107 protein-coding genes, 2 tRNA genes, 1 other RNA gene, 1 pseudogene and 1 riboswitch (2 of these 112 only partly in view) are annotated in these 115,343 nt (G+C 31.7%); of the genes and pseudogenes, 52 read left to right on the plus strand and 59 right to left on the minus strand.

Translation table 11 applies throughout. The features are described from left to right. On the minus strand, nt 1-476 hold the 5' portion of the coding sequence (locus tag ACQY6M_RS03065) for a pirin family protein (protein ID WP_428740344.1). It extends 412 nt beyond the left edge of the window; only the first 476 of its 888 coding nucleotides appear in the window; its start codon is at nt 474-476; its stop codon lies off the left edge, out of view. A 150-nt stretch (nt 477-626) separates the two neighbouring features. Between ACQY6M_RS03065 and ACQY6M_RS03070 the strand changes: the two genes are divergently transcribed. Both ACQY6M_RS03070 and ACQY6M_RS03075 read left to right on the plus strand, forming a co-directional pair. After that, entirely contained in the window at nt 627-1,016 is a 390-nt protein-coding gene (locus ACQY6M_RS03070; protein WP_428740345.1) for a hypothetical protein, read from the plus strand. 19 nt (nt 1,017-1,035) lie between these two features. Beyond that, nucleotides 1,036-1,413 (plus strand): hypothetical protein, encoded by a 378-nt coding sequence (locus ACQY6M_RS03075; RefSeq protein WP_428740346.1) that lies wholly within the window; start codon nt 1,036-1,038, stop codon nt 1,411-1,413. Nucleotides 1,414-1,482: 69 nt separating this feature from the next. On the opposite strand, the gene ACQY6M_RS03080 is transcribed toward ACQY6M_RS03075, so the two are convergent. Next, nucleotides 1,483-5,067, minus strand: coding sequence for a M1 family aminopeptidase (locus ACQY6M_RS03080; protein ID WP_428740347.1), 3,585 nt, complete (start codon nt 5,065-5,067; stop codon nt 1,483-1,485). 87 nt (nt 5,068-5,154) lie between these two features. Beyond that, nucleotides 5,155-6,051: an ABC transporter ATP-binding protein gene (locus ACQY6M_RS03085; protein WP_428740348.1), complete on the minus strand. Its 897-nt coding sequence runs from the start codon at nt 6,049-6,051 to the stop codon at nt 5,155-5,157. A gap of 207 nt (nt 6,052-6,258) precedes the next feature. Between ACQY6M_RS03085 and ACQY6M_RS03090 the strand changes: the two genes are divergently transcribed. Together ACQY6M_RS03090 and ACQY6M_RS03095 are read left to right on the plus strand one after the other, a co-directional pair. Beyond that, entirely contained in the window at nt 6,259-7,284 is a 1,026-nt protein-coding gene (locus ACQY6M_RS03090) for a sensor histidine kinase (RefSeq protein ID WP_428740349.1), read from the plus strand. Continuing rightward, nucleotides 7,281-8,012, plus strand: a complete 732-nt coding sequence (locus ACQY6M_RS03095) for a LytR/AlgR family response regulator transcription factor (RefSeq protein WP_428740350.1) — start codon at nt 7,281-7,283, stop codon at nt 8,010-8,012. Before ACQY6M_RS03090 ends, ACQY6M_RS03095 begins: the two co-directional genes overlap by 4 nt. 25 nt (nt 8,013-8,037) lie before the next feature. Here the strand turns inward: ACQY6M_RS03095 and ACQY6M_RS03100 are convergent, their stop codons facing one another. The 5 genes from ACQY6M_RS03100 to ACQY6M_RS03120 all read right to left on the minus strand — a co-directional run bounded on the left by ACQY6M_RS03100 (nt 8,038) and on the right by ACQY6M_RS03120 (nt 11,196). Continuing rightward, entirely contained in the window at nt 8,038-8,910 is an 873-nt protein-coding gene (locus tag ACQY6M_RS03100; RefSeq protein WP_428740351.1) for a pirin family protein, read from the minus strand. Nucleotides 8,911-8,930: 20 nt separating this feature from the next. Next, nucleotides 8,931-9,275: a hypothetical protein gene (locus ACQY6M_RS03105; RefSeq protein WP_428740352.1), complete on the minus strand. Its 345-nt coding sequence runs from the start codon at nt 9,273-9,275 to the stop codon at nt 8,931-8,933. 73 nt (nt 9,276-9,348) lie between these two features. Beyond that, nucleotides 9,349-9,948, minus strand: coding sequence for a Crp/Fnr family transcriptional regulator (locus tag ACQY6M_RS03110; protein ID WP_428740353.1), 600 nt, complete (start codon nt 9,946-9,948; stop codon nt 9,349-9,351). Nucleotides 9,949-10,012: 64 nt separating this feature from the next. After that, on the minus strand, nt 10,013-10,564 hold the full coding sequence (locus ACQY6M_RS03115; protein ID WP_428740354.1) for a DUF4251 domain-containing protein: 552 nt from the start codon (nt 10,562-10,564) through the stop codon (nt 10,013-10,015). Nucleotides 10,565-10,644: 80 nt separating this feature from the next. Continuing rightward, nucleotides 10,645-11,196, minus strand: coding sequence for a lysophospholipid acyltransferase family protein (locus ACQY6M_RS03120; protein ID WP_428740355.1), 552 nt, complete (start codon nt 11,194-11,196; stop codon nt 10,645-10,647). 106 nt (nt 11,197-11,302) lie between these two features. Here ACQY6M_RS03120 and rmuC point away from each other — a divergent pair, with 106 nt between their 5' ends. Further along, nucleotides 11,303-12,649, plus strand: a complete 1,347-nt coding sequence (rmuC, locus tag ACQY6M_RS03125; RefSeq protein ID WP_428740356.1) for a DNA recombination protein RmuC — start codon at nt 11,303-11,305, stop codon at nt 12,647-12,649. A gap of 66 nt (nt 12,650-12,715) precedes the next feature. Here rmuC and glyA read toward each other — a convergent pair whose 3' ends face one another. Next, entirely contained in the window at nt 12,716-13,990 is a 1,275-nt protein-coding gene (gene glyA / locus ACQY6M_RS03130) for a serine hydroxymethyltransferase (RefSeq protein WP_428740357.1), read from the minus strand. Nucleotides 13,991-14,158: 168 nt separating this feature from the next. Here glyA and fahA point away from each other — a divergent pair, with 168 nt between their 5' ends. Beyond that, on the plus strand, nt 14,159-15,439 hold the full coding sequence (gene fahA, locus ACQY6M_RS03135) for a fumarylacetoacetase (RefSeq protein WP_428740358.1): 1,281 nt from the start codon (nt 14,159-14,161) through the stop codon (nt 15,437-15,439). A gap of 40 nt (nt 15,440-15,479) precedes the next feature. Here fahA and ACQY6M_RS03140 read toward each other — a convergent pair whose 3' ends face one another. Together ACQY6M_RS03140 and ACQY6M_RS03145 are read right to left on the minus strand one after the other, a co-directional pair. Beyond that, complete coding sequence (locus tag ACQY6M_RS03140; protein WP_428740359.1) at nt 15,480-16,652, minus strand: MFS transporter; 1,173 nt, start codon at nt 16,650-16,652, stop codon at nt 15,480-15,482. A 9-nt stretch (nt 16,653-16,661) separates the two neighbouring features. Next, entirely contained in the window at nt 16,662-17,237 is a 576-nt protein-coding gene (locus ACQY6M_RS03145; RefSeq protein ID WP_428740360.1) for an HD domain-containing protein, read from the minus strand. 91 nt (nt 17,238-17,328) lie between these two features. Between ACQY6M_RS03145 and ACQY6M_RS03150 the strand changes: the two genes are divergently transcribed. Then, on the plus strand, nt 17,329-17,886 hold the full coding sequence (locus ACQY6M_RS03150; protein WP_428740361.1) for a Crp/Fnr family transcriptional regulator: 558 nt from the start codon (nt 17,329-17,331) through the stop codon (nt 17,884-17,886). Between the two features lie 3 nt (nt 17,887-17,889). Here the strand turns inward: ACQY6M_RS03150 and ACQY6M_RS03155 are convergent, their stop codons facing one another. Both ACQY6M_RS03155 and ytxJ read right to left on the minus strand, forming a co-directional pair. Then, nucleotides 17,890-19,446: a DEAD/DEAH box helicase gene (locus ACQY6M_RS03155; protein WP_428740362.1), complete on the minus strand. Its 1,557-nt coding sequence runs from the start codon at nt 19,444-19,446 to the stop codon at nt 17,890-17,892. A 70-nt stretch (nt 19,447-19,516) separates the two neighbouring features. Further along, entirely contained in the window at nt 19,517-19,909 is a 393-nt protein-coding gene (gene ytxJ, locus ACQY6M_RS03160) for a bacillithiol system redox-active protein YtxJ (RefSeq protein ID WP_428740363.1), read from the minus strand. Nucleotides 19,910-20,066: 157 nt separating this feature from the next. On the opposite strand from ytxJ, the gene clpB reads away from it, so the two are divergent. Beyond that, entirely contained in the window at nt 20,067-22,670 is a 2,604-nt protein-coding gene (gene clpB / locus ACQY6M_RS03165; protein WP_428740364.1) for an ATP-dependent chaperone ClpB, read from the plus strand. A gap of 138 nt (nt 22,671-22,808) precedes the next feature. Continuing rightward, nucleotides 22,809-23,237, plus strand: a complete 429-nt coding sequence (locus tag ACQY6M_RS03170) for an Hsp20/alpha crystallin family protein (RefSeq protein WP_428740365.1) — start codon at nt 22,809-22,811, stop codon at nt 23,235-23,237. A gap of 96 nt (nt 23,238-23,333) precedes the next feature. Here ACQY6M_RS03170 and ACQY6M_RS03175 read toward each other — a convergent pair whose 3' ends face one another. Beyond that, on the minus strand, nt 23,334-23,969 hold the full coding sequence (locus tag ACQY6M_RS03175; RefSeq protein WP_428740366.1) for an OmpW/AlkL family protein: 636 nt from the start codon (nt 23,967-23,969) through the stop codon (nt 23,334-23,336). A gap of 121 nt (nt 23,970-24,090) precedes the next feature. Here ACQY6M_RS03175 and smpB point away from each other — a divergent pair, with 121 nt between their 5' ends. The 5 genes from smpB (at nt 24,091) to ACQY6M_RS03200 (ending at nt 27,739) form a co-directional block, all read left to right on the plus strand. Beyond that, complete coding sequence (gene smpB / locus ACQY6M_RS03180) at nt 24,091-24,549, plus strand: SsrA-binding protein SmpB (RefSeq protein WP_428740367.1); 459 nt, start codon at nt 24,091-24,093, stop codon at nt 24,547-24,549. Then, nucleotides 24,549-25,445 (plus strand): hypothetical protein, encoded by an 897-nt coding sequence (locus ACQY6M_RS03185; RefSeq protein WP_428740368.1) that lies wholly within the window; start codon nt 24,549-24,551, stop codon nt 25,443-25,445. Before smpB ends, ACQY6M_RS03185 begins: the two co-directional genes overlap by 1 nt. After that, entirely contained in the window at nt 25,432-26,013 is a 582-nt protein-coding gene (locus tag ACQY6M_RS03190) for a Maf-like protein (protein WP_428740369.1), read from the plus strand. The genes ACQY6M_RS03185 and ACQY6M_RS03190 overlap by 14 nt, the downstream gene beginning before the upstream one ends. A gap of 54 nt (nt 26,014-26,067) precedes the next feature. Continuing rightward, on the plus strand, nt 26,068-27,018 hold the full coding sequence (locus ACQY6M_RS03195) for a transketolase family protein (RefSeq protein ID WP_428740370.1): 951 nt from the start codon (nt 26,068-26,070) through the stop codon (nt 27,016-27,018). A gap of 106 nt (nt 27,019-27,124) precedes the next feature. Beyond that, the gene (locus ACQY6M_RS03200; protein WP_428740371.1) at nt 27,125-27,739 is read left to right on the plus strand and encodes a porin family protein; all 615 of its coding nucleotides are present in this window, start codon (nt 27,125-27,127) and stop codon (nt 27,737-27,739) included. 57 nt (nt 27,740-27,796) lie between these two features. Here the strand turns inward: ACQY6M_RS03200 and ACQY6M_RS03205 are convergent, their stop codons facing one another. Continuing rightward, complete coding sequence (locus ACQY6M_RS03205) at nt 27,797-28,681, minus strand: FKBP-type peptidyl-prolyl cis-trans isomerase (protein ID WP_428740372.1); 885 nt, start codon at nt 28,679-28,681, stop codon at nt 27,797-27,799. A gap of 79 nt (nt 28,682-28,760) precedes the next feature. On the opposite strand from ACQY6M_RS03205, the gene ACQY6M_RS03210 reads away from it, so the two are divergent. Continuing rightward, nucleotides 28,761-29,150, plus strand: a complete 390-nt coding sequence (locus ACQY6M_RS03210; protein WP_428740373.1) for an RNA-binding S4 domain-containing protein — start codon at nt 28,761-28,763, stop codon at nt 29,148-29,150. 27 nt (nt 29,151-29,177) lie between these two features. Continuing rightward, nucleotides 29,178-29,675, plus strand: coding sequence for a phosphoribosyltransferase family protein (locus tag ACQY6M_RS03215; protein WP_428740374.1), 498 nt, complete (start codon nt 29,178-29,180; stop codon nt 29,673-29,675). On the opposite strand, the gene ACQY6M_RS03220 is transcribed toward ACQY6M_RS03215, so the two are convergent. Further along, the gene (locus ACQY6M_RS03220) at nt 29,667-30,185 is read right to left on the minus strand and encodes a shikimate kinase (RefSeq protein ID WP_428740375.1); all 519 of its coding nucleotides are present in this window, start codon (nt 30,183-30,185) and stop codon (nt 29,667-29,669) included. The genes ACQY6M_RS03215 and ACQY6M_RS03220 overlap by 9 nt on opposite strands. Nucleotides 30,186-30,292: 107 nt before the next feature. On the opposite strand from ACQY6M_RS03220, the gene ACQY6M_RS03225 reads away from it, so the two are divergent. Together ACQY6M_RS03225 and ACQY6M_RS03230 are read left to right on the plus strand one after the other, a co-directional pair. Next, nucleotides 30,293-30,365: transfer RNA gene (locus ACQY6M_RS03225), tRNA-Lys, on the plus strand. A gap of 39 nt (nt 30,366-30,404) precedes the next feature. Continuing rightward, nucleotides 30,405-30,490, plus strand: a tRNA-Leu gene (locus ACQY6M_RS03230). A 124-nt stretch (nt 30,491-30,614) separates the two neighbouring features. Here ACQY6M_RS03230 and ACQY6M_RS03235 read toward each other — a convergent pair. After that, on the minus strand, nt 30,615-32,333 hold the full coding sequence (locus tag ACQY6M_RS03235) for a thiol-activated cytolysin family protein (protein ID WP_428740376.1): 1,719 nt from the start codon (nt 32,331-32,333) through the stop codon (nt 30,615-30,617). Between the two features lie 219 nt (nt 32,334-32,552). Between ACQY6M_RS03235 and ACQY6M_RS03240 the strand changes: the two genes are divergently transcribed. From ACQY6M_RS03240 to ACQY6M_RS03255, 4 genes are all read left to right on the plus strand, one after another. Then, on the plus strand, nt 32,553-33,335 hold the full coding sequence (locus tag ACQY6M_RS03240; protein ID WP_428740377.1) for a carboxypeptidase-like regulatory domain-containing protein: 783 nt from the start codon (nt 32,553-32,555) through the stop codon (nt 33,333-33,335). Between the two features lie 79 nt (nt 33,336-33,414). Then, a complete protein-coding gene (locus ACQY6M_RS03245; RefSeq protein ID WP_428740378.1) occupies nt 33,415-34,875 on the plus strand; it encodes a S41 family peptidase in 1,461 nt (486 codons plus the stop codon). Between the two features lie 107 nt (nt 34,876-34,982). Further along, nucleotides 34,983-38,651 (plus strand): phosphoribosylformylglycinamidine synthase, encoded by a 3,669-nt coding sequence (purL, locus tag ACQY6M_RS03250; RefSeq protein WP_428740379.1) that lies wholly within the window; start codon nt 34,983-34,985, stop codon nt 38,649-38,651. Between the two features lie 635 nt (nt 38,652-39,286). Then, complete coding sequence (locus tag ACQY6M_RS03255) at nt 39,287-39,712, plus strand: helix-turn-helix domain-containing protein (RefSeq protein WP_428740380.1); 426 nt, start codon at nt 39,287-39,289, stop codon at nt 39,710-39,712. Nucleotides 39,713-39,929: 217 nt separating this feature from the next. On the opposite strand, the gene fabG is transcribed toward ACQY6M_RS03255, so the two are convergent. The 9 genes from fabG to ACQY6M_RS03300 all read right to left on the minus strand — a co-directional run bounded on the left by fabG (nt 39,930) and on the right by ACQY6M_RS03300 (nt 50,878). Further along, nucleotides 39,930-40,676 (minus strand): 3-oxoacyl-[acyl-carrier-protein] reductase, encoded by a 747-nt coding sequence (gene fabG / locus ACQY6M_RS03260; RefSeq protein ID WP_099214341.1) that lies wholly within the window; start codon nt 40,674-40,676, stop codon nt 39,930-39,932. Nucleotides 40,677-40,771: 95 nt separating this feature from the next. After that, on the minus strand, nt 40,772-43,741 hold the full coding sequence (locus ACQY6M_RS03265) for a M16 family metallopeptidase (RefSeq protein ID WP_428740381.1): 2,970 nt from the start codon (nt 43,739-43,741) through the stop codon (nt 40,772-40,774). 110 nt (nt 43,742-43,851) lie between these two features. Continuing rightward, nucleotides 43,852-44,724, minus strand: coding sequence for a succinate--CoA ligase subunit alpha (gene sucD / locus ACQY6M_RS03270; protein ID WP_133536204.1), 873 nt, complete (start codon nt 44,722-44,724; stop codon nt 43,852-43,854). A 74-nt stretch (nt 44,725-44,798) separates the two neighbouring features. Beyond that, a complete protein-coding gene (locus tag ACQY6M_RS03275) occupies nt 44,799-45,719 on the minus strand; it encodes a UDP-3-O-(3-hydroxymyristoyl)glucosamine N-acyltransferase (protein WP_428740382.1) in 921 nt (306 codons plus the stop codon). Between the two features lie 39 nt (nt 45,720-45,758). Beyond that, nucleotides 45,759-46,325, minus strand: coding sequence for an elongation factor P (gene efp, locus ACQY6M_RS03280; RefSeq protein ID WP_428740383.1), 567 nt, complete (start codon nt 46,323-46,325; stop codon nt 45,759-45,761). A gap of 50 nt (nt 46,326-46,375) precedes the next feature. Continuing rightward, a complete protein-coding gene (gene lpxA / locus ACQY6M_RS03285) occupies nt 46,376-47,161 on the minus strand; it encodes an acyl-ACP--UDP-N-acetylglucosamine O-acyltransferase (protein WP_428740384.1) in 786 nt (261 codons plus the stop codon). A gap of 1 nt (nt 47,162) precedes the next feature. Continuing rightward, nucleotides 47,163-48,554: a bifunctional UDP-3-O-[3-hydroxymyristoyl] N-acetylglucosamine deacetylase/3-hydroxyacyl-ACP dehydratase gene (locus ACQY6M_RS03290; protein ID WP_428740385.1), complete on the minus strand. Its 1,392-nt coding sequence runs from the start codon at nt 48,552-48,554 to the stop codon at nt 47,163-47,165. Further along, nucleotides 48,547-49,587 carry a UDP-3-O-(3-hydroxymyristoyl)glucosamine N-acyltransferase gene (lpxD, locus tag ACQY6M_RS03295; protein ID WP_428740386.1) on the minus strand — a complete coding sequence of 347 codons (1,041 nt, stop codon included), beginning with the start codon at nt 49,585-49,587 and terminating at the stop codon, nt 48,547-48,549. The genes ACQY6M_RS03290 and lpxD overlap by 8 nt, the downstream gene beginning before the upstream one ends. A gap of 64 nt (nt 49,588-49,651) precedes the next feature. Beyond that, the gene (locus ACQY6M_RS03300) at nt 49,652-50,878 is read right to left on the minus strand and encodes an HD domain-containing protein (protein WP_428740387.1); all 1,227 of its coding nucleotides are present in this window, start codon (nt 50,876-50,878) and stop codon (nt 49,652-49,654) included. A gap of 158 nt (nt 50,879-51,036) precedes the next feature. Between ACQY6M_RS03300 and ACQY6M_RS03305 the strand changes: the two genes are divergently transcribed. Genes ACQY6M_RS03305 through ACQY6M_RS03320 form a run of 4 tightly spaced genes read left to right on the plus strand, consistent with a single transcriptional unit; the run spans nt 51,037 to nt 54,660 of the window. Further along, nucleotides 51,037-52,584 (plus strand): response regulator, encoded by a 1,548-nt coding sequence (locus ACQY6M_RS03305; protein ID WP_428740615.1) that lies wholly within the window; start codon nt 51,037-51,039, stop codon nt 52,582-52,584. Nucleotides 52,585-52,634: 50 nt separating this feature from the next. After that, nucleotides 52,635-53,042: a tRNA (adenosine(37)-N6)-threonylcarbamoyltransferase complex ATPase subunit type 1 TsaE gene (tsaE, locus tag ACQY6M_RS03310; RefSeq protein WP_428740388.1), complete on the plus strand. Its 408-nt coding sequence runs from the start codon at nt 52,635-52,637 to the stop codon at nt 53,040-53,042. Nucleotides 53,043-53,051: 9 nt separating this feature from the next. After that, complete coding sequence (locus ACQY6M_RS03315; RefSeq protein ID WP_428740389.1) at nt 53,052-54,248, plus strand: alanine dehydrogenase; 1,197 nt, start codon at nt 53,052-53,054, stop codon at nt 54,246-54,248. 37 nt (nt 54,249-54,285) lie between these two features. Then, complete coding sequence (locus tag ACQY6M_RS03320) at nt 54,286-54,660, plus strand: DUF4258 domain-containing protein (protein WP_428740390.1); 375 nt, start codon at nt 54,286-54,288, stop codon at nt 54,658-54,660. Between the two features lie 3 nt (nt 54,661-54,663). On the opposite strand, the gene ACQY6M_RS03325 is transcribed toward ACQY6M_RS03320, so the two are convergent. The 3 genes from ACQY6M_RS03325 to ACQY6M_RS03335 are packed head-to-tail and all read right to left on the minus strand — an operon-like array spanning nt 54,664 to nt 57,886. Continuing rightward, nucleotides 54,664-55,254: a YdeI/OmpD-associated family protein gene (locus ACQY6M_RS03325; RefSeq protein WP_428740391.1), complete on the minus strand. Its 591-nt coding sequence runs from the start codon at nt 55,252-55,254 to the stop codon at nt 54,664-54,666. After that, complete coding sequence (locus ACQY6M_RS03330; RefSeq protein ID WP_428740392.1) at nt 55,254-55,679, minus strand: VOC family protein; 426 nt, start codon at nt 55,677-55,679, stop codon at nt 55,254-55,256. The genes ACQY6M_RS03325 and ACQY6M_RS03330 overlap by 1 nt, the downstream gene beginning before the upstream one ends. 11 nt (nt 55,680-55,690) lie before the next feature. After that, the gene (locus tag ACQY6M_RS03335) at nt 55,691-57,886 is read right to left on the minus strand and encodes a RecQ family ATP-dependent DNA helicase (RefSeq protein ID WP_428740393.1); all 2,196 of its coding nucleotides are present in this window, start codon (nt 57,884-57,886) and stop codon (nt 55,691-55,693) included. Nucleotides 57,887-58,032: 146 nt separating this feature from the next. On the opposite strand from ACQY6M_RS03335, the gene ACQY6M_RS03340 reads away from it, so the two are divergent. From ACQY6M_RS03340 to lptB, 4 genes are all read left to right on the plus strand, one after another. Beyond that, nucleotides 58,033-59,004 carry a KpsF/GutQ family sugar-phosphate isomerase gene (locus tag ACQY6M_RS03340; RefSeq protein ID WP_428740394.1) on the plus strand — a complete coding sequence of 324 codons (972 nt, stop codon included), beginning with the start codon at nt 58,033-58,035 and terminating at the stop codon, nt 59,002-59,004. A gap of 1 nt (nt 59,005) precedes the next feature. Continuing rightward, the gene (tatC, locus tag ACQY6M_RS03345) at nt 59,006-59,827 is read left to right on the plus strand and encodes a twin-arginine translocase subunit TatC (RefSeq protein ID WP_428740395.1); all 822 of its coding nucleotides are present in this window, start codon (nt 59,006-59,008) and stop codon (nt 59,825-59,827) included. Beyond that, the gene (locus ACQY6M_RS03350) at nt 59,802-60,149 is read left to right on the plus strand and encodes a carboxymuconolactone decarboxylase family protein (protein ID WP_428740396.1); all 348 of its coding nucleotides are present in this window, start codon (nt 59,802-59,804) and stop codon (nt 60,147-60,149) included. The genes tatC and ACQY6M_RS03350 overlap by 26 nt, the downstream gene beginning before the upstream one ends. Nucleotides 60,150-60,215: 66 nt before the next feature. Continuing rightward, nucleotides 60,216-60,953, plus strand: coding sequence for an LPS export ABC transporter ATP-binding protein (gene lptB, locus ACQY6M_RS03355; RefSeq protein ID WP_428740397.1), 738 nt, complete (start codon nt 60,216-60,218; stop codon nt 60,951-60,953). Between the two features lie 73 nt (nt 60,954-61,026). Here the strand turns inward: lptB and ACQY6M_RS03360 are convergent, their stop codons facing one another. Further along, entirely contained in the window at nt 61,027-61,776 is a 750-nt protein-coding gene (locus ACQY6M_RS03360) for a CDP-alcohol phosphatidyltransferase family protein (protein WP_428744920.1), read from the minus strand. A 99-nt stretch (nt 61,777-61,875) separates the two neighbouring features. Between ACQY6M_RS03360 and ACQY6M_RS03365 the strand changes: the two genes are divergently transcribed. Beyond that, entirely contained in the window at nt 61,876-62,853 is a 978-nt protein-coding gene (locus ACQY6M_RS03365) for a YheT family hydrolase (protein WP_428740398.1), read from the plus strand. 83 nt (nt 62,854-62,936) lie between these two features. Beyond that, on the plus strand, nt 62,937-64,124 hold the full coding sequence (locus ACQY6M_RS03370; RefSeq protein WP_428740399.1) for a DUF4105 domain-containing protein: 1,188 nt from the start codon (nt 62,937-62,939) through the stop codon (nt 64,122-64,124). Here the strand turns inward: ACQY6M_RS03370 and aroQ are convergent. From aroQ to ACQY6M_RS03390, 4 genes are all read right to left on the minus strand, one after another. Continuing rightward, nucleotides 64,101-64,517 carry a type II 3-dehydroquinate dehydratase gene (gene aroQ / locus ACQY6M_RS03375; protein ID WP_428740400.1) on the minus strand — a complete coding sequence of 139 codons (417 nt, stop codon included), beginning with the start codon at nt 64,515-64,517 and terminating at the stop codon, nt 64,101-64,103. The two genes, ACQY6M_RS03370 and aroQ, sit on opposite strands and share 24 nt — an antisense overlap. A 46-nt stretch (nt 64,518-64,563) precedes the next feature. Further along, nucleotides 64,564-65,145 (minus strand): porin family protein, encoded by a 582-nt coding sequence (locus ACQY6M_RS03380; protein ID WP_428740401.1) that lies wholly within the window; start codon nt 65,143-65,145, stop codon nt 64,564-64,566. A gap of 144 nt (nt 65,146-65,289) precedes the next feature. Then, nucleotides 65,290-65,820, minus strand: coding sequence for a DUF3575 domain-containing protein (locus tag ACQY6M_RS03385; protein ID WP_428740402.1), 531 nt, complete (start codon nt 65,818-65,820; stop codon nt 65,290-65,292). A 220-nt stretch (nt 65,821-66,040) separates the two neighbouring features. Further along, nucleotides 66,041-66,532 (minus strand): hypothetical protein, encoded by a 492-nt coding sequence (locus ACQY6M_RS03390; RefSeq protein WP_428740403.1) that lies wholly within the window; start codon nt 66,530-66,532, stop codon nt 66,041-66,043. A gap of 98 nt (nt 66,533-66,630) precedes the next feature. On the opposite strand from ACQY6M_RS03390, the gene xerA reads away from it, so the two are divergent. Then, a complete protein-coding gene (xerA, locus tag ACQY6M_RS03395; protein WP_428740404.1) occupies nt 66,631-67,554 on the plus strand; it encodes a site-specific tyrosine recombinase/integron integrase in 924 nt (307 codons plus the stop codon). A gap of 20 nt (nt 67,555-67,574) precedes the next feature. Here the strand turns inward: xerA and ffs are convergent. After that, nucleotides 67,575-67,673, minus strand: an RNA gene (gene ffs / locus ACQY6M_RS03400) — signal recognition particle sRNA small type. Between the two features lie 176 nt (nt 67,674-67,849). Between ffs and ACQY6M_RS03405 the strand changes: the two genes are divergently transcribed. From ACQY6M_RS03405 to ACQY6M_RS03420, 4 genes are all read left to right on the plus strand, one after another. Beyond that, nucleotides 67,850-68,377, plus strand: coding sequence for a DUF4199 domain-containing protein (locus ACQY6M_RS03405; RefSeq protein ID WP_428740405.1), 528 nt, complete (start codon nt 67,850-67,852; stop codon nt 68,375-68,377). Between the two features lie 78 nt (nt 68,378-68,455). Further along, the gene (locus ACQY6M_RS03410; protein WP_428740406.1) at nt 68,456-69,412 is read left to right on the plus strand and encodes a glycosyltransferase family 2 protein; all 957 of its coding nucleotides are present in this window, start codon (nt 68,456-68,458) and stop codon (nt 69,410-69,412) included. Nucleotides 69,413-69,445: 33 nt separating this feature from the next. Then, nucleotides 69,446-71,155 carry a phospho-sugar mutase gene (locus ACQY6M_RS03415; RefSeq protein ID WP_428740407.1) on the plus strand — a complete coding sequence of 570 codons (1,710 nt, stop codon included), beginning with the start codon at nt 69,446-69,448 and terminating at the stop codon, nt 71,153-71,155. Continuing rightward, the gene (locus ACQY6M_RS03420) at nt 71,155-72,981 is read left to right on the plus strand and encodes an ABC transporter ATP-binding protein (RefSeq protein ID WP_428744909.1); all 1,827 of its coding nucleotides are present in this window, start codon (nt 71,155-71,157) and stop codon (nt 72,979-72,981) included. The genes ACQY6M_RS03415 and ACQY6M_RS03420 overlap by 1 nt, the downstream gene beginning before the upstream one ends. Nucleotides 72,982-73,023: 42 nt before the next feature. On the opposite strand, the gene ACQY6M_RS03425 is transcribed toward ACQY6M_RS03420, so the two are convergent. The 4 genes from ACQY6M_RS03425 to ACQY6M_RS03440 are packed head-to-tail and all read right to left on the minus strand — an operon-like array spanning nt 73,024 to nt 76,786. Beyond that, complete coding sequence (locus ACQY6M_RS03425) at nt 73,024-74,448, minus strand: CCA tRNA nucleotidyltransferase (RefSeq protein ID WP_428740409.1); 1,425 nt, start codon at nt 74,446-74,448, stop codon at nt 73,024-73,026. Nucleotides 74,449-74,452: 4 nt separating this feature from the next. Continuing rightward, complete coding sequence (locus ACQY6M_RS03430) at nt 74,453-75,004, minus strand: L-threonylcarbamoyladenylate synthase (protein WP_428740410.1); 552 nt, start codon at nt 75,002-75,004, stop codon at nt 74,453-74,455. Next, nucleotides 74,994-75,959 (minus strand): Stealth CR1 domain-containing protein, encoded by a 966-nt coding sequence (locus tag ACQY6M_RS03435; RefSeq protein WP_428740411.1) that lies wholly within the window; start codon nt 75,957-75,959, stop codon nt 74,994-74,996. Before ACQY6M_RS03435 ends, ACQY6M_RS03430 begins: the two co-directional genes overlap by 11 nt. Before the next feature lie 11 nt (nt 75,960-75,970). After that, the gene (locus tag ACQY6M_RS03440; protein ID WP_028891899.1) at nt 75,971-76,786 is read right to left on the minus strand and encodes a 2,3,4,5-tetrahydropyridine-2,6-dicarboxylate N-succinyltransferase; all 816 of its coding nucleotides are present in this window, start codon (nt 76,784-76,786) and stop codon (nt 75,971-75,973) included. Between the two features lie 119 nt (nt 76,787-76,905). On the opposite strand from ACQY6M_RS03440, the gene ruvX reads away from it, so the two are divergent. The 6 genes from ruvX to ACQY6M_RS03470 all read left to right on the plus strand — a co-directional run bounded on the left by ruvX (nt 76,906) and on the right by ACQY6M_RS03470 (nt 81,947). Beyond that, a complete protein-coding gene (gene ruvX, locus ACQY6M_RS03445; RefSeq protein WP_274634168.1) occupies nt 76,906-77,316 on the plus strand; it encodes a Holliday junction resolvase RuvX in 411 nt (136 codons plus the stop codon). 57 nt (nt 77,317-77,373) lie between these two features. Further along, nucleotides 77,374-77,958, plus strand: a complete 585-nt coding sequence (gene def, locus ACQY6M_RS03450) for a peptide deformylase (RefSeq protein WP_408035755.1) — start codon at nt 77,374-77,376, stop codon at nt 77,956-77,958. 26 nt (nt 77,959-77,984) lie between these two features. Further along, entirely contained in the window at nt 77,985-78,407 is a 423-nt protein-coding gene (locus ACQY6M_RS03455; protein WP_428740412.1) for a DUF5606 domain-containing protein, read from the plus strand. Between the two features lie 3 nt (nt 78,408-78,410). Further along, the gene (gene mazG / locus ACQY6M_RS03460; RefSeq protein WP_428740413.1) at nt 78,411-79,190 is read left to right on the plus strand and encodes a nucleoside triphosphate pyrophosphohydrolase; all 780 of its coding nucleotides are present in this window, start codon (nt 78,411-78,413) and stop codon (nt 79,188-79,190) included. A gap of 724 nt (nt 79,191-79,914) precedes the next feature. Beyond that, entirely contained in the window at nt 79,915-80,640 is a 726-nt protein-coding gene (locus ACQY6M_RS03465; protein ID WP_428744910.1) for a (S)-benzoin forming benzil reductase, read from the plus strand. Nucleotides 80,641-80,753: 113 nt separating this feature from the next. Beyond that, complete coding sequence (locus tag ACQY6M_RS03470; RefSeq protein ID WP_428740415.1) at nt 80,754-81,947, plus strand: hypothetical protein; 1,194 nt, start codon at nt 80,754-80,756, stop codon at nt 81,945-81,947. A 139-nt stretch (nt 81,948-82,086) separates the two neighbouring features. Here the strand turns inward: ACQY6M_RS03470 and priA are convergent, their stop codons facing one another. Both priA and ACQY6M_RS03480 read right to left on the minus strand, forming a co-directional pair. After that, complete coding sequence (gene priA, locus ACQY6M_RS03475) at nt 82,087-84,531, minus strand: replication restart helicase PriA (protein WP_428740416.1); 2,445 nt, start codon at nt 84,529-84,531, stop codon at nt 82,087-82,089. After that, complete coding sequence (locus tag ACQY6M_RS03480; RefSeq protein WP_428740417.1) at nt 84,531-85,241, minus strand: hypothetical protein; 711 nt, start codon at nt 85,239-85,241, stop codon at nt 84,531-84,533. The genes priA and ACQY6M_RS03480 overlap by 1 nt, the downstream gene beginning before the upstream one ends. 220 nt (nt 85,242-85,461) lie before the next feature. Between ACQY6M_RS03480 and ACQY6M_RS03485 the strand changes: the two genes are divergently transcribed. Continuing rightward, nucleotides 85,462-85,809: a hypothetical protein gene (locus tag ACQY6M_RS03485; RefSeq protein WP_428740418.1), complete on the plus strand. Its 348-nt coding sequence runs from the start codon at nt 85,462-85,464 to the stop codon at nt 85,807-85,809. A gap of 27 nt (nt 85,810-85,836) precedes the next feature. Here ACQY6M_RS03485 and ACQY6M_RS03490 read toward each other — a convergent pair whose 3' ends face one another. Both ACQY6M_RS03490 and ACQY6M_RS03495 read right to left on the minus strand, forming a co-directional pair. Beyond that, nucleotides 85,837-86,403, minus strand: a complete 567-nt coding sequence (locus ACQY6M_RS03490) for a redoxin family protein (RefSeq protein ID WP_428740419.1) — start codon at nt 86,401-86,403, stop codon at nt 85,837-85,839. 66 nt (nt 86,404-86,469) lie between these two features. Then, nucleotides 86,470-88,098, minus strand: coding sequence for an aminopeptidase P N-terminal domain-containing protein (locus ACQY6M_RS03495; protein ID WP_428740420.1), 1,629 nt, complete (start codon nt 88,096-88,098; stop codon nt 86,470-86,472). A gap of 168 nt (nt 88,099-88,266) precedes the next feature. On the opposite strand from ACQY6M_RS03495, the gene gcvT reads away from it, so the two are divergent. After that, nucleotides 88,267-89,349 carry a glycine cleavage system aminomethyltransferase GcvT gene (gcvT, locus tag ACQY6M_RS03500; protein ID WP_428740421.1) on the plus strand — a complete coding sequence of 361 codons (1,083 nt, stop codon included), beginning with the start codon at nt 88,267-88,269 and terminating at the stop codon, nt 89,347-89,349. A 266-nt stretch (nt 89,350-89,615) separates the two neighbouring features. Here the strand turns inward: gcvT and ACQY6M_RS03505 are convergent, their stop codons facing one another. The 4 genes from ACQY6M_RS03505 to ACQY6M_RS03520 are packed head-to-tail and all read right to left on the minus strand — an operon-like array spanning nt 89,616 to nt 93,911. Continuing rightward, the gene (locus ACQY6M_RS03505; RefSeq protein WP_428740422.1) at nt 89,616-90,722 is read right to left on the minus strand and encodes an efflux RND transporter periplasmic adaptor subunit; all 1,107 of its coding nucleotides are present in this window, start codon (nt 90,720-90,722) and stop codon (nt 89,616-89,618) included. A gap of 32 nt (nt 90,723-90,754) precedes the next feature. Next, nucleotides 90,755-91,972: an ABC transporter permease gene (locus ACQY6M_RS03510; RefSeq protein WP_428740423.1), complete on the minus strand. Its 1,218-nt coding sequence runs from the start codon at nt 91,970-91,972 to the stop codon at nt 90,755-90,757. 2 nt (nt 91,973-91,974) lie between these two features. After that, nucleotides 91,975-93,204 (minus strand): ABC transporter permease, encoded by a 1,230-nt coding sequence (locus tag ACQY6M_RS03515; protein ID WP_428740424.1) that lies wholly within the window; start codon nt 93,202-93,204, stop codon nt 91,975-91,977. A 2-nt stretch (nt 93,205-93,206) separates the two neighbouring features. Then, the gene (locus ACQY6M_RS03520; protein ID WP_428740425.1) at nt 93,207-93,911 is read right to left on the minus strand and encodes an ABC transporter ATP-binding protein; all 705 of its coding nucleotides are present in this window, start codon (nt 93,909-93,911) and stop codon (nt 93,207-93,209) included. A gap of 147 nt (nt 93,912-94,058) precedes the next feature. Here ACQY6M_RS03520 and ACQY6M_RS03525 point away from each other — a divergent pair, with 147 nt between their 5' ends. Further along, nucleotides 94,059-94,472, plus strand: coding sequence for a thiol-disulfide oxidoreductase DCC family protein (locus tag ACQY6M_RS03525; RefSeq protein WP_428740426.1), 414 nt, complete (start codon nt 94,059-94,061; stop codon nt 94,470-94,472). Between the two features lie 50 nt (nt 94,473-94,522). On the opposite strand, the gene ACQY6M_RS03530 is transcribed toward ACQY6M_RS03525, so the two are convergent. Beyond that, nucleotides 94,523-96,403, minus strand: coding sequence for a TonB-dependent receptor plug domain-containing protein (locus tag ACQY6M_RS03530; RefSeq protein ID WP_428740427.1), 1,881 nt, complete (start codon nt 96,401-96,403; stop codon nt 94,523-94,525). 90 nt (nt 96,404-96,493) lie between these two features. After that, nucleotides 96,494-96,721: riboswitch (cobalamin riboswitch) on the minus strand. Between the two features lie 57 nt (nt 96,722-96,778). On the opposite strand from ACQY6M_RS03530, the gene ACQY6M_RS03535 reads away from it, so the two are divergent. Both ACQY6M_RS03535 and ACQY6M_RS03540 read left to right on the plus strand, forming a co-directional pair. Then, on the plus strand, nt 96,779-97,897 hold the full coding sequence (locus tag ACQY6M_RS03535) for an ABC transporter substrate-binding protein (protein ID WP_428740428.1): 1,119 nt from the start codon (nt 96,779-96,781) through the stop codon (nt 97,895-97,897). A 111-nt stretch (nt 97,898-98,008) separates the two neighbouring features. Beyond that, complete coding sequence (locus ACQY6M_RS03540) at nt 98,009-98,596, plus strand: hypothetical protein (protein WP_428740429.1); 588 nt, start codon at nt 98,009-98,011, stop codon at nt 98,594-98,596. 23 nt (nt 98,597-98,619) lie between these two features. Here the strand turns inward: ACQY6M_RS03540 and ACQY6M_RS03545 are convergent. The 8 genes and pseudogenes from ACQY6M_RS03545 to ACQY6M_RS03580 form a co-directional block, all read right to left on the minus strand. After that, nucleotides 98,620-99,227, minus strand: a pseudogene (locus ACQY6M_RS03545) (alpha-ketoglutarate-dependent dioxygenase AlkB family protein). Nucleotides 99,228-99,294: 67 nt separating this feature from the next. Further along, nucleotides 99,295-99,540: a hypothetical protein gene (locus ACQY6M_RS03550; RefSeq protein ID WP_133536105.1), complete on the minus strand. Its 246-nt coding sequence runs from the start codon at nt 99,538-99,540 to the stop codon at nt 99,295-99,297. Nucleotides 99,541-99,587: 47 nt separating this feature from the next. Beyond that, on the minus strand, nt 99,588-100,787 hold the full coding sequence (locus tag ACQY6M_RS03555; protein WP_428740431.1) for a hypothetical protein: 1,200 nt from the start codon (nt 100,785-100,787) through the stop codon (nt 99,588-99,590). Between the two features lie 178 nt (nt 100,788-100,965). Next, entirely contained in the window at nt 100,966-103,413 is a 2,448-nt protein-coding gene (locus ACQY6M_RS03560) for a M1 family aminopeptidase (protein ID WP_428740432.1), read from the minus strand. A 119-nt stretch (nt 103,414-103,532) separates the two neighbouring features. Next, nucleotides 103,533-104,093: a DUF4252 domain-containing protein gene (locus ACQY6M_RS03565; protein WP_428740433.1), complete on the minus strand. Its 561-nt coding sequence runs from the start codon at nt 104,091-104,093 to the stop codon at nt 103,533-103,535. A gap of 52 nt (nt 104,094-104,145) precedes the next feature. Beyond that, a complete protein-coding gene (locus tag ACQY6M_RS03570; RefSeq protein WP_428740434.1) occupies nt 104,146-104,661 on the minus strand; it encodes a DUF4252 domain-containing protein in 516 nt (171 codons plus the stop codon). Nucleotides 104,662-104,701: 40 nt separating this feature from the next. Next, on the minus strand, nt 104,702-105,172 hold the full coding sequence (locus ACQY6M_RS03575; protein WP_428740435.1) for a hypothetical protein: 471 nt from the start codon (nt 105,170-105,172) through the stop codon (nt 104,702-104,704). Then, nucleotides 105,159-105,668, minus strand: coding sequence for an RNA polymerase sigma factor (locus tag ACQY6M_RS03580; protein ID WP_428740436.1), 510 nt, complete (start codon nt 105,666-105,668; stop codon nt 105,159-105,161). Before ACQY6M_RS03580 ends, ACQY6M_RS03575 begins: the two co-directional genes overlap by 14 nt. Nucleotides 105,669-105,826: 158 nt before the next feature. Between ACQY6M_RS03580 and ACQY6M_RS03585 the strand changes: the two genes are divergently transcribed. After that, nucleotides 105,827-107,275, plus strand: a complete 1,449-nt coding sequence (locus ACQY6M_RS03585; RefSeq protein ID WP_428740437.1) for a S41 family peptidase — start codon at nt 105,827-105,829, stop codon at nt 107,273-107,275. Between the two features lie 180 nt (nt 107,276-107,455). On the opposite strand, the gene ACQY6M_RS03590 is transcribed toward ACQY6M_RS03585, so the two are convergent. The 3 genes from ACQY6M_RS03590 to ACQY6M_RS03600 form a co-directional block, all read right to left on the minus strand. After that, nucleotides 107,456-107,800 carry a hypothetical protein gene (locus ACQY6M_RS03590; RefSeq protein ID WP_428740438.1) on the minus strand — a complete coding sequence of 115 codons (345 nt, stop codon included), beginning with the start codon at nt 107,798-107,800 and terminating at the stop codon, nt 107,456-107,458. 124 nt (nt 107,801-107,924) lie between these two features. Further along, the gene (locus ACQY6M_RS03595; protein ID WP_428740439.1) at nt 107,925-108,818 is read right to left on the minus strand and encodes a DUF72 domain-containing protein; all 894 of its coding nucleotides are present in this window, start codon (nt 108,816-108,818) and stop codon (nt 107,925-107,927) included. A gap of 2 nt (nt 108,819-108,820) precedes the next feature. After that, nucleotides 108,821-109,774, minus strand: coding sequence for a patatin-like phospholipase family protein (locus tag ACQY6M_RS03600; protein ID WP_428740440.1), 954 nt, complete (start codon nt 109,772-109,774; stop codon nt 108,821-108,823). Between the two features lie 140 nt (nt 109,775-109,914). On the opposite strand from ACQY6M_RS03600, the gene ACQY6M_RS03605 reads away from it, so the two are divergent. From ACQY6M_RS03605 to ACQY6M_RS03615, 3 genes are all read left to right on the plus strand, one after another. After that, nucleotides 109,915-110,964: a WD40/YVTN/BNR-like repeat-containing protein gene (locus tag ACQY6M_RS03605; protein WP_428740441.1), complete on the plus strand. Its 1,050-nt coding sequence runs from the start codon at nt 109,915-109,917 to the stop codon at nt 110,962-110,964. Nucleotides 110,965-111,040: 76 nt separating this feature from the next. Continuing rightward, nucleotides 111,041-113,983, plus strand: a complete 2,943-nt coding sequence (locus ACQY6M_RS03610; protein ID WP_428740442.1) for an amidohydrolase family protein — start codon at nt 111,041-111,043, stop codon at nt 113,981-113,983. A 127-nt stretch (nt 113,984-114,110) separates the two neighbouring features. Further along, a protein-coding gene (locus ACQY6M_RS03615) for an amidohydrolase family protein (RefSeq protein WP_428740443.1) crosses the window boundary here: on the plus strand, nt 114,111-115,343 show its 5' portion. 24 nt of this gene lie beyond the right edge of the window; the window shows 1,233 of its 1,257 coding nt (coding positions 1-1,233); the start codon lies at nt 114,111-114,113; its stop codon lies off the right edge, out of view.

The following is a 115,343-nucleotide window of genomic DNA, read 5'->3' on the forward strand; positions in this document are numbered from 1 at the left end:
CCTGCTATGAGTTTAAACCGTATTCCTTCATATTTCCAACTAGGAAGTTCTGAAGCTGAAGCATGCGCAAAAGAAGGTTTACACTGTTCGTCTTTAATTGGTAAAGCCACCCATATTTGTAAACCGTGTAGTTTTTTATTAGAGTTTCTTAAACGTTCAGGTGTTCTTTCGGTATGTACTACTCCTCTCCCCGCTGTCATCCAATTAACGGCTCCTGGAGTAATTTCTATTTCAGTACCCAAACTATCACGATGTACTATAGCTCCTTCAAACAAAAAAGTTAGTGTCGATATTCCTATATGAGGATGCATAGCAACATCTAAATTTTCTTTATCGTCCATACTAACAGGCCCCATATGATCAATAAAAATAAATGGACCTACCATACGTTTTTGTCTAAAAGGTAATAAACGTCCCACTATAAAATTACCAATATTAGCCGCTCGTTCCTCAATAATTAATTTTGTATTAGACATTTTAAGTTTTTCTCTTTAGTTGTAATGAATCTTTGCACATGTAATTTACGAAACATTAAATTTATATATTCTCTAGATTTTGTGTTTGTCTTTATTTTGATATCCTTCTTTTTTTTAGTATATTTAACTGAACAACAACACTCTAACATCATGGACAGAAAGACATTTATTCAAAAATCTGTAGCTGGAATGCTTATAGCATTACCTGCTTATATGCTTGTGGGATGCTCCTCTGGATCTGATAATGATCCAAGCCCTACTCCAAACCCAGACCCTACTCCTTCGGGTAACTGTATAGATAATGGAACTAGTAGTGCCATTACTGCTAATCATGGACATAGCTTAACAGTTTCAAAAGAAGATGTTCAAGCTGGTACTGAAAAATCCTATTCAATTCAAGGAACTGCAGCTCACAATCATAATGTAACCTTAACTGCTGCTAATTTTTCTTCATTAAAAAGTAATAATTCTATTAGTATAGCTTCTACTAGCGGTGATAGTGATAATCATACACATACAGTAATAGTATCTTGTGCTTAAACAACATTACACTTAACTCATGAATAGAAAAACATTTATTCAAAAATCATTAGCTGCAATGCTTATTGCATTACCTGCTTATACATTTGTTGGGTGCTCTTCAGGTTCTGATAATGAACCTAGTCCAAATCCAATTCCACTCCCTTCTGGTAATTGTTTAAAAGATGGCACCAATAATTCTATTAATCGTAATCATGGACATTCCTTAAATGTCTCTAAAGAAGATGTACAAAATGGAACAGATAAAGCTTATTCAATACAAGGTAGTGCTGATCATAATCATATAATAACGGTAACTGCTGCAAACTTTTCATCTTTACAAAATAACAATTCTATTAGCGTTACCTCAACCACTGGTGGTGGGCATACACATACGGTTACGGTATCTTGTGCTTAAGAACAATACTAAAAACAAAAAGCAGCTTTTAGTAAAGGCTGCTTTTTTATGTGGTATGACAAAACTCAACTATGTAACGTTAATAAAATTAATTGTTAAATAATCTTCTTGCTGTGACAATGTAATCTTCTTACTATTATCTTCTATATTTCGTTCTATCAGTAATCGTTTAGGATCAATAACTGCTTTACTTGGTAATTCATTTACCTCAAAAGATAAGCGCATTTCTTTTTGGTTAAATAATACTCGTTTCAACAATAATTCTTTATCATTGACATAAACAGCTATATCTACCCAATCATGAGGCATTACTCCTTTTTCTTTACCTAAACTGTCTACCTTTATCTTATTGGCATCAATAGTCAAATTCACTTTATAATTCCCATTGTTTAGTTTTGTGTAAGTAGCCTCCTTCAAACGATAATCATATAAAGTTACCTCTTCAAACCAATCTTTAAGTAAGTATTGTAATTCTTCAGGTATTTGAGGCTTTAAATATCTTAAAAAATCTAAACTAGTAGGATAAGGTGCCTCTTGATATTTATAGGCTTTTAAAAATGCTCTTAAAGCAGTATTTACTTTGGATTCACCAATATATTCTTGTAACGCATACAATACCAAGCTTCCTTTACCATAATGGATATAGTCTTGGTCTTTTACATAAAGTAAAGGTTGTTCTTTTTGAGATTCTGTTCCTCTACCCCGTAAATACTTTTCAAAATCATACGCTAAAAACTGTTTCATTTTCTCATCACTTTTTAAAGTATTCTTCAAAACCATAAGAGAAGAATATTCTGCGAAGCTTTCTGATAGCATAGTAGCACCTGCAACCTTAGCTCCTACCACTTGATGCCCCCAGTATTGGTGTGCCATTTCGTGAGTTACTAAGGCATAAATAACATTGTTATCATTGGCATCACTTAAATTGGTAACAAATCCGCCTCCTTCTGTATATGGCATTGTACCTGGAAAAGCTTGTGCAAAATTGTAGTATTTTGGTATTTCTACTACTCGTGCTTGTTTGTGCATATAAGGGCCAAATTGTTCTGTATAATACTCTAGTGACTTTTTTAAAGCCTCAAGCATAATATCAATATTATAATCATGTGAAGCATCATAATACACCTCAAGATTTACAGAACTCCATTGTTTAGTAGCTACTTTGTATTTAGCTGACATAAAACTGGTAAAGTTTAATGAACTATGATCGTTTTTATACTGATAACTAGTACGATTACCAACTGTCCATTTTTTTTGTAAACTTCCTGGAGCTACCGCTATTTGATCTTGGGAAGTTGTTATCTGTGTTGTGATATCTACCCAAGGTGATGTCGCTCCTGTAATATAATTACGTGTGAGATATGATTTATCTTTATCATTCAAATCAGGAAGATTTTTACGTAGTGGTAATCCGTACTTCTTTCTGTCTTTTTTATCTGTTAACTCGTTATATAATTCATAGCCAAAAGTGGGTAAAATTGCTGAGGAGTCGAAAAAAGTTCCATTTTTAACTACACGAATATTTGACACTTCATTTTCAAACCCTTGACTTTGATAATTGGTATCAACTATTAGTTTCATAGTTTCATTTGGTTTTAAAGGTGTATCCAATTTGAATATTTGGTATCCTAATTCTTTATCATCCAACACTAATTTGGCATTAGGTACTTTGATACTTTTAATCCATTTTGATTTTTTTAATTCTATTCCTTCATTCCCTTCATCTACAAAATAAAAAAGTGAATAATGTAATGAATCTATAGCTTTATTGCTGGTGTTTTTAATTGTAACAATACTGGTAGCGGAAACATTCCGCTGATAAGGATATACATCTATTGTATAGTCAATAGCAATAATAGTTGGCTGTAAAACTTGTTCGTACTTTTTATAGCTCATTTCATACTTTGCTTGCATATCTTTAATTTCTGAAGCGCTGTAATAATTATTTAGTAGTTGAGTATTGTAATACACATATCCTGAAACCAATAAGAAGAAAGCCAAACTAGCTATAAAAGTTTTTATAAATTTCGATGTTATTCTTTTGAATGCTAATCGGAAACGGTTCTTAATGCCTTTTACCGTTCCTCTTACCCACAACAAACTAGTGGTAGTTATCAATAAAACACCAAAAGACACCCAATACAAACTGAACCAATTTTTAGCTAATAGCTCAGGGCCAAATCCATTCATATCAGAATAAATGTATGCTGGTGAAAAGCCTAAATTCAACATAAATGATTGAATCCCTAAAGCATCAACTACTAAAAATTCAAATAAGAAAATACACAGAATAGCTATAAAATATGCTAAGTATTTGTGGTTGATTATTATTTGCATCCCTATCAAGATGCATGCCCATGTAAGATACAACGGTACTCCAGAATACAACATATCCAATAAGTAAACATCTAATTGTATGCTAAAAACTCCATGTAACATCTGATACAATACTGAAATTGCTATTAATAGCAAATCGAATATTATATTGATCAATACCAATGCGCTGATTTTAGATATAAGTAGTAGTAAAGAATTGTGTGGTGTGCCATCTAGTACTCCTGCAATGTTACTATTACGCTCCTTCCATACGAGTTCTCCACTAAAAAAAACTAGGATAATCATCCCTATTATCATACTTATAGGTCTGTTAAAAGCTATCATTTTAGAGGTTATATGATATGATTGAAGCCCATAATATTCAAAACCATTTGACAGTTTATTCAGTAAAATTAAAACTCCAAAAAAGAGTAAGATTTTAAACGTATTACTTTTCACAATAGCATATAAATCCATTTTAAAAAAACTTCTAAATTGATAAATTGTAGTAGAAAAATTAAATTCAGAATGTACTGAAGGTTGTTTAATTTTTTGTTTTGCTTCTTCTACTTTTTGAGAGTTCTTTTTTTTAGGTTTCTGTTTCAGTACAAATGAGAAAGAATAATAAGAACTGATTATAACAATAACTCCAACTCCAATCCAAAATAGCCTATTAAAAAGCAACCACTCTGAAAGAGACACTACCTGAGTATTCTTTTCTAAGGGAGTTAAATATTTAGTATCTACTAAGTAAGCATTTCCACCCAAAACATCTAACATAGCTGCCCAACCTTCCGTATGTATATCATTTATTAAAGCAGCTGATATTAAATAAGCTACAATAATGATAATGGTCGCTATAAAAGAAATTACGGTACTCTTATACTTATAAGCAATAGCAAAAATTATGGATCCAGATACAAACATATTGGGCACTACAAAAAGTAAAAAGTTATTTATAAAGACTCCTTGCTGTAATACTCCAATCGAATCATTTGATAATTGATTACTCTCTAAGGCTATATCTGTACCTATTGAAAATCCCAAGAATACTCCCAATAAAGGCACTATCGACAATAAGAAAGCTCCTAAAAAGCGTCCAAAATAATAACTTACTTTTCGAATTGGAGTAGCAAATAGAATTTCGTTAAAATGATGTTGGTAATCTCGTAATGCCGCATTATTAAAATAGGCTGTAGCAACCAACAAGGCTATCATTGATAGTTTAACAGTGTAAAAAGTAATTATATATGGTGCGTTTCTGTATACACTACCTGTAGCTCCACCAAATGCTATTCCTTCATTTACTACACCAATTGCTGCAATTATAGTAAACATCAAAAAAAATATGTACAGCATAGAGTTTTTAACCCCATTCTTTATTTCGTTGAAAAAAAAAGTCTTAAACATTACCTTATTGTTTTATTAGATTAATTCAGCTACACTGTTCTTTTTCGATTCGTTAATCTTTGTAAAGAACACATCTTCTAAACTAGGTGTTACTGATTCAAACCCTGACGCTGGTTTTTTATCGCTTAGTACATGAATTAAAGGCTTACCTCCTACCATTTTATTTGAAATTACTTCATAATGGCGTTTATAATCTTCTAATTCTTGATGTTCTATTGTTTTCTGCCAAACTTTATTAGTTATCTCTTCGATTACTTTTTTAGGTTGTCCTTGACATATAATTTTCCCTTGATTCATAATTGCCATCTTTTCACATAACTCGTTAACATCTTCCACAATGTGAGTAGAAAGAATAATAACCACATCACTGGCTACTTTTGCTAAAAGGTTATGAAAGCTATTTCGTTCATTTGGATCAAGACCTGCAGTAGGTTCATCAACAATAATTAGTTTTGGGTTTCCTATTAGTGCCTGAGCAATTCCTACTCGCTGTTTCATACCTCCTGAGAAACCACTTACAGCTTTGTTTCTTTTTTCATAAAGATTTACCTTTTGTAATAAATAGTGTACCAAATCTTTGCGTTCATTCTTAGCTGTAATTCCTTTTAATATGGCAAGATGTGTTAAAAGTTGTTGTGCTGTGATTTTAGGATATACTCCAAACTCCTGAGGCAAGTAACCTAGTACCTTTCGTAATTCTAAAGGATTATTAAGTATGTCTATATCTCCTAAAAAAGCAGTCCCTTTATCAGCCTCTTGTAAAGTAGCTAGAGTTCGCATTAAAGAAGATTTTCCTGCACCATTAGGTCCTAATAAGCCAAACATTCCGTTATTTATCTCTAAGCTAAGATTATCTAATGCTTGTACTCCGTTGTCATACGTTTTACATAAATTGTTTATGGTTAGTTTCATCGTTATACATTTTAAATGAATGTCAAAAGAATGATAACCTTCATCAGATAAAATCTTTTTTTAACCAAAGGCATATAAAACCAAATCAATACCTTTAATGTATCTGCAAATGGCGTTTACTTATGAAAATAGGTCGTTCGTTGATAAAAACAATGGATTTATGAATTCTAATAGAGGATTCTAATTACTTGTATTATTTTTGTTTATATGAACACCATACAAAAACGCATCATTCTTCATTTGTCATTTTTATTTAGTGCATGTATTACCCTTGCTTTTATGATGGCAATAACCAATGAAGCTTCTTTTACATTTCAATTGTTTGGATTGATGTTGCTACAAACCATGTCAGGAGTTTTTTTTCTTATAGCTCCTCCTGTTTATCTAAACATTTACTGGTTAATTCCTAAATTTTTAGTACTGAAGAAGTATTTACTTTTTGCTCTCTTTTCCGCCATACTTATTCTGATATGGGGTTGGATAATGGGCTATGGTGAACCTTGGATGGATGAACATTTGTTCCAAATGAAAAATCAAAATCCGAGTTTAGAAACAGGAATCTCAGGTATGATTTTTATTTTATTAATTTCTACCTTACTACACCTTTCTTATCGATGGTATACACAATCATCAAAAATCAAACAGATAGAAAACGATCGTCTTCAATTAGAACTATCGGTATTGAAAAATCAAATTAACCCACATTTTTTCTTCAATACCTTAAATAATTTATATGCCTTATCATTAGAGCAATCTGAACAAACTCCTAGTGTTATTTTAAAGCTTTCTGAAATGATGCGCTATACAATATATGAATGTAAAGCGCCTAAAGTTTCTATTACAAGCGAAGTGAGCTACTTAGATAACTTTATAGCATTGCAAAAAATGCGACAGCACAAACGTGGTGTTGTTACTTTTCAAAAAAGTATAGAAGATTTTGATCTGCAAATAGCACCGATGATACTTATTGTATTTTTAGAGAATGCCTATAAACATGGATTTGATCTTATGGAGAAAGATGCATTTATCAATTTACAATTAGAAGTAACTAAAACAACCTTATTTTTTACTATTGAAAACAATTTTATAGAGACTACCGAAAATATACCAATTGGAATTGGATTGGAGAATGTAAAGCGACGATTGGCGCTAACCTATCCTTCTAATCACAACTTGCACATTACGAATAGTAATGGTATGTTTAAAGTACAATTAAAACTAAATTTAGCATGAAGTGTATCATTGTAGATGACGAACCTTTGGCTCATAAAGTAATTAAAAATTACAGTGAGAACCTTGATATTTTAGACATCGTTAAGGTGTGTCACTCTGCTTTAGACGCTATGAATTATCTAAATGAACATTCAGTAGATCTTATTTTTTTAGATATTAACATGCCAAAGTTAAGAGGGTTAGATTTTTTACGTACGCTACAGAATCCTCCTTTGATTATTATTACAACAGCCTATCAAGAACATGCTTTAGAAGGCTATGAACTAAACATTTTAGATTATCTTCTTAAGCCTTTTAGCTTTGAACGCTTTTTAAAAGCAGTAAATAAAGCTGTAGCTCAAAAAAAACTCCTAGAAAAAGCTAAAAAACCGACTATTGTACAGGGTGTAAACACTTCATCTGTATCTAACTCCAATACAACAGCCGGTGAGCAAATTTTTATTAAAGGTGATAAAAAAATTCATCAAGTAATTCTAAACTCTATAAATTATTTAGAAAGTTTAGGAAGTTATGTGAAAATACACCTTGAAAATGATACTATCATTACCCTAGATAGACTTGGTAACTTTGAAAAACTATTGCCTAATACTTTTATTCGTGTTCACAAATCATATATTGTGCCTGTTAACAAAATAGAAGTTATTGAAGGTAATCGAATCAAAATTCAAGAAACATACATACCTATTGGTAGAGCCTATAAGCATAATTTAACCAAGCTTATTAGATAAATATCATCACTAACATTTTATTTCTCTAATCTTCTAAATACCCAAATTTCCCTGTATTAAAGTCTTGAAATGCTTTAACCAATTCTTCTTGAGTATTCATTACAAAAGGTCCATAAGCTGCAATAGGTTCATTTAGCGGTTCTCCACTTAATACCAAAACAACTGTATCTTCTATAGCTTCTATTGTAAATGTATCTCCGTCATTTGCAAACAGTGTAAAGTGATCTTGTAAAACATCCGTCACTTCATTTACCTTAACACTTCCTTCTACAGGTAAAATTGAAGTAGTATAGTGAGTAGGAAATGTCAGTTGAGTTTTCGCACCTTTTTTCAATCTTACATTAAACATGTTTACAGGCGAAAATGTTGATGCTGGTCCTCTATTACCTTTATATTCTCCTGCAATCACCTCTATTTCTCCTGTATTTTCAGGTAATTGTACCTTAGCCATTTCTGCATTTGCTATAGCTTGATATTTTGGCGGACTCATTTTATCTTTTGCAGGAAGGTTTACCCATAGCTGTACCATTTGAAATTCTCCTCCTGTTTTGCTCCATTCAGTTTCGTGAAATTCTTTATGCAACACTCCAGAAGCTGCTGTCATCCATTGTACATCTCCTTCACCTATAATTCCTCCTCCTCCTGCGCTATCTCCATGCTCTACACGTCCTTTATAGGCAATCGTTACGGTTTCAAAACCTCTATGTGGATGCACTCCCACTCCTTTTGGTTTATCTGTTGGAGGAAAATTAAATTTCGAATTATAATCCAACATGATAAATGGATCCATACGTTGCATCGTTGAGGTTCCTGGAATAAAATTGTGTACTCTAAACCCGTCTCCAACAAAATGTGGAGTTCCTGGTTTTACTACTTTTTCTATACTTCTTGTTTTCATTTTAAAATCCTTTCTTTTAATTAATTTAAACTACAGGCCAACTTCATTTCAAATGAGTTATCCAAATAATTACGCTGCATTTCTGGTTTATTTTTAGACCAATATCCCTGTTTAACACTTTCAGAAAGTGCTGCTTCGTCTTTATATTCAACGATAATTGATTCCGGGAACAATACCGTAATAATTTTTTGCAGTTTGTTTTTATCTATGTCTTTAGTGTCTTTTGAAATAGCTAAAACCTTATATGGTTGTTGGTATAATTTTTCAATGGCTGTTTCGACATTACTAACAGTTGAAACTTGCCAATTCAAAATTTTAGGCATTGTTGTATTTTTTGTTACAACTAATGTTTTTAAATGTCTCATAATAAATCCTTTTTTATTTACTGTAAAATTACGGCAACAAAAAAAGGTATGCATTGACCTATGGTAAGAAGTGTTATTTGTGTGGTTTGAAGTTTTCTTCAGCTAAAGCTTTACGAACACGACTGAGACTTTCTGGTGTAATACCTAAGTATGAAGCAATCATCCATTGAGGGACTCGTAACATAATATCTGGATACATACTTACAAAATCTAAGTAACGACTTTTTGCTGAAGCTCCTAATAATTGGCTAATACGTTTGTACAAATGACGAATATGATTTTGTAATAAATGCTCGTTTTGCTTTCTAAATCCTAAATTAACTTTTGAAACTTGGTCTATAAAATGCTCATCTAACATTACAACTAGTGTATCTTCTATAGCATCAATATAATAAGTGGACGGTTCTTGAAAATATACACTACCTCTATCGCTCACAATCCAACCTTCAGTAGCAAATTGTAAGATATTTTCTTTCCCCTCTTCGTTTAAAGCATACATACGAAGTAAGCCCTTTTCTACAAAAAAGAAATGAGAACAAATATCTCCTTGTTTTAATAAAAATTCGTTTTTTGAGAGTTCTTTTACTTGTATAAAAGACTGTATCTGAAAAAAATCTTCTTCAGATAAACCTCCTTTTTCGATAAGAAACTTTTTAAAGTTGTGTAATCCCATGAGTAGTTTTAAGAAGCAGTAAAATATAGTATTCTATAGATTTCCACAACTTTATTTAATATGCCTATTTTTCTGTACTGGCTATCACTCTACCTCTATAATTTATAGAGTTTTTTTGAGTGCTGTTTACATAAATAGTACTAGACAAACTAGGGTAAATTCGAACTACAACATTGTAGTTTTCTGTAGTTGTATTTTTATCTCTTATTTTAAAGTTGATTCTGTAACTGTTCTCTTTATCCTCAGATATTACTAAATCTTTAGGGACTCCTTCAAACTCAATTCCAATTTTGGTTCCACCATAAGATCCTCCCATTTGTCGTTCACCGAAAAACGGTAAATAGGCAGCAACAGTATCTCCTTTCATTCTAAAAAAATTGCTGTTTCCTATTAAATTAATATTTCCTGCACTACTTCCTGTTGGTAACATTCTAGCATTGGTTATTTGCATCATTGCATTTGTTACTTGAGGTTCAGCCCATTCCGACTCTATTTCAAATGTTTTACTTTGGATAAGAGCATTTAAATTGTCTATTTCTACTTGCGTTGCATTTTTTGAAGAAGCACAACTAAACAGTAAAAAAATCGCGCATAATAACAAACCAAACTTTCTCATATCTCATTGTTTTTAAACCTTCTACAAGGTACTCAAATCTTGTGAGATTTTCAAAAAAACAAGGCTATTTAACGTTTATTTTACTCATTATCTGGTACGTAAAACAATTCAGGTTTTGCTCCTTTTATACCTCTGTAAAAATCGTATATATGGTTCATATCTCCCTTCATATCATCTGTAAGATAATACGGTGGGGCTACTTTAATTTGTTTGTTTTCAAAATCAAAAGCAAACATTACAACAGGTACATTAGCACCTTTAGCAATGTAATAAAACCCTGTTTTCCAATTAGTAACTTTAGCTCTTGTTCCTTCTGGAGATAAAGCTAAACGGAATTCATCATGTTGATTGAACAAATTCACTATCGCATCTACCTTATTAGTACTCTTACTTCTATCTACTGGTGACCCTCCTAGCGCTCTAAAAATAAATCCGAATGGCGGTTTAAATAACGAAGCTTTTCCTATAAAATTGACTTTAACACCGTATGTGTTTCTTGCTAAAATAGCGATAGGAAAATCTTTCCAACTGGTATGTGGTGCTCCAATCACTACATACTTTTTCAAATCTCTTGGAAAATCTCCCTCCAACTTCCAGCCTAAAACTTTATGAAATATAAATTTAGATATCATTCCGATAGTTATAAAGGTCAATGATACGGTTTTCCTTATAAAAATCAAATAAATTTAACCTATCTTGTACTATATTTGTTCATACAATAAACTTTTAAACAACCTAATGAATACCACTCTTTTACTCCTTTTAGTTGCTATTAGTACCCTTATTATTGGATTTATTATTGGAAACTTACTTTCTAAATTAAAGTTTAAACAACAAACAACTGATTTAGAAAAAGAAATTGCTACACTACAAAATCATCAAGCGAATTTAGAATTCCAAAAAAAGGAAGTACAAGAGCGTTTTACTGAAAAATCTAAGGAGACAGAAGAAATTCGTCGTGAAAAAGAATTTTCGGCTATCGAATTAGCTAGAAAAAATGAAGAGTTGAAAAACTTACAGTTAAAACTGAATGAGAATAAAGAGGAAGTAGAAAAATTACAAGAAAAGTTTACCAAAGAGTTTGAAAATTTAGCGAACAAGATTTTAGACGAAAAATCAAATAAGTTTACTGAACAAAATAAAAAGAATATTAAGGATATTTTAAATCCGCTTCAAGAAAAAATACAAACCTTTGAAAAGAAGGTTGAAGACACTCAAAAAGAGAGTATTTCGATGCACTCTGCTTTAAAAGAACAATTATTAGGGTTAAAAGAGTTAAATGCTCAAATGAGCAAAGAAACTATTAATCTAACCAAAGCCTTGAAAGGAGACAGTAAAACTCAAGGAAATTGGGGTGAGTTGGTTTTAGAGCGTGTGTTAGAAAAATCTGGTTTAGAAAAAGATCGTGAGTATTTTGTACAACAATCTTTTATCAATGAAGAAGGTAAACGTATTATGCCCGATGTCGTGATTCATTTACCAGATAACAAAAAAATGATTGTCGATTCTAAAGTGTCATTAACTGCTTATGAGCAATTTATAAATACTGAAGATGATATAGAAAAAGAACGTTTTTTAAAGGAACATGTAAATTCATTAAAACGTCACGTAGAGCAACTTTCAGAAAAGAAATATGAAGACATCTACAAAATAGAATCCCCAGATTTTGTATTGCTTTTTGTACCAATTGAGCCTGCTTTTGCGGTAGCTTTAAATGAAGACAACACCTTATATAATAAAGCTTTCGAAAGAAATATTGTAATTGTAACTCCAACCACGCTATTGGCTACATTACGTACCATTGATACTATGTGGAATAACGAAAAACAACAACGTAATGCCTTAGAAATTGCACGTCAAGCTGGTGCTTTATATGATAAATTTCAAGGACTTTTAATCGATTTAGTGAATATTGGTAAGAAAATAGATGGTACTAAAGCCGATTATGCCGCTGCTATGAATAAACTAGTAGAAGGTAGAGGAAACTTAATTACAAGTGTAGAAAAACTCAAAAAAATGGGAGCAAAAGCTAAAAAAGCACTTCCTGAAAAAATCTTGGAACGAGCTCAAGACAATGACGAATAAAAAAGGTCGCTCTAAAATATTTTAGAGCGACCTTTAATTTATTACTTATTTTGAAGGTAATACCTTCTACATAATAAACAAACGTCTGTGGTGCATTAAATCGTACACCTTCTCTCCTATTGCCTCTAATACTTCATCATTATCAGCATTCATTAATGCTTCATCAATTAAGTCTACAACAACTTCCATGTCTGCTTCTTTTAAACCACGAGTGGTAACAGCAGCAGTACCTACACGAATACCAGAAGTAACAAATGGAGACTCAGTATCAAACGGAACCATGTTCTTATTCACAGTAATTTCAGCTTTTCCTAAGGCTTCTTCAGCAGCTTTTCCTGTAATGTTTTTGTTACGTAAATCAATTAACATACAGTGGTTATCTGTACCTCCAGAGATAATTTCATATCCTTTTGCCACAAATGCTTTCGCCATTGCTTGTGCATTTTCCTTTACTTGAATTTGGTATTCTAAGAATTCATCTGTCAACGCCTCTCCAAAAGCAACCGCTTTAGCAGCAATAACATGCTCTAATGGTCCACCTTGATTTCCTGGGAAAACCGCAGAGTTAATCAATGTTGACATTTTCTTTAATTTTCCTGATTTTAATTTTTCTCCAAATGGATTGTCAAAATCTTTTCCAATCATAATCATACCTCCACGTGGTCCACGTAAAGTTTTGTGAGTAGTCGTAGTAACGATATGACAGTGTGGTAACGGATCTGATAAAATTCCTTTAGCAATTAATCCTGCTGGATGTGAAATATCTGCCATTAAAATAGCACCAACACTATCAGCAATCTCTCTAAATTTCTTAAAATCGATATCACGAGAATACGCTGAAGCTCCTGCAATGATTAATTTAGGTTTATGTTCCTTAGCTTGTTGCTCTAAATGTTTATAATCAATGTATCCTGTTTCTTTATCAACTCCATAAAATACAGGATTGTATAATTTACCAGAAAAATTTACTGGTGAACCGTGTGTTAAGTGCCCTCCATGAGATAAATCAAATCCTAAAATAGTATCTCCTGGTTGTAAACATGCAGCAAAAACAGCTGTGTTTGCTTGACTTCCTGAGTGTGGCTGTACGTTTACATACTCAGCCCCGAAAAGTTCTTTTGCTCTATCAATTGCAATTTGCTCTACGATATCTACTACTTCACATCCACCGTAATAACGTTTTTGTGGATATCCTTCAGCATATTTATTAGTTAAAACTGATCCTTGAGCTTCCATTACTTGGTCACTCACAAAATTTTCCGAAGCAATCAATTCTAATCCGTTTAATTGACGCTCTTTCTCTTCTTGAATTAAATCAAATATTTGATGATCTTTTTGCATGTTGTGTGTTGTTACATAAAGTAGCCAAAAGTAGTAATTTTATTCTTCAATTTTTACAGATTTTACAAGAAGTGTATGTAAATATACTTTAGTATTTTTTTTACTCATCTTTTTGGGGTAAATTGAAAAAAATATGTAGGTTTGATGAAAATATAACAAAAATAATAAATGGAAATAACTGCTAATAACCCGAATAGAAAATCTTGGTTAACTGTGGCTGAAAACTCAGATTTCCCTATTCAAAATATACCTTTTGGGGTTTTTCTAACCAAAGATGATATTATAACTATAGGTACTCGAATTGGTGATTATGCAATCGATTTAGGTGCTCTACATCAATTAGGATATTTTAATGGAATTCCGTTAACTGATGACATCTTTTTACAAGATACTTTAAATGACTTTATTGCTGATGGACGTAAAACATGGCGCTTAGTTCGTAATAGAATTGCGGATATTTTTGATGCTGAAAATACTACACTGCGTGACAATGCTGAGCATAAAGACAAGGTAATCTTTGGAATGGATGAAATTGAAATGCAACTTCCAGTAGCTGTTGGTGATTATACCGATTTTTATGCTAGTAAAGAACATGCCACAAATGTAGGTTGTTTGTTTAGAGATCCTGAAAATGCCTTATTCCCTAACTGGTTACAGATTCCTATTGGTTACCACGGAAGAAGTTCTTCTATAGTACCTTCAGGAACTCCGATTCGTCGTCCAGTAGGGCAACAGCGACCAAATGAAGGTGAAATAACTCCTAATTTTGGACCTTCAAAACTGTTAGATTTTGAATTAGAAATGGCGTTTATTACTACAGTTGCTAATGATTTAGGTGATAGAATTCCTATTGAAGAGGCGGAAGAATATATTTTTGGATTGGTACTATTTAATGATTGGTCTGCTCGTGATATTCAAGCTTGGGAGTATGTTCCTTTAGGTCCTTTCTTAGGAAAGAACTTTGCTTCTACTATTTCTCCTTGGATTGTAACCTTAGATGCTTTAGAACCTTTTAGAGTAGACAACCCAAAGCAAGTATATGAGCCTTTACCATATTTACGTAAAGAAGGAAAAGATAGTTACGATATTAACTTACAAATGGCGATTCAACCTGAAGGTTCTGAAGAAACCGTAGTTTGTAATTCCAACTTTAAATATATGTACTGGACTATGGTACAGCAATTAACACATCATACAGTAAATGGTTGTCCAATAAATGCTGGTGATATGATGGGTAGTGGTACTATTTCTGGTCCTACAAAAGATAGTTTTGGTTCAATGTTAGAGTTGACTTGGAGAGGTCAAAACCCTATAAAAATGAACGATGGTAGCGAACGTAAATTCATCAATGATAATGATACCGTAATTATGCGTGGTTATTGTAAAAACGACAATGTTCGTATTGGTTTTGGTGAATGTGTTGGTAAAGTTTTACCTGCTAAAGAATAAACACACATAGATATCTTTATATTAAAAAACCTCGCTAAAATTAGCGAGGTTTTTTAATATATAACATAAAAAGAAATCCTATTCCTACTATACATGAGCATGCATAAAAAATAACTGGAATATTCGTTATGTTGTTACTGTAATACCATCCTGAAAATAGAGCTCCTAAACCAATACTTGCTTCTAAAGCAATATACATAGTAGCAATAGACTTACCTTTAGTTGATGGTTTACTTAAATCGATAGTCCATGCATTAATTGTAGGTGATAAAATACCCATAGCTATTCCATATAAAGTTGCCGCAAATAATAATCCATTAATACTTTCAAATTTACCTAACAGAATTAATGCTACTATTAAAATTAGCAAGCCTACGATAATTACATGCTTTCTTCCATAAACATCTGAAAACTTTCCCGCTATGATTCTTATCAAAACTGAGGATATAGTAAATGCTATAAAAAATGTTCCTTTGTTGATAATCCCTAAATGATCGCTCCAATCAGGTATTAGTGTAAGTACAACACCAAATCCTAAATAGGAAACAAAAGTAATTATAGCTGGTAATAATGCTTCTCTTGCTATAACATCTGATTTTGAAATTAAAAGTGATCTTAATTTAAAAGCTTGCTTAGTAGGTAAAGTCTCTTGCACTTTAAAAACCAATACTATTGACAGTAACGCAATAATGGAAGAGCTATAAAACAGTACATTATAATTTGTCAACAGCTTTACATAACTTCCTAAAGCTGGTCCAAGAGCCAAGCCTGTACTAAAACATAAGCCCTGAACTCCCATTGCCTCTCCTAACCTATTAGATGGAATAATATCAGAAACATAAGTAGCTATCGCAGTAGGACTAAAACCTGTAGAAAAACCATGCAATAGGCGTAAAAATAAAAAACCTGAAACACTAGTTAAAACAGGATAAAACATACCTGTTACTACACAAACCAAAGCTCCTATAATTAATACTGGCTTTCTACCTATCGTATCTGTTAATTTACCACTAAAAGGTCTTGATAATCCTGCTGTTAAAGTAAATAAGGAAATTATAAGCCCTTTATATTCTGATCCTCCCAAACCACTTAAATAACTTGGTAGTTCAGGTATCAACATATTATAACTTGCAGAAAAAAATAAAGAACTCAAACAAATTAATAAAAATTGAGGAGTATAAATACGTTGCCGAGTTACTTCTAATACTTTCATAATTTTAATTTAAAGCTCATTAAAGATTAAATCTATTTCATTTAGCGAATATTCCCATATAGTTTCAGAGCCTTTAGAGATACTTTCGGTCTTATTTATTACCTTTTCCTTAGACACCATAAACTCTTTCCAAGTACCTCCATTATTAGAAGTATTTTGTAAAATAGGTTCAAAACGATCCATCGCTTTTGCAAATCGTGCTTCTTCAGTAATCCCTTCTTCAAATTCTAACCATAAGTTTATAAATTCCTCTGCTTGATTTTCTGGTAGAATACCAAAAATTCTTTTCGCTGCTTTTAATTCTTCTTTAGTATTAACATGTTCCTTTAGAGTATCAAAAATAAAAACATCTCCGGAGTCAATTTCAACTATATCATGAATCAATACCATTTTTAAGACTTTTAAAATGTCTATTTTAGTATTACTGTGTTCTGCTAATACCATAACCATTATAGCTAAATGCCAACTATGTTCCGCATCATTTTCACATCTGTTACTATTAAATAATTTAGTTTTCCTTTGAATGTATTTTAACTTATCTATTTCTTTGATAAACTGGATTTGTTGCAATAAACTTTTCTTCATTAGTTACAATTCTATTTTATTATATAATTTTACCTTACAAAGAACTTTAGAATAAAAATCTTAAAAAAGGACATTTGTCCCAGCCCTAAAAATGATAAGAACGGATATTGATTTTTTAGAATATGTTGAAAAAATAAATGAAAGACATCCAGATTTTTTTCAAAAAGAAAAACACGCTCCTAAAAGTATTATTCTACAACAAAATAAAAGATACCACCATTTGTATATCATCAAAAAAGGAATTACCAAATGTTACCTTTCCGATGAAAATGGAAAAGACTTTATTCAAGAATTTTTAAGCGAAGGAATGGAGTTTGGAGAATTGGAAGTTTTTTCAGGAAATTTAAGTTATTGTTCTATTGAAGCTATTGATTATGTGGAAGTATATCGAATATCTCACATACATTATACCACACTACTTAATAACGACCCTATTTTTAATAGGCTTGTCATCAAGTCCATGGCTAAAAAAATTGGATATAAGGCTCCAAGACATTCTTTTCAACAATCCTATTCTATTGAAGCTAATCTTATAAAAATTAAAGAATTATGCCCAAACTTTGAAAATATCTTTTCTAAAAACGATATCTCCAATTATTTGGGCATTACTCTTCGTAGTCTCAATAGAGCTTTGAAAAATATTTCTTAAATTTTATTCTTCTTCTGGTGGTGGATGACCATGAACTTGCTCGTATACTTCATCAAAATTACCACGTAAATATGTGTTTAACTTTTTGCGGTAATCATCTTGTAACCAATCAATAAAGTTATGTGTACTTTTAGAAATACATTTAGAATATCTGTAGATTCTATCATCAATATCTCCTCCTAGCATTTTCGCTAAGATTAAAGCATCAAAAACATCTTCACTATTTTCTACACACATTTTTGCATGATGTTCTATCGATTTTTCTAATACTCGTTTAGAAGATTCACCAGCTTGTATAGTATCTCTATACACTTTTTTAACATCAAAGTATAAGTCTTCAGAGTTTGAAAATTCTGCTTTCACATCTTCTGGTAACTCGTATCTAAAACCACTTTCTATCTCTTCATCTGTCAATAGATTATCCAAATAGAAATTAGGAGCTCTAAACATTTTTTGCCAATCTAAATCGGCTCCCCAAGGTCCAAAACGGTGAAAGTTATTACCTAAGTCAATCACATTAAAATCTGATTTCCCTGGTAAAATACGAGAACCACGACCAATCATTTGATAATACAGCGTTAATGATTTTGTTGCTCTGTTTAAAATAATTGATTGTACAGATGGTTCATCAAATCCAGTTGTTAAAATACTTACTGAAGTAATAATCGCATTGGGAGTTTTGTGAAACCATTTTAATATTAAATCACGCTCCTTTTTTGTATTGGTATTATCTAAATGCGCAATAGGGTATCCTGCTCTTTTAAATGTATCAAATACATGTAATGATGTATTAATACCATTATTAAAAATCAACGTTTTAGTTCCTTTAGCACGCTCTTCATAAGCTTGTAATAGCTTAGAAAGCATATCGGTATTGGTATATAAATCTTCTGATGATTTTACTGTATAATCTCCATTAGCCCCAACTTCTAATGAGGTTAGACCTACATTATATGAAAACACACTGGCTTTTGCCAAATATTCATTTTCTATTAAAGCTCCTATACTCTCCCCTACAATTAACTCATCATAATTATCTTTCATAGGTAGTTTAATATTAGAACTCAAAGGAGTTGCAGTTACCCCTAAAATGAAAGATTTTTCAAAAAACTTAAATAGTTTTGTAAATGAATTGTAGTGTGCCTCATCAATAATTACCAAGCCTACATCAGAAATATCCAACATATCGTCATTTAAACGATTGTTCAACGTTTCTACCATTGCGACAAAGCAATCATATCTATCTTGATCATCTAAACTCGCTTTGCTATCGATAATTTTATTTTCAACACCAAATTCGCTAAGCATTTTTGCAGTTTGCTTACATAGCTCTATTCGGTGAGTCATTATCAATACTTTCTTTTGATGATGTTTTAAGTATTGACGTGTAATTTCAGAGAATATAACTGTTTTACCACCTCCTGTTGGAAGCTGATATAATAAGTGGTAATTCTCAGGGGCATCTTCAAAACTTTTAAAAATTTTGTGTAATGCTTCTTTTTGATAATCGTATAAATTTTTTCCTTTCTTGGGCTGTGAAGTTGCTGTTTCGTTACTCAAATCTCTATAATTTTGAAATATGCAAAAATACGAGGTATTTAAGGAAATCCCACTAAAATTGGGAGTTTTTTTAAAACTTTTTCAAATCCACTTGAGCAATATCGTAATGAGAAGCATGAGCTACCACCTTCCTTTTTTCAATCACCAATAACTGAGGTGATTGATGAAGTACTTGAAAAATATGAGCTATTTCATTAGATATTTCTCTATAACTCAATAAATCCAAATAGTACACTTTAAAATTTTGCAATTCTTCGTTAAAACTATTTTCAAAGCGTTTAATGACCATACTGCTAATACCACATCGTGTAGAATGTTTAAAAATAGCTACAGGTTCATTTTCTGATAAACTTTTAATTTCATCTAACTGCTTTATATCTGTCAATGGTATCCAGTTTAAAGACGATTTTTCCTTTAAAGTACTGGTACTTTTATTATTGAAAAAGTTATCTAATATTCCCATATTTTCATTACTTTAATACTTATTTTATCATAACTAACTTATTTCAAACAGTCAAAAAGTCAGTATTTATTCGTTTTTTCGAGACAAAATGTCTTTTTTATATTTAAAAATCAAGCTGGTATTGATTTTGACTTTTATTGAGAAAAAATAAAACGATATGAATTTCAACAATTATACAATAAAATCACAAGAAACCATACAACAAGCGCAACAATTAGCGCAAAGTTATGGTAACAACCTAATAGAAAACGAACACATTTTTAAAGCTTTATTTTTAGTTGATGAAAATGTGTTACCATTTATATTAAAAAAATTAAACGTTAATATAGATGTTATACAACAAATCTTAGACAAACAACTTGAAAGCTTCTCTAAAGTAACTGGTGCAGATTTAATGCTTTCTCGTGAAGCTAATAAAGCACTAAATGAAGCTGCTATCATTGCAAAAAAAATGAACGATGAGTATGTTTCTATCGAACATTTAATCCTTGCAATCTTCAAATCAAAAAGTCAAATAGCCCAAGTTTTAAAAGATCAAGGTGTTACAGAAAAAAGTTTAACCGCTGCTATTGAAGAGTTACGTAAAGGTAATCGTGTTACTTCTCAAAGTGCCGAAGAAACTTACAATTCTTTAAATAAGTATGCTAAAAACCTAAACCAGCTAGCTCAAGATGGAAAATTAGACCCTGTTATTGGACGTGATGAAGAAATTAGACGTCTATTACAGATCTTATCACGTAGAACCAAGAACAACCCTATTCTTGTAGGTGAACCTGGTACCGGTAAAACTGCTATTGCGGAAGGATTAGCGCACCGTATTATCCGAGGAGATGTTCCAGAGAACTTAAAGGATAAACAAATCTTTTCTTTGGATATGGGAGCTCTAATTGCTGGTGCAAAATATAAAGGTGAATTTGAAGAGCGTTTGAAATCTGTAGTAAAAGAAGTTTCAAAATCTGAAGGAAACATTGTACTTTTTATTGATGAAATCCACACTTTAGTAGGTGCTGGTGGTGGTCAAGGTGCTATGGATGCTGCAAATATTTTAAAACCTGCCTTAGCACGTGGAGAGTTAAGAGCTATTGGAGCTACCACTTTAGATGAATATCAAAAGTACTTTGAAAAGGACAAAGCTTTGGAACGTCGTTTTCAAAAAGTAATGGTAGACGAACCTGATACTGAAAGCGCTATTTCTATTTTACGTGGTATTAAAGATAAATACGAAGCACATCACAAAGTTCGTATTAAAGATGAAGCCATTATTGGTGCTGTAGAATTATCACAGCGCTACATAACCAATCGTTTTTTACCGGATAAAGCAATTGATTTAATGGATGAAGCCGCTTCTAAGTTACGTATGGAAATCAATTCTAAACCTGAAGAATTAGATGTTCTAGATCGTAAAATAATGCAATTAGAAATTGAGATAGAAGCGATTAAACGCGAAAACGACGAAAACAAATTAAAATCATTAAATGCCGATTTAGCTAATTTAAAAGAAGAACGTAATGAGATTAATGCGAAATGGCAATCAGAAAAAAGTATTGTAGATACCATTCAAAGTTTAAAAATAGATATTGAAAACTACAAACTAGAAGCTGAAAAAGCTGAACGTAATGGTGATTATGGTAAGGTGGCTGAATTGCGTTATGGTAAAATTAAAGATGCTCAAGAAGAACTTGACAAACAACAGGAAGTTTTAGCCAATCAACAAGAAAATTCTTTAATTAAAGAGGAAGTTACTTACGATGACATTGCTGAAGTAGTAGCAAAATGGACAGGTATTCCTGTAACTAAAATGCTACAATCTGAACGTGAAAAACTATTGAAACTGGAAGATGAACTACACAAACGTGTGGTAGGTCAAGAAGAAGCAATCGAAGCAGTTTCTGATGCAGTACGTCGTTCAAGATCAGGATTACAAAACCCTAACAAGCCTATAGGCTCATTCTTATTCTTAGGTACTACTGGGGTTGGTAAAACAGAGCTAGCAAAGGCATTAGCTGAATATTTATTCGACGATGAGAATGCAATGACTCGTATTGATATGAGTGAATACCAAGAACGTCATTCAGTAAGTAGATTAGTTGGAGCGCCTCCAGGATATGTAGGATACGACGAAGGTGGACAGTTAACTGAAGCTGTACGAAGAAAACCATATTCAGTTGTGTTATTAGATGAAATTGAAAAAGCACATCCCGATACTTTTAATATTCTATTACAGGTATTAGATGAAGGTAGATTGACTGATAATAAAGGGCGAGTTGCTGATTTCAAAAACACCATAATTATTATGACCTCTAACATGGGAAGTCATATTATTCAAGAAAAATTTGATAATATGAAGGGTGACATCTATACAACTATGGAATTAGCTAAAACAGAAGTTTTAGGATTATTAAAACAATCAGTAAGACCAGAATTTTTAAATAGAATTGACGATATCATTATGTTTACTCCTTTATCGGAAGAAAACATCAAAGAAATTGTAAAATTACAATTAGAGAGTGTTAAAAAGATGATAGCGAAACAAAACATCACTTTTGATGCCACTGATCAAGCTATAGCTTACTTAGCAGAAAAAGGATATCAACCAGAGTTTGGTGCACGTCCTGTAAAACGTGTAATCCAAAAAGAGGTTTTAAATCAATTATCTAAAGAAATTTTATCTGGAAAAGTCACGACCGATAGTATTATCTTATTAGATGCTTTTGATGATAAATTAGTTTTCAGAAATCAATCTGATTTAGTTGAAAACTAAAAACACATAAACAATTATAAATCAAACATTAAAGTGACATTTTTTCATTCTAAATAATGAAAAAATGTCACTTTTTTTGGTTGGTATTTTTTTTGAACTATAGTACTAAATGAATGTTTAACCAAAAAATGTAAAGTTATGTTATTAAAGAAAACAGATTTCCCAGTATTTCCAAATGTTTTTAATGAATTTTTAAGAGATTGGTCTGCTACTAATTTTTCTGACACCAACACCACATTGCCAGCTGTAAACATTAAAGAAAATGAAAATGAATTTACAGTAAATGTTGCTGCTCCAGGAATGAACAAAGAAGATTTTATGATTAATCTTGAAAATGACATTCTAACGATTTCTTCAGAAAAAAAAGAAAGTCAAGAGAACCATGATGACAACTACACACGAAAAGAGTATAGTTATATGTCATTTAAAAGAAGTTTTACATTACCAAAAGGTGTTATAAATAGTGAAAAAATAAAAGCATCTTATTTAAACGGTGAATTAATAATTACGATTCCTAAATTAGACGAAGCTAAACCAAAACCTCCTAGACTAATTAAGGTTGATTAATTTATTTCTCATTAATCGTCGTCATTTTTATTAAAAAAAATAACACAAAAGAGCCGCAAAATTGTGGCTCTTTAGAATATTGATTTTAGCTACCAACTAAAATCTCACACCTACTCCAAAACCTATTAACAATGGGTTAATATCTACTTCTGCAGGAACAGTAGCAATACCTGCATTAACAGTTACATCAGTACTCAAACCTACATACTTAGCATCTACATTTAAAAACCAAGTATCGTCTAAATCATAATCAAAACCTAATTGAACAGCATAACCAAATCCGTTTTTATAATCTACATCTACAACAGCTCCAGGATCTGAGTTATAAAAAATAGTATAATTAACTCCAGCTCCCACATATGGTTTAAAATCACTTATGTTAAAATGATATTGTAAAGTTAAGGTTGGAGGTAATAACCAAACATCCCCTAAATCTACATTTCCTAAAGCAGTATTAACAGCTTTTACATCGTGATTTGTTGTTCCTAAAATTAACTCTGCTGCAATATTTTCAGTAAAGTAATAAGTAAAATCAAGTTCAGGTATAAAACTCTTTCCTATTTCAACATCTCCTCCAATAGTTCCTATTGTTGCTGATTCATTCGGTAAAACACTTACCCATCTAAAACGGGCTTGCCACTTTTTAAAATGATTAGCTTCAGTTGTTTCTTGTGCATTTACATTACTAAAAAATAAGATTCCCAATACCGTGCTCAATATAATTTTTTTCATGTTTATAAGTTTTAATTTTGGACAAAACTACCCCCCTTCTCTTCCTTAAAACATGACTTAAATCATAGCTTAATAATTTTATTTAACAACTTAAAATTATAGTTATATTTGTGTTCCATTTATGCAAAAAAACATCAACATACAGAATAAAAAAGCTCGTTTTGAATACGAGATACTAGACAAGTATACAGCAGGTATCCAACTTACTGGTACTGAGATAAAATCGATACGTCAAAGTAAAGCAAGAATTACAGAAAGCTTTTGTGAATTCAATGATAAAGGTGAGCTTTTTGTAGTAAACATGTATATTGAAGAATATGCTTTTGGTCATCATTACAACCACAAACCTAAAAGTGAACGTCGTTTACTTCTTAACAAACGAGAATTAAAGAAACTTGAAAAAGAAGTAGAGTCAAAAGGAAATACTATAGTACCGTTACGCTTATTCATTAATGAAAATGGTTGGGCTAAATTAGAAATTGCATTAGCTAAAGGAAAGAAGACACACGATAAGAGACAAACTATTAAAGACCGCGACAATAAAGTTGATTTAGCCCGAATAAAAAAGGCTTTCAACTAATGAATAATACTTTCTTAAATATTATTCAATGGAAAAAGATTGTTTACTTTATTTTTATTTTATTTTTATTTAAGTTTTGTTTTCTGTATGGTTATCGTTTTAAAACTACACTTTCTTTTTTTGATTTAGGACTTCTTTCTATTTCGAGCGCATTGTTATTAGCTTCTGGTTATTTAATTAGTTTTTATTTTAGGAATCAACTTAAAAAGACCAGAATTTGTTTAGAAAAAATAAAAATTACCTCCTCCTATATACTAATCTTAGGAGTTATAATTGGTTTTATTTTTTCTTTTAAAATTCACAAACCTTGGTATGGATTAATTTTTGTCTTTTCTCCAATAGTTGTTATACTATACTCTAAAAACAACCCTATAAAAAATTTTTTTAGCAGTATAGTCACCTCTTTTCTCAAACCTTTCGCCATAATAACCTTATGGTGGTTTGATTCTCCTATAGATCCCTCTCCTAGTCAATGGGATTTATTTTTCATGTTGGAAATGGTAACAATGCTATATATTTTAATATCTTTTTTAGGCAATATTTCTAGAGAAATTATTGTAGATATAATTAATACTAATGAAGATAATTTACAGAATCAAAAAACCCTTCCTATCTTATTAGGAAGAAAAAGAGCTAAAAACGTCGCTTTAATACTATCTGTTACTGTTTGGTTTCTAATTTTTTTTGTAGCAGTTATTTTTATTAAAAATAAATTCATTTTAACCACTATAATCCTTTTAGGCAACATACCACAGTTATACTATATTTACCTTTTAATGAATGCCACAGATATTAAAAACTATAAATTTTTGTACACTGTAAATCAATTTATTTTTTTATTTGCTTTAGCTAGTGTTCCTGTTGTGGCTTACTATTTTAAATATGTTATTAAATAAACTCTCAAAATACTCTATCATACTTGCTTCAAACTCTCCAAGAAGACAAGAATTAATTAAAAGTTTAGACATTCCTTTTACGGTAAAAATAAAGGAAATTGAAGAAGTATACCCTGAAGAATTACAACAAGCAGAAATAACAGACTATCTTTCTGCATTAAAAGCTTCTCCTTTTAAACTTGAACTAAAAGATAATGAACTTTTAATAACTTCCGACACCATCGTTTGGGCTAACAATAGAGCGTTAGGAAAACCTAAAAATTATAAAGAGGCTTTTAGTGCTTTAAAAGAGTTATCAAACTCTTCTCACAAAGTAATTACCTCAATATGTATTACCAATAAATCTTTTCAGCATGTTTTTAATGATAGTACTACAGTCACTTTTAGAGAGTTACTAGATGAAGAGATAGATTACTATATAACCAATTACAAACCATATGATAAAGCTGGAGCATATGGAATTCAAGAATGGATTGGTAAAATAGGAATTACAAAAATCGAAGGAAGCTATTTTAATGTTATGGGATTTCCTGTTCATAAACTTTACAAAGAATTATCAAAATTATAAGGCTACCTTTTTATAAAAGATTATTTTTGACACGTATTTACACAACACAAACTGATGAAAAAATATACTTATACTGAAAAAAAAGATACCCGCTCTGGGTTTGGTGATGGTTTAACTGAGTTAGGAAAAACAAATCCTAATGTTGTTGCCTTATGTGCAGATTTAACAGGCTCTTTAAAAATGAATGAGTTTGCTAAAAATCACCCAGAACGTTTCTTTCAAGTTGGAATTGCAGAAGCTAATATGATGGGAATTGCTGCGGGATTAACCATTGGTGGAAAAATTCCTTTTACAGGTACATTTGCTAACTTTTCTACAGGTCGTGTATACGATCAAATTCGTCAATCAATCGCATATTCTGATAAAAATGTAAAAATTTGTGCTTCTCACGCTGGATTAACTTTAGGTGAAGATGGAGCAACACATCAAATTTTAGAAGACATTGGATTAATGAAAATGTTACCAGGTATGACAGTTATCAATACTTGTGATTATAGCCAAACTAAAGCGGCTACTTTAGCTATTGCTGAATATGAAGGGCCAGTATATTTACGTTTTGGAAGACCAAGTGTTCCAGTATTTATGACTGATCAACCTTTTGAAATTGGTAAAGCAATTCAACTTACTGAAGGTACTGATGTTACTATTGTTGCAACTGGGCACTTAGTATGGGAAGCGTTACAAGCGGCTGAACAATTAGAAGAAAAAGGAATTTCTGCAGAGGTAATTAATATTCATACTATTAAACCTTTAGATGAAGAGGCTATTTTAAAATCAGTTGCTAAAACAGGATGTATTGTTACTGCTGAAGAGCATAACAAATATGGTGGTTTAGGTGAAAGTGTAGCTCGTTGTTTAGCTACAAATAATCCTACTCCACAAGAATTTGTAGCTGTAAATGATAGCTTTGGAGAGTCTGCAACCCCAGCAGAGTTAATGAAAAAATACGGATTGAATGATGAAACAATCATTAAAGCTGTAGAAAAAGTTATTTCAAGAAAATAAACTTAATATCCCAACAATAAATACACCACTTTCATGGTTTAAAGTGGTGTATTTTTTTATACAAGTAAATTTTAACCCCAATTATTAATAAATAAACTTACGACAAATGAAAAAAGTAGTTTTAATGATTTTCCTTTTTATAGGAGGAGCTCAAGTAGCACAAAGTCAAATCCAAGGAGGTATCAAAGCTGGTATCAACTACAACTCAGATTCTTTTTCTGATGTAAAAAATGACGCACTAAATGGAGCTAAAAGTAAAACAGGATTTCATGCTGGTGCTTGGTTACGTATAAACTTGCCTGTTACAGATCTATACTTAAGACCTGAATTGGTATATACTCAATTAAGTAATGAAGTTTCTTACGAGCCAGCTGGTTTTGCAGCAAAAACAACCACTTACGATTTTCAAAAAATTGATATTCCTGTTTTAGTAGGTATGAAATTCTTAAAAGTAGCACATGTTTTTGCAGGTCCTTCTTTTCAATATATTCTAGATTCTGATTTCGATATTAACGAACTAAAACAAGTTGATTCTGACGGATTCTCTGTTGGATTACAATTAGGTGCAGGTGTTGAATTAGGTAAATTAGGATTTGATGTTCGTTGGGAAAGAGCTTTATCTGATACTGAAGCAAATTTTATAGATAACAACGCTGGTCAAAACGTAAATTTTGATACTCGTGTAAATCAAATTATTTTAGGACTTTCATACAGATTCTAAAATAAAAGAAGTTATACAATAAAAAAAACCGAAGTAAAAACTTCGGTTTTTTTTTTCTTAATATTTAACTCTAATATCTCTATTTAAATAATCAGGTACTGTTGGATTATTTGGATCATTAAAATCATTTGCAGGATTTCCATCTCCATTTTTATCCTCATACTTTGTTAAAATTCCATCACCATCATCATCTGTATCTATATAATTAGGTATAAAATCCTCATCTGTATCGTCATTTCTAGGATCACCATCCCCATCCGGATCTTCCATTATGGAAGGAATTCCATCTAAATCATCGTCTGTGTTTGGTACTAAATCCCATAATTCAAAGTAAAATATTAGATTCTGATTTGCTCCGATAGATCCATCTCTACTTCCAGTATTTCTATACCCTAAACCAGAAGGGATAAATAAAATACCTTTTCCTCCATTTTCATAAGTAATTGGACCATTACCTGTAACGTTTTTACCTCCTTTAAAATGAACAAAACTATATGTCCATCCTCTTATAACCCCATTTAACGAAAACCAAGCTATGTTATTATCAAAATCAGAACTTAAACTATCTTTCTTTACTATTTTTTGCCCTCTATATTTTGCATAAACTGAGTCCATCACTGTTGGGAATCCTTTATCTGGATCAGGTGTCCCTTCACTATTTACATAATAATACAACTTATAGTTAATATCATTTTCTACAACCTCTTTAGTAACCAACTTATTATCATCAAATAAAGAAGTTTGACCATTATCAATAACCTTTACCGAATCTAAATCTGCATTATAATAATTATTCTTTAAAAAAGCTATTAAAGAATCATTGTCAATTACAGCCTGAGCCTCATGGTCAAAATTATCAACTGTAGAATTACTATCATTTCCACAAGAATATAAAAGGGTACTAAGGATAGCAGTATAAAATAGATGTTTAAATTTTATCATTTAATTTTGGAATTTTAACGCGCAATTTACCATTTTTATACCTTTGTAAAAAACGAAACAATAAAAATTAACTTTTTATATGAGAATTGACAAATATTTGTGGTGTATTCGCTTATTTAAAACCAGAAGTATTGCCACAGATGCTTGTAAAAAAGGGCATGTGAAGATCGACGGAACCAATCTTAAACCATCAAAGGAAGTTTTTGGAAATGAAGAAATTGTCATCCGTAAGAATCAAATCAACTACAAGATAAGAATACTAGACCTCCCTCCTAACCGTGTAGGGGCTAAACTAGTCGATTTATACCGAAAGGATTTAACTCCTAAAGAAGAATTTGAAAAAACAGAATTACTAAAATACTCACAGGATTACTATCGCAAAAAAGGAGCTGGACGACCTACCAAAAAAGATAGACGTGATATTGATGATTATTATGATGATTCTGACAAAAATGATGTTAATTTGTAACTCCGTAGTTAAAACCTGTAAGTAAAAATGACTAACAATATTATCTTAAACAATACACAAATAGAGCAAAAAATTCGTAGAATAGCTTTTCAAATTTACGAGAGTAATAGTGAGGAAAAAGAAATCATTATTGCAGGTATAGCTGATAACGGTTATTTTCTTGCTGAAAAAATTTCTGCTGTTTTAAATAAAATTTCTCCCTTACAAGTAATACTTTGTAAAGTTTCTATCGATAAGAAAAAACCGACTACTCCTATCACCACATCTATTACTAGTGATGAATATAAGAATAAGGCTGTAGTATTGGTAGACGATGTTTTAAATTCAGGAACTACGTTAATATATGGTGTAAAACATTTTTTAGAAGTTCCTTTAAAACGATTCAAAACAGCGGTACTAGTTAATAGAAATCACAAAAAATACCCCGTAAAAGCAGACTTTAAAGGTATTTCTCTATCTACTTCTATTAAAGAACACGTTGTAGTTGAATTTAAAAGCGATGAAACTATAGCATATTTAAGCTAATAATTCTTGTAACTCTACGGTAGTTTCTTCAACACTTTTATTGTCTACAGTTAGTGTATAGGTAGCTTGGTTATAGTAATAACTTCGTTCAAATAAATGTTTGGCAATAAACTCAGCTAACTCATCTTTACCTAAGTCTGCTAAAAGTGGACGCTGGCCTTTTTCGTTTTCTAATCTTTCTAATACAGTATTAATAGATGTTTTTAGGTATACAGACTTCACATTTGCAGAACTTTGTAACACCTTCATATTTCCCGCATAACAAGGTGTCCCCCCTCCTAATGACAATACAAAATCTTCTTTCTTTTCTAGAAGTTCTTTCAAATATACGTGCTCTTGCTTACGAAAATAGATTTCTCCTTTTCCACTAAACACTTCTGATACCGACATATTCTCCTTTTTTTCAATATATGCGTCCAAATCGATGAAAGGAATTTGTCTTTTTTCTGCTAAAATCTTCCCAATAGTCGATTTTCCGCTAGCCATATACCCCAATAATACAATTTTCATAAACTAGTAATTAAGCAGTTACAAATATGAGTAAAAAATATTACAAAAAAGCTTTTTAGATTTAAAGAACAGTTGTATATTTGCAACCGCTTTCACAAAGAAGCAATGACCGGGTAGCTCAGTTGGTAGAGCATCTCCCTTTTAAGGAGAGGGTCCTGGGTTCGAGCCCCAGCCCGGTCACAAAAAAGTTAAGCAATTTGCTTAACTTTTTTAGTTTACGCACGTATGGCGGAATTGGTAGACGCGCAGGCTTGAGGGGCTTGTTTCCAACGGAAGTGCAGGTTCGACTCCTGTTACGTGCACCATAAAAAGCACAATACATTTTTGTATTGTGCTTTTTTATTTTTATAAAATTAAGGTAATATCAATTTCACATAAAAAACAAGGAAGCTAAAAAGCCTCCTTGCGTTAAATTTTGTACTGAATTATTTAGTTTATAATATATGTATCATAATCTAAATAACAAGTATCTCCTTGAACTATGGTTCTTACACCATTCCATGTTTTATTATGAAGACCATCTCCTACTGTATAATTATCTACATACGGATTATGTCTTGTATAATCTTCCCATTTTTTTGAACTAAGATTATACTCATATTCATTAGTAGCTTTTACACCATCGCTATAAACATAACATCCAGAATCACATTCTCCTACTACAGAAACAATTCTAAAGCGTTCACCTGCCTTAGCTTTTACCATAAAATCAATCACTTCTCCATCAGCTACACTTCTTTTTTGGTTGAATTTATAATAATCTAACCCCACATGATCTTCAATTCCGTAGCCCCAGTAAATTTTCTTTCCTGCTAAGTACCAAGATCCTAATTCTTGATCATACTTTTCTACATAAAATCTACCAAAAAGCTCAGCTCCACTAGTTCCATGATCGCTTCCATATAGCGCGACATCTGTTGGGTCAACTCTTATCTTATCATAATATACTAAATCACATTCTCTAATAACATACTCTAAATTTGAGCTTACTTTAAAAGGTCTGTTGTCATAGGTGTAATTTACTTTATAAGAAATTGGATATCCTGGATTATCAACTGATACTTCCGCTCCTTCTTTCAAAAAGTCAACAACCTTATCTAAATTATTAGCCATAGCAGCTAAAGATGATGCTATTCCTGAAGTAGCATTTCCTCCTAATTGCTTTACTTTAACAGTCGACTCACTGAAAATTGATTTATACCTTGCTTTTAATTCTGCATTTACTTGTGTTCCTACTGTTTTATAAGCAAAATTCAATGCTGCTTCAACTTCTTTAGCACTACTACTTGATTCATAAATTAACGTATACAGTTTTCCATAAGTTACTGATTCTATATACGAAGATGGATTTTGTTGATCTTGACTTACCTCTAAATAATCTGTTACGTAAGGCTTTAATCTATCTGGAGAAACATCATCATTAAACCATCCATTCTTTCCTATGATTCCTTCTTTAGGAGATACAGAAGCTGTAAAAAAACGTTGTTTCAAAGTAACTGCATACCTAGTTTTTTGAGAAGAAAAATCTAACCCAAAACTACCAGACACATTTACACTAGGTCCAGAATACCCTGCATTTAACGAAAGTTGAAATTGTTTTTCATCATGGATTCTCTGAATACTAATGTCAAAACTAGCAGGAAAATTAGCCTCACTTTTATAATATGCATTTAAAATAGCGTTTAAATTGTCTTGTACTTTTCCTGGTGTTGGAGCTTCAATAGTTCTTGAAGTAGAAGCAGATGTTCCTGATAACACATTAACTCTTACCTCTACAGGATTCCTATCATCTCCATAAATCGGTATAGACACTGGAGCTCCATCTTGTATAGATCTTGCTGCCACCAAATTACCAGGCCATAATAAAGAACTATTAGCATCTAGAATAAAAAAATCTGAATCTGTTTGAGTAAATGATATTTCTTTATCTACACAATTCTCTTCCACACCAACTCCTTTAGCGCTAGAAGACATCTTATCATGCAGCTCTCTAATATTTAAATTATGAATACCTTCAGGTGTATCTGGTGTTATAAATTGAGCTATTTGCTCTTTGCTAGAATTTATTTCAGAATTGTATAATACATCGTCTTTTTGACATGAAATAATTGAAAAAAGTGTTAATCCAAGTATTTTTAGATATTTCATTTATTTGTTTTTTAATTTAACATTGCTTTAATTAAGACCTCGAGGAGTAATTAAACATCCTTAGATGCGTTTCCCCTACTTTTTTACTTAATTTTTTAATTATTTACATTTTTTAGTGTTATTTTTTTGAATTTTAACCAAAAAAACGTAGTTTTTTTAAACAAAATAATTTCACAAAATATTAACGAGAGCAAAGCCTATTATTCTTATTTTCGCCCTATGCAGAAACAATTATCATTCCTAGTAGCAATACTATTTAGTATATCTATTCAAGCGCAAGACAGACTAAAAGGGCAAATTATAGACTCTGAGTCTAAAAAACCTTTAAGTGCAGCCCATCTATTAAATCTAAATAGTGTTGTTGGTACAATTACTAACGAAGACGGTTTATTTAATTTGACCGCTAAAACAAACGACACTATTTTAGTTTCTTATTTAGGATATGCTTCTATAAAATTAAAAGTTACCAACGACCTTTTAAAGGGGAATGAAGTTGTAATCTCTTTAGAAGAAAAACCTGAAGAAGTAAAAGAAGTTGTTATTAAATCCACAAAATTAATTGGTGTATTAGAAGTAGATGTAAAACAGGTTCCGAAAGATCGTTTTACAAGAATACACATTAATGGTTTACCACAAACTTACGAAGTTGGAAGACCTCAAAAAATTTCCTCTCCTATTGCTCAGTTGTTAAACCCTGTTGACATGGTTTACAACCTTTTTGGTAGCAAACCTAAACAACTAAAGAAATTGAAAAAACTAAAGAAAGAGGACGACTTACGTAAAATGCTCGCAGGTAAATTTGACCGTGAGGTAATGATGGAATACTTAGAAATGGACAGAGCCGAACTAAATAAGCTACTTTCTGATTGTAATTATTCTGAATACTTTATAAAAAAAGCAAGCGATTTACAGATAATTGAGGCAGTGTTAAACTGTTACGAAAACTATAAAGCTGTAAAAAAAGGAAAAATAGAACGCAATCGCACACCTGAAAGAAATTAAACATTATCCACAAAAGATAGGGTAAATCTTATTATAATTGTTACAATATTTACAGAACTTCAAATAATTACTTTAAATAATGAGAAAAATAATATTTCTATCTTTTGTGTTATTTACAATGCTAAGTTGCAATAAAGATGATAAAATAGTTCCGAATGGTGATAATGAACCAGATGTAACTTTAAATAACACAGTAAATAATTTTGTATGGAAAGCCATGAATTCCTGGTACAATTGGCAAGAAAACGTTACAAATTTAGCAGATAGTAAAGATGATAATATTAATGACTACTACACGTTTTTAAATTCATATAGTACACCTAATTCTTTATTTGAAAGTTTAAAACATGCTGATGATGATTTTTCTTGGTTTATTGAAGATTACGTCGCTCAACAACAGCAATTTCAAGGAATCTCTAAAACATTTGGTTTTAGGCCTAGCTTAGTAAGAGTTGGTACCACAAATTATGTAATCATATACATTCAACATGTTTCGGACAACTCACCTGCTGATCTTGCTGGTTTTAAAAGAGGAGATATTATAAATGCTATAAACGGAACAGTAATGACTCTTGATAATTATAAAAATGTATTAAATGGATATTATGAAGAAACAGCTGAGTTTTCGTTTACTGAAAAAGATGGACAAACCTTTAAAGAAAAGAAAACTATAACACAAGCCGTTGTTTCTGATAACCCTGTCTATCTAACAAAAGTTTTTGATAACATCAACGGAAAAAAAGTTGGATATATCGTATATAATGGATTCAGATCATCATATAACGATGAACTTAATGCTGCTTTTGCTGAATTAAAAGCAGCTGGAGTACAAGAACTAGTTTTAGATTTAAGAATTAACGGTGGTGGTTCAGTTGAAACATCTGCTTATTTAGCTAGTATGATTCGTAACGAAGCTGGAACTGATAAATTCGCTGAGTTACGCTTTAACCAAAAACATGCTCAGTATAATGAACCTTATTATTTCAATAATACTTTAAACGTTTATGATGCTGAAGGTAAAAAGGTAAGTGAAGAAGCAATTAATAGATTACCTGGAATTAGCAGGTTATATGTTTTAGCTTCTAGTAGCACAGCTTCAGCTAGTGAAATGATTATAAATGGATTAAGACCTTTTATAGAAGTAAAAGTAGTAGGTACCAAAACCGTAGGAAAAAACGAAGGATCAATTACATTGTATGATTCTCCAACTAGTGATTATACAAATCCGAACACAGCCAATTCAACTCATAAAATGGCTATGCAACCAATTGTTTTTCAAATTTATAATAAATTGGATCAAAATGATTATGGTGAAGGATTTGAACCTAACATTTTAATAGAGGAGTGGAAATATTGGGATAACATTCTACCTTTTGGTGATGAAAATGAAATAGTATTAAAAACAGCTTTAGATGATATTAGAGGAGTATCTGCAAAGTCTCCTTACGAAGTAAAAAGTTTTGAACGTATTGATATCAACCTATCTACTAATAAATTCGAACAAGAAATGTATATTGATAATCATTACTTCGAGAAGTAAAAAACACAATAAAAAGCAGCAAAATTTTGCTGCTTTTTTTATACCTCTAATTCATTCAAAAGAATTAAATTTACACCTTTCAAAAACACACACAAACACAACTAATAATGATTCATTTCTTTGGAAACGTAAACAGCAAGGTTTTTGCTGTTCAAACAACAGAAGAATTAACATCTGAAACAATTTCGAAATTAACCTGGTTATTTGGCAACCAACCGAAAATAAATGCGGCGTCTCTTGACGCCTTTTTTGTTGGGCCTAGAGCAGCAATGATTACTCCTTGGAGTACCAACGCTGTTGAAATTACTCAAAACATGGGAATTTCTGGAATTATCAGAATTGAAGAATTTGATGCAGTAGCTAATGATTTTTCTAACTTCGACCCTATGATTTCTCAAAAGTTTGACGGATTAAACCAAGAAACTTTTACGATTAATATTCAACCTGAACCAATTTTAGAAATTGAGGATATAGCTGCATACAACGAGCAAGAAGGGTTGGCTTTAAGCGATGAAGAAGTAGCTTATTTAGAAAGCGTAGCAGTTAAAATTGGAAGAAAATTAACCGACTCTGAAGTATTTGGATTTTCTCAAGTAAATTCAGAACACTGTCGTCATAAAATTTTCAATGGAACCTTTGTTATTGATGGTGAAGAAATGCCTACTTCTTTATTCAAGTTAATTAAAGAAACATCTGCAAAGAATCCTAACGATATTGTATCTGCCTATAAAGACAATGTAGCTTTTATTAAGGGGCCAAAAGTAGAACAATTTGCTCCGAAAAGTGCTGACAAACCAGATTTTTACGAAACGAAAGAATTTGAATCAGTTATTTCTTTAAAAGCTGAAACACATAACTTCCCTACTACTGTTGAACCGTTTAACGGTGCTGCTACAGGATCTGGTGGTGAAATTCGTGATAGATTAGCTGGAGGAAAAGGATCGTTACCTTTAGCAGGTACTGCTGTTTACATGACTTCTTATTCTCGTTTAGAAGAGAATCGTCCTTGGGAAAAAGGAATGAATGAACGTAAGTGGTTATACCAAACTCCAATGGACATCTTAATCAAAGCTTCCAATGGAGCTTCTGATTTTGGTAATAAATTCGGTCAGCCTTTAATCTGTGGTTCAGTATTAACTTTTGAACATGAAGAAGATGCTCGCAAACTTGGTTTCGATAAAGTTATTATGCAAGCAGGTGGTATTGGATATGGTAAAAAAGATCAAGCTTTAAAAGATACTCCACAAGAAGGAGATAAAATAGTAATCTTAGGTGGTGAAAACTACCGTATTGGTATGGGAGGAGCTGCGGTTTCTTCTGCTGATACTGGAGAATTTTCAACAGGAATTGAATTAAATGCCATTCAACGTTCAAACCCTGAAATGCAAAAACGTGCTGCAAATGCAGTTCGTGGTATGGTAGAAAGTGATGAGAACTTTATTGTTTCTATTCACGATCATGGAGCTGGTGGGCACTTAAACTGTCTATCAGAATTAGTGGAAGATACTGGAGGAAAAATCGATTTAGATAAATTACCTGTAGGAGACCCTACTCTATCTGATAAAGAGATTATTGGAAATGAGTCGCAAGAGCGTATGGGGTTAGTGATTGCTGAAAAACATATTGATACTCTTAATAAGATTGCTGAACGTGAGCGTTCGCCAATGTACACTGTAGGTGATGTTACTGGGGATCACCGTTTTACTTTTGAATCTAAAACCAATGGTAACAAACCAATGGATTTAGCTTTAGAAGATATGTTTGGAAGTTCTCCAAAAACAATTATGACTGATAAAACAGTAAATCGTAATTATGCTGATGTTGAGTATTCTAAAGAAAACTTTACTCAATATTTAGAACAAGTTTTACAATTAGAAGCTGTTGCCTGTAAAGATTGGTTGACTAATAAAGTTGACCGCTGTGTTGGTGGAAAAGTAGCAAAACAACAATGTGTTGGTTCATTACAAATTCCATTGAACAATGTCGGTGTAATGGCATTAGATTATAAAGGTAAAGAAGGAATTGCTACTACAATTGGACACTCTCCTATTTCTGGATTGATTGATCCAGAAGCTGGAAGTAAAAACTCAATCGCTGAAGCTTTAACAAATATAGTATGGGCTCCTTTAAAAGATGGTTTACAATCGGTTTCATTATCAGCAAACTGGATGTGGCCCTGTAAAAATGAAGGTGAAGATGCTCGTTTATACAAAGCAGTAAAAGCTATTTCTGATTTTTCTATTGATTTAGGAATCAACGTTCCAACAGGAAAAGATTCTTTATCAATGAAACAGAAGTATCCTAATGAAGAAGTAATTTCTCCAGGAACGGTAGTTATTTCTGCTGCTGCTAACTGTAACGATATTACTAAAGTAGTAGAACCTGTTTTACAACCAAACAAAGGAGACATCTATTATATCAACTTATCACAAGATGATTTTAAATTAGGAGGAAGCTCGTTTGCACAAATAGTAAACAAATTAGGTAACTCTACTCCTACTATTACTAATAATGAGTTCTTTAAATCGGTATTTAATGTTTTACAAAATTTAATTAAGGAAGGAAAAATCGTTGCTGGTCACGATGTTGCATCTGGAGGATTGATTACTACCCTATTAGAATTGTGCTTTGCGGATGTAAATGTAGGTGCCAATTTAGATTTATCTGCTTTAAATGAAGCTGATAGTATTAAATTGTTATTTGCTGAAAACTCAGGAATTGTTTTCCAAGCAGCTGATACTTCTGTAGAACAAACTTTAGCTGATAATAATATTGAATTCTTTAAAATTGGTTCGGTAACTGAGTCTGATCGTTTAAATATTAAAAATGGATCTGATATTTTTGCTTTATCTATTGCTGAATTAAGAGATACTTGGTATAAGACTTCTTATTTATTAGATCAAAAACAAACAGCTAATGATTTAGCTAAAGATCGTTTTGATAATTATAAAAACCAACCATTAAAATATACATTCCCAACTCATTTCACAGGAAAACTTACAGATACTGTTGGTACTGTAACTAACAGACCAAAAGCTGCTATCATTCGTGAAAAAGGTTCAAACTCTGAACGTGAAATGGCAAATGCTATGTATTTAGCTGGTTTTGATGTGAAGGATGTTCATATGACGGATTTAATTTCTGGTCGTGAAACTTTAGAAGATATTCAATTTATTGGAGCTGTTGGAGGTTTTTCTAATTCGGATGTTTTAGGTTCTGCAAAAGGATGGGCAGGAGCATTTTTATATAATGAAAAAGCGAACACTGCTTTGAAAAACTTCTTCAAAAGAGAAGATACCCTTTCTGTTGGTATTTGTAACGGATGTCAGTTGTTTATGGAATTAGAATTAATTAATCCAGAACATAACAAACACGGTAAGATGTTACACAATGAATCTAAAAAACACGAAAGTTCTTTTACATCTGTAAAAGTTCAAGAGAATAATTCAGTAATGTTATCTAGTTTAGCAGGAACTGAATTAGGAGTTTGGATTTCTCACGGAGAAGGAAAATTCAATTTACCAGAAACTGAAGACAATTATAACATTGTTGCTAAGTACGGATATGAAGGATATCCTAACAATCCAAACGGTTCAGATTATAATACAGCAATGATGTGTGATAAGACTGGTCGTCATTTAGTAACTATGCCACATATTGAGCGTTCTACTTTCCAATGGAACTGGGCTTACTATCCACAAGACAGACAAGATGAAGTTTCACCTTGGTTAGAAGCTTTTGTTAATGCAAGAAAATGGATAGAGAATAAAAAGTAAGTAGAATACAACTTTCTCAACAATAATGAAGCACTCTGTAAACAGGGTGCTTTCTTTTTTTTACAAAAGTAAACAATAAAATACATGTTTCACATTTGTTAACGCTTGAATTATTGTTACAATTGTAATAAACTCATAAAATTATAACTATTACTTGAGTATTTTAGATCTTTATAAGTAATTATTACTTTAAGTTTATTAAGCCTTATAACTTAAAGTAGCAATATAGACTTTATACTTTTCTCATGCTCATTTTTAAGATTTTAAAGGTAAATTAAAAAAGGAAGCTACTTAATAACGATTCTAACTCTATTCTACTGTTCAATTCTTTAAAATGCACTATAAAAAGGTACTTTAAAGTGAATTAAGAGGGATGTTTACAATATAAAACAGTAATAATTTAAGTTTCTTAAGTGTTACAATTGTAACTATACGTCTTCACTCACATTATAACCTTTCTCTATATCTATAACTTAAAGTCTTGTTTTTTAGTTATTTAAGTATATTTATTTAAAGTATTTTATGTGTTTAGTTGAGATTAATTTGAAAAAAAATCACTTTTTACTTGTTTACAATTATAAAACTACATATATTTACAACTGTAAACAACCCCTAATGTTTACATAAGTAAACAAATGATAGAAAGACTAAAACAGATATTAGATTATTACAATTTATCAGCGTCTAGTTTTGCAGATAAAATTGATGTTCCAAGATCTAGCATTTCTCACCTATTATCAGGAAGAAATAAACCGAGCTTAGATTTTATTATAAAAGTTGAAACGGCTTTTGATGAAGTAGACTTGAATTGGTTAGTATATGGTAAAGGTAGTTTTCCTCCAAATACAGAAAAACAAGAGAGAAATATAAAAATTGAGAAAAATGAAGCTCCTTCTCTGTTCGCTGAAAATCCTGTATTTGACCAAGAACCCGAAAAAAAATCAAATACGCAATTCTCAGAGAGTCATCAAAAACAGAAAGAATCCGTTGCTTTTAGAGAAATTAAAAATATTTTGGTTCTATATGACGATGGAACCTTTGAAGATTACAAAAAAAGATAATTATATAAAGATTCCCCCAAACCCTGAGAAATCAAAACCCCTTTAAATTTGATTTCGACAATTAGAAATCTCCCCCAAATTATGGATTTCTAAAAATTTCCCCTACGTGTTACCAAGTCCCCTTAAAAAACTTGGTTACCAAATTGACCCCTCAAATAAAAAAGTCCTGTATCAAATAGATACAGGACTTTTGGCTTTTATTTAAAAAAAATCTTTTCTAAGTTAACATTCCTCCGTCAACCGATAATGTTTGTCCAGTAATATATGAACTCATATCAGATGCTAAGAATACACAAGCGTTTGCAATATCTTGAGGAGTACCACCTCTTTTTAAAGGAATTTCGTTTCTCCAACCTTCAACAACTTTTTCGTCTAATTTTGCAGTCATCTCAGTTTCAATAAAACCAGGAGCAACAACATTACTACGAATGTTTCGAGATCCTAACTCTAAAGCTACAGATTTTGAGAATCCTAAAATTCCTGCTTTTGAAGCTGCATAATTAGCTTGACCAGCATTTCCTTTCAATCCAACAACTGAACTCATATTAATAATTGAACCTGCACGTTGTTTCATCATTGGACGAATCACCGCTTTTGTTAAATTGAAAACTGACTTTAAGTTTACTTCAATTACTTTATCAAAATCGTCTTCAGAAATACGCATTAACAAATTGTCTTTTGTAATACCCGCATTGTTTACTAATACATCAATAGTTCCGAATTCTTCTAAAACATTTTTAGCTAACTCTTGTGCCGCATCAAACTCAGCTGCGTTTGATTGGTATCCTTTTGCTTTTACTCCTAATGCTTTCAACTCATTTTCTAAAGCAGTTGCTGCTTCTACAGAAGAGCTATAAGTAAATGCAACGTTACATCCTTGATTTGCAAACTCTAAGGCAATTCCTCTACCAATTCCTCTAGTAGCACCTGTAACAATTGCAGTTTTATTTTCTAAAAGTTTCATTTATTAGTTGTTTTATCAGGTCAAATATATAAATAAAATCCTGCTAAAAAATAATCTTTAACAGGATTTTATATCGATTAAACTTTTAATTCTTTTTAAGATTTGATTTTCTTCTCATTAACATAGTTAAATAAGTAGTCTACATCTAGCTCCTTTATTTTCCCTAATTTTTGTAATGATTTTACATCTAAATCTTTTTTGTTTCCAATAACCATTACATTATATGTCTCTCCTTTTACATTTTTATCAAAAAATGCTTTCAAATCTTCTATAGTCATACCTTTAATGGTATTGTACATTTCCTCTCTATTATCATTATCAATTCCTAACTTTTTTAATCTTTCATAAGACCAAAAGATGTTAGACTTTGTAATTCTTTGAGCAGCTATTTTCTTTAATGTAGCTTCTTTAGCTGCATTAAATTGTTCTTCAGCCTCTGGCATGTTATTCATTAAATCCATCATTGCATCAACAGCTTGCTCTAACTTATTTGCCTGAGTACCAATATAAGCCATTACATAATTAGGATCTTCTTTTTCTTTTGCATTATTATAAGCTGCGAAAGCTGAATAAGCTAAAGATTTAGATTCACGAATTTCTTGAAAAACTATTGATGATAATCCACTACCAAAATATGTGTTAAATAATGTTGAAGCTGCTAAATTTTCTGGTTTGAAAGGCTCACCTTTAGCTAAAAATAACATTTCAGTTTGTACCATATCATAATCAGTATAAAAAACATTTCCACCAGTATTCGTTTCTACATACTCTTTTGCTTCTGGATAATCTTTTAATTCTCCATAAATTTTATGATGATTATTTAATGCTGCAACCGCTGCTTCTACATCTTTACCATAATAGAAAATACGTTGCTTATAGTTTTTCATTCCTTTGATGATATTTATAAGCTCTTCCGGGTTAATAGCTTTTAACTCATCAACTTGCATAATATCTCTTAAACGAGAATTTTCTCCATACTTTCCGTAGCTATATAGTCCATTCCAAAGAATATTTCCTTTTTGAGTTTTCCCATCTTGACGACCTTTATAAATTTTTTCAACATATTTGTCATATGCTTCTTGGTCAGCTTTTGCATTATCCCATAAATGTTCTAGCAACTCTAATCCTTTAGGTAAATTCTCCTTTAAACCACGTAAACCTACATAAGTTTTATCATCTTGGGCACTTACATAATAGTCTACACCTAATTTGTAAAACTCTTTTTTGATCTCCTCAGCAGAATATTTATCTGTTCCTATATATTCTAAATAACCAGCAGCAAGACTTAACTTTTTGTCGTTGTCTTTACCCATGTCAAAAATAATATTCAAATCAAATAGATCGTTATTCTCATTTAATACATAAGAAACTGTAATATTATTAGCCGTTTTAGTTTCTTTTATAGCAGTTTTATAATCAATAAATTTTGGCTGCAAAGGTGCTGACTTTACCTCATTAAAAGCTTTTACATATTCAGAACTGTTGCCTCTATTTAAATTTACAGGAGTTATCCCTGGATTTTGAACTTTTACTATATTCTTATCTTCACCTTTTCGTTTGTAAACGACAACGTAATTATTTTGATAAAACTTATTAGCAAAATCAACTAACTCTTGTTTAGATATTTTCTTCAAATCATCTAAAAACTTCACCTTATCTTTCCAATTCTCATGGTGAATAAATGCATTAAAATATGCACCAGCTAAGGCTGTATTGTTTTCGTACTGACGTGTTTGACTTAATTTTAAGTCATTAACAACTGCTTCTATCATCCATTCATCAAACTCTCCTTTCTTCAATTTTTCTACTTGTTCTAATAACAAATCTTTAACTTCATCTAAAGTTTGACCTGATTTTGGGGTTCCTGTAAAAGTATGGTAACCGTAGTCATTTAAAAAAGTTGGTGAACAACCTGCACTTTGTACTGCTTGCTTTTGATTTAAATTTAAATCAATTAATCCTGCATTACCATTAGCCATGATCATATCGCAAAGTGTAACAAATTTTTCTTCTTCTGTACTAACTCCTTGAGATCTATATGCTATGGAAATTGATTCAGAAGTTGGTCCAAAAACTTCTTTTACAATCGGTTCTGTAATTGGTTCTTCTTTTGGTAATATTGGGTGAACCAATTCTTTCTTTTCAAACTTCCCAAAAGTCTCGTTAATTTTTTTAATAGTAGCATCAAAATCTAAATCTCCTACTAATACTATTGCCATATTATTTGGCACATAATATTTATCAAAATAGTTATGAATATCCACCATTGAAGGATTCTTTAGGTGTTCAGCAGTACCTATTGTAGTTTGTTGGCCATAAGGATGGTTTGGAAATAATCCTTCCAACATTGCTGCATATTTCTTACGCCAATCGTTATCTTGACCTCTATTAAACTCTTCGAAAACAGCTTCTAATTCTGTATGAAATAAACGTAATACTAACGTACTAAAGCGCTCATTCTCTAAGTCTAACCACTTGTTTAATTCGTTTGCTGGAATTTTGTTTTTATATATAGTTTCTTCAAACCAAGTATGTGCATTTGTACCTGTAGCTCCTAATGAAGCAGTCATTTTATCATACTCATTAGCTACAGAATAGTTAGAAGCTTCTAAAGATACTTTGTCTATTTCTTTATAGATTGCTAACTTTTTATTTGGATCTTCCTCTGCTCTATGTTGTTCGTATAAATCGGAAATTTTAGTTAAGTATTCTTTTTCTTTTTCCCAATCTAAAGTTCCTATTTTATGGGTTCCTTTAAATACCATATGCTCTAAATAATGAGCTAGACCAGTAGAATTTTTAGGATCGTAATTTGAACCTGCTCTAACAGCTATATATGTTTGAATTTTAGGCTCATCTGTATTTTTGCTTAAATACACATTAAGCCCATTTTCTAATGTATATAAACGTAAACCTGTAGGGTCATTTGTTACGGTTTCATAACTGAAACCATTTACATCTTTGTTTTGTTCTGTCTTTACCTCTTTTTCTGAAGTTGTTGTTTGCTTACAACTTATACTAGCTATAAGCAACATGCTAATACATAGCAACTTAATTGTTTTCATAAATAATTTGGTTTTGATTAAAATAAAAATCCATCGAATTTACAAATTCGATGGATTTTACAATAAAATAATATGAAATTTTAACAGTTAATGCTAAAATATTTTTCTTCTTATGCTAAAACCTTAGCTACCATTTCTCCAATTTTAGCAGGAGACTCTACAACGTGTACTCCATTTTCTGCTAAAATCTTCATTTTTGCTTGCGCTGTATCATCAGCACCACCAACAATAGCACCTGCATGTCCCATTGTTCTACCTGCTGGAGCAGTTTGACCTGCAATAAAACCAACAACTGGTTTTCTGTTTCCATCTGCTTTAATCCAACGAGCAGCTTCAGCTTCTAAGTTACCTCCAATTTCACCAATCATAACGATTGCTTCAGTTTCATCGTCATTCATTAATAACTCAACAGCTTCTTTAGTAGTAGTTCCAATAATTGGATCTCCACCAATACCAATGGCTGTAGTAATTCCGAATCCTTGTTTTACAACTTGATCCGCAGCTTCATAAGTTAAAGTTCCTGATTTAGAAACAATACCTACTTTACCTTTCTTGAAAATAAATCCTGGCATAATACCAACTTTAGCTTCTTCTGGAGTAATTACACCTGGACAATTAGGTCCAACTAAAGTACAATCTAACTGATCAATGTAAGCTTTTACCTTTACCATATCAGCAGTAGGAATTCCTTCAGTGATACAGATAATTACTTTGATTCCAGCTTCAGCAGCTTCCATAATTGCATCAGCAGCAAATGCTGGTGGTACAAAAATAATAGAAGTGTCAGCTCCAGCTTTTTCAACAGCATCTGCTACTGTATTGAATACTGGCTTTCCTAAGTGCTCTTGACCTCCTTTACCTGGAGTTACTCCTCCAACAACATTGGTACCGTAGTCAATCATTTGACCAGCATGGAAAGTTCCTTCACTTCCTGTAAAACCTTGAACTATAATTTTTGAATCTTTATTTACTAAAACACTCATTGGTTTGCTTTTTATTTATTTTTTAAGACAGACAAAAATAATCTTTTAATTGAGTTTTCACAATTTATTTAAGGTTACTTTTTGTCTTGATTTGTTGCATTTTTTAAATAGATGACTTCTCTTAGTGTTTGGCGGTATTCTCTTTGTGGAGTTCCAAAATATACTCCTTTTTTTAACGATTTAGTAACCCCGGTTTGTGCCATTAAAACAGTTCCTTTTTCAATGGTTAATCCACTGATAATACCTACTTGCCCCCAAATTGTCACTTCATCTTCTATCACTGTACAACCTGCAATACCAGTTTGGGCTGCTATTAAACATTTTTTACCAATAACCGTATCGTGACCTATGTGAACTTGATTATCTATTTTAGATCCTTGACCTATTAATGTATCTCCAGTTACACCTCTATCAATTGTACAAGAAGCTCCTAAATCTACATTATCTTCAAGTACTACTCTTCCTCCAGAAATTAGTTTATCAAAACCTTCGGGTCTGTTTTTATAATAGAAAGCATCTGCTCCTAAAACCGTATTTGCATGAATAGTTACATTATCTCCTAGTATACAGTTATTATTGATTGACACATTCGCATGTATTAAACAATTTTTACCAATGGTTACGTTTTCTCCTATGAAAACGTTTGGTTGTATAACAGTGTTTTCTCCTATAATAGCAGATTCTGCTATACTACTTTTAGAAGCTATAAATGGGTTAAAATGTTTTGTTAATTTATTAAAATCTCTAAAAGGATCGTCTGAAATTAATAAAGACTTTCCTTCTGGACACTCTACTTTCTTATTAATCAAAATAGTAGTTGCAGCAGAATTTAATGCTTTATCGTAATATTTTGGATGATCAACAAAAACGATATCTCCATTTTCTACCACATGAATTTCGTTGATTCCTGTAATAGGAAAATCGTTAGCTCCAATAAATTCTACATCTAATAAAGCTGCTATTTGCTCTAAAGTTTGAGGCTGTTTAAATTTCATCTTTAAAAAGAAATTCCCGCTAAAGCGGGAATATTAAGTTTATTCTTTGATACGCTCTGTATATGCGCCTTTTTCTGTATCTATCTTAATCTTGTCTCCTTCATTAATAAATAAAGGAACATTGATTCTAGCTCCTGTTTCAACAGTTGCTGGTTTTGTAGCATTAGTTGCAGTGTTACCTTTAACACCTGGCTCTGTATGAGTTACTTCTAATATAACATGCGATGGCATCTCTACAGATAATGGCATATTATCTTCAGTATTAATTAAAACAGTTACAACTTCTCCTTCTTTCATTAAATCTGGAGCGTCCAATACTGATTTTTGAAGTGTAATTTGATTATAATCTTCAGTATTCATAAAGTGATACACATCTCCTTCTGGATATAAATATTGAAATTTATGTGTTTCAACACGAACGTCTTCTATTTTATGCCCTGCAGAAAACGTATTATCTAAAATTTTCCCTGTGGTAACACTTTTTAATTTTGTACGCACAAAAGCTGGACCTTTACCAGGTTTTACATGTAAAAACTCAATAACTTTATAGATATCGTGATTAAATTTTATACACAATCCTTTTTTAATATCTGATGTTGTTGCCATTTATTTGATCTTTATATATTGCGCTATTTTAGCCAGTGCAATTTTAATAATTAATTTGATTTAAAATATCCTTTCATTATTCCGCGATGTGAATCTTTGATAAACTGGATAATCTCATCACGCTCTGATGTTGCTTCCATCTCAGCCTCAATAATGTCTATCGCTTGAGAGTTGTTATAATTTTTTTGGAATAAAATTCGATATATATCTTGAACTTCTCTAATCTTTTCAGTAGTAAAACCTCTTCTACGTAATCCTACAGAATTAATACCTACGTATGATAATGGCTCTCTAGCTGCCTTAACAAATGGAGGTACATCTTTACGAACTAAAGATCCTCCAGTAACAAAAGCATGATTTCCTACTGAGGCAAACTGGTGTACTGCTACCATACCCGCTAACACCACATTATCTCCTATTGTAACATGTCCTGCTAACGTTGAATTATTGGAGAAGATACAATTATCACCCACTTTACAATCGTGAGCTATGTGACAATATGCCATAATTAAGCAATTATCACCAATAACTGTTCTCATTCTATCAGAAGTACCTCTGTTGATAGTAACACATTCTCTAATTGTTACATTATCTCCAATTTCTACAGTAGTTTCTTCGTCATTGAATTTTAAATCTTGAGGAATTGCAGAAATAACTGCTCCTGGAAAAATTCGACAGTTTTTACCGATGCGCGCACCTTCCATAATTGTTACATTGGAACCAATCCAAGTTCCTGAACCAATCTCAACATTTGCATGAATGGTTGTAAAAGGTTCGATAACTACATTACGAGCTATTTTTGCTTGAGGGTGTACGTACGCAAGTGGTTGATTCATATTATTTTACTTTTGAAATTTGAGCCATTAATTCTGCTTCACATACCAATTTTCCGTTTGCATAAGCATACGCTTGCATATGAGCAATACCTCTTCTTATAGGTGTAATTAATTCACTCTTAAATATTAAGGTGTCTCCTGGTAATACTTTTTGTTTAAACTTAACATTATCCATTTTCATGAAATATGTTAAATAATTTTCTGGATCTGGAACAGTATTTAACACTAAAACTCCTCCACATTGCGCCATAGCCTCTACTTGTAAAACTCCAGGCATTACAGGTGCTCCAGGAAAATGTCCTACAAAGAAATTTTCATTCATAGTAACATTTTTCATTCCTACCACGTGTTTATCAGACAACTCTATAATTCTATCAATTAGTAAAAACGGAGGTCTATGAGGTAAGATATCCATTATTTTATGAATATCCATCAAAGGTGGTTGATTCAAATCATAAGAAGGAATATTATTTCTTTTTTCCTTTTTAATGATTTTCGCTAACTTTTTTGCAAATGCAGTATTTACTGAGTGACCAGGTTTATTTGCTATTACCTTACCTTTAATACGAATTCCTGTTAAAGCTAAATCTCCAACAACGTCTAATAATTTATGACGTGCAGCTTCATTAGCCCAATGCAATGTTAAATTATCTAACACTCCATTAGGTTTTACAGTAATATTATCTTTGTTAAAGGCTTTTTTAAGCTTTTGCATTGTACTATCTGATAATTCTTTATCAACATACACAATTGCATTATTTAAGTCTCCTCCTTTAATTAAATCGTTTTCAAGTAACATTTCAATTTCATGTAAAAAACTAAATGTTCTTGCCGCTGATATTTCTTCTTTAAAATCTGAAATAGTATTTAATGTGGCGTTTTGAGTTCCTAGAATTTTAGTTCCAAAATCTACCATAGTAGTAATTTGGTACTCATCTGCAGGCATTAAAATAATCTCACTTCCAGTAACTTCATCTTTATAAGAGATTACTTCTTTTACAACATACTCCTCTATTTCTGCTTCTTGCTCTACAATACCTGCTTTCTCAAGAGCTTCAACAAAAAACTTAGAAGAACCATCCATAATTGGTGGTTCTGAAGCATTAATTTCAATAAGTAAATTATCAATATCTAAACCTACGGCAGCTGCTAGTACATGTTCTGAAGTTTGTATTTGAACTCCATTTTTTTCAAGGTTTGTTCCTCTTTGTGTATTTGTTACATACTCAGCTTTTGCTTCTATTACTGGTTCACCTTCTAAATCAACACGTTTAAAAGCAAATCCGTGATTTTCTGGCGCTGGTTTAAAAACCATAGTAACTTCATTACCAGTATGTAATCCTACACCTGATAATGTAACTTCATTTTGTATTGTTTTTTGGTTCTTACTCATCATTCATTTTTTGAGCATTCAACTCTTTTTCTATTTTATGTATTGTAGATACTAACTTTGGTAAGTTTTTAAAATGCACATACGATTTACTATAATCAGAATATCCAAATGCTGGAGATCCTTGTACCACTTCATTATCTTTTAAACTCTTCCCTATACCTGATTGAGCTTGGATTTTTACGTTGTCTCCAATGGTTATATGTCCAACAATCCCTACCTGTCCTCCAATCATACAGTTTTCACCTATTCTAGTTGAACCAGCGATTCCTGTTTGAGAAGCAATTACAGTATTCTTACCTATCTCAACATTATGAGCTATTTGAATTTGATTATCTAACTTTACTCCTTTACGGATAATAGTTGATCCTAAAGTTGCTCTGTCAATCGTTGAATTAGATCCAACATCTACATTATCTTCTATAATAACATTTCCTATTTGTGGAATTGCCTTGTATTCTCCATTTTCATCAGGAGCAAAACCAAAGCCATCAGCTCCAATTACTGTTCCAGAATGAATTTTACAATTCTTTCCAATAACAGTTTCTGAATATATTTTTACACCTGCAAAAACAACAGAATTGTCACCTATAGTAACATTATCTCCTATGTAAGAATTTGGATAAATCTTTACATTATTGCCTAATACTACATTTTCTCCTATATAAGCATAAGCACCTATATATTCATTATCTCCTATTGTAACAGAATCTGCTATAAAATGAGGGTTTTCTCTCCCTACTTTATTATTCTTAACTTCATTATAAAACTCTAATAACTTTGAAAATGATTTATACGCATTCTCTACCTTAATTAAAGTTGTTGCTATTTCCTTTTCAGGAACAAAGCTCTTATTAACAATAGCAACCGAAGCCTCTGTTGTATATATATAGGGGTTGTACTTAGGGTTTGACAAAAAGGTTAAAGAACCTTTTGTGCCTTCCTCTATCTTAGAAAGTTTTGATACTTCAGCATTTGGATCTCCTACAATCTCTCCTTCTAAAATATCGGCTATTTGTTTTGCTGTGAATTTCATTAAGTGCAAAAGTAATTATTTTTGTTTAATTACCATTTTGTTAACGTTTGTTTTCAAAAACAAACTACATTATTTTTTTAGGATAGCACAAAAAATATTTCACTACAGGTTTTGTCAATGCTTTGAGGTTCAGTTGATCTGACGCTTTAGCTATATCTTTTAATTTACCTTTTTTATTAAGAATTTTTATAGGTTTATCAGTATTATATGCTTGGTGTTTTACTCTATCTGAAAAAACAAAATACTCTACTTCTTTTTCATCAATATTCAATAAATCTTTAATTTTTTTGCACTTTTTATTAATATATTCATCTGAAAATGATTCTTCTTGAATTTCTACCTTTAAAAGATGTCTATCAATAATCATTTCTGCTAATTCAGAAAGCACCAAATCTTCATGATTTTTCCATTCTTTTATTGCAGAAAGAACATCATAATCATCTAACTCAGAAAACACTTGAAGTGTTTTTTTAGAAAAGTTTTCTTGTGTTATAGGATTGTATAAAAAATATTTCAAAGCTGTACTTGCTGGTAATTCAACACCTTTCATTGCTAGTTCCTTGGCTCTTTTTAGCACATTAACTAAAATATTTTCAGCAACCAAGCCTGTTTTATGCAAGTAAACCTGCCAATACATTAAACGACGTGCGATGATAAACTTTTCTACCGAATAAATCCCTTTTTGCTCAATAACCAACTCATCATCAACCACATTCATCATTGCTATTAAACGGTCCGAAGATATATTACCTTCTGCAACACCTGTATAAAAGCTATCTCTTTTTAAGTAGTCTAATCTGTCAATATCCAATTGACTAGAAATCAACTGATACAAAAACGTTCTGTGATACTTTCCTTCAAATACTTGAATAGCTAAAGTCAACTTTCCATTAAATTCCTCATTTAATGCTTTCATAAATTTCAGCGAAATTTCTTCATGTGTAATCCCGTTAACTATACTGTGCTCTAATGCATGTGAATAAGCTCCGTGTCCTATGTCATGCAACAAAATTGCTATATATAAAGCATTAGCCTCCTCCTCAGAAATTTCAACATTTTTCATTCGTAATACCCTTACAGCTTTTTGCATCAGATGCATACAGCCTATGGCATGATGAAAACGTGTGTGATTAGCTCCTGGGTATACTAAATTTGACAGCCCCATTTGAGTTACTCTACGTAATCTTTGAAAATATGGATGTTCTATAATGTCAAAAATTAATGAGTTAGGAATAGAGATAAATCCATAAATTGGATCGTTTATAATCTTCAATTTGTTTGTTTTGGGCATCTGTAAATAGTATGAATCCTTGAATTTTAAACAAAAAAATCATAATTTATCTACAAAACCAAATTAACTAGAACTTAATTAACGTATTTTTAGCTTTTAGAAACACAACAAAACTACTTTTAAGCGTTATTCTAAGTAGAATTTATATAAAAATTATGATGAGAAACATACATATTTTGTGGGTTGATGATGAAATAGATTTACTAAAACCTCATATTATTTTTTTAGAAAAAAAAGACTACTCAGTAACAACTTGTACTAATGGTGCTGACGCCATTGATTTAGTTGAACAGAATAATTTTGATATTGTTTTTTTAGATGAAAACATGCCTGGTATAACAGGATTGGAAACCTTATCTGCTATCAAACAAAAAAATGCAAATCTTCCTGTGGTTATGATCACCAAAAGTGAAGAAGAGTATATTATGGAAGAAGCTATTGGATCTAAAATTGCAGACTATCTTATTAAACCTGTAAACCCAAATCAAATTTTACTTAGTTTAAAAAAGAATTTAGATCATTCTCGTTTAATATCTGAAAAAACCACCTCCAATTACCAACAGGAATTCAGAAAACTTTCGATGGACTTAGCCATGGTAAATTCTTATGAAGAATGGAGTGAATTATACAAAAGATTAGTTCATTGGGAGCTTGAATTAGAAGACATTAATGATCCTGGTATGCTTGAGATTCTAGAATCTCAAAAATCTGAAGCGAATTCTCAGTTTTTCAAATTCGTAAAGAAAAAATACCAAAATTGGTTAACTGGTGATGATAAACCTACTTTTTCTCACACCCTATTTAAAGATTATATTATTCCTAATCTCTCAAAAGAACAAGGAGTTTTATGGGTAATAATTGATAATCTACGTTACGACCAATATCGAGTTTTAGAACCTTTCATCAATAACTATTATAAAAAAGAAGAAGAGCATTCTTATTACAGTATTTTACCAACTGCCACACAATATGCCCGAAATGCAATATTTTCCGGACTCATGCCTTCTGAAATGGAAATGAGATATCCTAATTATTGGAAAAATGACACAGATGAAGGAGGCAAAAATTTATTTGAAGCAGAATTTTTAGATTCTCAAATTAAACGATTAGGATTAAACATTAAACACGAGTATCATAAGATTATTTCGTTAAAAAGCGGAAAAGACTTAGCTGATAATTATAATAGCACAAAACAAAATGATTTGACGGCGGTTGTCTATAATTTTGTGGACATGCTTTCGCATGCAAAAACCGAAATGGAGGTTATTAAAGAACTAGCTGGAGATGACAAAGCATATCGCTCATTAACTGTAAGTTGGTTTAAAAACTCCCCTTTATATGAAATCATTCAAAAAGCACAAAAACTAGGACAAAAGTTAATTATTACAACCGATCATGGTACTATAAATTGTAAGCATCCAACTAAAGTAATTGGTGATAAAAATATTAGCTCTAACCTTCGATATAAGACTGGTAAAAGTTTAAGTTACGAAGATAAAGACGTGTATGCTGTTAAAAATCCAAAAGAGATATTCTTACCTTCGGTTGCAATAAATAGTCCTTTTATTTTCACAAAAGAAGATTTATTTTTTGCCTATCCAAACAACTATAATCATTTTGTAAAATACTACAAAAACACCTATCAACATGGTGGAATATCGTTAGAAGAAATGATTATTCCTTGTGCTGTTTATAATCCGAAGTAAGCTAAAAGTAATTTTTATTAACAAACATTTCTTCTTTATTTTTGCTTTCTATGAACAAGAACTATTCACTCAACGAATTAACCGCAGTAGCAAAAGAAATTATTGCCATTGCCCCTCATAAAATATTGCTTTTTTATGGAGAAATGGGAGTTGGAAAAACTACATTGATTAAAGAAATATGTAAAGTTTTGGGAGTAGAAGATGTTGCTAGCTCTCCTACCTTTTCTTTAGTTAATGAATATAGAACCAACACAAATGAAACTGTTTATCATTTTGATTTTTACCGTATAAATGATGAAGAAGAAGCCTATGACATGGGGATAGAAGATTATTTATATAGCGATAATTGGTGTTTAGTTGAATGGCCCGAAAATGTTAAAAATTTATTACCTTTAGATGTTGTTGCTATATCAATTAACTCGCTTGAAAACGGGCAACGAAATATTCAATTAAAATAAACTAACTAAATGGGGTCTATCTCACCTTTTACCAAAGAGCAGTTAATGCCACAAACCGAAATGCTTGAGATTAAAAAGCAAAAAGGAGAACTGCTTATCGGCTTACCTAAAGAAACGCACTTTGAAGAAAAACGAATTAGTTTAACTCCTGACGCTGTTGCTGCTTTAGTAGCACATGGTCACAGAGTGGTTATCGAAACTGGTGCTGGTGATGGAGCCAATTATAGTGACAAAGAATATTCCGATGCAGGAGCTAAAATATCCTACGATGTAAAAGAAGCTTTTGCTTGTAGTATTGTATTAAAAGTTGAACCTCCTTCTTTGGAAGAAATTCAAATGTTAAATCCTCAAACGGTTTTAATTTCTGCATTACAGATCAAAACTCAAGATAAAAAATATTTTGAAGCACTTGCTAAAAGACGAATTACAGCAATTGCGTTTGATTATATAAAAGATGAGCATGGAGTATATCCTATTGTAAAATCGTTAAGTGAAATTGCTGGTATAGCCTCTATGCATATCGCTGCTGAACTAATGACTGCTTCTTATGGTGGTAATGGTTTATTATTAGGTAATATTGGTGGAGTTCCTCCGAGCGACGTAGTTATTATAGGTGCAGGTACTGTGGGTGAATTTGCTGCTAGATCTGCTATTGGTTTAGGTGCTAGAGTTAAAGTTTTTGACAATTCAATAACTAAATTAAGAAAACTTCAAAGCTGCATATCGTCTCCTATATATACCTCTACTATTCAACCTAAAACTTTACTAAAGGCTTTAATGCGTTGTGATGTTGCTATAGGTGCCATTAGAGGCAAAGACCGCTCTCCTATCGTTGTTACCGAAGAAATGATTGAACAAATGAAAGACGGTGCTGTTATTGTTGATGTTAGTATAGATAGAGGTGGTTGCTTTGAAACTTCAAAAATTACCACTCATAGCAAACCTACTTTTACTAATCACGGAGTCATCCATTATTGCGTACCAAATATTCCTTCTAGATATTCACGAACAGCATCTGTATCAATCAGTAATATTTTCACCCCATATTTGATAGAGATAGCTGAAGAGGGAGGTTTTGAAAATGCAGCTCGTTTTGACAAAAGTTTGCGCAACGGAATGTATTTTTACCATGGAATCTTGACTAGCAAAGCGGTAGCAGACTGGTTTGACCTTCCTTATAGAGATATTAATTTATTAATTTTATAAGTATCATTTTCTTACTTTTGCTTTTCAATTTTAAATTATGCAGTGGTTAAAACGTTTTGGATATTACTTAGTAGGGCTAGCTTTAGGAACTATCGTTGTTCTTTTTATTTGGAAAGGTAAAGATGTTTCTTTTGATTATGGGATGGACGCTAGAACCCTAAAAACCATAAGAATTAAAAAACGTTTGTTTTCTGATACAGCACAGCAAGTATTAGTTAGTTCTAAGATTGACACAAGTACTATTTCCACAATTTTAACTCACGGTGATGTGAATTTTGGAAAGAGCAAACCACGTGTAAAACCTTGTGCTGAATATTATATTACCGGAAAAGACAGCTTAAAACATATAAGTTTATATGTTATACGATGTGATTCTACAGCTACTATTGATAAAATAACAATAACTAATTAGCAGTTAGTTTTTGTATTTATCGTACAAGCCTGCTCCATTTATAATCATTGGAGTTATTTTTTCTATTCTTTTTTGTTTGGTAGCTTCTCTTTTTGCTTCGGAAATATAATTGGTAAATTCTCTTTTTTTACTGAGGGTAAATCGTTCAAAAGCTTCTTTTAACCTCCCATTTTCATCTAACAACTTCTGAAGTTCATTAGGTATAATCAGTGGTTTTACATTTTTTTGAGGTTTTAATTCTTTCCCTTCTTCAGAATTTTTAATAGCTTCTAGCACATATTTTTTCACCAAATCTGATTGAATACTTTCTAATTTAGGAAATCTCCACTGACGCATTGCTTGTGTCTTACCTTCTTGAGCATTAATCAGTACTTTTTCGTCATCATTTAAAAAACAGCCCTGAAAAAACCAAAGTCCACAATAATCTTTAAAAGCCGATAATCCTACAATATTTTTACCTTTGTAAACATATACTGGTGAGCCCCATTTAATGACTTCTTCTAGAGGTAATTCTAATAAAACAGAACGCAAGAGGTTTAACTCTTGCGTCCATATTTTTTTATCATTTATGTATTCCGTTACTTTAGAATTCATTATGCTATTGATTCCTCTAACGAAACCATCCAATTTACACCAAACTTATCTCGTAACATTCCAAATTTGCCTCCCCAAAAAGCTTCTTCAAAAGGCATCATTACAAAAGCTCCTTTAGAAAGTCCATTAAAAACTGATAGCGCTTGCTCTTCATCTTCCGTATTTATACTAACAGCAAAGTTATTCCCTTTATTAAACGCTTCTTTTTCATTAAAAAAATCGGAAGCCATAATTGAAAGGTTTCCTGCTTCTAACGTACAGTGCATTATTAATTCTTTAGCCTCTTCAGGTATATTTTTACACACCTCTTCTGGAGCATCTTTAAATTGCATTAACATGGTTATTTCACCACCTAATACATCTGCATAAAAAGTCATAGCTTCTTTACAGTTTCCATTAAAATGTAAATACGTACTTGCTTGCATATCGTTTGTTTTTAGTTGGCAATATCACTTGTGAATTTTATACGCATTAAACGTAATTCATCATCATCATAATCTCCATCAAACTCATCTAAGGCATCTTGAATTTTATCGGTTTCTGCCTCCATAAAATATTCATGAATCTCTTCTTGCTGATCTTCATCTAGCAAATCATCAACAGCATAATCGATATTTAATTTTGTTCCTGAAAATACAATAGCCTCCATTTCTTTAATCAACTCATTCATCTCTAAACCTTTAGACCTCGCTATATCTTCTAATGGTAGCTTCCTATCTGTATTTTGGATGATATATAGTTTTAAACCAGAGTTTACACCTGTACTTTTAACAATTAAATCGTCAGGACGCATCACATCATTTTCCTCTACATATTTGGCTATTAATGCAACGAAATCTTTACCATATTTTTTCGCTTTCCCTTCTCCAACTCCATGAACTTTTGCCAACTCATCTAAAGTAATTGGATATTTAAGTGCCATATCATCTAATGACGGATCTTGAAAAACTGCAAAAGGAGGAACACCTAAGCGTTTACCTACCGTTTTACGAAGATCTTTTAACATTGCAACTAATTTATCATCAACACCTCCAGCAGATTTTTCGTTAGTAATAATTGTACCATCGTCCGAAGTTTCGTACACATGATTTTCTGTCATCATAAAAGAAGTTGGGTTTTTCATAAACTCCTCTCCTTCTGATGTAATTTTTAAAACTCCGTATTGCTCTATTTCTTTCCTAATCAAATCAGCTACTAAAACTTGGCGAATTAATGCCATCCAATAATGGTTGTCTTTAGCTTTCCCTATACCAAAATAAGGCTGTTCATTAGTTTTATGAGAATTTAATAGTGCATTTTCTTTACCTATTAATGTATTTACAATCTCTTTAGGTTTATACATTTCATTAGTATCTTTAATAACAGATAACAATGTTAGCACTTCATCTTTGGCCTCGTGTTTCTTTTTTGGATTGCGCATATTATCATCCATATCTGCGCCTTCTCCATTCACTTCATCAAACTCTTCTCCAAAATAATGAAGCAAATATTTACGTCTATTCATCGAGGTTTCCGCATATCCTACAACTTCTTGCAGTAACGCATGCCCTACTTCTTGCTCAGCAACTGGCTTATTCGCCATAAATTTTTCGAGCTTTTCAATATCTTTATATGAATAGAATGTTAAACAATAGCCTTCTCCTCCATCACGTCCTGCTCTACCTGTTTCTTGGTAATAACTCTCTAAACTTTTAGGAATATCATGGTGAATTACGTAACGCACATCTGGTTTATCAATCCCCATTCCAAAGGCTATGGTAGCTACTACAACATCGCAATCTTCCATCAAAAACATATCTTGATGTTTTACTCTTGTTTTAGCATCTAATCCTGCATGATACGGAACTGCATTGATACCATTTACCTGTAAAATTTGCGCGATTTCTTCCACCTTTTTTCGGCTCAAACAATAAATAATTCCAGATTTCCCTATTCGTTGCTTTATAAATCGAATGATGTCTTTTTCTACCTCTTTTGTTTTAGGGCGCACTTCATAAAATAAGTTCGCTCTATTAAAGGATGCTTTAAATACATTCGCATCCGTCATTCCAAGAGTTTTCAAGATATCTTCTTGAACCTTTTCTGTTGCTGTAGCTGTTAACCCTATAATAGGTACATTATCAATTTGCTTGATAATATTGCGCAAATTTCTGTATTCGGGTCTAAAATCATGTCCCCATTCAGAAATACAATGCGCCTCATCAATAGCTACAAATGATATGTTCTGTTTTCTTAAAAAGTCAACATACTCCTCTTTAATCAAAGATTCAGGAGCAACATACAAAAGTTTTGTTATCCCTTCTTCTATATCAGATTTTACTTGAATAACCTCTGATTTATTCAAAGAAGAATTTAACACATGAGCTATTCCTTGGTTTTCAGAAATACCTCTAATAGCATCAACTTGATTTTTCATCAAAGCGATTAAAGGCGATACAACAATCGCCGTTCCCTCTTTCATTAAGGCAGGTAATTGGTAACATAGCGATTTACCTCCACCTGTAGGCATAATTACAAATGTATTTTTATTCTCTAATACACTATTAACCACATCCTCTTGCAATCCTTTGAATTGATTAAATCCAAAGATTTTTTTTAATGATCCATATAAATCCGTCTGCTCTTTATTCATCTTCTGATATCAAAAATTAAAAACGAGAACTAAAGTACAAAAATTCCCAACATTTGATAGTGGAAACTTTCTTTTTATTAAAAAGATTTTCTTCTTAAATATTCCTATTTTTACACTTTAAAATTTTACTAAAAACCTTTTTTAACTTGAAAGACGCAAACGCTATTCTCTCAACCGCAAAAGAAACCATACTTTTAGAAAGTAATGCTATTGCTAATTTAGCAAATTTATTAGATAGTTCATTTACCAACGCTGTTAATTTTATCTATAATTCTAAAGGACGTGTTATAGTAACAGGTATTGGTAAAAGCGCGAATATAGCTACTAAAATGGTAGCTACATTTAACTCTACAGGTACCCCTGCAGTTTTTATGCATGCAGCTGATGCTATTCACGGTGATTTAGGAAATGTTCAAGACAATGATGTTGTTATTTGTATTTCTAAAAGCGGAAATACTCCTGAAATTAAAGTCTTAGTACCTTTAATTAAGAATTCAAAAAATAAAATTATAGCCATTACAGGAAACCCTGATTCTTTCTTGGGGAAAAATGCTGATTTTTTACTGAACTCATATGTTGAAAAAGAAGCATGTCCTAACAATTTAGCTCCTACAACTAGCACAACAGCACAATTAGTTTTAGGAGATGCTTTGGCTGTTTGCTTATTAGATCTTAGAGGATTTACAAGTAGTGATTTTGCTAAATATCACCCAGGTGGAGCTTTAGGAAAACGCTTGTATTTACGTGTTTCTGATCTGATTAAAAATAACGAGTTACCAAAAGTTAAAAGCACAGATAAAGTAACTCAGGTTATAGTTGAAATCTCTGAAAAACGTTTAGGAGTTACTGCCGTAATTGATAACAATGAAAAAATCATAGGAATCATCACAGATGGTGATATCCGTAGAATGTTAAGCAAGACCACGAAAATTGATGAGCTAACTGCTTCTGATATCATGAGCATTACCCCAAAGACAATTGATGTGGATGCTATGGCAGTAGAAGCCTTAGAAACTATGGAAAATAATAATATCACACAGATTTTAGTTACTGATATTGATAATAGCTATGTAGGTGTGGTTCACTTACATGATTTAATAAAAGAAGGAATTTTCTAAGATGGCAGAGAAAGAAATGTCTTTTTTAGACCATCTTGAAGAGTTAAGATGGCATTTAGTAAGAAGTTTTGCTGCAATTTTTGTGGTAGCAATCGTCATTTTTGCAAACATCAATTTCGTTTTTAATGAGATTTTGTTAGCGCATTTAAAACCTGATTTTGCCACCTACAAATTCTTCTGTAAAACCTTTTCTGCTATTGGAATTGATAGTAGTTTTTGCAATATCACTTTCAAACAAACACTACAAGCTTTAAATCCTACACAACAATTAATGACCGCTATTTGGTCATCGATAATCTTAGGATTTGTTGTTGCTTTTCCATATGTGTTATGGGAATTTTGGCGTTTCATTGCTCCTGGTCTTCATGAAAGCGAAAAAAGACAATCAAAAGGATTTATTTTTACTTCTTCTTTCTTATTCTTTTTAGGTATCTTATTTAGTTATTATGTTATTTTACCTATGTCAGTATATTTCTTTTATAATTTTGAAATATCTGACGCCATTCAAAATAACTTTAAACTTGAAGCCTATATAAGCTTAATAACTAATACTCTATTAGGTGTGGCTATATTTTTCGAGCTTCCTGTAGTGATTTTCTTCCTATCTAAAATAGGATTAATTTCTCCTGAGTTTTTACGAAAATATCGCAAACATGCATTGGTCTTGGTCTTAATTTTATCAGCAATTATTACACCTCCTGATATAGCAAGTCAAATTATTGTTTCGGTACCTATCATGATTTTATATGAAATGAGTATTTATGTATCTAAGTTCGTAATTAAAAAACAACAACAAAATGTCACAAAAAGTCCAAGAGTTTAATGAATATCGTGCTAAAATGAACGAGAAAATTTTAGCAGCGGATAATAAAGTTATCAAGCGAATTTTTAATTTAGATACCAATGCTTATGCAGAGGGACATTTATCAGTAAAAACAAAAGAATTATTAGGTTTAGTTGCTTCAGCTGTATTACGTTGTGATGATTGTATTGCCTATCATTTAGAAACTGCCTATAAAAATGGGGTTACCAAAGAAGAAATGATGGAAACGATGAGCATTGCGACATTAGTTGGTGGTACTATTGTGATTCCTCATTTACGAAGAGCAGTGGAATTTTGGGAAGCACTTGAAGAAAACAGTTAACAAATTATTAAGCCACTAACCTATAGCTTTATATTATTTTAGTGGCATTAGTTAGTAAAAACATACATGAAATTAAGAGCAGATAACATACAAAAAGTTTACGGGAGCAGAAAAGTTGTAAAAGGTATTTCATTAGAAGTTGAACAAGGTGAAATTATAGGGCTTTTGGGGCCTAATGGGGCTGGAAAAACAACTTCTTTTTATATGATTGTAGGGATGATTAAGCCTAATGATGGTCATATTTTTTTAGACAATGAAGAAATTACTACCGATGCAATGTACAAACGTGCTCAAAAAGGAATTGGCTATTTAGCACAAGAAGCTTCTGTTTTCAGAAAATTATCGGTCGAAGACAATATTATGTCTGTTTTAGAATTTACAGATAGAACCAAAACAGAAAGGAAACAACGTTTAGAAGAATTGATTGATGAGTTTAGTTTAGGACATGTTCGTAAAAACCGTGGTGATTTGTTATCTGGTGGTGAACGTCGTAGAACAGAAATAGCTCGTTGTTTAGCATCAGACCCAAAGTTTATTTTATTAGACGAGCCTTTTGCTGGGGTTGATCCTATTGCTGTTGAAGACATTCAAGGAATTGTAGCGCAATTAAAAAATAAAAACATCGGGATTTTAATTACCGATCACGACGTACAAGCTACATTAGCTATTACAGATAGAACTTATTTAATGTACAACGGAAGTATTTTAAAAGAGGGAACTCCCGAAGAATTAGCTGAAGATGAAACAGTTCGTAGAGTTTATCTGGGTAAAGATTTCGAATTAAAGAAAAAGAAATTCTTATAAAAACATAAAAAAACACGTTGGTTGTCAACGTGTTTTTTATTTCATTCTATTTTATAAAATTCTTTTATCCTAACTAAGTTGTAGCTTTTTTATCCGAGTTATTCACTATAGATAGCACAACATACAACAAAATAATCATTGGAATAGCTACTATTTTTATTGTGACCAGCATTACTACAGATAATGCTAAAAACACATACTTAATAACATTATCTTTAAACGAGAAGTTCTTAAACTTTAATGAAAATAACGGTATTTCAGCATTCATCAAATAAGTAAACAATACGGTAATTAGTATTAAAAAGTACGGGTTAGAAATTAACCCTACTAAAAAAGAATCTTTAGCGTATTCTACAATTAAAGGTAATGAGATTATAAACAAACTCATTGCAGGTGTTGGAACCCCTATAAAACTATCGGTTTGACGTTCATCAATATTAAATTTTGCTAAACGATATCCAGCTCCTAAAGTCAACACTAATCCAATGTAAGGTAAATTACTACCTGTAGCACCATACATATCCACTCCAAAATAACCAACAGCATCAACATTGAAAGCGCTTACTAAAAGTTGCATCATTACAATTCCGGGTACTACCCCACTTGTAACCATATCTGCTAAACTATCAAGTTGCTTTCCTAATTCACCTTGCACTTGAAACATTCTAGCTGCAAAACCATCAAAAAAATCAAAAACAATTCCTGTCATTACCAAAATTGCTGTAGCAAAAAAATCTCCTTTAATCGCAAAAATAGTAGCGATTGTACCACACAACAAATTTCCTAAGGTTAATAAATTTGGTATGTATTTTTTGATATTCATAGTACTCATAATTTACAGCTAAAATAAGAAATCATTTGATGAGTTTTACATTTTCGCTATTTTTTGTCATATTTGTTTAAAATGCTATAACGAAATATTATGCCTATTATTTCAGATATATTTTCGCCAAGTTTCCCTTTTAAAAATGCTCATTTTAGCACAGTATACCGTCCTTTATTTATGAAAGATACGATTGACTACCAACGGAAAAGAATTACTACATGGGATAACGATTTTATCGATTTAGATTTTTCTATAATTGGTTCAAAAACTTTAGTTTTATTAATTCATGGACTGGAAGGAAGCTCACAATCAAACTACATGATTACGACCTCTAATTACCTCAATAAAATAGGTATAGATACAGCTTGTATGAATCTTAGAGGATGCAGTGGAGAAGACAACTTACTTTTAGAAACCTATCATAGTGGAAAAACTGATGATGTTCGTTTTATAATTCAACACCTTCAAGATAATTATCAATATGAAAATATTATTATTGTTGGTTTCAGCTTAGGTGGTAACTTAACACTGAAATATTTAGGGGAGTATCATGATATTCCTTCAATAGTAAAAGGAGGAATTGCTGTTTCTGTTCCTATAGACCTAACTTCTTCTCAAGCGGAGTTAAACAAACTCAAAAACAAGATTTATATGAATGAGTTTTTGCGTACCATGAAATTAAAACTCTTACAAAAGGCAGAAAAATTTCCAGACTTCAAACTTAATAAAGAACTATTATTTAAAGCCAGTAAATTTCGACATTTAGAAAAACAATATACTGTACCTGTTTTTGGTTTTAAAAGCTCTGAAGATTACTGGGAAAAAGCAAGTGCTAAGCCTTTTATTCCAGAAATAAAACTCCCCACACTACTCATAAATGCATTAGATGACACTTTTTTATCAAAAGAATGTTATCCAATCAAAGAAGCCAAAGAAGTCAAGAATTTTCATTTATTAATCCCCGATTATGGAGGTCACGTTGGTTTTATGACTTCATTTTCTAACAATGAAAATAAATGGTTAGAACAGCGTATTTCTATATTTATACAGGAAAAAATTGGAATTAAGATTTAAAACAATAACCACAAAAATACCTAGTTATATTAATCGGATTTATGATATTTGTAAAACACCTATATCAATCTCGCTAGATTCTTATGATGATTAAAAAATATGCTTTACTATTCCTTTGCTTATTCAATATTTATATTGGTTTTTCTCAAAACACAAACACTTTTGGTTTATCAAAATTTTCTCAAATAAGCATTATAACATCAGGACCAGGTGAAGCATTATACGAAAAATTTGGTCATTCAGCTATACGCGTAAAAGACCCTGTTTTGCAATTAGATTTAATATACAATTACGGTATTTTTGATTTTGACGATCCAAATTTTTACATAAATTTCACCAAAGGATTTATGAAATATAAATTGGCTCGTTATCCTTTCTACCTATCTTTAAAGAGCGCAAAACAAGATGAACGTTGGGTTAAAGAGCAGATATTAAATTTAACGCAACAACAAAAAAATGAGTTTTTTCAGTTTTTAGAAACAAACGCTCAACCAGAAAATGCAAGTTATTTTTACGATCCGTTTTTTGACAACTGTGCTACAAGACCTCGTGACATAGTTCAAAAAGTCGTAGGAGATAATTTAATATTTAAAGATGATTTTGTTTCTGAAAGTTTATCATTAAGACAATTAATGAATAAAGAAATCAATCCTAACACTTGGGCGAGTTTAGGTATAAATATAGCTTTAGGAAGTAAGTTAGATAAAACTGCTACTCCGTTAGAATATTTATACTTACCTGATTATGTTTTTGAAGCCTGCAAAGCTTCAAAAATTATTAAAAAAGGAAAAGAAGAAAATCTAGTACAAAAAACAAATGTATTATTAGATTTTGAAGAAAAACAATCCAACAGTGATGTTTTTAGTCCTTTTCTAGCTATTTTATTATTCTCTTTATTAGGATTTTGGATTACTTACAAAGACATAAAAAAAACTAAAAGAACTGTTTGGTTGGATTTTTCTCTACTCTTTATAACAGGAACATTAGGCTTCTTAATTGTTTTTTTATGGTTTTTCACTAACCACTCAACTGCTCCAAATAACTTTAATTTTTTATGGGCTTTTGCTCCAAATATAATTGTAGCCTTCTTTTTGTTAAAGAAAAATCCACCTAAGTGGATTCGTATTTACATCAAAATTTTATTAGTTTTTTTAATTCTGATTCCAATTGTATGGATTACAAAAATACAGTTATATACCTACCCTATGACGCCGTTATTTGTGCTATTAGGAATGCGCTACTGGTATTTACAAAAAACTTTGAAGCGCTAATTCATATCCTTGTAAACCAAATCCAAAGAGCACTCCCTTAGCATTAGGTGCTATGTAACTCACATGACGAAATTCTTCTCGAGCATGTATATTGGAAATATGCACTTCAACCACTGGTGTTTCAATAGCTTTCACTGCGTCTCCAATTCCTACAGAGGTATGTGTATAAGCAGCAGCATTCAAAATTACCCCATCATAATCAAACCCTACTTCATGTAATTTATCAATCAGTTCTCCCTCAATATTTGATTGGTAATACTCTAATTCAATCTCTGCATGTTTATTTTTTAACTCTTTAAAAAAATCTTCAAAAGAGTTTAATCCATAGATAGTTGGTTCGCGCTTTCCTAATAAGTTTAAATTAGGTCCGTTGATTATGATTATTTTTTTCATTTTTTATATTTCTACAAAGTAAAAATAGCCTTTTTTAATTTTCTTATTAAAAAAAGTACCCCACAGAAAGTTGAAATACCCCATTTTTAACTTCTGCATTACCTCCATCAGGAATATCTGTCAAACCTAAATTATAACGGACTCCAAAATTTAATCCATTTTCTAGTTTATACCCTGCTCCGAAGTTTAATCCGAAATCAAAACTTTTTACGTCTAAGTCACTTGTTTCAGACATACCGTTAGATTCACCCTTTTCTTCTGATAAAATATTAATTCCTATTTGCGGGCCTGCTTCTAAACTTAGCCCTTCAATAATGTAATATTTAGCCATTATTGGAATATTTAAATAATCAACCTTAGTTGTGTAATCAATATTTGGTAATCCAAAAAACCTCATAGTTCTTTTAGCTCCTTGAGCTGAATAGATTAATTCTGGTTGTAACGAAAACTTATCTGATAACTCAATCTCTAAAACTCCACCTACATGAAAAGAAGTTCTTGTATCATTATCTAAATCATTTCCATATAAATTTGCAAAGTTCACCCCTGCTTTTACTCCAAAATGAATCTCTTGAGCATTAGCTGTAAAACCTAACGCAATCATAACAATTACTAATAATTTTTTCATAATTTTTTAATTTATAATTTTAGTTCACTAATATATAACTAAATAAAGCTTTTCTCTACTCTTTTAAAAAAGCTTTTTTTAAAAAACAAAAAGGAAGCAAAATTGCTTCCTTTTGATACTTTATATATGATATATAGTTTCTAATTACCAAGCATATCCTAAAGATAACCCTAACTTAGGTAAAAAACCTTCAATACTAGTTGAAGCAATTGATCCACTTGTTGATACTGAAACATATTGAGCTCCTAAATTTAAGTCTAAAGCAAAACCTGAATCACCTCCACCAAATACCCACTGGTATCCAGCTACAGCTCCTCCACCAAAAAAAGAAAAATCTCCCTTTTCACCACCAGAGTCTAAAGATGTATTCGAATAAGTCACAACAGGTGCAGCATACCATCCTCTTGGTGTTTCTTCTCCAAAGTAAAATTTATACTTACCTTCTACTCCAAATCCATTTGCTTTAGCATCAACTTGTCCTCCAGTTGTATTAACTTTTAAACTTGAATAAGCTAATGCTAATTCAACAGAACTTGATTCAGATACAACTCTTTCGTACCCTACTTCAAAAGAACCAAAAGCTAAAGCTAAAGGGTTTGCTTTAATAACATTTTTTTGTGCATTTGCAGTAAATCCTGCAGCAACCATAGCAATTACTACTAATAATTTTTTCATGAATTTTTTATATTTAAATTTTAATTAAAGTCGGCAAATATAATATCTTTTTTAATAAACAAAACACATAAACAACTCCTTACAACATCAAAAATTAATAACCTACTCAAAACAAAAAGATTACTTTTTAGTTTTAACTTATATTTAACACTTAGGGTTACTATAGAATAAAAAAAAAGGAAGCTATATAGCTTCCTTTTTTTTATTTCCTAACTGTTTCTTAGAAATATAATGCGAATCCTATAAGTCCTTGGAAAACACCATCTTGATCATCTAAACCAACATTGTATCTAACTGCTGGTTTTAAACTTACATTTTCTCCTAAAAACCATGCATAACCTGCTTGTAAACCTAACCATTTTAAATCTGTATTAGTATCTCCAGTAAAATCTACACTTACAGGGAATTGACTAGCAATATAATATTCAGCACCAATTTTATATACAAATGCATCAGCAGAACCGTTATCTCCGTAACCAAGCCCAGCTTTTACTGCTAAATCATCCGCTACAAAATAACCTCCATCTAAACCTATACTCCATTCAGTGTTTCCGTTTGAAGTAGCTAATGAAAAAGATGTGTTTCCTGTAGTTGCTGAACCTGTATTTGCTTCAATAACCCACTTTCCTTTTGCTGTTTGTCCGTTAGCTTCTTGTGCATTAGCTGTAAAACCTGCAGCTACCATAGCAATTACTAATAATAATTTTTTCATAAATTTTAATTTTATAATTTTAATTTTGAGCGGCAAAAATAATTCTATTTTTTATTTTTACATCACTTTTTATTCTAAAAAAATACACGTTTTTTGTAATGAACTGGGAACAAGCTACATCCAATTACATTAATTTCTTAAAAATTGAAAGAGGACTCTCTAAAAACTCTATTGACAATTACCAAAGAGATGTAAAAAAGCTGACTGCATTTATTAAAAATATGAATACTACTCTTTCTCCTCTATATATTACTCAAGAAAACATTCAACAATTCATTTATGAGACCAGTAAAAATATCAATCCGCGTAGTCAAGCTCGGTTAATTTCTGGGCTTCGTAGTTTTTTTGATTTCTTAATATTTGAAGATTATAGAAAAGATAATCCTACTGATTTAATCGAGAGCCCAAACATTACTCGTAAACTACCAGATACTTTAGAAAAAGAAGAAATTGATGACTTAATCGCTGCTATTGATTTAAGTCACCCACAAGGAGAGCGCAATAAAACAATTATTGAAACCATTTATAGTTGTGGGCTTCGTGTTAGTGAGTTAATTAACTTACAACTATCCGATTTATTTTTTGATGATGGTTACATTCGTATTTTAGGTAAAGGAAATAAATACCGATTTGTTCCTATACATATTACTACAATACAAAGACTCAACTTTTATATTAAAGAAATAAGATCTAATATCACTCCTATTAAAGATGATGAAGATATTGTTTTTTTAAACCGAAGAGGTAAACGATTAACTCGACAGATGATTTTCATCATCTTAAAAGAATTGGCTACAAAAATAAACCTCAAAAAAAGTATTGGACCACATACATTACGACACTCTTTTGCTACTTACTTACTAAAGCATGGCGCCGATTTACGTGTTATTCAACAATTATTAGGACATGAAAGTATTACAACTACAGAAATTTATGTGCATTTAGATAACAGTTATCTTAAAGAAGTTGTTGAATTACATCACCCTAGAAGTGATTTTAATCTAAATGAAGAGGATAAATAGACGAAACTATTGGGTACAAAAAAAGGCAAGCTACCTACATCACACCGCTACGACCTAATACCCTTGCTGCGTTCCCGCCCTGGGGGATTCAAAGGGAGCTGGTTGTGTAGGACTTGCCGGGGCAAATTTACAACCATTTTTTTATAAAAAACAACAAATTTTATATAAAAAAACTGTAACATTTCTAAGTTTTTGAATACTAATCGTTTGTTGTTTCATATTTTTAAAAAATTAAGCAAAAATCAGTTTCAACAACAATAAAGAATATATTTGTATCACTAACTAAATTCAAACTATGGAAAATCAAGCAAACAGTAAAAGCATTATTTTAAACTACGGATTAATTTATGGAGGAGCTATAGTTTTAACCAACCTAATAATCTACGCTTTAGGTATGACCTTCGATACTGTAGGTGGAATAATTAATATGATTGTATTAGCTGCATGTATTATTGTTCTTCCTATTTTAGCTATTAAAAAATTAAAAAAAGACAATAATTCTTTTTTAACTTGGGGAGAAGCTTTAAAAATAGGTGTGGGTGTTGTTGCTATCGGTGCTTTAATAAGCATTATTTACAGTCACATTTTTACTGGTCTTATTGAACCAAATTTTTATGGTCAATTAAACGAATTTCAAACTCAAAAATTATTAGACGCTGGTTTAACAAACGAGCAAGTTGATACTCAATTAGCTATGCAATCTAAATTTCAAGGTACTCTTATTGGAGATGCATTAGGGTTTTTATTTTACATTTTTATTGGTTTTGTAGTATCAGCTATTACTGGTGCTGTTATGAAAAAAACAGAAGAAAACCAATATTAAAAACTGTTTAATAGCAAAAAGTTTCATGTAAACTTAATACTTTGTAACTTTACCTTTTTAAACATTTGAACAAAACATATGGATATATCGGTAGTAATACCACTTCTTAACGAAGAAGAGTCTTTACACGAGTTACACGATTGGATTGCAAAAGTTATGCAATCCAATCGGTTTTTATATGAACTTATTTTTATTGATGATGGTAGTACAGATACCTCTTGGAGTGTTATTGAAGAATTATCAGTAAAAGACAAATCGGTTAAAGGGCTTCGATTTCAAAAAAACTATGGTAAATCTCAAGCCTTAGACGCTGGTTTTGGATTAGCACAAGGTCGTGTTGTAATTACCATGGATGCCGATTTACAAGACAGTCCTGATGAAATTCCTGAATTGTACAGACTTATTGTAGACGAAAATTTCGATTTAATTTCTGGATGGAAGAAAAAACGTTACGATAATGTGGTAACCAAAAATATTCCATCGAAGTTATTTAATTGGGCAGCCCGTAAAACATCAGGATTAAAACTACACGATTTTAATTGTGGTTTAAAAGCCTACAAAAATGAAGTGGTGAAAGCAGTAAGAGTAAGTGGTGAAATGCACCGCTACATTCCTGTTTTAGCCAAAAATGAGGGTTTTAATCGTATTGGGGAAAAAGTAGTGAATCATCAAGCTCGCAAATATGGAATTACCAAATTTGGAATGGATCGATTTATTAACGGATTCCTTGACTTAATTACCATTTCCTTTTTATCCAAATTTGGAAAACGACCAATGCACTTTTTTGGTCTATGGGGAACTTTTATGTTCATTTTTGGTTTTTTCTCGGCCTTTTACATTGGTGTTATGAAAATATACCATCTTTCTGCGGAAATTAAAACCATACTTGTAACCAGTAATCCTTGGTTTTATATAGCCTTAACCTCTATGATTTTAGGTACTCTTTTATTTTTAGCAGGCTTCTTAGGAGAATTGATTATTAAGAGTAATCCACAACAAAAACATTACAAAATTAAAGAACAACTGAATTTTTAAACCCGTACCTTTGTACGTTTTTTAATTTGATACATGAAAGAGATTTTAAACAACGCTAAACAGTGGCTTTCTGATACTTTTGATTCAGAAACAAAACAAGAAATTCAACAATTAATTGATACCAACACTGATGATTTAGCTGATCGTTTTTATAAAAATTTAGAATTCGGAACCGGAGGAATGCGCGGAATTGTAGGCGCTGGAACCAACAGAATTAATAAATATACCTTAGGTAAGGCTACTCAAGGATTGAGCAATCACTTACACAAAACATATCCTAATAAAACATTAAAAGTAGCTATAGGTTATGATTGTCGTCACGATAGCGAGTGGTTGGCTAAAATAGTTGCTAATGTGTTATCTGCAAATAATATTCAGGTATTCTTATTTGAAGATATGCGTCCAACTCCAGAGTTATCTTTTGCTGTAAATTATTTAAGTTGTGACGCTGGAATTGTTTTAACTGCTTCGCACAATCCACCAGAATATAATGGATATAAAGTGTATTGGAATGATGGTGGGCAAATTGTACCTCCACAGGATATTGAAATTATTAACGAAGTAAATTCATTAGACTTTTCTGAAATCAATTTCAATGCAAAAGAAGAATTGATTACTTCTATTGGTAAAGAGATTGATGAAGCTTTTTGGAACGCTTCTTTAGCGAATGGGACATTTGATGTGAAAGGACGTGAAGATTTAAAAATTGTGTTTACTTCTTTACATGGAACGTCTATCAAGTTAATTCCTGAGGTTTTAAAACGTGCTGGTTACACTCAAATACACATTGTTGAAGAACAAGCTATTCCTGATGGTGATTTCCCTACAGTTGAATCTCCAAACCCTGAAGAACCTGCAGCTCTTAAAATGGCCGTTGATTTAGCTGATAAAATTGATGCTGACATTGTGTTAGGAACAGATCCGGATTCAGATAGAATAGGAATTGCGGTAAGAGATATAGATGGAAATATGACCTTGTTAAACGGAAATCAAACGATGAGTATGATGACCGACTTCTTAATCAATGATTGGAAAAAACAAGGGAAATTAAACGGAAAACAATTCGTAGGATCTACGATTGTTTCTACCAATTTAGTCAACGAAATTGCCGATTCTTATAATGTTGAAACTAAGGTTGGTTTAACCGGTTTCAAGTGGATTGCTAAGATGATTAAAGACTATCCAGAGCTTGATTTTATTGGTGGAGGTGAAGAAAGTTTTGGTTATATGGTAAGTGATTTTGTACGTGATAAAGATGCTGTTACCTCTGCCCTACTTGCTTGTGAAATTGCTGCTGATGCTAAAGCCAATAATAGTTCTTTTTATAAAGAATTATTAAACTTATACAAACGCCATCATTTATACAAAGAACATCTAATTTCTTTGGTAAAAAAAGGAATGGATGGTGCGCAACAAATCAAACAAATGATGGTTGATTTACGTAACAATCCATTAACTGAAATAGATGGCTCTAAAGTTGAATACTTATACGATTACCAATCTTCAACAAGAAAAAATTTACTAACTGGTGAAGAAATCACAATTAACATTCCTAAATCAAACGTATTAATTTACCATACAGAAGATGGAACTAAAATTGCTGCTCGCCCAAGTGGTACTGAACCTAAAATTAAATTCTACTTTAGTGTTAAGAGCAAATTAAATGATATTTCAAACGCTAAGGAGGTAGAAAAAGAGCTTGACACTAAAATTCAACGTATTATTAAAGAATTAAACCTATAATGGACTATTTTAAAAAGATTATTAGATATGCTATTCCGTACAAAAAATATGGGTTTTTAAACATACTTTTTAATATCTTGTATGCCTTTTTTTCTACACTTTCTTTTTTGGTATTAATGCCAATGCTAGAAGTTATATTTAAACCAACGGCTCCTAAAGTAACAACTCAACCGACATTTAAAGGTATAGCTGACACTATAAATTATTTTAAAGAGTTTATTTCTTACCATATTACGAATATAGCTGGAGAGGATAAATCAAAAGCCTTAATGGTAGTTGTTGGCTTAGTCATTGTAACTTTCTTCTTTAAAAATATCTTTAATTACTTAGCTATGTACTTTATTACATTTTTAAGAAATGGTGTTTTAAAAGATATCCGAAACGATTTATACAAGAAAACTATAGAGTTACCTATCTCCTATTTTTCTGAAAAGAGGAAAGGAGATACTATGGCACGTATTGGTACTGATGTATTAGAAATTCAGCATTCTTTTTTATCAATATTACTCATGATTGTTAGAGAGCCTTTAACAATTATATTTACCATAGTTGCTATGGTTTTAATTAGCGTTAAACTAACCATCTTTGTTTTTATTTTTATTCCTATATCTGGTTATGTAATCTCTTTAATAGGTAAAAGTTTAAAAAGAAAATCTGATAGTGTTCAAAAAGAACAAGGGTATTTTTTATCATTGCTAGAAGAAACCTTAGGAGGTTTAAAAGTTATTAAAGGTTTTACTGCTGAAAAAGAATTTCAAAAAAAGTTTGAAGCTTCAACTAGTCGATTTTATCATTTTTCAAACACTTTGGTTAATCGTACCAATCTCTCAAGCCCCGCCAGCGAATTTTTAGGTATTGGAGTAATTGCTGTATTACTTTGGTACGGAGGTAGATTGGTTTTAATAGATGGTTCTCTAAACGGTGAAGATTTTATCGCTTATATGGGATTAGCCTATAATATGTTAACTCCAGCAAAAGCTATTTCAAAAGCGAGCTACAGTGTTAAAAAAGGAAATGCAGCTGCTGAACGTGTTTTAGAGATTCTAGAAACTGAAAACCCTTTAAAAGATACTCCGAATGCTATTAACAAGAAAGCTTTTGATACTGAAATTTCAATAGAGAACATTTCTTTTAAATATGAAGACAACTACGTTTTAAAAGACTTTTCTTTAACTATTCCGAAAGGAAAAATGGTTGCTTTGGTTGGACAGTCGGGAAGTGGAAAATCTACTATTGCCAATTTATTAACTCGCTTTTACGATGTTAACAAAGGAACAATCAAAATTGATGGAGTTGATATAAAAACTATCAAAAAACATTCTTTACGACAATTAGAAGGTTTAGTAACTCAAGATTCTATTTTATTTAACGACACAGTAAGAAACAATATTACTTTAGGTGCTGAAGATAAAAGTGATGAGGAAATTATTGAAGCTGCAAAAATTGCCAATGCACACGAGTTCATAAAAGATTTACCAAATGGTTATGACACTAATATTGGTGATAGCGGAAATAAATTGTCTGGTGGACAAAAACAACGTTTAAGTATTGCTCGTGCGGTACTTAAAAACCCTCCAATAATGATTTTAGACGAAGCAACTTCCGCTTTAGATACAGAATCAGAAAAATTGGTGCAAGATGCCTTAGAAAAAATGATGCAAAACAGAACATCTGTAGTCATTGCACACCGTTTGTCTACCATTCAAAAAGCTGATTTAATTGTAGTAATGCAAAAAGGAAAAATTGTTGAGCAAGGAACTCATGAAGTACTCATATCTAAAAGTGGAACGTATAAAAAGCTTGTAGAAATGCAATCTTTAGGATAATAAAAAAGAGAAGCAAAATGCTTCTCTTTTTTTATTTCTTTATTATTTACTCAGTTTTAATCCTAACTGTGCTCCCTTTTCTAACATAAATTGATACGAAGCATCATGTTCATTAGGGATTTTACCATCTAAAATAGCTTCTTTTATAGCTTCTTTTATTTGACCAATTTCCCTACAAGGTTTTAAGTTAAAAGTCTTCATAATTTCTTCTCCTGTAATTGGTGGTTGGAAATTACGAACCCTGTCGCGCTCTTCTACTTCTTTAATTTTTTGACGAACTATTTCAAAGTTCTTATGATAACGCTTAAATTTCTTCGGATTTTTAGTAGTAATATCTGCTTCACACAATGTCATTAATGATTCTACATCATCTCCTGCATCAAAAATTAAACGACGTACAGCAGAATCTGTCACTTCACTTGCTAGAACAATCGGACGAGAGCTTAACATCACCATTTTTTGAACAAATTTCATCTTATTGTTCAACGGCATTTTTAAACGTTTAAATAACTTATACACCATCTTCGATCCCACAAATTCATGAGAATGAAACGTCCATCCTATTTTTTTGTGATAACGTTTAGTTGGCGCCTTACCTATGTCGTGCAATAGTGCTGACCAACGAAGCCAAACATCATCGGTATTTTCAGCAATATTATCCACCACTTCTAAGGTATGATAAAAATTATCTTTGTGTTTTTGCCCTTCTACCTCTTCTACTCCTTTTAAAGCGATTAATTCTGGTAAAATTCTCTCTAATAACCCAGTTTTTTCTAATAATAAAAAACCTACAGAAGGTACTGGAGATTCTATAATCTTATTCAGCTCAACTACAATACGTTCTCGAGTAATAATATCAATTCTCGAAGTATTTTTTGTTATGGCATTCAGTGAGTGCTCTTCTATTTCGAAATTTAATTGGCTAGCAAATCGAATGGCACGCATCATACGTAATGGATCGTCAGAATAAGTTATATCAGGATCCAGTGGTGTTTTAATAATTTTAGCTTCTAAATCCGCTATTCCTCCAAAAGGATCAAGTAATAGTCCAAAATCATCTTCATTTAAACTTAATGCCAATGCATTAATCGTAAAATCTCTTCTGTTTTGATCGTCTTGTAAAGTTCCTTCAGAAACTTTAGGATTTCTACTTTCTTCCGAATACGATTCTTTACGAGCCCCAACAAACTCTATTTCAGTATCTTGAAAACGCAACATGGCTGTTCCGTAAGTCTTAAACACTTGAACTTTTGGTTTATTAGGTAGTAATTCAGCTACTTTTTGAGCTAAATCTATTCCACTTCCAACCGCAACCACGTCTACATCTTTGGCTGTACCACGTTGTAAAATAAAATCACGTACAAAGCCGCCAATTACATAGCTTTCTAGTTGTAATTCTTTAGCTGCTTGGGATATATATTGAAATATTTCTGCGGAAATTGCTTCCTTAAAATATTGTTTTTGCATACAATTATTCTCTAATCACAATAACATCATCATCTTCAATTTTTAAAATTGTTGAAGACTTTTCTGCTACTTTCTCTTGGTGCAAATTTACCACATAATCTACATTCTTTAAAATTGCTTCGCTTATTTCTGAAAAAGACTTGGGTGTAGGCTCTCCGCTAACATTTGCGGAAGTAGAGACTATAGGCTTTCCAAACTCTTTAATTAACTGAATACAAAACTCATCCTTTGGAATTCGGATAGCAATCGTATTATCAGATGCAATAGTATTGGGTGCTAATCCTTTCGGATTATTATAAATAATAGTGGTTGGCTTTTCTGATGTCTTTAAAATTTCTAAAGCTTTCTCGGGAATATTCCCTACGTGGTTTTGCAACATTTCAATAGAGTCTACTAAAATAATTAAGCTTTTAGATTCTTCTCTATTCTTTATTTTATAGATTTTTTTTACAGCTTCTTCATTTGTAGCATCACAACCTAATCCCCAAACTGTATCAGTTGGATATAAAATAGCTTTTCCTATCTCTAATAAGTTAATAATTGATTTAAAGGTCATTTGCAAAGTTTGAATCTAATCTATCGTCTACCCAATTTAAAATGTATTTTAACGTTTTTTGTGGTGCAGTCTCTAAACTCTGCAAACACATAAATAATACTTTCTTCTTTTTAATATTAGCTTTTATAATTTTTTTTCTCACCTTAAAAAAACTATATGATTGAATGTAACACAACGATAAGTTACTTTCCATAACACATGTTTTGTTTTTAATTTCAAGGTGATTTATTAGACCTTGCGGAACATACTGGTTTGCATCTCTAAATTTAAATTTAACATTAAGGACTTCAAGGTCAATATTCTCTTTAAAAAACGATTCAAATGTTGACTTCCTTAAAGGATGTGGTGTATGATGAAAGGTATATCTTTTTGAAAACCCAATTAATTTGGCAGATTTATCAATTGCTTCTAAGTGACTTACTTTATTTTTCTTTTTAATCTTTTTACCTAGTTTTTTATACCAAATATTTTCTTTTAATTTCTTCCATTTACCTCTCAAAACAGGATACCCATGTTGAAAAAAGTCTTCTGGTTTTGTTTCTTTTATTAAAAACACATCATCATTGAAGTATACAAAATGCTCTGACAATTTAGGTATCCTATAAATCATTGTTTCTATTGACTGAGAATTAAACGTTGGTAAGTACTCCTCATAACCTCTAAAAATAACTGTATGATCTACTAACTCTAAATTCACTCCTTTACTTAAAGCTTTTTCTTTAAGTTTTAAAAAGTTATGTGGTCGCTGATTATCAGTAACCACATAAATATTTTTTATATACACAGCAAACTTAAGTATTGATAAAATAGTTATTTCTATTTCATTAATAGAATTATAACGCGTAGATTCTCGCTTATTATCCCAATCTATCTTTTTATCTAAATACTGATTAATTTTATTTCTCCATACTTCATCCGAGCTATCAACCCAAGTAATTACTGCATCTATTTGCATAAAATATATTCTTAAACCGCTACATCATACTCTCTTAGAGCATCATTTAACGAAGTCTTCTTGTTAGTACTTTCCTTACGTTTTCCAATGATTAAAGCACAAGGCACTTGATATTCTCCTGCTGCAAATTTTTTAGTATAACTTCCAGGAATTACCACCGAACGTGCAGGAACTACTCCTTTCATTTCTACTGGCTCATCTCCTGTTACATCAATAATTTTAGTACTCATCGTTAATACAACATTCGCGCCTAAAACAGCTTCTTTCTCTACTCTAACTCCCTCAACAACAATACAACGAGACCCAATAAAAGCTCCATCTTCAATAATTACAGGTGCTGCTTGTAAAGGCTCTAAAACTCCACCGATTCCTACTCCACCTGATAAATGAACATTTTTACCTATTTGTGCACAAGAACCTACTGTTGCCCATGTATCAACCATCGTTCCTTCATCAACATATGCTCCAATATTTACATAACTAGGCATTAAAATAGTTCCTGCTGAAATATAAGCTCCGTGACGTGCTACTGCATTAGGTACTACCCGAATTCCTTTCGCTTCATAACCTCTTTTTAATGGAATTTTATCGTGATATTCAAAAATGCCGGCTTCCAAGGTTTCCATTTTTTGAATTGGAAAATACAATACTACCGCTTTCTTTACCCATTCATTTACTTGCCATCCATTGTCAGTAGGCTCTGCAACACGTAAATCTCCAGCATCTAATAAATCTACCACTTTTCTAATGGCATTTATAGTAGTTTCTTCTTTTAACAAATCGCGGTTATCCCACGCTTTTTCTATAATTGATTGTAATTCTGTCATCTTAAATTTAAATTTTCAGCAAAAATAAAATTGCTTTCAAAATATACTGCGAAGATACATTTTTTAAACAGATATTTCTTCCTTGTTTAATTTAGCTACCTTTGTAAAAAACTTTTTTAATGGGGCGAATACTAGCCATAGATTTTGGAAAAAAAAGAACAGGAATTGCTGTAACCGACGAGCTTCAAATTATAGCTTCGGGGTTAACTACAGTAGACACTTCTGAATTACTAACATTTTTAAAAAACTATACTCAAAAAGAAAATGTAGAACTCTTTTTAGTAGGTAAACCTAAACAAATGGACAATTCTGATAGTGAAAGTGAAGTTCTTATTCTTCCTTTTCTAGAAAAACTTGAAAAAGCAATCCCTTCCATTCCTATCAAACGAGTTGATGAGCGTTTTACTTCTAAAATGGCTTTTCAAACAATGATTGATAGCGGTTTAAAGAAAAAACAACGACAAAATAAAGCTTTAGTAGACGAAATTAGTGCTACAATTATCTTACAATCGTACTTGTACAACAAATAAATTTTCTAAGACAGAGCTTTCTTTGTATTTTTGCACTCTTAAAAATTAAAAAGTAGGATGATTTTACCCATTGTTGCATACGGAGATCCCGTGTTACGTAAAGTAGGAAAAGAAATCGATAAAGACTATCCGCAGTTAGAAAAACTAATTGCCGATATGAGAGAAACCATGTATAATGCAAACGGTCTTGGTTTAGCGGCTCCACAAATAGGAAAGGATATTCGTTTATTTGTAATCGATGCTTCTCCTTTTGCTGAAGATGAAGATATAAGTGAAGAAGAGAAGAATTACTTTAAAGATTTTAACCGTGTTTTTATCAATGCGAAAATCATTAAAGAAGAAGGTGATGAATGGGCTTTTAACGAAGGATGTTTAAGTATTCCTACCATTAATGAAGATGTATTTCGTCAAGAAACTGTTACTATTGAATATCAAGATGAAAATTTTGAAAAACATACAGAAACCTTAAGCGGATTACCTGCACGTGTTTTTCAACATGAATACGACCATATTGAAGGAGTTTTGTTTACCGACAAGCTTTCTTCTTTAAAGAAACGATTAATTAAAAAGAAATTAGAGAATATTTCGAAAGGAAAAGTGAATGCAGGATATCGCATGCGTTTTCCAAATGCAAAGAAATAATAATACACACACTAAAATAGTAAGACATGGAATTTAACAAAATTATAGCTGTTACTGGTAAGCCAGGTTTATATGAAATTTTATCACAAACCAAAACTGGTGTTATTGTAAAATCAATTGTAGACGGAAAGCGTTTTCCTATCACTGCTACTCACAACGTAAGTTTATTAGAAAACATTGCTATTTATACATACGAAGAAGAAGTACCTTTAGCTCGTGTATTTAAAAATATTTCTGATAAAGAAGAAGGTAAAGAAGCGATTTCTCACAAAGAAAGTGCTAACAAATTAACTGAATACTTCGGAGAAGTTTTACCTGATTTTGATCAAGAGCGTGTATATGCTTCAAACATTAAAAAAGTAATTCAGTGGTACAACACATTAGCAAAAGCTAATTTTGATTTTAGCACCTTAGTTGAAGCTGAAGAAACAACTGCAGAAGAAGCCTAAATCGTGAATACTCGTAAGCAACAGTTAGCCGCCTTTAATCGTTTGTTAGACATCATGGATGACCTTCGTGAGAAGTGTCCGTGGGATAAAAAACAAACCTTACAAAGTCTACGTCATTTAACTATTGAAGAAACTTACGAATTAGCAGATGCTATATTAGACAACGATTTAGAAGAAATAAAAAAAGAACTAGGCGATGTGCTTTTGCACATCGTCTTTTATGCTAAAATAGGTAGCGAACAACAGGCTTTCGATATTGCTGACGTTGCCAATTCAATTTCTGATAAATTGATCGATCGTCACCCACATATTTATGGTGATGTAGTAGTTGAAAATGAAGAAGAAGTAAAACAAAACTGGGAAAAACTAAAGCTGAAAGAAGGAAAAAAATCAGTTTTAGAAGGCGTTCCTAAAAGTTTACCTGCGGTAGTAAAAGCAAGCCGTATTCAAGATAAAGTTGCTGGGGTTGGTTTTGATTGGGAAGAACCACATCAAGTGTGGGAAAAGGTTCAAGAGGAACTTTCTGAATTGAACGACGAGATTAAAAACAACAATCAAGAGAAAATAGAAAAAGAATTTGGAGACGTACTGTTCTCCATGATTAACTACGCACGTTTTATTGGGGTAAATCCTGAAAATGCCTTGGAAAAAACCAATAAAAAATTCATCAATCGCTTTCAATACTTAGAAGAAGCGGCTAAAAAAGAAGGGAAACAACTTTCTGATATGACCCTCGCTGAAATGGATGTACATTGGGAGAATTCTAAGGAATTTTTCAAATAAACCTTATTTAGAAGAATTCGAAGGAATTCTTTAAGTAAAAACCACCGTCATTCCGACCGAAGAGAGGAATCTCACACTATCAAATCGTAACTATTTTTAAAATTACAATTACTCAATTATAAGATTTCTCAGTCGTACCTCCTTCGAAATGACAATATATAGGACCGTCATTCCGAATGAAATGAGGAATCTCATTCTTTTCAATGCCTCACTCCCTACTAAAAGATTACTTCGTCATTCTTCCTCGTAATGACGACATATAGAATTGTCATTGCGAACGTAGTGAAGCAATCTTTGTGTCGACTATGAGATAGCCACGTCGTTAGCACTCCTCGCTATGATGTTTTCTGTCATTCCGACCTAAGAGAGGAATCTCATTCAATTAAGTTCCAAATACTCTTTAAAATTACAAACACTCAACTATAAGATTTCTCAGTCGTACCTCCTTCGAAATGACAACTTGCAACCGTCATTCCGACCAAAAGGAGGAATCTCATTCTTTTGAATGCCTCACTCCCTATTAAAAGATTACTTCGTCATTTCATTCCTTGTAATGACGACATATAGAATCGTCATTGCGAACGCAGTGAAGCAATCTTTATGTCGACTTTGAGATAGCCACGTCGTTAGCACTCCTCGCTATGACGTTACTCGTCATTTCGACCGAAGGGGGAAATCTCACAATTTAGAGTACAACTACCAATATTTCCTTATTTTTACCCTTATGAACATCATTATCATTACCGGAGGAAGTAAAGGAATTGGTAGAGCCTTAGCCGAAAAATACGCACAAGAAAACTACAGAGTATACTCATTATCGAGAAGTATTGCTGATTTGCAAAATGTTACACAGGTACCTGTTGATTTATCGGATACCAAAGTAACACACAATACGTTTAAAATGCTGCTAGATGAAATTAAAGAACTAGACGTTACCTCAATTACTTTAGTAAATAATGCAGGACGTTTAGGGGTTATTTCTAACCTAGAAAATATTCCTTCGGATGATATTGCCCAAAGCATTCATTTGAACACCACAACTCCACTAATTTTATCTGGTTTGTTTATCAAAGCTACACAACAGTTAAATTGTAAAAAACAAATCATTAGTATTTCATCTGGAGCTGCGGTAAAACCGTATGAAGGTTGGAGTGTGTATTGCACCTCAAAAGCTGCTATTGATATGATGACTAAAACTATTGCTGCGGAACAAAACGAGCTTACAAATGGTGTAAAATGCAATGCTATTTACCCTGGTGTGGTAGATACGAATATGCAAACTGATATTAGAAGTACCGATGAAAAAGATTTTAAAAACCTACAACGTTTCATCGATTTAAAAGAAAACGACCAACTCTATACCCCAGAATATGTTGCTGAAACCATTTTTAATATAGACACCCAAAACAAACTTAAAAATGGGGATATTGTGGATATTCGAAATTTTTAAAAGTTATTTTTGATTTTAATCTACTATCTAGTAACTTGGCTAGTATTGAATATTATAAATCATTAAACGATTAATTTTTTTTAAAAAAATTGCGTGCAATTTGAATAAAACCTATGATAAAAGTTGAATATTTAGTATTCGTAGATAGCAAAAATGTAAAATGTGCTAATATAAAATCCTTTGAACATTTGATTCAATCAGACCCTGACATACAAATTGACAGAGGAAAAATCATTTTTAAAGAAAATTTCAAGGCTTCATATTCTATTAATTCAGGAAAAATAGCTGAAACAGAGAAAGTATATTTTCATCTAAAATTTTCAGTTACTAAAACTTCTGAAATTGATAAGTTAACAGATTTACTTAAAAGTGTTAAATCAATTTTCTCAATAATTACCAAGTCACCACAAACTTTGTTTGACGGTATAAGTCAACACTATGCCAACAAAGCTTATCCGACTATCTACGAAATAGAAAATTTAATGCGTAAATTAATAACTAAATTTATGCTAATAAATGTTGGAGCAGACTGGACAATAGAAAAAGTTCCTGATGATGTTAAAAACTCTATAAACAAAGAAAATAAAGATTCTACTTACCTACATAATGTGGATTTCATTCAGCTCAAAAACTTTTTATTTAGTGAAAAATATACAGTTAGTAAAGACAACCTTATCAATAAACTAAAAACTTCTAAAGATTTATCCGAACTCAATCTAACAGAACTTAAACAGATGATTCCTATCTCAAATTGGGACAGATATTTCTCAAACGAAATACCAATAAGCCAAGAAAAGTTAAATCATCAGTGGAGTGAATTATACAATTTAAGATGTAGTGTAGCCCATAATAAAACATTTACAAAAGCTGATTTCAATAAAGTTAATGATTTAGTAAATAATTTAAAGCCAATTATTGAAAAAGCAATAGAAAAACTAGATTCGATAGGTATTAGTAAAGAAGAGAGGGTAAACCTTGAGGAAGAAGTTGCAGGAAATTTTAGTCCTTTCTTTGGTCACTTTATTTCTCTTTGGAAAGAATTAGAGAAAGTCATTTACAAAACTGTTAATGCTAAAGTAAAAAACGAAGAAGCCGAATTAATAGACAAAAGAAGAACTTTTGGTGGGGATTTGAGACTTTTAAGGAACCTAAAATATTTTGATGAGAATACGTATTACACAATTATGCGTTTAAGACAAATTCGAAATCGGCTTGTTCATTTCGATGATAATATATCTGAAAATAAAATTTTATCTAGTATCGCTGAATTAAAACATACAATCGACAAAATGAATGGGTGGTTATAAAAACCTACATACAACTCCGTATACAATTTATTGCTAGTTCTTGCCAACTTGCGAAAAATCATAGTGCCTTATATTTGCTAAATTACGTTCTAAACCACAACAACAAACCATACATAAAACATCAGTAAAATTAAAACTCCTAATAAGCATCCACATCAATAATAAAACGGATAGGTCTAAAATCTTTTACTGCTTCAAAGGTATTTTTAATTTTTTGTAGCTGTTCTTTGGTTTTTCCTAAAGATTGTTTTGGTGGAATTTTAATCACTAAATTTTTAATGTACTGGTTTCGGATACGAGAAACCGCAGGTGCCGAAGGTCCCAATACATTTTCGTGAAATACATTTTGTAAGGCTTTCGCTAACCAGTTGATACCGCTATCTACCTTGGTATAATCCTTATGTTTCAGCGTAATTTTTATCAAACGATAGTACGGTGGATAATGAAACTGCCAACGGTCTTGTAGCTGCTCCTGATACATTTCAGTATAATTCGTCGTAGAAACCTGCTGTAAAATTTGATGATACGGATTGTAGGTTTGTATGGCTACATTCCCTTGTTTTTTGGTACGTCCTGCCCTACCCGATACTTGTACCATTAGTTGAAAAGCACGCTCGTGCGCTCTAAAATCAGGGAAGTTTAACATGGAATCTGCATTCAAGATTCCTACCAAAGAAACATTATCAAAATCCAGTCCTTTAGAAAGCATTTGTGTTCCAACCAAAATATCGATCTCTTGAGCTTCAAAAGCACCAATGATTTTTTGATAACCGTATTTACCTCGTGTAGTATCCAAATCCATTCGACCAATAACGTGATTTGGAAATAGCTCTTTAAGTTCTAATTCTATTTGTTCCGTTCCAAAACCTTTGGTATCTAAGGTAGCACTACCACAAGCACCACAACTGTTCGGCATCGCACGTTGGTAATGGCAATAATGACATTTTAATTCATTTCGGTATTTATGATAGGTTAAGCTTACATCGCAATTCGGACAATGCGGAGAAACTCCACAAGTGGTACACTCAACCACTGGTGAAAATCCACGTCGGTTTTGAAATAAAATCACCTGTTCTTTTTCGTCCAACGCTTCGGTAATCATTTTTAGCAAACAATCAGAAAAATGACCTGTCATTTCTTTTTTTCGATGCTTCTCTTTAATGTCTATCAACTCAATTTTAGGCAACTGAATATTTCCAAAACGACGTTTTAATTCAATAAATCCGTATTTGTTTTGTTTCGCATTAAAGTAACTTTCTAACGATGGTGTTGCAGAACCCAATAACACTTTTGCTAGGTGTAAATGTCCTAACACCACTGCTGCATCACGCGCATTGTAACGTGGTGATGGTTCAAATTGTTTGTAAGACGTTTCGTGCTCTTCATCAACCACTATCAATCCTAAATTTGAAAATGGTAAAAACAACGAAGAACGAGCTCCTAAAATAATTTGCGCCTTCGGTTTGCTTTCTAATATATTATTCCACACCTCTACACGTTCGTTCATGGAATATTTAGAGTGAAATACCGAGATAAAATTCCCAAAATAGTTTTGCAAACGGGTAATAATCTGGGTAGTCAAAGCTATTTCGGGCAACAAAAACAATACTTGCTTCCCTTCAGCAATCACTTCTTTTATCAATTTTACATAAATCTCCGTTTTACCCGATCCTGTAACTCCGTGTAACAAACTTACATTTTGAGTTTCAAAAGAAGTTTTTATTTGCGTAAACGCTTCCTGTTGAAATTCATTCAACTCTTTAATCTGATTCGTTTCTCCTTGATAATTGATTCGATCGGTTTGAATATGATAAAACTCGAAAATATCTTTATCAACCAATGCTTTTAATACTGCTGATGAAGTTCCCGATTGCTCTTCTAAATCCTTCGCTTTTATAGGCTTTTTAGACGCTGCTAATTGAAAATATGTCAATACAGCATCACGTTGCTTTTTAGCTCTTGAAAGCTCGTCTAACAACGCTTGTAAACCTTCGTTTGAAGTATAGTTGTTGTGCAAACGCACATACTTTACCAATTTAGGTTTATAGGTTTCGTAAATTTCTTCTTTAATATATACCGCGCTTTTCTCAATTAAACCATTAATGGTTGGCAATACAGTTTTCTTACCTAAAATATCCGAAACCTGATGAATGGTTAATTGTGAATGATGCTGTAAGGCTTCAAAAATTAAAAACTCATCATCGGTTAACATAGTTTCCTCTGTGAATTCCTCATTTTTATAAATAATAGTTTCACTTTCTAATAAAAACGCTGACGGTAAGGCTGCTCTATATACGTCACCCAACGAACACATATAATAGCTCGAAAGCCATTGCCAATGCTGTAACTGACGTTCATTTACAATTGGACGATCATCTAAAATTTGATGAATGTCTTTAGCTTCATATAATTCTGGTGCAGTTTGATGAATGTTAAACACCAAGGCAGTATAAATCTTACTTTTCCCAAAAGAAACAGCCACACGCATTCCTTTTTTTAGAAAAGAAGCTTCTGCTTCAGTTACCACATAGGTAAATGTTTTCTGTAGTGGAATCGGTAATATGACGTCGATAAAATGTGGCATTATTCTACTATTTCTAATGGAGCTGGTTTTGGTGGAGGTGGAAGTTTTATCAAATTTCCACTCTCATCAAATAATCTAAAGTCTTTTTCTAATAATATCTGAAGAGGATATACTCTTTTTAATGAATCAATATTACGTTTTTCAAAACTTCTAATAAAGTTGAAATATGATACTGAAATAGTATCTAATACATTATCTAACCTCTTTTTTGATTTTTCTGTTAAATTACGATACCTAAGAAGAATAATACTTCTATCAGGACTATCAGAATAGCCATAATCTTTTCCCCAATTTAATAGTTGTTTCTTTAAATACTTTTCAAAATTTTTAACATTAAGTTTTTTTTCTTCTTCATGAAAAAAAAATGTTTCATTCTCTTTAAAATCCCCTTCTAGTATAATTGTATTTTTCTCTTTAGGACAAAAAGTTGGCAAATGACACTTTATAAAAAAATTAATATTTAGAGGTATATTATAGTTTTGTGTTCTTACATACTGTTTTTTGGATGTAACCTTTTTATAATATTCATATTTTTCATGATACTTATCAAAAATAGTAATTGTATCTAAATCAAAAACAAAAGTAGAATCTGTATTTATCTCTGTAGGAAAAACATCTTTCATTGATAAAACTCGCTCTTTAGGTTGTTTTGAACATGAAATCATCAATAAGAATAAAACAGGAATTATGTATATGGTAGTCTTCTTCATCCAATATCAAAACTACACAAAAATCAGTAGATTGAAAATAGCAATAGCAACTATTCTACATAAAAACTAGCTGTATTGAATTTTGCCCTTCGCTTCTTTCAAAAATTCTTAAACTGTGTTAAAACGCGTTAATCTTTTGATAAAAAACACTTTAAACTGAAACAACTCACTTATTTACAGAGTCTTATAAGCAGCCTCTCTAACCTATAAAACACTAATTATGAAGAATTTAAAATTATTTTTAGTAGTACTTGGTATGAGTATGCTAACATCGTTTACTGCAATTGCAAACAACGAAACACCGTCAACAACCAAAAAAGCCTTATCTGTTGAAATCGCTACTTTAATAGGAAACAGTATTCCTGTTGAAGTTTTACAAGAAGTTGCCACCGAAGTATCTTTTATGGTAAATAGTAAAAATGAAATTGTTATTATTGATGTCGCCTCTGAAAATGAAGAGCTTTGTGCTTATATCAAGAGCAAATTAAACTATAAAAAGATTACTACAAAAAATGTAAAGAATGAAGAAATTTACTTTTTACCGCTAAGGGTAAAAAAACCATCTTAGTATGCTACTATAAACACGGAGGATTATTTACATAGTGCTCTGTGTTTTTTGTTCAATCAACTTATCTAGCAATTCTCGAATACTTTGACTACTCCAATCTGCAGGACCTCTTTTATCCACCATAATAGTTCCATTTTTATCTAAAATAAATGTAGCCGGTATTGAATTGCTTACTAATTGATCTGGTGTTCTTGAAAGTATATTATAGGTTGGTAAATTATACTCTTTTTCTTTGTAAAAACTCTCTATAGTTGTCCAATTTTCATTACTCACAAAAACAAATTCGACCTTGTCTTTATAATCATCGTATAGTTTTTGGATACTTGGCATTTCAGCAATACAAGGCGGACACCATGTTGCCCAAAAATTTACAAAAACAACTTTATTTTTTAATGCATTAAAATCAATATTCGCCGTATTTAAACCTTTTAAACTCCAGGTATAATCGTTGAGCTGCTCTCTTTTTTCTTCTTGTATTGCAGAAGGTGCAAAAGAAATTAAACGAATGAAATATACTTTTGTTGGTGGATATAATAATAAGCCTATTATAACCACAAAGATGATATTGGTAATTGTTTTTCTATTCAGTTTCATTTGGCTTATTTTGCTTGTATACATATGTTGTCGGCTTAACTTCAATTCTATTACAAACCGACCTAATTAATCTAAACTTGGTAATACAAACTCGTCTAAAACACTTTTTTTAGCCATCATTTTCTCAATATTTTCAACGGTTCTTGGAGCTTCAGCTGATAAGTTTACAGGTTTGTTTTTTGTAATTAAAATATCGTCTTCTATTCTAACTGCAATTCCCCACCATTTTTTATCGCAAGGACTTCCTTCAGGAATATAAATTCCAGGTTCAACTGTAATAACCATGTTTTCTTTAAACTCTCTATAAGTTCCCGGATCATGAACATCTAATCCAATGTGATGAGAAGTACCATGTGGAAAATAGCTATGTTTTGCTGAAGGAGCACTAATAATACCCAAAGCTGCTAATCCTTCATTAATAATCTGTTTTGCAGCTTCTCCTGGCTTCCAAAATTGATTTCCAGGTTTACATACCTTGATTCCTGCGTCTTGTGCTTTTAAAACCAATTCGTAAATAGCTTTTTGTTCTGGAGAAAACTTACCATTTGCTGGTATGGTACGAGTCACATCTGCTGTGTAGCCTCTATATTCTGCTCCTAAATCCATTAAAACTAAATCCTTTCCTACTTTAGTTTTATTATTTTCAATATAATGTAAAACACATCCATTATTTCCTGCACCAACTATAGATGGGTATCCTTCATACTCAGCTCCATATTTTTTGTAGACAAATTCATGAATCCCTTGAATTTCAGTCTCCGACATCTCAGGTTTCATAGCCTTCATTACTTCTATTTGTCCTATAGCTGAAATACGTATTGCCTTCGTTAACAATTTTAATTCTTCTGGTGTTTTTACTTCTCGCATTTCAGCAAGTGCCGTTAGTAAAAACTTAAAATCTATGTTTATTTCTCTTTTACTAAGATCTAATTTAATTTTTTGTTTTAGCTCTTTTCTCAACCCATCATTATCTGCTGAGATATATGCTTTAATAAACGTATCTTCTTTATATTCTGGATATATTTCTAAGCTTTGTGATAAGTTCTTTGCTACTTCTCCTAATTTCGCATCAGGTAAATTTGCTATAGCTTTATGAATATATTGAACGTTAGGGTTCTTAATTTTCATATTATGATATCCTGACTGATCTTTAAACGCTGTTACTAAATCGTAAATTTCTCCATTATCTCTTAAAGAGTTACTGTAATCATCACTAAACTTTAATATGTGAACATTATCAAAACTTTTAAAATTAATAGCATCCGTAGCAAATTCTTCTGATGTTTTTGCCATCGCAAATCCTAACTCTCTTTTCACTCCTTCAACCCCTAAACGCTTCCCGTTCCACATTTCAAACATTGAATCTCTTTTAGGTACATATATTATTTCATCGTAACTATTTCCTTCAGCATCTTTTTGATTATCAGAAAATATAACCAATACTGCATTAGGCTCTCTAAACCCTGTTAAATAATAAAAATTAGGATCTTGATGATACACATAATCTACATCATTTGCTCTATTTCTTATAGGGTTTGCGAAAATAACTGCCATAGAGTTTTTAGGCATTTTTGATCGTAAAATCGCTCTTCGCTCTTTATGAAAATCGGCTGATAAATAATCTGTAGGAGTTTGTGCTAATACAATAACACACATATTTAGTAAGAAACAAGCAAATAGTATTTTTTTTAACATAGTAATAAAATTTGTTACTCTCAAATTTAGCATTCTATCGTAGAATGAGGAAAATATTAACAAATATTTAGGTAATATTGTCTTATAATATTACACAGATTCGCCCATATTGTTTGCTAATTTTTCAATACTTTAGCATCACTTTTTTAAAACAAACAATACACAATAATGAAAAATACAGCTTTATCACATGTACATGAGGCTTTAGGAGCAAAGATGGTTCCTTTTGCAGGTTACAATATGCCTGTACAATACGAAGGAGTAACTGCTGAACACGAAACCGTTAGAAAAGGAGTCGGTGTCTTTGATGTTAGCCATATGGGAGAGTTCTTTTTAAAAGGAGAGAATGCATTAGCTTTAATTCAAAAAGTTTCTTCTAATGACGCTTCTAAATTAACTCCGGGTAAAGCACAATATAGCTGCATGCCAAATAATGATGGCGGAATTGTAGATGATCTAATTATTTACATGATTGCAGAAAATGAATATATGTTAGTAGTGAATGCTTCTAATATTGAAAAAGATTGGAACTGGATTTCTAAACACAACGATTTAAAAGTTGAAATGGAAAACCGTTCTGAAGACTGGTCATTATTGGCTATTCAAGGTCCAAAAGCTGCTGAAGCAATGCAATCGTTAACATCGGTAGATTTATCAACTATTAAATTTTACACTTTTGAAATTACCGAATTTGCTGGAATTCCAAATGTAATCGTTTCTGCTACTGGATATACTGGTTCTGGTGGATTTGAAGTATATGTAAAAAACGAAGATGTTGAGCAACTTTGGAATAAGGTTTTTGAAGCGGGTAAAGATTGGGGAATTAAACCAATTGGTTTAGCAGCTCGCGATACTTTACGTTTAGAAATGGGATATTGTTTATATGGAAACGATATTGACGATACTACTTCTCCTTTAGAAGCTGGTTTAGGATGGATCACTAAGTTTACGAAAGACTTTGTAAATGCTGAAGAGTTAAAAGCTCAAAAAGAAGCGGGTGTTTCTCGTAAATTAGTTGCTTTTGAATTGACTGAACGTGGTGTTCCTCGTCATGATTATGAAATCGTTGATGCAGAAGGAAACAATATTGGTCGTGTTACTTCAGGTACCATGAGTCCATCTTTAGGAAAAGGAATCGGATTAGGATATGTTACTATTGAAAATTCAAAAGTTGATAGTGATATTTTTATTCAGGTTCGTAAGAAACAAATTCCTGCTAAAGTGGTTAAATTACCTTTTTATAAAGGATAAAATAAGAACACATTTTTCATAAAAAAAGCAGCCTTAACAGGCTGCTTTTTATTACCCCTATGTAAAATAATTTAATCTTTCCCCCAAAAAATTAAATTAAGTACTCAGCCTTGCTTCCGAGCGTACCAAATATCTACCATAAACTCACTATTTAACTCTTAAGTTCCTTGAACGATATGTTTTTAGCTATAAGTGTTTACTATCATAACATAAAAGAAAAAGCAGCTCATTTGAGCTGCTTCTTTCTTATTAATCGCTTTTAACGATTAATCATTCCCCTTCTTTTCATCTTCTTTAGATACTTTATTCCATATTTTGATATCATCATCTGCAGAAACTCCTTCTAAAATTTCAACATTCACTCCGTCTGATATTCCTAATTTAACATCTCTCTTTTCAAATTTTTGCTCTCCTACTTTTACCTCTACATAAGGTTCTTCTGTTTTTCTATCAAACTGTAATAATGCCTCTTTAATTGACAGTACGCTATCTTTCTTTGCCAAAACAATTTCAGCATTTGCACTATAACCTGCTCTGATAAAGTACTGCTCATCTAAGGTAACGTCAGCTTTTATCTTAAACTGAACAGCTCCTCCGTCATTGGTTCCTTTAGGCGCTATAAAGTTTAAAACTGCTGGAAACTTTTTATCTTCAATAGCACCTAGAGCTACTTCGATATTTGTTCCTTTTATTAATTTTCCTACTTCCGATTCATCTACTTGTCCCTCAAAAATCATTTTGGTCATGTCTGCAATCGTTGCAATTGTGGTTCCTGCATTAAAATTATTAGACTGAATAACTTGATAACCTTTTTTTACTGGGATTTCAACTACCATTCCTGAAGTAGTTGCTCTAATATTCGTATTGGCTCCTGAAGACCCTGCTGACCCTTTCTTGATAATTTGGTAATCATTTTGAGCATTTCTTAAGTCTATCTTAGCCTGATTATATGATAACTCTGAAGCTTCAAATTCTTTACTTGAGATTACTCCTTTATCAAACAAGCTTTTGTTTCTATCATATTGAGTTTTTGCATTGCTCAATTGGATTTGTATAGAATTAATTCTTCCCTTTGCACTTTGTAATGATTGCTCGTTAGGCACCACTCTTACGGTTGCTAATAAATCACCTGCTTTAACTATAGTTCCTTCTTCAACTACAATTTCATCTATAATTCCTGCTATTTGTGGTTTAATTTCTACTTCTTCTAAAGGAATCACTTTTCCTGTAGCTACACTCTTTTTTACAATATTAGCTTTGAAAGGTTTTTCTGTATCATATTCAATTGGAGATGCACTGTTCTTTTTTCCAAACCATATTAGCACCGCTATTAATGCTAAAGCTATTCCTCCAAAAATGATTATTCTTTTCATTTGTTTGTATTTATTTTCTTGTTAATTGACTTTTATTCTTCTCTTAATGCTTCAATTGGTTGAATTATTGTTGCCATATATGCAGGTATAAAACCTATTAAAGTTCCTAAAACTATTAAAACTGTGTATGCTATCAACACTATTGGAATATCTACTGTTGGGTTCGTTAATAAATCAGCAGCATCAATTCCCATTAATATCAAACCTCCTGCTATAATTCCTAATGATCCCGCTAACAATGTTAAGAAAACAGATTCTAAAATAATTTGCTGTCTTATTTTTCTTGGTGTTGCTCCTAAAGCTCTTCGTATTCCTATTTCTTTAGTTCGCTCTTTTACTGTAATTAATAAAATATTTCCAATAGCAAAAACTCCCGCTATTAAAGTTGCTATTCCCACAAACCACGTTAAAAATTGCATTCCGGTTAAAAACCCTGTTACTTTAGCAATTTCTTTTCCTAAATTAAACCCTCTAAAGGCTCTATTATCATCAGGGTGAATTTTATGCAAGCTTCTTAACAGCACTTTTACGTCTGACTCAACTTGCTCTATATTGTATTCAGGTTTTCCTGTAATAACCATCCACCTAAATTTATCTCCTTGGTTATACACTAATTTAAAAGTACTAAAAGGAATGTGTATGTTATTGGTTCCTTCAAATCTACTTGGCTTGTATACACCAATTACCATATAACCAATATTGTTTATTTTGATGTAAGAGCCAAGTGCTTCTTCATTTTTATCAAACAACTGCTTGTACACCTCTGTACTGATTACACAAACTTTTTTATTTTCATTTATGTCTTGTTGGTTTATAAATCTTCCTGCTGTTAACTTTTTCTTCTGTACTTTATCCAATAAAGGATAATCTCCAAAAACGGTTAGCTCTGCTGTTTTTAAACCATATACGACTTGACTTCCAGTTACATTTCTTGGTACTACAAATTCAACACCTTCTACTTCACTTCTAATTTTTTCTACATCATTTGTAGTTAAATCTATTTGTCTACCTTCTTGAAAGCCTTTGAAAGGTTTAGAGGTTTTACTACCAGACATAAAAACACTATTAGTAGCAAAATCACCAAACATGCTATTAAACCCGTTTTCAATTCCTTTTGCTGCTCCTAAAAGTCCTACTAACAATAATATTCCCCAAAACGCTCCAAAAATAGTTATTACTGTTCTTGTTTTATTTTTACGAATACTACCGTAAATCTCCTGCCAAGTATCTGAATCAAATAAAAACTTCATAATTAATCTGCTCTTAGTGCTACAATTGGTTTAATTTGTGCTGCTCTTTTTGCTGGTAAATATCCAGCAATCATTCCCGCTAAGATTAAAGTTATCGTAGCTCCTACCACCACTGGAGTAGATACTCCAGGATTAAGAATAAAATACTTTTCTAAGCTAGGTCCAGTTATTTCTAATATTCCAACTCCTAAAACCAACCCAAAATAACCTGATATTGCTGTGATTAAAATAGCTTCTAACATAATCATAGACACTATAGCTCCTGGTGTAGCCCCTATGGCTTTTCTAATTCCTAACTCTTTGGTTCTTTCCTTAACTATGTACACCATTATATTACTAATTCCTACCACACCAGCTATTAAGGTTCCAAAACCTATAATTAAAATTAATATACTTAACCCGACCATCATTCCTGTTACTTCTTTGTTGTCAGAAGCATAGTTGTGTACTCGTATTCCTCTTTGATCATTAGGATCTATTTCATGCTTTTTCTTTAGCTCTCTGTGCATTTGACTACTAAATGCAATAGCTTCTTCAATACTTAACTCAGGATTATATGTCATTCCAAATTCATCTACATGATCATTGTTCCCATAAATTTGTTGCATTGTAGAAAAAGGAGTATAAATAAAGCGTTCATCACCATCTCCCCCTGGGTCAGAAAAAACTCCAATAACCTTATACATGATACCTCCTATATTCAATTGTTTTCCGTATGCACTGACTTGACCAAACAAATCTTTTTCAACCATTCTTCCAATCACAACAATTTTGGCTTTTTCTTTTATATCTCTAAGATTTAAAAAACGCCCTTCTGTTACTTCGGCTGATTCAAGAATATCATATTTAGGATAAACCCCACGTAACGTATAATTATCTTCTTCAGTCTTATATACCACTTTTACACTTCTTTGTAATCGTGGACTAATCATTTGAATTTTATCAGAATACTTTTCTTTTAAAAAATTAAAATCATCGTTTGTAAATTGTATCCTTCTTCCTATTTGATGCCCTTTATAGGCTTTGGTTGTAGTGTTTGGCCATATATATATTGAGTTAATTGCATCTTTAGCAAACTCATTTTTAAATGTATTTTGAAGTCCATTACCAATACCAAATAATAATGTAAATAACAAAATCGCAAAAGCTACCGTAAAACCTGATAAAATTGAACGAAGTTTATTTTTACTAATACTTTGAAATATTTCCCTCCAGCGGTCTAAATCAAACATAATTAAATTGCTTTTGCTTTTTTCGTTTCGACTTGTGTTAACTCATCACTGATAATAACTCCATCTTTTAAACGTACAACTCTATTTGTTTGTGCAGCTACTTCTTCTTCGTGTGTTATTACAAAAACAGTCATTCCTTCATCATTAATTTCTTTTAGTAAGTCCATTACCGAATCTGTTGTAGTAGAATCTAACGCCCCTGTTGGCTCATCTGCTAATACCACTTTTGGTTTCGTTACCAATGCTCTTGCAATTGCTACACGTTGTTTTTGCCCTCCTGAAAGTTCATTAGGTAAATGATTTGCCCATTCTTTTAAACCTACTTTATCAAGATATTCTAAAGCTATTTCTAATCGCTCTTTTCTAGCTACTCCTTTGTAATACAATGGTAAAGCAACATTTTCTAATGCTGTTTTATAAGAGATTAGGTTAAATGACTGAAAAACAAACCCTAAAAATTTGTTACGAAGCACAGCCGCTTTTTTTTCATTTAAGTTTTCAATTAACTCCCCATTTAAATAGTATTTCCCTTCATCGTGAGTATCTAACAAACCTACAATGTTTAATAAGGTAGATTTCCCAGAGCCTGAAGATCCCATTATGGATACAAATTCACCTTCTTTTATATGTAAGTTTAATCCTTTTAAAACATGAAGTGAGTCTTTTCCTATTGGATAAGATTTATGAAGATTTTCTATTCGAATCATAATGTTAGTTAATTTTTAAATAAAAATAAATATTGATATTTCTAATTGTTACTAAATTATTGTTAAATCATTATTTACTTTCTTACAAGACGCTTAATTTTGGTTAATGTTACAATTTAATCTTTTAATTTTTATAAAACACTACAAATGAACAAACTACCTGTAAATAAAAAAATTATTTTATTTGATAGCATCTGCAATTTTTGTAACGATAGTGTGCTAAAAATTATACGATATGACACGAAAAATCAGTTTGTATTTACTTCTCTTCAATCTGACATAGGACAAGAAATTACTCAATATTTGGGTATAGATACTTCAAAAGTAGATTCTATAATTTTATACGAACCAAATGTCTCGTATGACATTAAGTCTTCTGCAGCTTTAAAAATTATGAACGCTTTTGGTGGTCTTTGGAAGTTGACTCAGATCTTTTGGATTATCCCAGAAAGTTTAAGGAATATAGTGTATGATTTTATTGCTAAAAATCGGTATAAATGGTTTGGTAAAAGAGAAGAATGTATGATTCCTTCAAAAGAGATTAGAGATAAATTTATATAAAAAAATCCTCCTTAATTTAAGGAGGATCTTGCATTTAATATATAAATGAATTAAAACTGAATTCTTAATCCTAATTTATAGTTTCTTCCTCGAGCTGTATAACCACTTACATCTTGGAAATTCTCATTCAATAAATTCGTTACATTTCCAAATAAAGTCACTTTATCTTTTAAAATTTTGTGATTCACAAACAAATCAACCACATCATAAGAACTTAATACTTCTCCAAAAGTTTCTCTTTGACTTGTATATCTATAAGTAGCTCCAACAAAAGTTTTAGGGCTCATATTATAATTTACTCTAGCTCCATATTTATGCTTAGGTAAGTTAAGTAAACTTAATCCTCCGTTAATATTAACATAAGTATAGTCTCCAGATATCACTAAATCTTTTATTGGTGTGTAAGATAAAATTGCTTCAACTCCTTTTAAATTATAAGTCCCATCATTATTTAAGTATTTTCCACCACTCCATAATACTTTATCAGTCTCTTCTCTATAGAAATAAGTAGCATTTACCATTAAATTGTCTAGAACATCAAATTCAAAACCTCCTTCAACTGTAAAGTCTTTTTCTGGTTTTAATTCATCTACACTATCATCTTTATTAAAAATTTCTGATAATGCTGGAGTAATAAAAGCTGTACTATATGATGTGAATATTTTTAAATTTCTTTGCTCAGATACCTCAAAATTAAATGATGGGTTCACATTATAAACAAAGTTATTACCATATTCATTATGCATATTCATGCGCGCACCTGCATTTACATTCAATCCAAAATCAGTATTATAGTTTACTGATATATAAGGATCGTAATAATGCTGTTTTGCTGTTCCCTCTTCTATATTTCCATAAGCAGAATCTTGAAACATATCTTGATATTGACCAGCAACCCCTAACACAAATGAAAGTTCTTCTAAAACTTTATAGTTGTTAAATACATCAAAACCGTAAACTTCTCCTTTAAAGATGCTATTGCTTGATGATGTAGAGTTTCTATCAATTTTTGTATAAAAACCTCTTGCTTTTAACTCCCCCTTAGAATAGTTGAAATCTGTACTAAAAACAGCCCTTTTTTGTTCTGTTTCAGCAAAATAATCAGCATCTCCTAGTGGGAAACTAGAATCAAACTCGTTATAAAATTTATTATAACTTCCTTCAAGTCCAACTCTTACTCGGTTATCAACCTTATATCCAATTTTTAACAATGCATTTTGTCTATAAAACTTGTCTTCTTTATTAGGGTTGTTTTCATCTGCACTTTCAATAGACGATAATCCTGAAGAGTTATTAGAGTTTACCCCTAATAAATAATCTACTTTATCAATTGTTCCGTTAAAATTAAAATTAGCTTCAAGTTCATCGGCAGCAAACTTATTATGTTCTGCTGATCTATTACTACCAACCGATGTCGTAAAAGTACCTCCAAATTCTTTCTTTGATGATTTCTTCATGATAATATTGATAACACCTGTAGCTGCCCCAGAACCGTATAATACTGATGAAGCTCCTTTTAAAACTTCAATCGATTCAACTTGATTTAAATCTAATTGTCTTAAATCAAAATCTCCTGCAATTGATGAAGGGTCGTTAATGTTCACCCCGTCTATCAACACGGCAACATGCTTGTTTCTTCCCCCTCTAATGTATACTCCTAAATTTTGACCTCTATTACTTTGAGCCCCATTGATTTCAATACCAGGAATTTCATTTAAAACTTCAACTAAAGTTTTTCCTACTCTTTCTTCAATTTGTTTTGAAGTTACTTTATAAACTATTTTTCCTACATTCTTTTTATTGGTCTTCGTTTTTGTAGCAGTAACCACAACTTCGTCCAACTCTTCCGTTTTTTTTTGCTCTTGAGCAAAAATCTTTGTGCTCGCAAATAATGACGCGATTACACCAACAATTAGTAATTGTTTGTTCATTTTTAATGATTTAATTTTTTACAATTAATCAGGCTAAATTTTGTGTACGAAAAAGACTTTAAGTACATAAACTTTTGTCCCGAAAGTTTTACTTTTATATTGATGTTGGCAGGTCTCCTGACTTATTTATCGTTGTAAAACCTTCCCATTCTTTTTTGAACAGTGGTATAAAGTAATTTACAACAACCTTTTGTTAAGGTACTGAACTTCGTTCAGCATAAACTTACAGTTGCGGGAACAGTTTTGGATTTGCACCAAATTCCCTTTTAATTTCTTGTAGTAGAATACTACTAGAAAACCAAAATCGGCGCAAATGTAGTTTAAAAATTGTTATTAGAAAATAGTTTTGTATTCTTGCTGATAAAATTAACAACTATGTATACTTCTCTATTTAGGGTGCTCTCACTTTCTCTTATCTTTTCAATAGTAACATCTTGTAAGACAGAAACAAAAGATAGCCCTAAAAAAAGTCAAATCCATTCGAGTACAATTGAATATGCTACAGGATTTGACTTAATTCAAAAAGAAAATCAGACACAGATTATTGTTAAAACACCTTACCCAAATTCTAAAGAAACTTTTACATATACTTTAGGTTCTGGTGTAAATGATATTAAAACCCCTATAGAGAAAATTGTAGTTACCTCAACAACTCATATTCCTGTACTTGAATTATTAGGGAAAGAAAAAACATTGGTTGGATTCCCTCATACCAGTTATGTTTCTTCTGAAAAAACTCGTGCTTTGATTGATAGCGGATTTGTGAAAGAACTCGGAAAAGAACAATCGTTAAACACCGAAGTTTTACTGGACTTAAACCCAGACGTAGTTATTGGGTTTTCTATGGGAAAAACCAACAAAACACTTACTACTGTGGAGCAAGCTGGTATTCCTGTTGTTATAAATGGTGATTGGTTGGAAGAAACTCCTTTAGGTAGAGCTGAATGGGTAAAATTATTTGGTGCCCTTTATCATGAAAACCAAAAAGCAGACAGTCTTTTCAATGCTATTAAAAGTAACTATACAGAAGCTGTTAAAATAGCTCAAAAAGCAACTACCAAACCTACCGTTCTTTCTGGAGCTATTATGAGTAAAGATGTTTGGAACTTACCAGCGGGTGAAAGTTTTGTTGCTCAATATTTAAAAGATGCCAACCTTGACTATTTATGGAAAGACTCTAAAGGAAAAGGAAGCTTGTCGTTAAGCTTTGAAAGTGTTTTAGATACTGGAAAAGAAGCTGATTTTTGGATAGCTCCTGGGCATTACACTACTAAAGAGCAGTTGTTAGAAAGTAATCCTCATTACGCAGAGTTTAATGCTTTTAAAAATGATAAAATTTACTCCCCTGCCATAAAAAAAGGAAAAACTGGTGGTACTTTGTATTATGAATTAGCGCCTACCCGACCAGATTTAGTGTTAAAAGATATTATTAAAATAACCCACCCTGAGTTATTGCCTAATTACGAATTGACATTCTTTGAGAAGGTAGAATAAGTCTAGATTGATTCTTAATCTTTAAACTATTAACTTAGCTATTGTTGGATATAATTCATTAAAATGAAATCATGTCCTCAATAATGTTAAAAAACATTTGAAAAAACTACTATGGAAAGAATAACATATTTTTTCATTATACTTATTTCTATCTTTTTTATTCAATGTAAAAAAGATAGTAAAACCGATAAAAATTCTATTAACTCTAAAAGAAAATATAAGTTTGAAAAAGTAATTTTTCAATATGATTTAGGTAATAATAATCGAAGAGACGTTGGTGTTTATGTAAACGGAAAAGATACCGTAGTTTTTAGCGAAAAACAATATAAAAACGGAAAAATAGATACTATAAATAGTCTATTTTATGAAATTGAACTACATAAAAAAGAAAATTTATATAGAGGGAAGTTGGTTTATTATTATGATTCTATAGAAGAAGGAAAAATTAATTTTATGAGTCTTTGTTTGATTAAAAAGATTAATAATAAAAGAGAAAAAATGGTTTTTGAAAAAGAAAACAGTAATACTTTAGAAATTAATTTCAACTATGATAATGACACGATAATGGGAGTTTTGTTTGTTCGACATTTTAAAGATACAATTGAAAATGGTGAGAAGAAATTAAGAATGAGAGAGAGATATTTTCCTGTAGATAATTATGAAAAGACAAATAATCCTTTTATAGGGATAAAGCCATAATAAAAACAATTTAGTAACTAAATCTACCTCACAATCGTTCGAAACGTTAAGTTCACCCGTGGTCGGTGGACTTTTTTGTAGGTGGTAATCGGTGTAACCAGTAAGTCTGCGTTTCGTCTTTCATTACCAATAACGAACCGTGTTGCAATACTAACGAAACAACTTCTTTAGTTTGTTTATGTTTAAATCCGAATTTACGTTCTGCTCCTAAAGTTAACGAGGTAATGGCTCCGTTCTTTTTTAGGTCTTTTTCACCATCGCTATGCCACGCCATTCCTTCAGAACCATCATGGTACAAGTTTAATAAACAAGAATTATATGTTTCGTCGGTTTCCTTCTCCACTAATTCTTTTAAGGCTAACAATTCTTTGGTAAATGGTAAGGCTGTTTTGGTAATGTTAGAATAAGAATATTCAAATGGTTGGTCGGCATACCAAGCTACTTTTCGTTTGGTTACCATGCGCTTTCCAAAAATGATAGCTTCATCATTACGCCACTCAATGGATTTTAATAAAGACTCGTAATAATCATCCGCTTCCTTTTGAGAAAGAACAATTCCATAATAGTTTACGGTTCCATCTTTCGGAAGTAAATTTTTAGGAGTTTCATCAAATTGTGAAAATAAATCCATCGTTATATAACTAAAAATCTCCTGTTAAAACAGGAGATTTTGATCTAATATGAACTACATTATTATATTAATACTGTTGCTCTGTACCACCACCACAATTACCAAAAAAATCTCCATGAGCTAAATGCGCTTCTACAGCATTTTTACTAATAGTAATTGAATGAACATTACTTGGATTTCCTGGAGGTACGTGACAAATAGTAACCTTTGGTTCTTTTCCTTTTGAATCTTTACCTTTTGAAATAGGTTGATTCGTTAACAAAGGAGCTAAAATAAAACTTAAGCTAAAAATTAATGTTTTGATTTCCGTCATATTAATGAAATTTTGGGGGTTAATCGACCCAAATATACAAAAAGTAACTAATTTCTAAACTTATTTTTAGTAATAATATGTTTCAGTTTTTGTTTTAAATCGGTACCTGTATCGTATACCATTTGCTCGCTAGAAGGAAAGCCTATTAATCGTTCGTTCAATAAACCTAAAAGTGGATTATCCAATGCTCTTTTGTCTCCATCATAATCGGCATATACATGTTCAAAAACAAATTCACTTTCAATTGGAAACTTTTGTAATAGTTGTTTGGTTCTATTATCAATATATTTTACAACTCCAGTAACTCGACTACTTTTAAATTGTGTGAACTGATAAAATTTACAACGTATTGTTTTATACTTGTCTACTTTTATTTTGTTTCCTAAACTATCTTTTACATAGTTTCCATTATCATCTAACAAATATTTGAATCCGTCTTTTATTCTCTTCTCTTTAATAATTTCTTTTTCGCGAACTTGTTCTGGAGAAACTTCAATTTCTCTAAAATCTAATTCCAAATCAAAATCATAACGAATATTTCTATCTCTTTTAGAATGATACACTGTCCATAAATCGTTCAATCCATAGGTATCAATTGCCAGTAAATCGTTTTCTAATCTTCTCGGAATTATTTGGTTTGTTCTATTTCTTACCGATAAATGCACAAAGTCCGTTCCTCTATCATGAGCTTCGTCTAACAACTCTCTTGTATCTCTATAGTTAGGACTGATGTTATCCAAGTGTCTTAACTCATCAAAAGCTCTTCGGTAATTAATTTTATCCCGTTCACCATCATTTAATAAAGCAACACCATTTTCATATAAGTAATTCGCATAGTTCTCTTTTGATTCAATGATGTTATTCTCATAATTTACCAATTTAAATTTAGCTTCTCTTCCTGAAGAGAAAATTCGCAATGGTAATAATGGTCTTATTCTTTCTTGTCTATGATGCAATTTTTGGTACAGGTTGTAAATAGCTTCAAAATTTGCTGGATTTTGCTCTTTTTCTAAAAATGATATTCGTGCTAAATCTCTATCTGTTGCTTTGGCAAAAGCTTCTTGAAGCATGATTACATATGGCTGATTCTTTTCCTTAGTTTTATTTTTTGCTAAGTTCTCTATTGATAGCGAGATTGCCTTTTCATAATTCCCAGAATTAATTGCTTTCTCCGTAGTTTTCACGCTACTACAAGACATTAAAACTAGCATTGAAAAGATAGATAGTAGAGTAATTTTTTTCATCATAAAGTTTAAGTTTCGCAAGAAAAATTCAATTATTGTGCCAAAACTAAGCATTCTTTTCAACTTAAACTTTATGAATACACATAATGTGTGCTAATCAAAAAAATTTAACATCTAATATAAAATTAAACATCTAAAAATCAGGATATTTTTAAATTTTAAATGGACAAACACCTTTTATTTATTCAAGCAATTTTGCCATAGCAATTTGTATAGCTTTTAAGTTATTTTCTTTATTTGATAGATTGCTCGTTTTTTGCATTTGTACCATTTGGCGTAACAAGTTTATTCCAACTTTGTCAAAATTATACTGCTTATATTGGATTCCTTTTGCTACAATATCATCCGATAAGTTTTTAATAGCTTCTGTATTGTTGCTCTTCCCTATTTTATCAAAAGCTTCTTTATATAAAGATTGGATTTTCTTATTAGGGCTTAAAAACATTCCAGACATTACATTGCTTGCGATAAAACTTAACTCTTCGTCGTCATTTTCTTCTAAATAAATACGAGTTAATGGTGTAGCGACAATCTTTTTAACTTCTAATGGTAATGTTTTCGATTTTTGAATTGCTAACTGCTTATCGATATAATACATTCCTACCAACGATTTTCCTAAAACCGAATACGACTTACTTTCTAATCCTTTTTCAAAAACTGGTTTTAAAGCTGGATCCGTCAACTTTCCTAAAGTCTCAATAGCTGCTGCTTGCACTAATGTTTTTGAATCATTGTTAGCTATTCGCATAATTTTATCAATCACACTCTTTTTAGAATATTTATTGATGAGATTAATGTTTTCTAAAGCCAATATTCTGATTTTGTAAAAATCATCATCCATAGCATCTGCAACGGCATTAAAAGCATTTTTATCATCTTGATGTTTTGCTATTTCTAATAATGCTTCTCTCTTGTGTACATAGTTCTCAGCATATTTCAATTGATGAATATAATCACTCAACACTTTATTCTCAGTTATGTCACATAATAAGACACCATCAGCATTTACTTGAATTAAATCTGGTTGTTTGGTAAAAGGAAAAGTAAATGACGCATCTCTACTTTCTACAAATACTGTATGACGTGTACGTTTGCTTCCTTCAAAAACATCAATCGCAAAAGGGAATTTAAATTCATTAATTTGTGATTGCATGATATTAACAGTTACCGTTTTTCTTAACTTATTATAATCATAAGAAATTGATAACTTCGGATGTCCATTATTAAAATACCATTGATTAAAAAACCAGTTTAGATCTTTACCGCTCACTTTTTCAAAAGCCAAACGTAATTGATGTGCTTCTCCTGTTCCGTATTTATTATCGGTTAAATACGTATTTAATCCAGCATAAAAAGCTTCATCTCCTAAATAATTACGAAGCATGTGTAAAATAGCTCCTCCTTTATTATAACTCACCGCATCGAACATATCTTCTTTATCGTTATAATAAAAACGAACTAAGTGTTTGTCAGAATTTTGTCCTTGCTTATACCCTTCAACATCTTCAAACATATGTGCATCAGCTTCATCTTTTCCATATTTATGCTCTAACCACAAATACTCGCTATAATTCGCAAAACTTTCATTTACGGTTAAGTTACTCCAGCTTTCAGCCGTTACTAAATCACCAAACCAATGGTGAAAAGCTTCGTGTGCAATGGTATTTTCTTGTACATTCTCATCAATTAACTGCCCAGGCGTTTGATAAGCTCTTTCTCCATGAATCACCGCTGTGGTATTTTCCATTGCTCCACTTACATAATCGCGTCCAACAATTTGTGCGTACTTATTCCAAGGATATTCAATTCCTGTAATTTTAGAAAAGAAAGCCAACATTTCAGGTGTATTTCCAAAGATTTCTTTTGCATATGGAGCATATTCTTTTTCTACATAATAGTCTACAGGAATCTCTTTGTATTTATCTTTGATAATTTCGTACTCTCCTACTCCCATAAAAAACAAATACGGAGCGTGTTTTTGAGTAAAATTCCAATAGTCAGTACGTGTTCCGTCTGTATTAGTTGTTTGCTTTTCTAATTTTCCGTTAGAAAGTGTTACATACTTTTGCGGAACGGTTATATAAATTTCTTGTGATGTTTTTTGGTTAGGTGCATCTATCGTTGGGAACCAACAACTACTTGCTTCGGTTTCTCCTTGTGTCCAAACTTGAGTTGGTTTATTCTTATCAAGTCCAGTTGGATTGATAAAATACAATCCTTTTGCGGAAGTAATCGCAGCACTTCCTTTTTGTTTTACCTTTTCAGGGCGTGCAGTATATTTTATATATAAAGTAAACTCTTCGTTTCGTTTATACTTACGAGGTAAATCGATAATTAACTCGTACTCATCATAATTATAATCTAGCGGTTGATTATTCATTGTTACCTTGTGAATTACCATCGCTTTGGCATCTAGAGTAATTTTATCCGTTTCGTAAAAATGAGGTTTTAGTGTTACCCACTCTTCTCCATTCAACTCTTTTTCCTGAAAGTTAAAATCTACTTTTAATTTGGTATGAATTAAATTATGGATTTTATCTTTTTCTGCTCTATAAACTTTATCAGATTGTGAGAATACTGTTAGTGTAAAAAATGTAACGACTACAACAAGGAGTTTTTGAAACTTCATATTTTTTTGTTTAAAGCTCAAAAATAGGAAATTCTATTGGGAGGGCTGTTAATGAGCCGTTAAAAAGAAAAAACCATCAAAATTGATGGTTTTTCTATGTAATTCAAATAAAAAATTATTTATTCGGTTTCTTCTGACGAACGATGCTTCTCATCAAAAATCATTTTGAATTGCTTTAAATCTAAATTATCAGCATCCATCTTTGCTTTTTGCATCATTTCTAAAATCCTACCTGGATTCATATTTTCTCCTAAAATACGTGCAACTCCCACTCCCATTTCTTTACCATAACCAAAAGCTACAATTTCGTCGATAGCATCCGCTTCTCCTGAATAATAGATAGCTGCATGTGCTCCATCTTTTTTAAACTTCATCAACTCTTTATAACTCGATTTTTTAAAAATAGATTTTAGCTTCTCTTTTTCTGTTTCATAACTAGCTTCATCTAAGTTTTTGTATGGAACTCCCGTTACATTTATCTTCTTAATACTTTCGTATGCCTTTTTATCTTCATCTGATGCTTTGTCCATGCTCAATTGTAATACACTTGCAGGAACATCAAAAGTGATAAACCCTTCTTTATCTTGGCTTTCTACCAAATAACTTTGCAATGATTCTGTTTTACATGAAACAGTTGCAAAAGCAACAAGTAGTAATGAATATATAAGTAATTTTTTCATTGTGATTAGTTTTAATTAAAAGCAGAGTTAAAATTAACCCTGCTTTATAAATTTATTTAGTTTTTTTTCCGTCTTTAGAAAAAGTCTCTGCTAGTTTTGACATTTTATTGATATCAATATTTCCTGTTAAAGAAACAATTACAGATTCTGGTGTCCCATTTTTAGAGTCTTTGTCCTTTACAAACATCAATACTTCGCTTACAAAGTCTTTATTTTTAGTAGATTTTACGTAAATCTTTACACGAGAATCTTTGTCTTTTACGCGCATTAACTCTATTAAGTTGTTTTTTCCTACTGCTGATTTTACCATTCCTTCCATTTGAGCAGCCACGGCAGCATTTTCTGTTGAAAATACTTTTAGTTCATTTAAGTCTTGAATCATTTTAAAAACTTCCATCGCTTCATTATCCTCAGACTCTACTTTAAATTTAGATAAAATTTCAAAAGCATCTTTGTTTACTACTACTGATGAAACCTCATCAATATCTTCTAACTTATCAAAAATTGATTGCCCAAAGCTTAGATTAGATATAAATATAAATGCGAATAATACTATTACTTTTTTCATGATTTTCTTGGTTTATAAGTACTTGGTTTTACTTTCTTATTTAATTTACTGTGTTTATTACCTTATTTACTGTTTCTTCATAGGTTTCTAAGTGTTCAATAGCATCACTCCCTTTTTTTAGGTTGTTTGAAACTGCATATAAGGCATCGTTTCCTTTGTTTAAATTGACTGAAACTAGTTGCAACGCTTCTTTAATTTGTGCAAACTGTTTACGTTGTTGATACTTTTTGTACTCTTCATTTCCCATGAATACACTAAATAGTAAGACTACTGACGCTGCTACCGATAACCATTTCCAGTTCTTCTTAGTTTTCTCAGGTTTTAACTGAATGGTTTTGGTAAAGGTTTCATCTTTACTTTGTTTAAAATAACCAAACATCATACTATACTCTTGCAAATGCGGTGCCACATCATTTGATATAAAATACTCTTGTAGTAATTGCTCCTCTTGCAAAGTTGTTTCTGCGTCTAGGTATTTATCTAATAATTTTTCTATGTTAGCTAACTCCATAATTATGTTTTTTTATGAGTTCTTCTCTTATTGTTTTTCTTGCTCTTGATAACGCTACTCTAACAGCGGTAGGTTTCATATCTACCATTTTACATATTTCATCAAAATCATATTGCTCTATATCTCGTAGCTGAATGATTATTTTTTGCTGTTCTGGTAATTTTTCAATGAGCTGATGTACTTGGTTTACACTGTCGTTATATTCTACTTTCTTTTCTAGCGACGTATCTTTTTCTTTATAATTGCTATGAACCAATGTTAAATTACTCGCTTGTTTCGATTTTAATCGGTCATAACAATAATTTTTTGTCATCGTCATCGCAAATGCCTCTACATTTTTATAGTCGGACAGTTTTTCTCGATTTCTCCACAATTTAAAATACAATTCCTGCGTCGCATCTTCAGCTTCCTCGGTAGAAACTAATAATCTTTTCGCTAAACGAAAGACTTTGTCTTTAAATGGTAATACAACTTTTAAAAAGTCTGATTGGTTCATTGTTTGGTTGATTAATTTTGTAATCCTTATTCATAATCACTTCTTATCTATCAGGTTTACATAACTACGACGAGGCAGTTTCAAGTTTGTTACATCAATAATAAAAAAAATAATATTATTCGTTAAATTGCGTTGGTATTACAGTTAACATATACCTTATGAAATTATTCAAAGCATCCCTTATAGTCTTATTTTCATTACTAATTATTTCTTGTAGCGAAAAAGATAATGTCCCTAAAAATGTTGAAGTTCAAAACTTTGTTTGGAAAGGACTCAATGCCTATTATTTATGGCAAGATTTAGTTCCTGATTTAGCAGATAAACGTTTTAGTACCGATAATGAGATCTATAGTTATTTGTTGGGTTATGATAATCCGGAGGATCTTTTTTACAATTTATTGTACATGCCTAATGAATACCCTCAAGATCCAGACAAAACCTATTCTTGGATAGTTGACGATTACATTGCTCTTGAGCAAGCTTTTGCTGGAATACGATTAACTAGTGGTATGAAATTAATCGGGGCAGATTATGCGAACGGTTCTGGAGGTTATTATGTATATGTGTATGATGTTGTAAATGGTTCTGATGCCGATACACAAGGAGTTACAAGAGGTATGATTATTACAGAAATTAATGGTGCCACAATAACTAGAGATAATGTGAATTCTTTACTTGATAATAATTCGTTTACTATTTACTTAGCCGACTACAATGGCGGAAACCCTGTTAGTAACGGAAATACTATTACCGTAACCAAGTCACAAATAACCGAAAACCCCGTTAAAGTAAGTAATGTAATTACAGATGGAGGTCATACAATTGGATATTTACTCTACAATCAGTTCTCTAGTGATTTTGATAGAGATTTAAATGCTGAGTTTGCAAATTTTAAAGCTGCTGGAATTACCGATTTAATTATCGATTTACGCTACAACGGTGGGGGATCTGTACAAACAGCTGCTTACTTAGGTAGTATGATTACAGGGCAATATACAGGTGAGTTGTTTGCTAAACAAATATGGAATCATAAAGTACTAGACGCGTTTCCTGCTGAAACTTTCATTAATAACTTTACTGATCAAATTTTAAATAAAAACTCACAAGGTAATGTTGTTTTAGATGAAGCAATCAATAGTTTAAACCTTAATACAGTGTATTTCATTGTTTCTAAGAATACTGCTTCTGCATCAGAATTAGTTATCAACGGGTTAAAAGCGTACATCGATGTAAAGCTAGTAGGAACTCAAACCTATGGTAAACATGTTGGATCTATTACCTTATACGATTCAGATGATTATACTCGAAATGGTTCAAATTTAAAAAGTCATACATGGGCTATGCAACCTATCGTATTAGAAATTCAAAATAAAAATGGAGAAAATGCTCCTGAAGGATTCATTCCTGAAGTAATTATGGAGGAAGATCCTAGTAATTTAGGTATTTTAGGTGATCCCACAGAGCCTTTATTAGAAAGAACTATTCAATATATTACAACAGGAGCTAAAGGATTGCCAACGGTTCAAAAAGGTTATAAAATTTCACCTTCTTGGAACTCATCTATGGCAAATCCTGACTATAATAACATGTATGTTAAGCTGAAATAATGATATAATATTTAACAGACTAAAAAATCCAGCTTGTTAGCTGGATTTTTCTTTTTTTAGAAAAACAATTAAATGTCATTTCGACCTAAGGGAGAAATCTTTTGAATATTTGTTACTTCCTGAAAAAGATTCCTTTTCTCATCTCGTTCGGAATAATATTAAATATTACTCCTTTTGAATTTAACCTCCATTTATAGCTCTAATTAACTCTTTCTTGTCTATATCTATAGGTAATTTGTCCCATGGTGAAAATGGCGCTTTTTTTATTGAATCCGGAACTAAAGGTAACTTTAACAGCATTTTATTACGAGCACAATCTTGAGAACTAAAAATAACAAAGCATCTATCTCCTATTTTTTTATAACGTCCAGATCTCATTTCGCCTTTATAAACTATTCCTTCCACTTTAAAATCATAACAATAGATAAGCCCTCCTTTCATTGACTTTATATTTGTTACTATGCCAAAAGTGTATTTTCCTTCTTCAAATAATTTTCTATTTTCACTTAAGCTATGTAGATACATGAATACTGAAATCAACACTATTATTAAAACTATAATAACCTGATCTTCATGTCTTTTTAAAAATTTAATCAATGTTTTCTCTTAAAAATTAACTCTTTTATTGTTAGTAAAATACTAATTGTTACTACAACAAACTCATTTGTTGATTATTTTCTTCATTAGGAATTTTCAGATTAATTCCTAGCTCTTTGTTTAGCTTTTTTATAAAATAAGCAGCTAATAAAGGAGATTCTAGTTCTAAGTTTTGATGGATAAAAAAGTTAATATTCTGTAATCCTAAATCATTCCATTCTTTTAATCGGGCTACCCAATCATCCAAACGTGTATAATCTGTTGGATGGTTTGCTCCTACATAACGTACAAAAGCCTCATTATTGGTCAGTCTCATGTGCACCATATCCCGTCTACCAGCTGTATCCACTAATATATTGGCTATATTATTTTCTTCTAATAATTGTGTAAACTCATCAAAAACAACAGTATCATCAAACCAACCTAGGTGACGAACCTCAATGGCTAGTGGAATTCCTTTTGGCCAACTTACAGCAAAATTTTGCAGTCTGTCGAAATTTTTAGGGCCAAAATTAGAATGCATTTGTAAAAAGATGGTTCCTAATTTTTCTTCTAAATTAGACGCATTATCTAAATAGATATTCACAGCATCTTGAACACCTTCTAAGCGTTTCCAATGACTTATCTCCTGCCCTAACTTTGGGAAAAATTTAAAACCTTTAGGAGTTTTAGCCTTCCATTTCGCGAACTGTTCTGCTGGAAATTGACGATAAAAAGTAGCATTCAACTCAATAGAATTAAATTGCTTCGAGTAATATTCTAATTCATCTTTCGTTCCTCTCGGATAAAACCCTTTTAAATCTGCTTTATTCCATTTTGCACATCCTACAAATACATTTGGTTTATCAGCTTTTTCAAAAGAGCTCAATAATTCTATTGTTCTAGGGTGTGTTCGTGGTAAAGTAAAATCTATTAATTCAGGGTGTTCAACCTTTCCAAACTTCATGCTTAATTATTTTCTATTCCTTCTTCTATTTCTTGATTATCTACCATTTCCGGTCTAAACTCAGTCATTCTATCATCATTGAGTTTCTTAGCGTAATTATATCCTGACTTCCACCACTTTTTCATTTTTTCTTGATCAAAAACTAACGAATTGGTAGTTAATATGGTTGGTGTATAGTATAAATTTAATTTCACATCATTTTGTTTGGCAGAAAGTTTTCCAATAGTAATATTATGACGCTCTACATTTTCAAGCATAAAATCAAAAGTATCCATCATTAATGAGAATGGGTTTTTAGCTGGCAATCGATTCATTTGCGTTACTTCGGTCGCTAATATAATTGCATCAACCTCAGTAGCTCCCCTTAAAATCGCTTCGCGAATGGGAACTAAACTTCCAAAGCCTCCATCTGCATACTGACAATGATCTTTTTCTAATAAACTCATAAAAGGAACATAATTACAAGAACCCCAAATCCAGTCACAAAAATCATCGTATTCGCATTCCATAATAGATTTATATTCTATTTGATTTTCCGTTAAATTAGAAACAGTAACAACTACTTCCTTATTTATCCTTCTAATTTCATCATACATTTCTTTGGTAATACTCTTATTTATGAGCTTATGCAAGTTTTTACTTTCTCCAAACGTTTTACGTCCATTTATAAAGTTCCAAAGTGTATTTCGGTGACGAATAGAAACTACTTTTTCGCCATGCACCGATTTTATTTTAAAAGGACTGTTACTAAAAATAGCTTTTTGATCTACTGAAGTATACAATTCTTTTAGTTCATCAATCATTCCTAAAGCCAAATGCGACACCATTAAACTACCTGTAGAAGTTCCTAAGAACATATCATACTCCTTTTCTTTGTAATTCATTAAGTATTGTGCAACACCTCCTGCAAATGCACCTTTACTTCCTCCACCAGAAATTACGAGGGCTTTTTTCATAGATTTATGTTTGATTTGTCTATTTTAGTTTTGTAAAAATATCAAAAAAATAAAACTGACATGTTTAAAGTAATCATTCTATTGAATCTTCCATAATTATTTTAAACACCAAGGTTATACAAAGCAATTAAAAAGAACACATGAAACAATTATCAGTCCTATTCTTAATTTCTATTATTATCATTTCTTGCAAAACAGAAAAAAAGTATACTCCTAGAACAATCAATTCTGTTACTATTACTGAATTCAAACAAGACAGCACTAGCATTAGAGCTATACTTGCTATTAGTAATGATACATTAATATATGCAGGTTCAAAAGGAGATATTACTACTACTGAAAATGGTGGAAAAACTTGGAAAACACAACAACTTAGACATAACGATTCTATTATTCCACACTTTAGAAGTATTGCTAAAAATGGTGAACATATATTTGCTTTATCAGTTGCAAACCCTGCACTTTTATACAAAGGGACTCAGAATGAATACCAATTAGTGTATACCGAGGAAAATGAAAAGGTTTTTTATGACTGTATGAAATTTTTCTCAGACGGAAAACATGGTATTGCTGTTGGAGATCCTACAGAAGACTGCCCTTCTCTTATTCTTACTTCAGATGGAGGAAATACTTGGAAAAAACTCTCTTGCTCTCAATTACCTATTTTTGAAGAAGGAGAAGCTTTTTTTGCAGCAAGTAATACTAACATTGCTATTGTTAACAATACAGTTTGGATAGGTTCTGGAGGAACGAAAGCTAGAGTTTTAAAATCTACCGATTTTGGGACTACTTGGGAGATTTTTGACACTCCTATCGTACAAGGAGATGGCCCACAAGGAATTTATTCCATCGATTTTTATGATGAAAACCACGGAATTGCTATTGGTGGTAACTATTCGAAACCAGAAGACAACTCTGCTAATAAAGCAATTACCTCAGATGGTGGGAAAACATGGACACTTGTTGCTAATAATGAAAATCCTAATTATAAAAGTTGTGTACAATACATTCCTAATACTGATGGAAGAGAAATAATTGCTGTAGGTAAAACTGGAGTTTCTTTTTCTAATGACGGAGGTCATACTTGGAAAGAAGTTAGCAAGGATAGTTACTATGCTATTCAGTTTGTTAATAGTAATACTGCTTGGTTATCAGGTCCCGAAAAAATTGGAAAGTTAATTCTTAATTAATTCTTAATCTTTTGTTAAAAGAACTGGCTTTCAAGTACAACTGTATATTTTTATCAACTAATCAACTCAATTTTTAATGAAAAAAATATTATTCTTACTCTTATTCTTGTGTATTAGTAATTCTTTTGCACAAGAGTACTTTCCCTCCAATACAGGAGTAAAATCATCCGAAAAAAAGGTATACGCATTTACCAATGCTACCATTTATGTGACACCAGAACAAGTAATAAAAAAAGGAACATTACTTGTTAAAGACGGAAAAGTAGTTTCTGTTGGTAAATCAGTTACTATTCCTAAAGAAGCACAAGTTATCAATCTTGATGGAAAATCTATTTATCCTTCTTTTGTAGATGCGTATTCAACTTTTGGTATCGCTAAACCAAAAAGAGAAAGTAATCGCGGACAACGTCCTCAATACGATGCAGATAGAAAAGGATATTATTGGAACGATCATATTCGTCCTGATATAGATGCTTCTTCTGAATTCAAATTTGACTCTAAAAAAGCTAAAGAATTATTAGCTGCTGGTTTTGGTACTGTAAACACACATTTAGAAGACGGAATTATGCAAGGAAATGGAATGTTAGTAACGTTAAACCCTAATAGTTCTGATGCATACCGAATTCTAGATAAAAAATCAGGTAACTACTTATCGTTTTCAAAAAGTGTAAAATCACGCCAAAGTTACCCTACTTCACGCATGGGCGCTATGGCTTTATTACGTCAAACCTATTTAGATGCCGATTGGTATGCTAACGGAAATGCTAAAAATACTGATTTAGCTCTGGAAGCACTAAATAACAATAAAAACTTATCTCAAATATTTAATGCAGGTAATTATTTAGACAACTTACGTGCTGATAAAATTGGAGATCAATTTGGTATTCAATATACTATTGTTGGTGGAGGTAACGAATACGAAAGAATCAATGATATCAAAGCTACCAATGCTACCTATATTCTTCCTATCGATTTTAAAAAAGCTTACGATGTATCGAATCCGTTTTTAGCCAATAAAATTTCGTTAAGTGACATGCGTGCATGGAATCAAGAACCTTCTAATCCAGCAATTTTAGCTAAAAACAAGATTCCTTTTGCTTTAACTACTTATAAATTGAAAAATGTAAAAGATTTTACAACGAACATACAAAAAGCAATCACCTACGGATTAGATAAAACAACAGCTTTGGAAGCTTTAACTTCTATTCCTGCCAGTATTTTAAAAAATGATAAAGTTGGAAACTTAAAAGAAGGTAGCTACGCAAACTTTTTAATAACCTCTGGTGATATTTTTAATCCAAAAACAACATTGTTTGAAAACTGGACTCAAGGTGCTAAGAATATTATCAATCCAATGGATATCGAAGATATTACAGGGAATTACACATTAAATGTTAATGGTACTTCTTATACGATGGCTGTTACTGGTAAAGGTGCTAAACAAACTGCAGAAATTAAAAAAGTAGAAGAGAAAATTAACTCGAGCTTTTCATTTGCTGACGATTGGGTAACTATCAGCTTAAAAGAAGGGGATAATTTCACTCGTTTGACTGGTCAACTAGATAACAAACAGCTCAAAGGTACTGCTATTGACAATAACGGAAATGAAAGTCAATGGACAGCTACTTATACATCTAAAATAGACGAGAAAAAGAAAGACAAAAAGGAAGAGGATAAAACTCCTGAAGTTGTCGCTGTTTCTTTCCCTAATGTTGGATATGGTAACGCTACAAAACCTCAAAAAGAAACTATTTTAATTAAAAATGCTACTGTTTGGACATCAGAAAACAGCGAAGTATTAAACAATACTGATGTATTGATAAAAGATGGAAAAATTGCACAAATCGGCACAAACCTATCTAATAGAAATGCAAAAGTTATTGACGGAACTGAAAAATATGTAACCGCTGGTATTATTGATGAACACTCGCATATTGCGGCCTCTGCTGTTAACGAGGCAGGTCATAATTCTTCTGCTGAAGTGACGATTGAAGATGTTGTAAATCCCGATGACATTAATATCTACAGAAATATTACTGGGGGGGTTACCTCTATTCAAATCTTACACGGTTCAGCAAATCCTATTGGAGGACGTTCGGCAATCATCAAATTAAAATGGGGTGAAAATGCTGATGGAATGTTATACAATAATTCACCTAAGTTTATCAAGTTTGCTTTAGGAGAAAACGTAAAACAATCCAACTGGGGCGATTTACAAACAGTTCGTTTCCCTCAAACCCGCATGGGAGTTGAACAAGTATATATCGATTACTTCCAAAGAGCTAAAGAATACGACGCTCTAAAGAAAAGTGGAAAACCATATCGTAAAGATATTGAACTAGAAACTTTGGCAGAAATCATTAATAAAGAACGTTTTATTACATGTCACTCTTATGTGCAATCAGAAATTAATATGTTGATGAAAGTGGCGGAACAATTCAACTTTAACATAAACACCTTTACACATATTTTAGAAGGATATAAAGTAGCTGATAAAATGAAAAAACACGGAGTTGGAGGTTCTACTTTCTCTGACTGGTGGGCGTATAAATATGAAGTTAACGATGCTATTCCATACAATGCAGCAATTATGCACAATCAAGGAATTACAGTTGCCATCAATTCAGATGATGCTGAAATGTCTCGTCGTTTGAATCAAGAAGCTGCTAAATTGGTAAAATATGGTGGATTAAGTGAACAAGAAGCTTGGGCTACCGTAACTATTAATCCTGCGAAATTATTACACTTAAACGACCGTACAGGAAGTATCAAAGTTGGTAAAGATGCCGATGTCGTGTTATGGAGTGGTAATCCACTATCAATCTATTCAAAAGCAGAAAAAACAATTATTGACGGAGCTGTCTATTTTGATATTGAACAAGATTTAGAAAAGCGTAAAGCTATCAAAGCTGAGCGCGCCAAATTGATTAATATGATGCTACAAGAAAAATTAAAAGGTGGTAAAACACAAGCTCCAAAAAAGAAAACTCAAAAATTATTTCACTGTGATACAGAATAATCCTCGCAGAGGAATTTAGTAAGATTAACTACTGTTTGTTTTAACAAACTACAATTATAAACTAATAGTAACTAAAATTTAAAAAGTGAAAATTAAATATATATATAACATATTATGCTTCTTATTTATGGGAAACATAATAGCGCAACAAACACCAGCGCCAAAACAAACACAAAATTATTCGATTGAAGGAGCTACAGCCCATTTAGGAAACGGAGAAGTGATTGAAAATTCCTTAATCATGTTTTCTGACGGTAAAATTAAGTTTGTAGGAAGTGCTAATATGAGAATTGCCCGTATGGGAACTGTTATTGACGCTAAAGGAAAACATGTATACCCAGGTTTTATTGCGGCAAACACTTCTTTAGGATTGGCAGAAATAGATGCGGTTCGCGCTACCAGAGATGCTGATGAAATAGGTACAATGTTACCTCATATCCGAAGTATTATTGCTTATAATGCGGAGAGTAAAGTTGTAGAAACTATGCGTCCAAATGGAGTACTAATAGCACAGGTAGCTCCTCGTGGTGGAGTTATTTCAGGAACCTCTTCTGTAGTTCAATTAGATGCTTGGAACTGGGAAGATGCCGCTGTAAAAATCGATGATGCAATCCATATGAATTGGCCTAAAGCCTTTACAAATGGTCGTTGGTGGATGGGAGAAGATCCAGGTTTAAAACCAAATAAAGATTATCAAAAAAACATTGATGATTTCAAAGATTTTTTTGCCAATGCAAAGAGTTATTTAGCGAGCGATAAATCTCCTAAAAACTTACCTTTTGAAGCTTTACAAGGGGTTATAAACGGTTCACAAAAAATGTTTATCCATGTATCTGGAAAAAAAGAAATTACCGATGCCGTAAATACTTGTAAAGAAATAGGTATTAAAAATATCGTAATTGTTCACGGTGGAGAAGCTGAAAAAGTAGCAGATTTATTAAAAGCGAATAATGTTCCTGTAATTTTAAAACGTGCTCATCGATTACCTGACAGTGAAGATACTGATTACGATTTACCATATCGTTCAGCAAAAATATTATCAGACGCGGGTATTTTAGTAGGTTTAGGTATGGAAGGAGATATGGAACGTATGAGCACACGTAACCTTCCTTTTTATGCTGGAACTTATGCAGCTTATGGATTAGGTAAAGAAAAAGCTTTACAATTAATCACGAGTAACAATGCTAAAATTTTAGGAATTGACGACAAAGTAGGAACCCTTGAAGTGGGTAAAGATGCTACCTTATTTATTTCTGAAGGTGATGCGTTAGATATGCGAACCAATATTTTAACCGCTGCTTTTATTCAAGGAAGAAAAATTAGCTTAGAATCGCATCAAACTAAATTATGGAAGCGTTAT

Origin of the sequence: Tenacibaculum sp., assembly GCF_050290165.1 — a bacterium.
Taxonomy (GTDB): Bacteria; Bacteroidota; Bacteroidia; order Flavobacteriales; family Flavobacteriaceae; genus Polaribacter.

Excerpts from the sequence above, each read along its gene's own strand:
- ACQY6M_RS03070 (WP_428740345.1), top strand. The coding sequence starts at position 627 with ATGGACAGAAAGACATTTATTCAAAAATCTGTAGCTGGAATGCTTATA.
- ACQY6M_RS03075 (WP_428740346.1), top strand. The coding sequence starts at position 1,036 with ATGAATAGAAAAACATTTATTCAAAAATCATTAGCTGCAATGCTTATT.
- ACQY6M_RS03080 (WP_428740347.1), bottom strand. The coding sequence starts at position 5,067 with ATGTTTACTATAATTGCAGCAATTGGTGTAGTAAATGAAGGAATAGCA.
- ACQY6M_RS03085 (WP_428740348.1), bottom strand. The coding sequence starts at position 6,051 with ATGAAACTAACCATAAACAATTTATGTAAAACGTATGACAACGGAGTA.
- ACQY6M_RS03090 (WP_428740349.1), top strand. The coding sequence starts at position 6,259 with ATGAACACCATACAAAAACGCATCATTCTTCATTTGTCATTTTTATTT.
- ACQY6M_RS03095 (WP_428740350.1), top strand. The coding sequence starts at position 7,281 with ATGAAGTGTATCATTGTAGATGACGAACCTTTGGCTCATAAAGTAATT.
- ACQY6M_RS03100 (WP_428740351.1), bottom strand. The coding sequence starts at position 8,910 with ATGAAAACAAGAAGTATAGAAAAAGTAGTAAAACCAGGAACTCCACAT.
- ACQY6M_RS03105 (WP_428740352.1), bottom strand. The coding sequence starts at position 9,275 with ATGAGACATTTAAAAACATTAGTTGTAACAAAAAATACAACAATGCCT.
- ACQY6M_RS03110 (WP_428740353.1), bottom strand. The coding sequence starts at position 9,948 with ATGGGATTACACAACTTTAAAAAGTTTCTTATCGAAAAAGGAGGTTTA.
- ACQY6M_RS03115 (WP_428740354.1), bottom strand. The coding sequence starts at position 10,564 with ATGAGAAAGTTTGGTTTGTTATTATGCGCGATTTTTTTACTGTTTAGT.
- ACQY6M_RS03120 (WP_428740355.1), bottom strand. The coding sequence starts at position 11,196 with ATGATATCTAAATTTATATTTCATAAAGTTTTAGGCTGGAAGTTGGAG.
- rmuC (WP_428740356.1), top strand. The coding sequence starts at position 11,303 with ATGAATACCACTCTTTTACTCCTTTTAGTTGCTATTAGTACCCTTATT.
- glyA (WP_428740357.1), bottom strand. The coding sequence starts at position 13,990 with ATGCAAAAAGATCATCAAATATTTGATTTAATTCAAGAAGAGAAAGAG.
- fahA (WP_428740358.1), top strand. The coding sequence starts at position 14,159 with ATGGAAATAACTGCTAATAACCCGAATAGAAAATCTTGGTTAACTGTG.
- ACQY6M_RS03140 (WP_428740359.1), bottom strand. The coding sequence starts at position 16,652 with ATGAAAGTATTAGAAGTAACTCGGCAACGTATTTATACTCCTCAATTT.
- ACQY6M_RS03145 (WP_428740360.1), bottom strand. The coding sequence starts at position 17,237 with ATGAAGAAAAGTTTATTGCAACAAATCCAGTTTATCAAAGAAATAGAT.
- ACQY6M_RS03150 (WP_428740361.1), top strand. The coding sequence starts at position 17,329 with ATGATAAGAACGGATATTGATTTTTTAGAATATGTTGAAAAAATAAAT.
- ytxJ (WP_428740363.1), bottom strand. The coding sequence starts at position 19,909 with ATGGGAATATTAGATAACTTTTTCAATAATAAAAGTACCAGTACTTTA.
- clpB (WP_428740364.1), top strand. The coding sequence starts at position 20,067 with ATGAATTTCAACAATTATACAATAAAATCACAAGAAACCATACAACAA.
- ACQY6M_RS03170 (WP_428740365.1), top strand. The coding sequence starts at position 22,809 with ATGTTATTAAAGAAAACAGATTTCCCAGTATTTCCAAATGTTTTTAAT.
- ACQY6M_RS03175 (WP_428740366.1), bottom strand. The coding sequence starts at position 23,969 with ATGAAAAAAATTATATTGAGCACGGTATTGGGAATCTTATTTTTTAGT.
- smpB (WP_428740367.1), top strand. The coding sequence starts at position 24,091 with ATGCAAAAAAACATCAACATACAGAATAAAAAAGCTCGTTTTGAATAC.
- ACQY6M_RS03185 (WP_428740368.1), top strand. The coding sequence starts at position 24,549 with ATGAATAATACTTTCTTAAATATTATTCAATGGAAAAAGATTGTTTAC.
- ACQY6M_RS03190 (WP_428740369.1), top strand. The coding sequence starts at position 25,432 with ATGTTATTAAATAAACTCTCAAAATACTCTATCATACTTGCTTCAAAC.
- ACQY6M_RS03195 (WP_428740370.1), top strand. The coding sequence starts at position 26,068 with ATGAAAAAATATACTTATACTGAAAAAAAAGATACCCGCTCTGGGTTT.
- ACQY6M_RS03200 (WP_428740371.1), top strand. The coding sequence starts at position 27,125 with ATGAAAAAAGTAGTTTTAATGATTTTCCTTTTTATAGGAGGAGCTCAA.
- ACQY6M_RS03205 (WP_428740372.1), bottom strand. The coding sequence starts at position 28,681 with ATGATAAAATTTAAACATCTATTTTATACTGCTATCCTTAGTACCCTT.
- ACQY6M_RS03210 (WP_428740373.1), top strand. The coding sequence starts at position 28,761 with ATGAGAATTGACAAATATTTGTGGTGTATTCGCTTATTTAAAACCAGA.
- ACQY6M_RS03215 (WP_428740374.1), top strand. The coding sequence starts at position 29,178 with ATGACTAACAATATTATCTTAAACAATACACAAATAGAGCAAAAAATT.
- ACQY6M_RS03220 (WP_428740375.1), bottom strand. The coding sequence starts at position 30,185 with ATGAAAATTGTATTATTGGGGTATATGGCTAGCGGAAAATCGACTATT.
- ACQY6M_RS03235 (WP_428740376.1), bottom strand. The coding sequence starts at position 32,333 with ATGAAATATCTAAAAATACTTGGATTAACACTTTTTTCAATTATTTCA.
- ACQY6M_RS03240 (WP_428740377.1), top strand. The coding sequence starts at position 32,553 with ATGCAGAAACAATTATCATTCCTAGTAGCAATACTATTTAGTATATCT.
- ACQY6M_RS03245 (WP_428740378.1), top strand. The coding sequence starts at position 33,415 with ATGAGAAAAATAATATTTCTATCTTTTGTGTTATTTACAATGCTAAGT.
- purL (WP_428740379.1), top strand. The coding sequence starts at position 34,983 with ATGATTCATTTCTTTGGAAACGTAAACAGCAAGGTTTTTGCTGTTCAA.
- ACQY6M_RS03255 (WP_428740380.1), top strand. The coding sequence starts at position 39,287 with ATGATAGAAAGACTAAAACAGATATTAGATTATTACAATTTATCAGCG.
- fabG (WP_099214341.1), bottom strand. The coding sequence starts at position 40,676 with ATGAAACTTTTAGAAAATAAAACTGCAATTGTTACAGGTGCTACTAGA.
- ACQY6M_RS03265 (WP_428740381.1), bottom strand. The coding sequence starts at position 43,741 with ATGAAAACAATTAAGTTGCTATGTATTAGCATGTTGCTTATAGCTAGT.
- sucD (WP_133536204.1), bottom strand. The coding sequence starts at position 44,724 with ATGAGTGTTTTAGTAAATAAAGATTCAAAAATTATAGTTCAAGGTTTT.
- ACQY6M_RS03275 (WP_428740382.1), bottom strand. The coding sequence starts at position 45,719 with ATGAAATTTAAACAGCCTCAAACTTTAGAGCAAATAGCAGCTTTATTA.
- efp (WP_428740383.1), bottom strand. The coding sequence starts at position 46,325 with ATGGCAACAACATCAGATATTAAAAAAGGATTGTGTATAAAATTTAAT.
- lpxA (WP_428740384.1), bottom strand. The coding sequence starts at position 47,161 with ATGAATCAACCACTTGCGTACGTACACCCTCAAGCAAAAATAGCTCGT.
- ACQY6M_RS03290 (WP_428740385.1), bottom strand. The coding sequence starts at position 48,554 with ATGAGTAAGAACCAAAAAACAATACAAAATGAAGTTACATTATCAGGT.
- lpxD (WP_428740386.1), bottom strand. The coding sequence starts at position 49,587 with ATGAAATTCACAGCAAAACAAATAGCCGATATTTTAGAAGGAGAGATT.
- ACQY6M_RS03300 (WP_428740387.1), bottom strand. The coding sequence starts at position 50,878 with ATGCCCAAAACAAACAAATTGAAGATTATAAACGATCCAATTTATGGA.
- ACQY6M_RS03305 (WP_428740615.1), top strand. The coding sequence starts at position 51,037 with ATGAGAAACATACATATTTTGTGGGTTGATGATGAAATAGATTTACTA.
- tsaE (WP_428740388.1), top strand. The coding sequence starts at position 52,635 with ATGAACAAGAACTATTCACTCAACGAATTAACCGCAGTAGCAAAAGAA.
- ACQY6M_RS03315 (WP_428740389.1), top strand. The coding sequence starts at position 53,052 with ATGGGGTCTATCTCACCTTTTACCAAAGAGCAGTTAATGCCACAAACC.
- ACQY6M_RS03320 (WP_428740390.1), top strand. The coding sequence starts at position 54,286 with ATGCAGTGGTTAAAACGTTTTGGATATTACTTAGTAGGGCTAGCTTTA.
- ACQY6M_RS03325 (WP_428740391.1), bottom strand. The coding sequence starts at position 55,254 with ATGAATTCTAAAGTAACGGAATACATAAATGATAAAAAAATATGGACG.
- ACQY6M_RS03330 (WP_428740392.1), bottom strand. The coding sequence starts at position 55,679 with ATGCAAGCAAGTACGTATTTACATTTTAATGGAAACTGTAAAGAAGCT.
- ACQY6M_RS03335 (WP_428740393.1), bottom strand. The coding sequence starts at position 57,886 with ATGAATAAAGAGCAGACGGATTTATATGGATCATTAAAAAAAATCTTT.
- tatC (WP_428740395.1), top strand. The coding sequence starts at position 59,006 with ATGGCAGAGAAAGAAATGTCTTTTTTAGACCATCTTGAAGAGTTAAGA.
- ACQY6M_RS03350 (WP_428740396.1), top strand. The coding sequence starts at position 59,802 with ATGTCACAAAAAGTCCAAGAGTTTAATGAATATCGTGCTAAAATGAAC.
- lptB (WP_428740397.1), top strand. The coding sequence starts at position 60,216 with ATGAAATTAAGAGCAGATAACATACAAAAAGTTTACGGGAGCAGAAAA.
- ACQY6M_RS03360 (WP_428744920.1), bottom strand. The coding sequence starts at position 61,776 with ATGAATATCAAAAAATACATACCAAATTTATTAACCTTAGGAAATTTG.
- ACQY6M_RS03365 (WP_428740398.1), top strand. The coding sequence starts at position 61,876 with ATGCCTATTATTTCAGATATATTTTCGCCAAGTTTCCCTTTTAAAAAT.
- ACQY6M_RS03370 (WP_428740399.1), top strand. The coding sequence starts at position 62,937 with ATGATGATTAAAAAATATGCTTTACTATTCCTTTGCTTATTCAATATT.
- aroQ (WP_428740400.1), bottom strand. The coding sequence starts at position 64,517 with ATGAAAAAAATAATCATAATCAACGGACCTAATTTAAACTTATTAGGA.
- ACQY6M_RS03380 (WP_428740401.1), bottom strand. The coding sequence starts at position 65,145 with ATGAAAAAATTATTAGTAATTGTTATGATTGCGTTAGGTTTTACAGCT.
- ACQY6M_RS03385 (WP_428740402.1), bottom strand. The coding sequence starts at position 65,820 with ATGAAAAAATTATTAGTAGTAATTGCTATGGTTGCTGCAGGATTTACT.
- ACQY6M_RS03390 (WP_428740403.1), bottom strand. The coding sequence starts at position 66,532 with ATGAAAAAATTATTATTAGTAATTGCTATGGTAGCTGCAGGTTTTACA.
- xerA (WP_428740404.1), top strand. The coding sequence starts at position 66,631 with ATGAACTGGGAACAAGCTACATCCAATTACATTAATTTCTTAAAAATT.
- ACQY6M_RS03405 (WP_428740405.1), top strand. The coding sequence starts at position 67,850 with ATGGAAAATCAAGCAAACAGTAAAAGCATTATTTTAAACTACGGATTA.
- ACQY6M_RS03410 (WP_428740406.1), top strand. The coding sequence starts at position 68,456 with ATGGATATATCGGTAGTAATACCACTTCTTAACGAAGAAGAGTCTTTA.
- ACQY6M_RS03415 (WP_428740407.1), top strand. The coding sequence starts at position 69,446 with ATGAAAGAGATTTTAAACAACGCTAAACAGTGGCTTTCTGATACTTTT.
- ACQY6M_RS03420 (WP_428744909.1), top strand. The coding sequence starts at position 71,155 with ATGGACTATTTTAAAAAGATTATTAGATATGCTATTCCGTACAAAAAA.
- ACQY6M_RS03425 (WP_428740409.1), bottom strand. The coding sequence starts at position 74,448 with ATGCAAAAACAATATTTTAAGGAAGCAATTTCCGCAGAAATATTTCAA.
- ACQY6M_RS03430 (WP_428740410.1), bottom strand. The coding sequence starts at position 75,004 with ATGACCTTTAAATCAATTATTAACTTATTAGAGATAGGAAAAGCTATT.
- ACQY6M_RS03435 (WP_428740411.1), bottom strand. The coding sequence starts at position 75,959 with ATGCAAATAGATGCAGTAATTACTTGGGTTGATAGCTCGGATGAAGTA.
- ACQY6M_RS03440 (WP_028891899.1), bottom strand. The coding sequence starts at position 76,786 with ATGACAGAATTACAATCAATTATAGAAAAAGCGTGGGATAACCGCGAT.
- ruvX (WP_274634168.1), top strand. The coding sequence starts at position 76,906 with ATGGGGCGAATACTAGCCATAGATTTTGGAAAAAAAAGAACAGGAATT.
- def (WP_408035755.1), top strand. The coding sequence starts at position 77,374 with ATGATTTTACCCATTGTTGCATACGGAGATCCCGTGTTACGTAAAGTA.
- ACQY6M_RS03455 (WP_428740412.1), top strand. The coding sequence starts at position 77,985 with ATGGAATTTAACAAAATTATAGCTGTTACTGGTAAGCCAGGTTTATAT.
- ACQY6M_RS03465 (WP_428744910.1), top strand. The coding sequence starts at position 79,915 with ATGAACATCATTATCATTACCGGAGGAAGTAAAGGAATTGGTAGAGCC.
- ACQY6M_RS03470 (WP_428740415.1), top strand. The coding sequence starts at position 80,754 with ATGATAAAAGTTGAATATTTAGTATTCGTAGATAGCAAAAATGTAAAA.
- priA (WP_428740416.1), bottom strand. The coding sequence starts at position 84,531 with ATGCCACATTTTATCGACGTCATATTACCGATTCCACTACAGAAAACA.
- ACQY6M_RS03480 (WP_428740417.1), bottom strand. The coding sequence starts at position 85,241 with ATGAAGAAGACTACCATATACATAATTCCTGTTTTATTCTTATTGATG.
- ACQY6M_RS03485 (WP_428740418.1), top strand. The coding sequence starts at position 85,462 with ATGAAGAATTTAAAATTATTTTTAGTAGTACTTGGTATGAGTATGCTA.
- ACQY6M_RS03490 (WP_428740419.1), bottom strand. The coding sequence starts at position 86,403 with ATGAAACTGAATAGAAAAACAATTACCAATATCATCTTTGTGGTTATA.
- ACQY6M_RS03495 (WP_428740420.1), bottom strand. The coding sequence starts at position 88,098 with ATGTTAAAAAAAATACTATTTGCTTGTTTCTTACTAAATATGTGTGTT.
- gcvT (WP_428740421.1), top strand. The coding sequence starts at position 88,267 with ATGAAAAATACAGCTTTATCACATGTACATGAGGCTTTAGGAGCAAAG.
- ACQY6M_RS03505 (WP_428740422.1), bottom strand. The coding sequence starts at position 90,722 with ATGAAAAGAATAATCATTTTTGGAGGAATAGCTTTAGCATTAATAGCG.
- ACQY6M_RS03510 (WP_428740423.1), bottom strand. The coding sequence starts at position 91,972 with ATGAAGTTTTTATTTGATTCAGATACTTGGCAGGAGATTTACGGTAGT.
- ACQY6M_RS03515 (WP_428740424.1), bottom strand. The coding sequence starts at position 93,204 with ATGTTTGATTTAGACCGCTGGAGGGAAATATTTCAAAGTATTAGTAAA.
- ACQY6M_RS03520 (WP_428740425.1), bottom strand. The coding sequence starts at position 93,911 with ATGATTCGAATAGAAAATCTTCATAAATCTTATCCAATAGGAAAAGAC.
- ACQY6M_RS03525 (WP_428740426.1), top strand. The coding sequence starts at position 94,059 with ATGAACAAACTACCTGTAAATAAAAAAATTATTTTATTTGATAGCATC.
- ACQY6M_RS03530 (WP_428740427.1), bottom strand. The coding sequence starts at position 96,403 with ATGAACAAACAATTACTAATTGTTGGTGTAATCGCGTCATTATTTGCG.
- ACQY6M_RS03535 (WP_428740428.1), top strand. The coding sequence starts at position 96,779 with ATGTATACTTCTCTATTTAGGGTGCTCTCACTTTCTCTTATCTTTTCA.
- ACQY6M_RS03540 (WP_428740429.1), top strand. The coding sequence starts at position 98,009 with ATGGAAAGAATAACATATTTTTTCATTATACTTATTTCTATCTTTTTT.
- ACQY6M_RS03550 (WP_133536105.1), bottom strand. The coding sequence starts at position 99,540 with ATGACGGAAATCAAAACATTAATTTTTAGCTTAAGTTTTATTTTAGCT.
- ACQY6M_RS03555 (WP_428740431.1), bottom strand. The coding sequence starts at position 100,787 with ATGATGAAAAAAATTACTCTACTATCTATCTTTTCAATGCTAGTTTTA.
- ACQY6M_RS03560 (WP_428740432.1), bottom strand. The coding sequence starts at position 103,413 with ATGAAGTTTCAAAAACTCCTTGTTGTAGTCGTTACATTTTTTACACTA.
- ACQY6M_RS03565 (WP_428740433.1), bottom strand. The coding sequence starts at position 104,093 with ATGAAAAAATTACTTATATATTCATTACTACTTGTTGCTTTTGCAACT.
- ACQY6M_RS03570 (WP_428740434.1), bottom strand. The coding sequence starts at position 104,661 with ATGAAAAAAGTAATAGTATTATTCGCATTTATATTTATATCTAATCTA.
- ACQY6M_RS03575 (WP_428740435.1), bottom strand. The coding sequence starts at position 105,172 with ATGGAGTTAGCTAACATAGAAAAATTATTAGATAAATACCTAGACGCA.
- ACQY6M_RS03580 (WP_428740436.1), bottom strand. The coding sequence starts at position 105,668 with ATGAACCAATCAGACTTTTTAAAAGTTGTATTACCATTTAAAGACAAA.
- ACQY6M_RS03585 (WP_428740437.1), top strand. The coding sequence starts at position 105,827 with ATGAAATTATTCAAAGCATCCCTTATAGTCTTATTTTCATTACTAATT.
- ACQY6M_RS03590 (WP_428740438.1), bottom strand. The coding sequence starts at position 107,800 with ATGTATCTACATAGCTTAAGTGAAAATAGAAAATTATTTGAAGAAGGA.
- ACQY6M_RS03595 (WP_428740439.1), bottom strand. The coding sequence starts at position 108,818 with ATGAAGTTTGGAAAGGTTGAACACCCTGAATTAATAGATTTTACTTTA.
- ACQY6M_RS03600 (WP_428740440.1), bottom strand. The coding sequence starts at position 109,774 with ATGAAAAAAGCCCTCGTAATTTCTGGTGGAGGAAGTAAAGGTGCATTT.
- ACQY6M_RS03605 (WP_428740441.1), top strand. The coding sequence starts at position 109,915 with ATGAAACAATTATCAGTCCTATTCTTAATTTCTATTATTATCATTTCT.
- ACQY6M_RS03610 (WP_428740442.1), top strand. The coding sequence starts at position 111,041 with ATGAAAAAAATATTATTCTTACTCTTATTCTTGTGTATTAGTAATTCT.